At 55.6% G+C, this 111919-nt stretch carries 114 protein-coding genes, 2 tRNA genes and 1 pseudogene (2 of these 117 only partly in view); 69 read left to right on the top strand and 48 right to left on the bottom strand.

Annotated elements, in window-relative coordinates; translation table 11 throughout:
* Nucleotides 1-242, top strand: partial view of a nucleoside triphosphate pyrophosphohydrolase gene (gene mazG / locus AO726_RS12790; RefSeq protein ID WP_058068452.1) — the 3' portion only. 592 nt of this gene lie to the left of the window's left edge; only the last 242 of its 834 coding nucleotides appear in the window; its start codon lies beyond the left edge, outside the window; it ends in the stop codon at nt 240-242.
* A 462-nt stretch (nt 243-704) separates the two neighbouring features.
* Nucleotides 705-1244 (top strand): DUF2058 domain-containing protein, encoded by a 540-nt coding sequence (locus tag AO726_RS12795; protein WP_058068453.1) that lies wholly within the window; start codon nt 705-707, stop codon nt 1242-1244.
* Nucleotides 1245-1329: 85 nt separating this feature from the next.
* On the opposite strand, the gene AO726_RS12800 is transcribed toward AO726_RS12795, so the two are convergent.
* The 3 genes from AO726_RS12800 to purM form a co-directional block, all read right to left on the bottom strand.
* On the bottom strand, nt 1330-2046 hold the full coding sequence (locus tag AO726_RS12800) for a DUF3108 domain-containing protein (RefSeq protein ID WP_058068454.1): 717 nt from the start codon (nt 2044-2046) through the stop codon (nt 1330-1332).
* Nucleotides 2047-2118: 72 nt separating this feature from the next.
* Nucleotides 2119-2796: a phosphoribosylglycinamide formyltransferase gene (purN, locus tag AO726_RS12805; protein WP_058068455.1), complete on the bottom strand. Its 678-nt coding sequence runs from the start codon at nt 2794-2796 to the stop codon at nt 2119-2121.
* On the bottom strand, nt 2796-3854 hold the full coding sequence (gene purM / locus AO726_RS12810; RefSeq protein ID WP_058068456.1) for a phosphoribosylformylglycinamidine cyclo-ligase: 1059 nt from the start codon (nt 3852-3854) through the stop codon (nt 2796-2798). Before purM ends, purN begins: the two co-directional genes overlap by 1 nt.
* A gap of 317 nt (nt 3855-4171) precedes the next feature.
* Between purM and AO726_RS12815 the strand changes: the two genes are divergently transcribed.
* The 3 genes from AO726_RS12815 (at nt 4172) to hda (ending at nt 7293) form a co-directional block, all read left to right on the top strand.
* Entirely contained in the window at nt 4172-5206 is a 1035-nt protein-coding gene (locus AO726_RS12815; RefSeq protein WP_058068457.1) for a DUF2066 domain-containing protein, read from the top strand.
* A 99-nt stretch (nt 5207-5305) separates the two neighbouring features.
* Nucleotides 5306-6382, top strand: a complete 1077-nt coding sequence (locus AO726_RS12820) for an AI-2E family transporter (RefSeq protein WP_058068458.1) — start codon at nt 5306-5308, stop codon at nt 6380-6382.
* Between the two features lie 206 nt (nt 6383-6588).
* Nucleotides 6589-7293 (top strand): DnaA regulatory inactivator Hda, encoded by a 705-nt coding sequence (gene hda, locus AO726_RS12825; RefSeq protein WP_058068459.1) that lies wholly within the window; start codon nt 6589-6591, stop codon nt 7291-7293.
* 77 nt (nt 7294-7370) lie between these two features.
* Here hda and AO726_RS12830 read toward each other — a convergent pair whose 3' ends face one another.
* The 3 genes from AO726_RS12830 to arsC are packed head-to-tail and all read right to left on the bottom strand — an operon-like array spanning nt 7371 to nt 8729.
* Nucleotides 7371-7781 carry a DUF2069 domain-containing protein gene (locus AO726_RS12830; RefSeq protein WP_058068460.1) on the bottom strand — a complete coding sequence of 137 codons (411 nt, stop codon included), beginning with the start codon at nt 7779-7781 and terminating at the stop codon, nt 7371-7373.
* A complete protein-coding gene (gene wrbA / locus AO726_RS12835) occupies nt 7774-8379 on the bottom strand; it encodes an NAD(P)H:quinone oxidoreductase (protein ID WP_058068461.1) in 606 nt (201 codons plus the stop codon). Before wrbA ends, AO726_RS12830 begins: the two co-directional genes overlap by 8 nt.
* Nucleotides 8376-8729 carry an arsenate reductase (glutaredoxin) gene (arsC, locus tag AO726_RS12840; RefSeq protein WP_058068462.1) on the bottom strand — a complete coding sequence of 118 codons (354 nt, stop codon included), beginning with the start codon at nt 8727-8729 and terminating at the stop codon, nt 8376-8378. The genes wrbA and arsC overlap by 4 nt, the downstream gene beginning before the upstream one ends.
* 103 nt (nt 8730-8832) lie before the next feature.
* Here arsC and AO726_RS12845 point away from each other — a divergent pair, with 103 nt between their 5' ends.
* The 3 genes from AO726_RS12845 to AO726_RS12855 all read left to right on the top strand — a co-directional run bounded on the left by AO726_RS12845 (nt 8833) and on the right by AO726_RS12855 (nt 11221).
* Nucleotides 8833-10080, top strand: a complete 1248-nt coding sequence (locus AO726_RS12845) for a virulence factor BrkB family protein (protein WP_058068463.1) — start codon at nt 8833-8835, stop codon at nt 10078-10080.
* Between the two features lie 382 nt (nt 10081-10462).
* On the top strand, nt 10463-10942 hold the full coding sequence (locus AO726_RS12850; RefSeq protein ID WP_058068464.1) for a TlpA disulfide reductase family protein: 480 nt from the start codon (nt 10463-10465) through the stop codon (nt 10940-10942).
* Nucleotides 10943-10945: 3 nt separating this feature from the next.
* Nucleotides 10946-11221, top strand: a complete 276-nt coding sequence (locus AO726_RS12855) for an acylphosphatase (protein WP_058068465.1) — start codon at nt 10946-10948, stop codon at nt 11219-11221.
* 24 nt (nt 11222-11245) lie between these two features.
* On the opposite strand, the gene AO726_RS12860 is transcribed toward AO726_RS12855, so the two are convergent.
* The gene (locus tag AO726_RS12860; RefSeq protein WP_058068466.1) at nt 11246-12199 is read right to left on the bottom strand and encodes a hypothetical protein; all 954 of its coding nucleotides are present in this window, start codon (nt 12197-12199) and stop codon (nt 11246-11248) included.
* Between the two features lie 24 nt (nt 12200-12223).
* Entirely contained in the window at nt 12224-13939 is a 1716-nt protein-coding gene (locus AO726_RS12865; RefSeq protein ID WP_058068467.1) for a proline--tRNA ligase, read from the bottom strand.
* A gap of 116 nt (nt 13940-14055) precedes the next feature.
* Here AO726_RS12865 and AO726_RS12870 point away from each other — a divergent pair, with 116 nt between their 5' ends.
* Nucleotides 14056-14466 (top strand): PaaI family thioesterase, encoded by a 411-nt coding sequence (locus AO726_RS12870; RefSeq protein ID WP_152987296.1) that lies wholly within the window; start codon nt 14056-14058, stop codon nt 14464-14466.
* A 65-nt stretch (nt 14467-14531) separates the two neighbouring features.
* On the opposite strand, the gene AO726_RS12875 is transcribed toward AO726_RS12870, so the two are convergent.
* Complete coding sequence (locus AO726_RS12875; protein ID WP_058068469.1) at nt 14532-15797, bottom strand: OprD family porin; 1266 nt, start codon at nt 15795-15797, stop codon at nt 14532-14534.
* Between the two features lie 618 nt (nt 15798-16415).
* On the opposite strand from AO726_RS12875, the gene AO726_RS12880 reads away from it, so the two are divergent.
* Together AO726_RS12880 and AO726_RS12885 are read left to right on the top strand one after the other, a co-directional pair.
* Nucleotides 16416-16841 carry an HIT family protein gene (locus tag AO726_RS12880; RefSeq protein ID WP_058068828.1) on the top strand — a complete coding sequence of 142 codons (426 nt, stop codon included), beginning with the start codon at nt 16416-16418 and terminating at the stop codon, nt 16839-16841.
* Nucleotides 16842-16844: 3 nt separating this feature from the next.
* A complete protein-coding gene (locus AO726_RS12885) occupies nt 16845-17051 on the top strand; it encodes a SlyX family protein (protein WP_058068470.1) in 207 nt (68 codons plus the stop codon).
* Nucleotides 17052-17100: 49 nt separating this feature from the next.
* Here the strand turns inward: AO726_RS12885 and AO726_RS21435 are convergent, their stop codons facing one another.
* From AO726_RS21435 to AO726_RS12895, 3 genes and pseudogenes are all read right to left on the bottom strand, one after another.
* Nucleotides 17101-17337: a cold shock domain-containing protein gene (locus AO726_RS21435; RefSeq protein ID WP_241492124.1), complete on the bottom strand. Its 237-nt coding sequence runs from the start codon at nt 17335-17337 to the stop codon at nt 17101-17103.
* Between the two features lie 42 nt (nt 17338-17379).
* Nucleotides 17380-17700, bottom strand: a pseudogene (locus tag AO726_RS21535) (cold shock domain-containing protein membrane protein); the annotation flags it as partial.
* 314 nt (nt 17701-18014) lie between these two features.
* Nucleotides 18015-18485, bottom strand: coding sequence for a Dps family protein (locus AO726_RS12895; protein WP_058068472.1), 471 nt, complete (start codon nt 18483-18485; stop codon nt 18015-18017).
* Nucleotides 18486-18949: 464 nt separating this feature from the next.
* Between AO726_RS12895 and aspS the strand changes: the two genes are divergently transcribed.
* The 16 genes from aspS to nadA all read left to right on the top strand — a co-directional run bounded on the left by aspS (nt 18950) and on the right by nadA (nt 32116).
* The gene (gene aspS, locus AO726_RS12900; RefSeq protein ID WP_058068473.1) at nt 18950-20725 is read left to right on the top strand and encodes an aspartate--tRNA ligase; all 1776 of its coding nucleotides are present in this window, start codon (nt 18950-18952) and stop codon (nt 20723-20725) included.
* A gap of 109 nt (nt 20726-20834) precedes the next feature.
* Nucleotides 20835-21584 (top strand): YebC/PmpR family DNA-binding transcriptional regulator, encoded by a 750-nt coding sequence (locus AO726_RS12905; RefSeq protein ID WP_058068474.1) that lies wholly within the window; start codon nt 20835-20837, stop codon nt 21582-21584.
* Nucleotides 21585-21753: 169 nt separating this feature from the next.
* Nucleotides 21754-22278, top strand: a complete 525-nt coding sequence (gene ruvC / locus AO726_RS12910) for a crossover junction endodeoxyribonuclease RuvC (protein ID WP_058068475.1) — start codon at nt 21754-21756, stop codon at nt 22276-22278.
* Between the two features lie 21 nt (nt 22279-22299).
* On the top strand, nt 22300-22905 hold the full coding sequence (ruvA, locus tag AO726_RS12915) for a Holliday junction branch migration protein RuvA (protein WP_058068476.1): 606 nt from the start codon (nt 22300-22302) through the stop codon (nt 22903-22905).
* A complete protein-coding gene (gene ruvB / locus AO726_RS12920) occupies nt 22905-23954 on the top strand; it encodes a Holliday junction branch migration DNA helicase RuvB (RefSeq protein ID WP_058068477.1) in 1050 nt (349 codons plus the stop codon). The genes ruvA and ruvB overlap by 1 nt, the downstream gene beginning before the upstream one ends.
* Before the next feature lie 50 nt (nt 23955-24004).
* Nucleotides 24005-24460: a tol-pal system-associated acyl-CoA thioesterase gene (ybgC, locus tag AO726_RS12925; protein ID WP_058068478.1), complete on the top strand. Its 456-nt coding sequence runs from the start codon at nt 24005-24007 to the stop codon at nt 24458-24460.
* Between the two features lie 2 nt (nt 24461-24462).
* On the top strand, nt 24463-25158 hold the full coding sequence (gene tolQ / locus AO726_RS12930) for a protein TolQ (RefSeq protein WP_058068479.1): 696 nt from the start codon (nt 24463-24465) through the stop codon (nt 25156-25158).
* A 32-nt stretch (nt 25159-25190) separates the two neighbouring features.
* A complete protein-coding gene (tolR, locus tag AO726_RS12935; RefSeq protein ID WP_058068480.1) occupies nt 25191-25643 on the top strand; it encodes a protein TolR in 453 nt (150 codons plus the stop codon).
* Nucleotides 25643-26632 carry a cell envelope integrity protein TolA gene (gene tolA / locus AO726_RS12940; RefSeq protein WP_058068481.1) on the top strand — a complete coding sequence of 330 codons (990 nt, stop codon included), beginning with the start codon at nt 25643-25645 and terminating at the stop codon, nt 26630-26632. The genes tolR and tolA overlap by 1 nt, the downstream gene beginning before the upstream one ends.
* Nucleotides 26629-27930 (top strand): Tol-Pal system beta propeller repeat protein TolB, encoded by a 1302-nt coding sequence (gene tolB / locus AO726_RS12945; protein WP_058068482.1) that lies wholly within the window; start codon nt 26629-26631, stop codon nt 27928-27930. The genes tolA and tolB overlap by 4 nt, the downstream gene beginning before the upstream one ends.
* 64 nt (nt 27931-27994) lie before the next feature.
* Nucleotides 27995-28492 carry a peptidoglycan-associated lipoprotein Pal gene (gene pal / locus AO726_RS12950; protein ID WP_058068483.1) on the top strand — a complete coding sequence of 166 codons (498 nt, stop codon included), beginning with the start codon at nt 27995-27997 and terminating at the stop codon, nt 28490-28492.
* 6 nt (nt 28493-28498) lie between these two features.
* Nucleotides 28499-29296, top strand: a complete 798-nt coding sequence (gene ybgF / locus AO726_RS12955; protein WP_058068484.1) for a tol-pal system protein YbgF — start codon at nt 28499-28501, stop codon at nt 29294-29296.
* A gap of 116 nt (nt 29297-29412) precedes the next feature.
* Complete coding sequence (queE, locus tag AO726_RS12960; protein WP_058068829.1) at nt 29413-30060, top strand: 7-carboxy-7-deazaguanine synthase QueE; 648 nt, start codon at nt 29413-29415, stop codon at nt 30058-30060.
* 2 nt (nt 30061-30062) lie between these two features.
* Nucleotides 30063-30737 carry a 7-cyano-7-deazaguanine synthase QueC gene (queC, locus tag AO726_RS12965; protein WP_058068485.1) on the top strand — a complete coding sequence of 225 codons (675 nt, stop codon included), beginning with the start codon at nt 30063-30065 and terminating at the stop codon, nt 30735-30737.
* A 61-nt stretch (nt 30738-30798) separates the two neighbouring features.
* Nucleotides 30799-30874: transfer RNA gene (locus AO726_RS12970), tRNA-Lys, on the top strand.
* 183 nt (nt 30875-31057) lie between these two features.
* Nucleotides 31058-32116 carry a quinolinate synthase NadA gene (nadA, locus tag AO726_RS12975; protein ID WP_058068486.1) on the top strand — a complete coding sequence of 353 codons (1059 nt, stop codon included), beginning with the start codon at nt 31058-31060 and terminating at the stop codon, nt 32114-32116.
* A gap of 88 nt (nt 32117-32204) precedes the next feature.
* Here the strand turns inward: nadA and AO726_RS12980 are convergent, their stop codons facing one another.
* Nucleotides 32205-33638, bottom strand: coding sequence for a M48 family metalloprotease (locus AO726_RS12980; RefSeq protein WP_058068487.1), 1434 nt, complete (start codon nt 33636-33638; stop codon nt 32205-32207).
* Nucleotides 33639-33743: 105 nt separating this feature from the next.
* Here AO726_RS12980 and AO726_RS12985 point away from each other — a divergent pair, with 105 nt between their 5' ends.
* Entirely contained in the window at nt 33744-33995 is a 252-nt protein-coding gene (locus AO726_RS12985) for a sulfurtransferase TusA family protein (protein ID WP_058068488.1), read from the top strand.
* Between the two features lie 30 nt (nt 33996-34025).
* Here the strand turns inward: AO726_RS12985 and AO726_RS12990 are convergent, their stop codons facing one another.
* Nucleotides 34026-34499, bottom strand: a complete 474-nt coding sequence (locus tag AO726_RS12990) for a peroxiredoxin (protein WP_058068489.1) — start codon at nt 34497-34499, stop codon at nt 34026-34028.
* Between the two features lie 9 nt (nt 34500-34508).
* The gene (locus AO726_RS12995) at nt 34509-35066 is read right to left on the bottom strand and encodes a glycine cleavage system protein R (RefSeq protein ID WP_058068490.1); all 558 of its coding nucleotides are present in this window, start codon (nt 35064-35066) and stop codon (nt 34509-34511) included.
* 216 nt (nt 35067-35282) lie between these two features.
* Here AO726_RS12995 and dapA point away from each other — a divergent pair, with 216 nt between their 5' ends.
* The 4 genes from dapA to AO726_RS13015 all read left to right on the top strand — a co-directional run bounded on the left by dapA (nt 35283) and on the right by AO726_RS13015 (nt 38516).
* Entirely contained in the window at nt 35283-36161 is an 879-nt protein-coding gene (gene dapA / locus AO726_RS13000) for a 4-hydroxy-tetrahydrodipicolinate synthase (RefSeq protein WP_058068491.1), read from the top strand.
* Nucleotides 36162-36178: 17 nt separating this feature from the next.
* On the top strand, nt 36179-37297 hold the full coding sequence (gene bamC, locus AO726_RS13005; protein ID WP_058068492.1) for an outer membrane protein assembly factor BamC: 1119 nt from the start codon (nt 36179-36181) through the stop codon (nt 37295-37297).
* 86 nt (nt 37298-37383) lie between these two features.
* Nucleotides 37384-38253: a phosphoribosylaminoimidazolesuccinocarboxamide synthase gene (locus AO726_RS13010; RefSeq protein ID WP_058068493.1), complete on the top strand. Its 870-nt coding sequence runs from the start codon at nt 37384-37386 to the stop codon at nt 38251-38253.
* Nucleotides 38254-38426: 173 nt separating this feature from the next.
* Nucleotides 38427-38516, top strand: a tRNA-Ser gene (locus tag AO726_RS13015).
* A gap of 202 nt (nt 38517-38718) precedes the next feature.
* Here the strand turns inward: AO726_RS13015 and AO726_RS13020 are convergent.
* The 4 genes from AO726_RS13020 to AO726_RS13035 all read right to left on the bottom strand — a co-directional run bounded on the left by AO726_RS13020 (nt 38719) and on the right by AO726_RS13035 (nt 42923).
* A complete protein-coding gene (locus AO726_RS13020) occupies nt 38719-39954 on the bottom strand; it encodes an aspartate aminotransferase family protein (RefSeq protein WP_058068494.1) in 1236 nt (411 codons plus the stop codon).
* Nucleotides 39955-40014: 60 nt separating this feature from the next.
* The gene (locus tag AO726_RS13025; protein ID WP_058068495.1) at nt 40015-41067 is read right to left on the bottom strand and encodes an ABC transporter substrate-binding protein; all 1053 of its coding nucleotides are present in this window, start codon (nt 41065-41067) and stop codon (nt 40015-40017) included.
* Nucleotides 41068-41152: 85 nt separating this feature from the next.
* Entirely contained in the window at nt 41153-41860 is a 708-nt protein-coding gene (locus AO726_RS13030) for an SDR family NAD(P)-dependent oxidoreductase (RefSeq protein WP_058068496.1), read from the bottom strand.
* 28 nt (nt 41861-41888) lie between these two features.
* A complete protein-coding gene (locus tag AO726_RS13035; RefSeq protein WP_058068497.1) occupies nt 41889-42923 on the bottom strand; it encodes a histone deacetylase family protein in 1035 nt (344 codons plus the stop codon).
* 257 nt (nt 42924-43180) lie between these two features.
* Between AO726_RS13035 and AO726_RS13040 the strand changes: the two genes are divergently transcribed.
* Nucleotides 43181-44146, top strand: coding sequence for a LysR family transcriptional regulator (locus tag AO726_RS13040; protein WP_241492106.1), 966 nt, complete (start codon nt 43181-43183; stop codon nt 44144-44146).
* 60 nt (nt 44147-44206) lie between these two features.
* Here AO726_RS13040 and AO726_RS13045 read toward each other — a convergent pair whose 3' ends face one another.
* From AO726_RS13045 to AO726_RS13060, 4 genes are all read right to left on the bottom strand, one after another.
* The gene (locus AO726_RS13045; RefSeq protein WP_058068499.1) at nt 44207-45451 is read right to left on the bottom strand and encodes an aspartate aminotransferase family protein; all 1245 of its coding nucleotides are present in this window, start codon (nt 45449-45451) and stop codon (nt 44207-44209) included.
* Nucleotides 45452-45548: 97 nt separating this feature from the next.
* Nucleotides 45549-46451 carry a LysR family transcriptional regulator gene (locus AO726_RS13050; RefSeq protein ID WP_058068500.1) on the bottom strand — a complete coding sequence of 301 codons (903 nt, stop codon included), beginning with the start codon at nt 46449-46451 and terminating at the stop codon, nt 45549-45551.
* Between the two features lie 103 nt (nt 46452-46554).
* Complete coding sequence (locus AO726_RS13055) at nt 46555-47091, bottom strand: 2,4'-dihydroxyacetophenone dioxygenase family protein (protein ID WP_058068830.1); 537 nt, start codon at nt 47089-47091, stop codon at nt 46555-46557.
* 180 nt (nt 47092-47271) lie between these two features.
* Nucleotides 47272-47940, bottom strand: coding sequence for a GntR family transcriptional regulator (locus AO726_RS13060; protein ID WP_058068501.1), 669 nt, complete (start codon nt 47938-47940; stop codon nt 47272-47274).
* 306 nt (nt 47941-48246) lie between these two features.
* Between AO726_RS13060 and AO726_RS13065 the strand changes: the two genes are divergently transcribed.
* Together AO726_RS13065 and AO726_RS13070 are read left to right on the top strand one after the other, a co-directional pair.
* Complete coding sequence (locus AO726_RS13065; protein WP_058068502.1) at nt 48247-49302, top strand: phosphotransferase; 1056 nt, start codon at nt 48247-48249, stop codon at nt 49300-49302.
* Nucleotides 49299-50621 (top strand): aspartate aminotransferase family protein, encoded by a 1323-nt coding sequence (locus tag AO726_RS13070; protein WP_058068503.1) that lies wholly within the window; start codon nt 49299-49301, stop codon nt 50619-50621. Before AO726_RS13065 ends, AO726_RS13070 begins: the two co-directional genes overlap by 4 nt.
* Before the next feature lie 153 nt (nt 50622-50774).
* Here AO726_RS13070 and AO726_RS13075 read toward each other — a convergent pair whose 3' ends face one another.
* The 8 genes from AO726_RS13075 to aqpZ all read right to left on the bottom strand — a co-directional run bounded on the left by AO726_RS13075 (nt 50775) and on the right by aqpZ (nt 57130).
* A complete protein-coding gene (locus tag AO726_RS13075; RefSeq protein ID WP_058068504.1) occupies nt 50775-51446 on the bottom strand; it encodes a COG3650 family protein in 672 nt (223 codons plus the stop codon).
* 110 nt (nt 51447-51556) lie between these two features.
* The gene (locus AO726_RS13080) at nt 51557-51886 is read right to left on the bottom strand and encodes a YegP family protein (RefSeq protein ID WP_058068505.1); all 330 of its coding nucleotides are present in this window, start codon (nt 51884-51886) and stop codon (nt 51557-51559) included.
* 97 nt (nt 51887-51983) lie between these two features.
* Nucleotides 51984-53015, bottom strand: coding sequence for a lipase secretion chaperone (locus tag AO726_RS13085; protein ID WP_058068831.1), 1032 nt, complete (start codon nt 53013-53015; stop codon nt 51984-51986).
* Nucleotides 53016-53067: 52 nt separating this feature from the next.
* Nucleotides 53068-54012, bottom strand: coding sequence for a lipase family alpha/beta hydrolase (locus AO726_RS13090; RefSeq protein WP_058068506.1), 945 nt, complete (start codon nt 54010-54012; stop codon nt 53068-53070).
* A gap of 153 nt (nt 54013-54165) precedes the next feature.
* Nucleotides 54166-55107, bottom strand: a complete 942-nt coding sequence (locus AO726_RS13095) for a lipase family alpha/beta hydrolase (RefSeq protein ID WP_058068507.1) — start codon at nt 55105-55107, stop codon at nt 54166-54168.
* A 250-nt stretch (nt 55108-55357) separates the two neighbouring features.
* On the bottom strand, nt 55358-55882 hold the full coding sequence (locus AO726_RS13100) for a M23 family metallopeptidase (RefSeq protein ID WP_058068508.1): 525 nt from the start codon (nt 55880-55882) through the stop codon (nt 55358-55360).
* A gap of 25 nt (nt 55883-55907) precedes the next feature.
* Nucleotides 55908-56393, bottom strand: coding sequence for a hypothetical protein (locus AO726_RS13105; protein ID WP_058068509.1), 486 nt, complete (start codon nt 56391-56393; stop codon nt 55908-55910).
* A gap of 44 nt (nt 56394-56437) precedes the next feature.
* Nucleotides 56438-57130 carry an aquaporin Z gene (gene aqpZ, locus AO726_RS13110; RefSeq protein WP_058068510.1) on the bottom strand — a complete coding sequence of 231 codons (693 nt, stop codon included), beginning with the start codon at nt 57128-57130 and terminating at the stop codon, nt 56438-56440.
* A 578-nt stretch (nt 57131-57708) separates the two neighbouring features.
* Between aqpZ and ubiU the strand changes: the two genes are divergently transcribed.
* From ubiU to ubiT, 3 genes are read left to right on the top strand one after another with little or no spacing between them, the layout of a single operon-like run.
* Nucleotides 57709-58704, top strand: coding sequence for a ubiquinone anaerobic biosynthesis protein UbiU (ubiU, locus tag AO726_RS13115; protein ID WP_058068511.1), 996 nt, complete (start codon nt 57709-57711; stop codon nt 58702-58704).
* A gap of 7 nt (nt 58705-58711) precedes the next feature.
* The gene (locus tag AO726_RS13120) at nt 58712-59599 is read left to right on the top strand and encodes a U32 family peptidase (protein ID WP_058068512.1); all 888 of its coding nucleotides are present in this window, start codon (nt 58712-58714) and stop codon (nt 59597-59599) included.
* A 53-nt stretch (nt 59600-59652) separates the two neighbouring features.
* Nucleotides 59653-60063 carry a ubiquinone anaerobic biosynthesis accessory factor UbiT gene (gene ubiT / locus AO726_RS13125; protein WP_058068832.1) on the top strand — a complete coding sequence of 137 codons (411 nt, stop codon included), beginning with the start codon at nt 59653-59655 and terminating at the stop codon, nt 60061-60063.
* A 12-nt stretch (nt 60064-60075) separates the two neighbouring features.
* Here ubiT and AO726_RS13130 read toward each other — a convergent pair whose 3' ends face one another.
* On the bottom strand, nt 60076-60753 hold the full coding sequence (locus tag AO726_RS13130; RefSeq protein WP_058068513.1) for a Crp/Fnr family transcriptional regulator: 678 nt from the start codon (nt 60751-60753) through the stop codon (nt 60076-60078).
* A 130-nt stretch (nt 60754-60883) separates the two neighbouring features.
* Between AO726_RS13130 and modA the strand changes: the two genes are divergently transcribed.
* The 3 genes from modA to AO726_RS13145 are packed head-to-tail and all read left to right on the top strand — an operon-like array spanning nt 60884 to nt 62981.
* The gene (modA, locus tag AO726_RS13135; RefSeq protein ID WP_058068514.1) at nt 60884-61636 is read left to right on the top strand and encodes a molybdate ABC transporter substrate-binding protein; all 753 of its coding nucleotides are present in this window, start codon (nt 60884-60886) and stop codon (nt 61634-61636) included.
* A complete protein-coding gene (gene modB, locus AO726_RS13140) occupies nt 61636-62310 on the top strand; it encodes a molybdate ABC transporter permease subunit (RefSeq protein WP_058068515.1) in 675 nt (224 codons plus the stop codon). The genes modA and modB overlap by 1 nt, the downstream gene beginning before the upstream one ends.
* Nucleotides 62307-62981, top strand: coding sequence for an ABC transporter ATP-binding protein (locus tag AO726_RS13145; protein WP_058068516.1), 675 nt, complete (start codon nt 62307-62309; stop codon nt 62979-62981). The genes modB and AO726_RS13145 overlap by 4 nt, the downstream gene beginning before the upstream one ends.
* 54 nt (nt 62982-63035) lie before the next feature.
* Here the strand turns inward: AO726_RS13145 and AO726_RS13150 are convergent, their stop codons facing one another.
* Nucleotides 63036-63695, bottom strand: coding sequence for a pentapeptide repeat-containing protein (locus AO726_RS13150; RefSeq protein ID WP_058068517.1), 660 nt, complete (start codon nt 63693-63695; stop codon nt 63036-63038).
* A 94-nt stretch (nt 63696-63789) separates the two neighbouring features.
* Nucleotides 63790-65649 (bottom strand): quinoprotein ethanol dehydrogenase, encoded by a 1860-nt coding sequence (exaA, locus tag AO726_RS13155; protein ID WP_058068518.1) that lies wholly within the window; start codon nt 65647-65649, stop codon nt 63790-63792.
* Nucleotides 65650-65963: 314 nt separating this feature from the next.
* Between exaA and pedF the strand changes: the two genes are divergently transcribed.
* The 5 genes from pedF to AO726_RS13180 all read left to right on the top strand — a co-directional run bounded on the left by pedF (nt 65964) and on the right by AO726_RS13180 (nt 69433).
* Nucleotides 65964-66383: a cytochrome c-550 PedF gene (gene pedF / locus AO726_RS13160; protein WP_058068519.1), complete on the top strand. Its 420-nt coding sequence runs from the start codon at nt 65964-65966 to the stop codon at nt 66381-66383.
* A 5-nt stretch (nt 66384-66388) separates the two neighbouring features.
* A complete protein-coding gene (locus AO726_RS13165) occupies nt 66389-67285 on the top strand; it encodes a substrate-binding periplasmic protein (protein WP_058068520.1) in 897 nt (298 codons plus the stop codon).
* A gap of 108 nt (nt 67286-67393) precedes the next feature.
* The gene (locus tag AO726_RS13170; RefSeq protein WP_058068521.1) at nt 67394-68149 is read left to right on the top strand and encodes a quinoprotein dehydrogenase-associated SoxYZ-like carrier; all 756 of its coding nucleotides are present in this window, start codon (nt 67394-67396) and stop codon (nt 68147-68149) included.
* Nucleotides 68150-68177: 28 nt separating this feature from the next.
* The gene (locus AO726_RS13175; RefSeq protein WP_058068522.1) at nt 68178-68486 is read left to right on the top strand and encodes an EthD family reductase; all 309 of its coding nucleotides are present in this window, start codon (nt 68178-68180) and stop codon (nt 68484-68486) included.
* Nucleotides 68487-68506: 20 nt separating this feature from the next.
* A complete protein-coding gene (locus AO726_RS13180; protein ID WP_058068523.1) occupies nt 68507-69433 on the top strand; it encodes a quinoprotein relay system zinc metallohydrolase 1 in 927 nt (308 codons plus the stop codon).
* A gap of 197 nt (nt 69434-69630) precedes the next feature.
* Here the strand turns inward: AO726_RS13180 and AO726_RS13185 are convergent, their stop codons facing one another.
* Complete coding sequence (locus AO726_RS13185; protein ID WP_058068524.1) at nt 69631-70506, bottom strand: WYL domain-containing protein; 876 nt, start codon at nt 70504-70506, stop codon at nt 69631-69633.
* Between the two features lie 130 nt (nt 70507-70636).
* On the opposite strand from AO726_RS13185, the gene AO726_RS13190 reads away from it, so the two are divergent.
* Nucleotides 70637-70900 carry a hypothetical protein gene (locus AO726_RS13190; protein WP_241492107.1) on the top strand — a complete coding sequence of 88 codons (264 nt, stop codon included), beginning with the start codon at nt 70637-70639 and terminating at the stop codon, nt 70898-70900.
* Between the two features lie 82 nt (nt 70901-70982).
* Here the strand turns inward: AO726_RS13190 and AO726_RS13195 are convergent, their stop codons facing one another.
* Entirely contained in the window at nt 70983-72221 is a 1239-nt protein-coding gene (locus AO726_RS13195; RefSeq protein ID WP_058068526.1) for an ABC transporter substrate-binding protein, read from the bottom strand.
* A gap of 186 nt (nt 72222-72407) precedes the next feature.
* The gene (locus AO726_RS13200; protein WP_058068527.1) at nt 72408-74555 is read right to left on the bottom strand and encodes a phosphocholine-specific phospholipase C; all 2148 of its coding nucleotides are present in this window, start codon (nt 74553-74555) and stop codon (nt 72408-72410) included.
* A 263-nt stretch (nt 74556-74818) separates the two neighbouring features.
* On the opposite strand from AO726_RS13200, the gene AO726_RS13205 reads away from it, so the two are divergent.
* Entirely contained in the window at nt 74819-76594 is a 1776-nt protein-coding gene (locus tag AO726_RS13205) for a methanol/ethanol family PQQ-dependent dehydrogenase (protein ID WP_058068528.1), read from the top strand.
* A gap of 72 nt (nt 76595-76666) precedes the next feature.
* Here the strand turns inward: AO726_RS13205 and AO726_RS13210 are convergent, their stop codons facing one another.
* From AO726_RS13210 to AO726_RS20990, 3 genes are all read right to left on the bottom strand, one after another.
* Entirely contained in the window at nt 76667-77266 is a 600-nt protein-coding gene (locus AO726_RS13210; protein WP_058068833.1) for an ATP-dependent Clp protease proteolytic subunit, read from the bottom strand.
* Between the two features lie 141 nt (nt 77267-77407).
* Nucleotides 77408-78460, bottom strand: coding sequence for a response regulator (locus AO726_RS13215; protein WP_058068529.1), 1053 nt, complete (start codon nt 78458-78460; stop codon nt 77408-77410).
* On the bottom strand, nt 78457-81405 hold the full coding sequence (locus tag AO726_RS20990; protein ID WP_082629128.1) for an MHYT domain-containing protein: 2949 nt from the start codon (nt 81403-81405) through the stop codon (nt 78457-78459). Before AO726_RS20990 ends, AO726_RS13215 begins: the two co-directional genes overlap by 4 nt.
* A gap of 372 nt (nt 81406-81777) precedes the next feature.
* Here AO726_RS20990 and AO726_RS13225 point away from each other — a divergent pair, with 372 nt between their 5' ends.
* The 12 genes from AO726_RS13225 (at nt 81778) to AO726_RS13280 (ending at nt 95618) form a co-directional block, all read left to right on the top strand.
* On the top strand, nt 81778-83049 hold the full coding sequence (locus AO726_RS13225) for an NAD(P)/FAD-dependent oxidoreductase (RefSeq protein ID WP_058068530.1): 1272 nt from the start codon (nt 81778-81780) through the stop codon (nt 83047-83049).
* A gap of 11 nt (nt 83050-83060) precedes the next feature.
* Nucleotides 83061-83771: a thiosulfate oxidation carrier protein SoxY gene (locus AO726_RS13230; RefSeq protein WP_058068531.1), complete on the top strand. Its 711-nt coding sequence runs from the start codon at nt 83061-83063 to the stop codon at nt 83769-83771.
* A 210-nt stretch (nt 83772-83981) separates the two neighbouring features.
* A complete protein-coding gene (gene exaC, locus AO726_RS13235) occupies nt 83982-85502 on the top strand; it encodes an acetaldehyde dehydrogenase ExaC (protein WP_058068532.1) in 1521 nt (506 codons plus the stop codon).
* Between the two features lie 724 nt (nt 85503-86226).
* Nucleotides 86227-86298 (top strand): pyrroloquinoline quinone precursor peptide PqqA, encoded by a 72-nt coding sequence (pqqA, locus tag AO726_RS20995; RefSeq protein ID WP_003253598.1) that lies wholly within the window; start codon nt 86227-86229, stop codon nt 86296-86298.
* 47 nt (nt 86299-86345) lie between these two features.
* Entirely contained in the window at nt 86346-87260 is a 915-nt protein-coding gene (gene pqqB / locus AO726_RS13245) for a pyrroloquinoline quinone biosynthesis protein PqqB (protein ID WP_058068534.1), read from the top strand.
* Nucleotides 87261-87269: 9 nt separating this feature from the next.
* Nucleotides 87270-88022 (top strand): pyrroloquinoline-quinone synthase PqqC, encoded by a 753-nt coding sequence (gene pqqC / locus AO726_RS13250; RefSeq protein ID WP_058068535.1) that lies wholly within the window; start codon nt 87270-87272, stop codon nt 88020-88022.
* Nucleotides 88019-88297: a pyrroloquinoline quinone biosynthesis peptide chaperone PqqD gene (pqqD, locus tag AO726_RS13255; RefSeq protein ID WP_058068536.1), complete on the top strand. Its 279-nt coding sequence runs from the start codon at nt 88019-88021 to the stop codon at nt 88295-88297. The genes pqqC and pqqD overlap by 4 nt, the downstream gene beginning before the upstream one ends.
* Nucleotides 88269-89423, top strand: coding sequence for a pyrroloquinoline quinone biosynthesis protein PqqE (gene pqqE / locus AO726_RS13260; protein WP_058068537.1), 1155 nt, complete (start codon nt 88269-88271; stop codon nt 89421-89423). The genes pqqD and pqqE overlap by 29 nt, the downstream gene beginning before the upstream one ends.
* The gene (locus AO726_RS13265; RefSeq protein ID WP_058068538.1) at nt 89420-91300 is read left to right on the top strand and encodes an alpha/beta hydrolase family protein; all 1881 of its coding nucleotides are present in this window, start codon (nt 89420-89422) and stop codon (nt 91298-91300) included. Before pqqE ends, AO726_RS13265 begins: the two co-directional genes overlap by 4 nt.
* A gap of 108 nt (nt 91301-91408) precedes the next feature.
* The gene (ercA, locus tag AO726_RS13270; protein WP_058068539.1) at nt 91409-92572 is read left to right on the top strand and encodes an alcohol dehydrogenase-like regulatory protein ErcA; all 1164 of its coding nucleotides are present in this window, start codon (nt 91409-91411) and stop codon (nt 92570-92572) included.
* Entirely contained in the window at nt 92556-94307 is a 1752-nt protein-coding gene (locus tag AO726_RS13275) for a PAS domain-containing hybrid sensor histidine kinase/response regulator (RefSeq protein WP_058068540.1), read from the top strand. The genes ercA and AO726_RS13275 overlap by 17 nt, the downstream gene beginning before the upstream one ends.
* A 288-nt stretch (nt 94308-94595) precedes the next feature.
* Nucleotides 94596-95618: a DUF3472 domain-containing protein gene (locus AO726_RS13280; protein ID WP_152987288.1), complete on the top strand. Its 1023-nt coding sequence runs from the start codon at nt 94596-94598 to the stop codon at nt 95616-95618.
* A gap of 70 nt (nt 95619-95688) precedes the next feature.
* Here the strand turns inward: AO726_RS13280 and AO726_RS13285 are convergent, their stop codons facing one another.
* Complete coding sequence (locus AO726_RS13285; protein WP_058068542.1) at nt 95689-96234, bottom strand: DUF3087 family protein; 546 nt, start codon at nt 96232-96234, stop codon at nt 95689-95691.
* 127 nt (nt 96235-96361) lie between these two features.
* Between AO726_RS13285 and AO726_RS13290 the strand changes: the two genes are divergently transcribed.
* Entirely contained in the window at nt 96362-96958 is a 597-nt protein-coding gene (locus AO726_RS13290; protein WP_058068543.1) for a COG3904 family protein, read from the top strand.
* Nucleotides 96959-96974: 16 nt separating this feature from the next.
* Here AO726_RS13290 and AO726_RS13295 read toward each other — a convergent pair whose 3' ends face one another.
* The 6 genes from AO726_RS13295 to AO726_RS13320 all read right to left on the bottom strand — a co-directional run bounded on the left by AO726_RS13295 (nt 96975) and on the right by AO726_RS13320 (nt 103004).
* Entirely contained in the window at nt 96975-97460 is a 486-nt protein-coding gene (locus AO726_RS13295; protein ID WP_058068544.1) for an SRPBCC family protein, read from the bottom strand.
* Between the two features lie 112 nt (nt 97461-97572).
* Nucleotides 97573-97917, bottom strand: a complete 345-nt coding sequence (locus tag AO726_RS13300; protein ID WP_058068545.1) for a YdbL family protein — start codon at nt 97915-97917, stop codon at nt 97573-97575.
* An 11-nt stretch (nt 97918-97928) separates the two neighbouring features.
* Nucleotides 97929-98120, bottom strand: coding sequence for a YnbE family lipoprotein (locus AO726_RS13305; protein WP_058068546.1), 192 nt, complete (start codon nt 98118-98120; stop codon nt 97929-97931).
* 26 nt (nt 98121-98146) lie between these two features.
* Nucleotides 98147-100759 carry an intermembrane phospholipid transport protein YdbH family protein gene (locus tag AO726_RS13310; protein ID WP_058068547.1) on the bottom strand — a complete coding sequence of 871 codons (2613 nt, stop codon included), beginning with the start codon at nt 100757-100759 and terminating at the stop codon, nt 98147-98149.
* Between the two features lie 104 nt (nt 100760-100863).
* Complete coding sequence (locus tag AO726_RS13315) at nt 100864-101928, bottom strand: AbrB family transcriptional regulator (protein ID WP_058068548.1); 1065 nt, start codon at nt 101926-101928, stop codon at nt 100864-100866.
* 146 nt (nt 101929-102074) lie between these two features.
* A complete protein-coding gene (locus AO726_RS13320; protein WP_082629130.1) occupies nt 102075-103004 on the bottom strand; it encodes a LysR family transcriptional regulator in 930 nt (309 codons plus the stop codon).
* Nucleotides 103005-103239: 235 nt separating this feature from the next.
* On the opposite strand from AO726_RS13320, the gene AO726_RS13325 reads away from it, so the two are divergent.
* The 6 genes from AO726_RS13325 (at nt 103240) to rmuC (ending at nt 109727) form a co-directional block, all read left to right on the top strand.
* On the top strand, nt 103240-104535 hold the full coding sequence (locus tag AO726_RS13325; protein WP_058068550.1) for a 3-keto-5-aminohexanoate cleavage protein: 1296 nt from the start codon (nt 103240-103242) through the stop codon (nt 104533-104535).
* 7 nt (nt 104536-104542) lie between these two features.
* Complete coding sequence (locus AO726_RS13330) at nt 104543-105781, top strand: MFS transporter (protein WP_058068835.1); 1239 nt, start codon at nt 104543-104545, stop codon at nt 105779-105781.
* A gap of 68 nt (nt 105782-105849) precedes the next feature.
* Nucleotides 105850-106560: a haloacid dehalogenase type II gene (locus tag AO726_RS13335; protein ID WP_241492108.1), complete on the top strand. Its 711-nt coding sequence runs from the start codon at nt 105850-105852 to the stop codon at nt 106558-106560.
* Between the two features lie 24 nt (nt 106561-106584).
* Entirely contained in the window at nt 106585-106770 is a 186-nt protein-coding gene (locus AO726_RS13340) for a DUF2061 domain-containing protein (RefSeq protein ID WP_241492109.1), read from the top strand.
* 1007 nt (nt 106771-107777) lie between these two features.
* Nucleotides 107778-108185 (top strand): tetratricopeptide repeat protein, encoded by a 408-nt coding sequence (locus AO726_RS13350; RefSeq protein WP_058068551.1) that lies wholly within the window; start codon nt 107778-107780, stop codon nt 108183-108185.
* Nucleotides 108186-108236: 51 nt separating this feature from the next.
* Nucleotides 108237-109727 carry a DNA recombination protein RmuC gene (gene rmuC, locus AO726_RS13355; protein ID WP_058068552.1) on the top strand — a complete coding sequence of 497 codons (1491 nt, stop codon included), beginning with the start codon at nt 108237-108239 and terminating at the stop codon, nt 109725-109727.
* A 7-nt stretch (nt 109728-109734) separates the two neighbouring features.
* Here the strand turns inward: rmuC and AO726_RS13360 are convergent, their stop codons facing one another.
* A complete protein-coding gene (locus AO726_RS13360) occupies nt 109735-110991 on the bottom strand; it encodes an MgtC/SapB family protein (protein WP_058068553.1) in 1257 nt (418 codons plus the stop codon).
* A gap of 226 nt (nt 110992-111217) precedes the next feature.
* On the opposite strand from AO726_RS13360, the gene AO726_RS13365 reads away from it, so the two are divergent.
* Together AO726_RS13365 and AO726_RS13370 are read left to right on the top strand one after the other, a co-directional pair.
* Nucleotides 111218-111613 (top strand): antitoxin Xre/MbcA/ParS toxin-binding domain-containing protein, encoded by a 396-nt coding sequence (locus AO726_RS13365; RefSeq protein ID WP_058068554.1) that lies wholly within the window; start codon nt 111218-111220, stop codon nt 111611-111613.
* On the top strand, nt 111607-111919 hold the 5' portion of the coding sequence (locus AO726_RS13370) for an RES family NAD+ phosphorylase (RefSeq protein ID WP_058068555.1). It continues 383 nt past the right edge of the window; 313 of the gene's 696 nt are visible here — the first part of the coding sequence; the start codon lies at nt 111607-111609; its stop codon lies beyond the right edge, outside the window. The genes AO726_RS13365 and AO726_RS13370 overlap by 7 nt, the downstream gene beginning before the upstream one ends.

A 111919-nucleotide genomic window follows, 5' to 3' on the forward strand; every position in this document is an offset into this window, starting at 1 on the left:
AGGCTATCACGGAAGAAATCGGTGATTTGTTGTTCGTAGTCACCAACCTTGCCAGGCATCTTAAGGTCGATCCGGAGTCGGCGCTGCGCGCCGCTAACGCCAAGTTCGAGCGACGTTTCCGGTTTATCGAACAGGCCTTGCGCGATCAGGGGCTTAAAGCGGAGCAATGCTCGCTGGAGCAGCTTGATGCGCTGTGGGGCGAAGCTAAGAAAAGCGAAGCGTCCGACGCCGCCAAGTGCTGAGTCAATAAACCACCCGAGTGCGTTAGCTGTCACTGCGCTTATCGTAGGGAGACGGCTAAAGCTCTTCGTTAGTAAGCAGTCAACGATGCAGCGGTATAGCCAGCCCTCTCGCCAGCACGCTGCGCAGGTATTTGTGTTTTGGGGATTGGCGCGTTTGAAGCGGCGAACAGGCTTGCCAAGCCAGTAGCTGATTTTTATCAGGTGCTAATGCGTCAGGTTAATAATTCCCACGTGGCCGCGTTCTATATTCAGAGGGCTTTGCTATGCGAGCGCTCACAATGTTTGGGCGCGTCTGTTAAGTGGCTGGATCTTCTTATTTTGTAATGTGTCTACTCTGTTACGGCTCACCGGCCTCAGATTGCGACTACTGTCGGCGTAGGAGTAGACTCGCGGCCACTATTAATTGGCTGCAAGGTTTTAACGTGTCCTAAAGACACGCTAGATGAGTGGACTTTCACAAAAATGAGCATGTCATTACGCGATCAGCTGCTAAAAGCGGGTCTGGTAAACGAGAAGCAGGCCAAGCAGGCCGCTAAGCAACAACAGAAGCAGCAGCGTCTGGAGCAAAAGGGTCAGATTGAAAAAGATGACTCGCAGAAGCTGGCGGCTCAGCAAGCGATGGCAGAAAAAGCTGAGCGGGACCAGGAACTCAACCGTCAGCAGCAGGAAAAACAAGCCAAGAAGGCGCTCGCTGCCCAGATCAAACAGCTGATCGAGTCTTCTCGCCTGCCCAAGCTGACCACTGAGGACTACTACAACTTTGTCGACGACAAGAAGGTTAAGCGCATCTCCGTTAATACGTTGATGCGTGACAAGCTCAGTAGCGGTTCGCTCGCCATTGTGCGCCACGGCGGCGGTTACGAAATCATCCCGCGTGATGCGGCATTGAAGATTCAGGAGCGTGATGCTCAGCGCATTGTCTTGCTCAATACTCAGAGTCAAGCGCCCGATGAAGATGATCCATACGCAGCCTATCAGGTGCCAGATGATCTGATGTGGTAAGGCTAAAGGCAGGCTCTGGCCAGCTTTTACTGACGTATCAGCATAAAAACCGGGCATTTGCCCGGTTTTTTATGCGTTGGAACGGTTAGTCCTTACGGCCTTCAACCGTCTTGCCATCCACTACGCCGTCTTTAAGCATGATTTGGTATTCTTTGCCGTCCTTTTCTACTTGGTGCAGACGAACCAGCAGGTAGTCCCAATCCTTGGCGAACCACAGGATAGTTTTGCGGCTGCTCTGCGTAGGGTCGCGCACACGCTCAACCTTGATGGCGTCAACCAGGCCTGCTTTGGTGCGAACAACTTCTTCGCCTAACACACGGAAATCGTAGGTTTCCACTTCATCCCCATCCACGACCTGATAGCTCATGGTTTTGGTGCCAGCAGCTACATCTTCTTGTAGGGCCAGTTGATAAGTGGATTTATCCAAGAGTCCACGGACCAGTGGGAGTTTGACTGCATCGCCACGATCAGTGCCGGTTACTTGCTTCGCGGTCCAGTCAAAGGTCAGATCAATTTTCTTGCCTTTGCCCAGCCCGTTACGTTCGTAGGCATAACGCTGAGGCAGAAATGAGTTGCCTGACGTGCGCAGAATGCTTTCTTCAGTCAGGCCGGCCACTAGCATGGAGGCGGTAAAGGTGAGTTTCCATTGGCCGTCGGCCAAGGCTTCAAGGCTGCGTTCGGCGCTGCCACTAACAGGCAGTTGTTTCCAGTCTGCGGTGTAGCTTGCGGAAAACGGCTTTAGCTCTAAGGCCATTGCCGGCAGGCTGAACAGGGCTAAGGCGAGCAGTAAAACGCGACTCATGTTTTCTCCTGATAAGAGCGGTATGCAGGCTGGCCGTTGCAACAAACGATTCGCGAATTCTGCCTGAGTCAGTTATGACGGGGCTTGGGCTTGAAATGCCTTGTCACGAATCAGATAGCCAGTCTCCGGTAGCAGTTGCTTGTCCAGCATCGCCCCTTGCTCAGTCAAGCGCAAGCGGCCTTCAGCGAACCAACGAACAGCCAGTGGGTAAATGCGGTGTTCCTGCTGCTGAACCCTGGCTGCCAGTGTGCTTGCTGTATCGCTGGCAAGTACGGGGACTACAGCTTGTACGACCAGTGGCCCTCCATCCAGTTCCTCGCTGACAAAGTGCACGCTGCAGCCGTGTTCACTGTCACCGGCATCCAGCGCCAGTTGGTGGGTGTGCAGGCCTTTGTGCTTGGGGAGCAGAGAAGGGTGGATATTGAGCAAGCGGCCCGTGTAATGGCGGACAAAGCCCGGCGTCAGGATACGCATGAATCCGGCAAGGACAACCAGCTGAGGCTGGTATGGATCAATAGCTTGTATCAGCGCGGCATCGAAGTCCTCACGGCCGTCGTACTGCTTGTGGTCAAACACGTGGGTCGGAATTCCGGCCTCGCGGGCGCGTTGCAGGCCGTAGGCATCAGCGCGGTTGCAGAGCACCGCGCTGATACGGGCTGGGATTTCCCCGGCCTTGATGCCATCCAGCAGCGCCTGCAGATTACTGCCGGAGCCGGAGATCAGCACCACCATGTTGCATGGCTGTGGCATCAGTGCTGTTTCAGGTTATTCAGGACGACCTGAGCGGCACCTTCTGCAGCCTGATTGATCTGGCCGATCACCCAAGGCTGCTCGCCAGCTGCGCGCAGAGTTTGCAGGGCAACTTCAACCTGGTCTTGAGCCACACAGATAACCATGCCTACGCCGCAGTTCAGAACGCGGTGCATTTCGTGCTCATCTACGTTGCCTTTTTCCTGCAGCCAGTCGAACACGGCAGGGCGGGTCCAACTTGCTACGTCGATAACAGCCTGGGCGCCTTCTGGCAGTACGCGCGGGATATTGTCCAGCAGGCCGCCACCAGTGATGTGAGCCATGGCTTTAACTGCGCCGGTATCTTTGATCAGCTTCAGCAGTGGTTTTACGTAGATACGGGTCGGCGCCATCAGCAGGTCGGCCAGCGGCTTGCCGTCAATCTGGGTGTTTTCGATGTCGGTTCCGGCAACTTCGAGAATCTTGCGGATCAGCGAGTAGCCGTTGGAGTGCGGGCCGGAAGATGGCAGGGCGATCAGTGCGTCGCCAGTTGCTACTTTAGAGCCGTCGATGATTTCGGCTTTCTCTACAACGCCGACGCAGAAACCAGCCAGGTCGTAATCTTCACCCTCATACATGCCTGGCATTTCAGCCGTTTCACCGCCTACCAGCGAGCAGCCAGCCAACTCACAGCCTGCACCAATGCCGGTCACGACGGTGGCAGCGACATCAACATTGAGCTTGCCAGTGGCGTAGTAGTCGAGGAAGAACAGTGGCTCTGCACCGCAAACAACCAAGTCGTTCACGCACATGGCGACCAGATCCTGGCCGATGCTGTCGTGCTTGTTCAGGTTCAGCGCCAGACGCAGTTTGGTGCCTACGCCGTCGGTGCCTGAAACCAGTACGGGTTGCTTGTAGCCAGCCGGGATTTCGCACAGTGCGCCAAAGCCGCCCAGGCCCCCCATGACTTCAGGGCGTGCGGTGCGCTTGGCGACACCTTTGATGCGTTCGACCAGGGCCTCGCCTGCGTCGATATCTACACCTGCGTCCTTGTAGCTGATGGAGGGTTGCTTGCTCATAGATCCAGGCCTTTAAGGGAATTCGGAAGAAAACCTGCAACATGCCGCAGGTTTGCGAAGGCGCGCGATTTTATCAGGCTTGCCATGGACCGGCCACCCACGTGACAGGTTGCGGCTAGCAAGGCTGCTGTTTAAGGTAGTGTTTATGCGCAAATTGGCAGGGTGACGATGCTTCGGACGGATAAAATAAGTTGTCCGGCGTCTAACTGGCAGTAATTCATACTGTGCTGCTATTAATGAACTAGCTTTGCTTGGGGTATTGGCGATTGATCGCGCCTGCTTCATGCACCGATTTCCCGTCTATCGAGAATATATCCATGGGTTTTACCGACCGCCTGCTTGTTGCTTGTCTGATGTTGTCTGGCTTGCCTGCTGTAGCTGCCCCGGTCAGCGATTTGTATAAAGTCCGCGAGCCGGTGGCCAGTCAGCAGGCAGAAGACCGTGCTGCCGCATTGACGCGCGCGCTGGATACATTGGTGCTGCGCCTTACGGGTAAGGACGACGCAGCTAAAAATTCTGCGCTGGCCGAACTGCGTAAAGATCCGCAGCAGATTGTCAGCCAGTTTGGCTTTGAAGAAGACAAGCTGACCGTCGACTTTGATCCGGCCAGCACTGATCGTGCCTTGCGTCAGGCAGGTCTGAGTCTGTGGGGCGCTAACCGCCCGGTTGTCATGACCTGGTGGTTGAATGCCAATGCAGAAGGCAGCAGCTTGGTTGGTGATGCCCAGATTGCAGCGGAGCCTCTGGCTCAGGCTGCGCAGAACCGGGGTTTGCCGTTGCGCCTCCCGTTGGCCGATCTTTCTGAGCAGTTGGTCGGTACTGAAGAGAACATCGGCAATGATGACGCCAGCGCATTGCGAGGCGCGTCTGAACGTTACTCGGCTGATGCACTGTTGGCTGTATTGGCCCGTGATAACGGTGGTGAGTGGCAGGCTCAGTGGCGCTTGTGGCAGGGCGATAAGCACGAGAAGGGCACTGTAACTGGAGCTGATCAGGCTGCAGTAGCCGATGCGGTGCTCAAACAGGTCAGTCAGCACCTGGCCTCGCAGTACCTGACGACGGCGGGCGCGGCGAGCAGTCTGACTCTGGAGGTTGAGGGGGCTGATTTGGTCCGTTATGCAGAGCTGCAGCGCATTTTGGAACCGTATGCTGCGGTATTGCACCTGGTACAAGGCGATAAGCTGGTGTTTGCGCTCAATGCCAATGCCGATCAGTTGCGCTCGCAGCTGGCCTTGGGCCATTTGCATGAGGTGACGGCTGACGCGGTTGATGCCAGCCAGGCACCGGCACTTGAGGGGGGGCAGACCCCGGCAGCACCTGCTGTAGGCAACGTGCTCAAGTTCCGCTGGTAAATATCCCGGCAGGTGTTTCGGGCCACTGAAGCCGCAGCCTATGGGCTGCGGTTTTCATATCGGGAAGAGTTAAATCACGATCTGCGAGGGAGTGACAGGATGGTGGATACACAGCGTTGGGTTTGGATCATTGCCGCAGCCTTATTGGGAGGGGTTCTGTATCTGCTTTCTCCAATTCTGGCTCCGTTCCTTATCGGAATTTTGCTGGCTTATCTGGGCGATCCGGTGGTGGATCGGCTGGAGCGCTGGGGTTTGTCACGCACGTGGGGGGTTATTGCCGTCTTTGCGTTGATCACCTTGATTCTGGCCATTTTGCTGTTGGTTCTGGTGCCGATGTTGGGGCGGCAGATGGTGCGCCTCTATGAATTGGCTCCGCAAATGCTGGATTGGGCACAGCATCAGGCTCTGCCCTGGATTCAAGTGAAGCTGGGTTTGAGCGATGGCTTTTGGCGTTTTGACAAGCTGAAGACAGCCTTCACTGGTCAGCTGGATAAAACCACCGATATTGTCGGCATGTTGGTGAGCACCGCGACTGCTTCCAGCCTGGCGTTTATGGGCTGGCTGGCGAATATGTTGCTGATCCCGGTAGTGAGCTTCTACCTGATGCGCGATTGGGATTTGATGCTGAGCAAGCTACGCAGCCTATTGCCCCGTGAGCGGGAGGATCGGGTCGTCGAACTGTTCGGCGAGTGCCATGAAGTGCTTGGTGCGTTCCTGCGCGGGCAACTGCTGGTGATGCTGGCTCTGGGAGTGATGTACGCAACCGGATTGATGCTGATCGGCCTCGAGTTGGGCTTGTTAATCGGCATGCTCGCAGGACTGGCCAGTATTGTGCCTTACCTGGGAGTGTTTGTCGGCGTAGCGGCCGCCTTGGCGGCAGGGCTGTTCCAATTCGGTGTGGATTTATATCCGCTGCTGGGCATTGTCGCTGTCTTTGTCGTGGGGCAGATGCTTGAAGGAATGCTGCTGACGCCTTTACTGGTGGGTGACCGAATTGGCTTGCACCCGGTAGCTGTGATCTTTGCGATTATGGCAGGCGGTCAGTTGTTCGGGTTTACTGGCATCCTGCTGGCGTTGCCGGTGGCGGCCGTGATCATGGTGCTGCTGCGGCACCTGCACGATTTCTACAAGCAGACAGATGCCTACGTCGGCACTTCAGACGAGCCGCAGCCCTAGTCTATGGCTTGTGCACTGCCCGGATATAGCGCCATTTTGGTAGCCGGGCAGGGCACCAGTTGTGTGGTTTGGCGACATGCGGTCCTATGCAAAATATCCCGCATGGGATACAGACAGCTTTATCCATCAATGACTTAGCACTCAGAACCCGATAAACTTCCGCAAACCTAACGGTGAGCCAGCGGTTCTGGAACTGCCCGATCAGTATGATACCTACTCAGTTGCCCCTCGGCGTTCGTCTGCGCGACGACGCTACATTTGCCAATTTTTATCCCGGAGCCAATGCTGCCGCGCTCGGCTACGTTGAGCGTCTGTGTGAGGCTGATGCAGGCTGGACTGAAAGTCTGATCTATCTGTGGGGTGCCAGCGGAGTCGGGCGTAGCCACTTGCTGCAGGCGGCCTGCCTGCGTTTCGATCAGTTCGGTGAGCCGGCTGTTTACCTGCCTTTGGGGTTGGTGGCTCAGTACGGCACGGCTTTGCTGGATAATCTTGAGCAGTTCGAGTTGGTGTGTCTGGATGATCTGGACGCAGTCGCGGGTGATAAGGTTTGGGAAGAGGCGCTGTTCCATCTATTCAACCGATTGCGGGATTCCGGTCGCCGACTGCTGTTGTCCGCCAATGCGCCGCCCCGGGAACTGCCGATCAAGCTGCCGGATCTCAAGTCACGGTTAACTTTGGCGCTGGTTTTTCAGCTTCAGCAATTGTCTGATGAGGACAAGCTCCGAGCCTTACAGTTAAGGGCTTCGCGTCGAGGTCTGCAGCTCAGTGATGAGGTAGGGCGGTTTATTCTGACCCGCGGTGAGCGCAGTATGAGCTCGCTGTTTGACCTGCTTGAATGTTTGGATCAGGCCTCACTTCAAGCGCAGCGTAAATTAACGATTCCCTTCCTCAAAGAAACCCTCGGCTGGTAAAGCCTGATCCTTCTCAACTGATCAGGCGTTCACCTCATCGGCAGCGCCGACATATGCCGGACGCATGCCAAAGTTAATCAGCTTTCGCCTGCAAGCTTGCGTTCATATTGGAAGCGCCAGCGCGTGTACATCAGGGCTGCACAGAACAGGCTGAAACTCAGCGCAGTCAACAGCCAGCCGTAGATTGCTTTGCTCGGGTCGAATGAGGCCAGCACACCTTGAATAAAGTAAATGTTGACCACGAAGCAGGTCCAGGCGTGGGCGCGGGCGTTACCGAGTATTAGACCGGGGGCGAGGATTGCCAATGGTACCAATTGAACCCCGATAATCACCCAAAGCAAGCGCTCCGGGAGGTTGGCAAAGTACAGCTCCCACACTAGCAGCAGAGCGGCCAGTGCAAAGAAACTGATCAGGGTGGCGGCACGGCTGAGGCGCAGGCGCGGTTGCAGCCACTCTAGTGCTGGCAGCGGTTTTGCAGTTCTAGCCACGGATTGACTCCAGTTTTTGAGCAGTTTGAGCAAGGCGCTGGCCCAGTGCGCGACACAGGGCAATTTCATGCTCATCGACTGGCCGTTTGTTATCCGCTCCGGCGAAGTGGCTTGGGCCGTACGGGGTACCGCCACCCTGGGTTTCGAGCAGGGCACCTTCGCTATAGGGTAGGCCGGTGATCAGCATGCCGTGGTGCAACAGCGGCAGCATCATCGACAGCAGCGTGCTTTCCTGGCCGCCGTGCAGGCTCGAGGTTGAGGTGAAAACACCGGCAGGTTTACCCACTAGCGCTCCAGTCAGCCACAGGCTGCTGGTGCCATCAAGGAAGTATTTCATCGCGGCAGCCATATTGCCGAAACGAGTGGGGCTGCCGAGTGCCAGTCCGGCGCAGTTTTTCAGGTCATCCAGCGTGGCGTACAGCGCACCTTCGGTGGGCAGGTCAGGAGCAACTGCTTCGCACTCGGTGGAAACTCCAGGCACGGTGCGTAGGCGCGCCTCCAGGCCGGTCATCTCAATACCGCGAGCAATATGGCGTGCCATCTCGGCGGTAGCGCCGTGGCGGCTGTAATACAGCACCAGAATATAGGGCGCGCTCATGGCAGAATCTCCAGCACTTTTTCAGGTGGGCGGCCTACCACTGCGCGTTCGCCTGCGACCAGAATCGGCCGTTCTATCAGCTTCGGATGGCTGGCCATAGCCTCAAGTATCTGTTGATCAGTCAGTGTCTGATCACTCAGACCCAGCTCGCTGTATGCATCCTCGCCGGTGCGCAGTAGTTGGCGTGGACTGATGCCCAGTTTTTTGATCAGGCTGTGCAGTTCGCTGACACTGAGGGGTGTCTCTAGGTAGCGCACAATGCTCGGGGTCAGGCCGCGCTCTTCAAGGATTTGCAGCGCTGCGCGCGATTTTGAGCAGCGAGGGTTGTGATAGAGGGTCAGATCAGTCATGTACGGGTCGCCTGTTACCAGTGTTGGCGGCTATTCTAACCGCTTATGACATTTACGCCTGTGCCTTGACGGGGGAAGGTGTGCAAATGGCTAAGGAGAGGGCATGAAGCAACGCATTGGCAATCAGTTTGAGTTCTGGGGGCAGGTGATTCGACGTTTTTTGGCGGATCAATGCCCCACGAATGCGGCTGCTCTTACTTACACCACGCTGTTTGCCGTTGTGCCGATGATGACTGTGGCGTTCTCAATGCTCTCTGCCATCCCGGCTTTCCAGAATACCGGGGAAGAAATTCAAGGCTTTATTTTCCGTAACTTCGTACCTTCTGCCGGGGAGACGCTGCAGCAGTATTTGCGTGACTTTACGATCCAAGCGCGGCAAATGACCTGGCTGGGTGTGGCAATTCTGGCGGCTACGGCATTCTGGATGTTGGTGACCATTGAGAAGACCTTCAACACCATCTGGCGGATACGCAAGTCCCGGCGTGGCGTGTCTAGTTTTTTGCTGTATTGGGCCATTCTGAGCCTGGGGCCACTGCTGCTGGGTGGTGGTTTTGCCGTCAGCACTTACATCACTTCATTGCAGCTGCTTTCCGGCCCGGAAGCACTGCCGGGCGCTAAAGCCTTGCTGAAATTTATGCCGCTGCTGTTCAGTGTGGCTGCATTTACCCTTTTGTACGCCACTGTGCCGAACACACGGGTACCGGTTAAGCACGCGTTTGTCGGCGGGTTTATTGCGGCAGTGCTGTTCGAAGTAGCGAAGATGCTGTTTGGTTTGTACGTGCGTTTGTTCCCCGGTTATCAGCTTATTTATGGCGCTTTTGCGACAGTTCCGTTGTTCTTGCTGTGGATTTACGTCTCTTGGCTGATCGTACTGTTTGGGGCTGAGCTGGTCTGTAATCTTGGGATGAGCCGGCAGTGGCGCCGACGCGATATGCCGCGTCTGCTCATCACGTTAGGGGTTTTACGGGTCTTCCATGAGCGGCAGAAGGCAGGGTTAAAGGTGCGTCTGCGAGATATTCAGCGCCAAGGTTGGGTGATGGCAGAGCAAGATTGGGTTGAAATACTTGGCTTTCTGGAGCGTCATCATCTTGTTGTCGCTGTTGGATCTGACTCATGGGTGTTAAGCCGCGATCTGAATGAGTACAGCATGCAAGAGCTGATTAACAACAGTCCTTGGCCGCTACCGAATCAGGCGATGCTGCCTGAGCAGCTGGATGAACCCTGGTTTCCTCGCTTGCGACAGGCGATGCTCGACCTAAGTGAGCAGCAGGCTGCGTTGTTCGGGCAAGATCTTGCGGTTTGGTTCCAGCCTGCGCAATCCACTGATAGCAAGCAGGTTTCAGGATCATAGTGATAACGTCTTTAGCTTGGTTGCTCTCAGGTTACCCCGGGGCTGTTGACCCATGGCTGGCAGGTGCAGCCAAGCTGCAATATTGAAGTCTGCGGCATTGCCTTGTTTCGGAATGTGCTGGATATGAGCGGATCGGACCAGTGAAGGTGAGTCAGTGCAAAGATGCTGAAGGTTGGAGCTGGGCATGATAGGAGGTTTCCTTCCCTAAGTTGTTAACCGCGCTGTGAGGTGGGGGGCTTCGGCCCCGACTATCCATGACGAGCAGGTATTTAGTTAAGGCCGAATTTGACTTGTTCCACCGCAGGGGGCATAGGCCAGAGCGCTGGTGCTATGTTTGGTATGTAAGGGCCGGGCGGTCGATATTGCGTTAAAGAGTGGTGATATGCGTGCAGAGATAAAGAAGGTCGGGCGGCTGCTTGCTGGACTGTTTTTAGGTCTGGTGCTGGTGGGTTGTTCACAGGACTATGGTCTGGACCAGCACGGTCGGAGCATTCCGGCTAAAGAGCTTGATGGTAAGTGGTTGGTGATCAATTACTGGGCGCAGTGGTGTGCGCCTTGTCGCACTGAAATTCCTGAGCTCAACAGCCTGGATCAGCAGAGTGAAGGCCGTCAGTTTGCAGTGCTGGGCGTTAACTTTGACGGTCTGCATGGGGCGAAACTCGAAGAGGCCAGCGCTGAAATGGGCGTCGCCTTTCGCGTGCTGGCCAATGATCCGGCCGAGCGCTTCAAGTTGCCACGTGCGGAAGTGCTGCCAGTGACCTATATCGTTGACGCTGACGGGCAGATTCGTGACCGCCTGGTAGGCGAACAGACCGCAGCAGGTTTAAGCACACGTCTTTCTGAGTTGATGGATGAGGAGTGAGCAATGAGACGTGTGTGTATGCACGGGTATGTCAGTGGGCGCGTTCAGGGTGTGTATTTTCGACAGTCCACAGCTCAGGAGGCTGAACGCCTTGATCTGGATGGTTGGGTGCGGAATTTGCCGGACGGACGAGTTGAAGTGCTGTTCGAGGGTATCGAGGCTGGTGTAGAGACGCTGGCTGATTGGCTCAGGATTGGGCCTGAAAAGGCTGTGGTCAGTGATCTGGAGCTGACCGAACACCCTGTTCAGGGTATTGCTGGATTTATTGTGCGCCGCTAGGCCTGCACGGAAGCAGGCCTTCTATTAAAAACCTTCAGTAGCGATGACAGGCTTACCTGTGGTTCTGCTCAAGGCCAGAAGGAAAATTTTCTGCAGTTCGGGATCGTTGCGCGTTAGCTCGATCAGGCTTTGTTCCAGCTCATTGGCTTCTTCTTCCAAGCCTAGCTCCGACAAGCGTTTAACCCGATGCACCCACTGAGCGACATCGTCACCCTCAAGGTCGTTGTAGATCAGGTCGTGGGCTTCCCTCAGCTTACCGCGCAGGGTGCGGCTGACTGGGAGGGTGGCTTCTGCATGAGCCGAGCCTAAGTCATCCGTAACACTAATCTGAAGTGAGTCGATCCGCGCTGCGTTGAGTTCTGCGAACGGACTGTCCAACAGATTCAAACGCAGAATGCCGTTGCGGTCGGTTAACAGTTCATGGGATTTTCCCGCTGCCTTGACCATCACCGGGCGCTCTGCCCAAGGTAGGCTGGAGTACTCGGTTGTTGGTTCCTGGCGTTGTTCTTCGAGGCTGGCTAGATTCTGTTGGGAACGGCCGTTGGATTCCACGTTCATTGCCGGGTTAAGCCCGGCAATGCCGTAGTTGATCCAGTCTTTAGTGGCGCTATCCGGGACGCTGCCAAATGTCACTACATCAAGAACATTAGCGCCGATGCCGCCTACTACCGCGAGGGCTCCGAGCGGAATTTCATACAGCTCGCGCCACGCTTGGTAGGGGGTGTAACGGTCATAGCGACGTGTCACGTTGATGGTGGTGACTTCAAAAGTCTTTTGTTCATGCACCCGAACACGTCGTTGAGGCAGTTCCAAAACCTCAAGCTCGCCAAGATCGATCTGCAAGCTGTGATCGATAAGATTCCGTTCAATTCGTTCTTCATGTTCACTGCGTTGCGGCAAGTGGTTGGCGCAGCCGTTGAGCAGCACGGCGCTGCTCAACAGGGCAATGGCAGGGATGAAGGTGTTTCGCTGATGCATGACGTCTCTGACTGTAGAGGTTGATCAACAACCGATGCGATTTTTCAGGAAGCTGAGAATATCGGCCACAGGCACGTTCTGTACCTCGGTTTCCTTACGGCTCTTGTATTCAAGATTGCCTTCGGCAAGGCCGCGATCACTGACAACGACGCGATGGGGGATGCCGATCAGCTCCATATCCGCAAATTTGATGCCGGGACTGGTTTTTTTGTCACGGTCATCCAGCAGAACTTCGTAACCGGCTGCTGTCAGTTCCGCGTAAAGCTTATCGGTAGCTTCGCGGACCACATCGGTTTCGTAGCGTAGCGGCACCAAAGCAATCTGGAAGGGGGCCAGTGCATCGGTCCAGCGGATACCCCGATCATCGTAGTTCTGCTCGATGGCAGCAGCCACTACGCGGGATACGCCGATGCCGTAGCAGCCCATCACCAGTGTAACTGGCTTGCCATTTTCGCCCAGAACCTGGCAGTTCAGCGCTTCACTGTATTTGGTGCCCAGCTGGAAGATATGGCCCACTTCGATGCCGCGCTTGATAACCAAGGTGCCCTTGCCATCCGGGCTTGGGTCTCCAGCGACTACGTTACGGAGGTCAGCGACTGTTGGAAGTGGCAGGTCACGCTCCCAGTTGACGCCGAAGTAGTGTTTGTCGTCGATGTTGGCACCGGAAGCAAAGTCGCTCATCAGTGCAACAGAGCGATCCACGATGCAGGGGATTGGCAAATTGACCGGGCCCAGAGAGCCAGGGCCTGCACCAATAGCTGCACGGATTTCTTCTTCGGATGCAAACACCAGTGGGCTGGCGACTTGCTCCAGATTGGCAGCCTTGATTTCGTTGAGTTCATGGTCGCCACGAACGATCAGGGCGACCAGTGTGCCTTCCTCAGCGCCATGAACGATCAGGGTTTTGATGGTTTTCTCAATGGCAAGCGAGAAGCCTTCAACGAGCGCATCGATGGTCTTGGTGTTCGGGGTGTCGACCAGGCGCATGGCCTCGGTTGCCGCGCCGCGCGTGGTTTCGCGCGGGATGGCTTCAGCTTTTTCAATGTTCGCTGCGTAATCGGAGGTGTCGCTGAAGGCAATATCGTCTTCCCCGGACTCAGCCAGTACGTGGAACTCGTGAGAGCCGGTTCCGCCAATGGAGCCGGTGTCAGCTTGTACCGGGCGGAAGTTCAGGCCCAGTCGAGTGAATACGTTGCAGTATGCCTGGTGCATGCGATCGTAGGTTTCCTGTAGGGAAGCCTGGTCGGCATGGAACGAGTAGGCATCTTTCATGATGAATTCACGGCCGCGCATCAGGCCGAAGCGAGGGCGGATTTCATCACGGAATTTGGTCTGGATCTGGTACATGTTGATCGGCAGCTGCTTGTAGCTGTTCAGCTCGTTGCGGGCCAGATCGGTAATCACTTCTTCATGGGTAGGGCCGACACAGAAATCGCGGTTGTGACGGTCCTTCAGGCGCAGCAGCTCTGGGCCGTACTGTTCCCAGCGACCGGACTCCTGCCACAGTTCAGCAGGCTGAATGGCCGGCATCAGCACTTCCAGAGCGCCTGCTGCGTTCATTTCCTCGCGCACAATACGCTCAGCTTTGCGCAGCACTCTCAGGCCCATCGGCAGCCAGGTATAGAGGCCGGAAGCCAGTTTGCGGATCATGCCTGCACGCAGCAGCAGCTGGTGGCTGATTACGACGGCGTCGGAAGGGGTTTCTTTGAGGGTGGAAAGCAGGAACTGACTGGTACGCATAATTGGCTGTTCTGTCGGTTGCAAGAGATTTTAAATGGTCGGCATTGTACGGTGCCTGTACCCATGCGTACAGGATGCTGACGTTAGTCGAATGAATAGGGGCCTTTATGGGTGAGCTGACTGCTGAACAGGTGCAAAAACTGATCCGCGCTGGTCTGCCGATGGCGGAGGATATCAACCTGATGATTGACCGGCTGGATACGCAAGGCGTGCTGGCCCGTGTGCCCTTTCATAGCAAACTTGTGAGGCCGGGCGGAACCCTTTCCGGGCCGACCATCATGGCCCTTGCAGATGCGGCCATGTATGCAGTTGTGCTGGGGCGGCTGGGGCGCGTGGAGATGGCGGTGACGTCCAATCTGAATATCAATTTTCTGGTTAAGCCCAGGCCTGTTGACCTGCTTGCGCAGGCGAGCATTCTGCGTTTGAGTCGCCGTCAGGCGGTCTGTGAAGTGGCTGTTTATTCGCAAGGTGCTGAAGACGAGCTGGCCGCGCATGTGACGGGGACGTATGCGCTGCCAATCGGTTAATTACACATAAAGAAAAGGCCCGGTTGACCGGGCCTTTTCGTAGTGAGTGTCGCGAGGTCTGTGAGTTACAGGATGCTCAGCGGGTACTCAACGATTACACGTACTTCGTCAATGGACGGAGAGCCGTAGTAAACGCCATCGCTGGAACGGTAGGTAGCCTGGCGTACTTTCAGGCTCAGGTCCTTAGCGGCACCTTCCTGAACAACGTAGCCAACCTGGATGTCACGTTCCCACTCTTTGCCATTGCTGGTGGTAGCGGTTTCAGCACCCGAACCACTTACGTAGCGAGTCATGAAGCTCAGACCAGGAACGCCAAACTCAGCAAAGTCCAGGTCGTAGCGCAGCTGCCAGGATTTCTCGTCTTCGGCGTTGAAGTCGGAGCGTTGGATGGAGTTGGCCAGCCATACGGTGCCGCCGCCATCTACGCCGTAGTCGTAGCCAATGCCGTCAAAGCCGCCAATGGACTTCTGGTACGCAGCAGTGATGGTGTGCGCGCCAATGTTGTACGCGGCTGCCAGGCTCCAGATGGTGTTGTCTTCATCTTGGCCAGTGCCGGTGTACTCTTTGTCGTAGTCGGTTTTGTAGATGTTGAAGTCGAAGTTCAGGGACTGGTTGTCGCTGATGCCGTAGGTGTAGTTAACGTTACCGTAATACTTCTTGAAGGCATCTTCTACATCGGAAGCGTACAGAGAAACAGACAGGTCGTCCGAGAAGCTGTAGCTACCGCCGAATGCGTCGGCGCTCTTCAGACCCAGGCTGTCGTGGTAGCTCTGATCTTGAGCGTTGATCGCTGTGAAGTGACCAGCGTGAAGGGTCAGGCCTTCGATCTCGTTGCTGGTAACCAGGAAGCCTTCAGCGACTTCTGGCAGCAGACGGCTGTCGTCGGTGCTGAATACCGGCAGTGCAGTGAACTGATCGCCATACTTCAGAACAGTGTTGGAAACACGCAGTTTCACTGCGCCACCTGCTTCGGAGTAATCATCAGCAGAGCGACCGTCGCTGTTGGTTGGGAACAGGCCAGTGCCAGAAGTGCCCTTGCCGCCGTCCAGCTTGAGGCCCAGCAGGCCGATTGCATCAACACCAAAGCCTACAGTGCCTTGGGTGAAGCCGGATTCGAAAGTCCCGATGAAGCCTTGGCCCCACTCTTGAGGATCATCCTGACGAGTAGGGTCGTTACGGAAGTCACGGCTGAAGTACAGGTTGCGGCTCAGGACGTTGAAGCTGCTGTCCTCAACAAAGCCCTTGGACTCAGATTGACTGGATGCTACTGCCATTTGGCTAGTGCCAGCAGCTACTGCGAGGGCGATTACGCTCCACTTCATCACTTGCATCGTGATTGCTCCTTTGGTTTATAAAAGTTGCACCGCCTGCTTGTAGTTATACGGCGGCTCTTTTTTTCTTGTCTCGGCGGTAGTTTATAACATGGTCTTATTGTTGATTAACAGATTAAAACTAGCGTCCAAGTTGACTTTTAACCGCCATTTTTACTCTCCGCAATACCCAGCTTGCTTCGGTATTACTTCTGGCATGATCGCCGGGTAATTACCTATGGATATGCTCGGTTAATTAATCGTGCGGGTTAAAGTCCTATAGCGGTATCCCTTAGCAAAAGTCGTGCACAAATTCGCAGGTACCTTGCAATATCCGCTTATGAGTCCGTTTTTTGATGGAATTCCGGTTGATTTTCCTGATTTTTTTTCCATTTCCCGTTTTTCTTTCGCTCTGAGTCGCGTTGCCATGCTGATCTGAGCTGGCGCAGATGTGAAGGTATTACCAAAGGGAACATTTTGGTGCAGTCGTGCTTCTTGATTGCGAATTATGCAGCACGCTGGTGCGTGTCTTGGTGGGTGAGGTGGCTGAGCTGGATGGGTGTGTACTGCTATCATGGTTGGGATTAAGCGGCGTTGAAGATGCTGTATGCCGCAAGCAGGTTTTATATTGAGGTGTTTATGTTTGTTATTGATTCTCAATTGCAAAAAGATACTGTTTTAATAGGCGAGTTCACGCTGTGCAGTCTGTTGCTGATGAACGACTCACAGTATCCGTGGTTTATTCTTGTGCCCCGTCGTGAGGATGTTAGCGAGCTTTTTCAGCTTGATCTTTCAGATCAGCAGCAGCTGTGGAAAGAAACCACGGTGCTTGCAGAGGTTCTCAAGGATTGCTTCGCCGCAGATAAGATGAACGTAGCAACATTAGGTAATGTGGTCAGCCAGCTGCACATGCATGTCATTGTGCGTCGCAAAGAGGACCCGTCCTGGCCTGCGCCTGTTTGGGGCAACCTCCCTGCCAAGGTTTATTCATCTGAGGAATTGCAGACAATCAGGCAGAGGCTGCGGGCCGTTCTTACCAATGACTTCCGTTTTGCGGAGAGTTGAAAGGTGGACATAGAGCAGCGTGTGAACGAGCTGGAGATGCGAGTGGCTTTCCAGGATGACACCATTCAGTCTCTGAACGATGCATTGTTTGAGCAGCAGCGGCAGTTGGAAAAGCTGCAGATGCAGATCGCAGCATTATCTAAACGGCAAGCAGAGGTCAGTGCCCATTTTGGGATTGAGGAGGATGTAACGCCTCCGCCCCATTATTAAGCTGTTGCTCAAAACAAAAGGCCCGCATTAGCGGGCCTTTTGTTTATCTCTACCGACGCTGCGGTGTGGCGACTACGTCTTCAGCTTGAAGGCCTTTGTCGCGCTGCATGACGGAAAACTCAACGCGTTGTCCCTCGATTAATACGCGGTGGCCTTCGCCACGAATCGCGCGGAAGTGAACGAAAATATCGTCACCGGAGTCTCGGGAAATAAAGCCAAATCCTTTTGATGTGTTGAACCACTTCACTGTGCCGCTTTCGCGATCGCCTGTGTTCTGTGAGAGCAGCTTGCGACCCAGGTTGATGCGCAGGTTGGTCGCTAAGTGAACCGCTACAGCCAATGTAACCAAGCTGAGGCTGACCAGCTCGGCTGGATAATTGGCGATGGTTGAGAGTGGTGCAAGCAGGATCAGGCCCTGAAGCAGGGTGCTGACCAGGAGAAACGCTGAAACCAGACTCTGGGCATGTTGGCGAGCGCCGTCGTGCCAGATTGGTAGTTGTGGGGCAAACAGCAGGTTGCTCAGGCCGAGTAAGGTGAGGCACAGGGCGCTGGCGTTTTGTAGGAAGGGCTCGGCCTCGGGGCTGAGCATAGGGGTGAATGACAGTAGCACGGCCACTAGGCCGGCCAAGAGGTGGACGATTTTTAACATGTGTAATGAACTCGCTTTGCTTAATTAAAAACCACGGAAATAAAAGGCTGCGCGTAGTGATTCAGTGCCGAAAGGAGTGGCGTGAGATGTCAGCCTGAGGCGTAGGACAAGTGCTGGCCTGGCGCCACGCGTGGTATTTAACAGTAAAGCCCCGGGCTTCTCAATCAAGTGGATAACAAGTTAGGTTAAAAGCCTGGGGGCAGAAACTTGACTGCTGCATGTCATGCTGCGGATGAGTTCTACTTTCAAGGTGCAGATGTGCAGTGGTAGGCAGAGAGGGGGGAGCCCGCAGTGCGGGCTCTTTTGAGGCGGAATCAGGCAGCAAGCAGGCTGCGCAGCATCCATGCATTCTTCTCATGAATCTGCATGCGCTGAGTCAGCAGGTCTGCAGTTGGCTCATCGCTGACTTTGTCCAGCAGCGGGAATATGCCGCGAGCGGTGCGGGTCACTGCTTCCTGGCCTTGAACTAGCAGGCGGATCATTTCCTCTGCGCTTGGCACGCCTTCCTCTTCCTTGATCGAAGATAGGCGGGAGTATGCTGCGTACGTGCCGGGCGCCGGGAAGCCCAGAGCGCGAATGCGCTCGGCGATCAGGTCGACAGCCAAGGCGAGCTCGTTGTACTGGCCTTCAAACATTAGGTGCAGGGTGTTGAACATCGGCCCGGTAACGTTCCAGTGGAAGTTATGGGTCTTCAAGTACAGGGTATAGGTGTCTGCAAGCAGGTGGGAAAGCCCTTCGGCAATGGCTGCACGATCTTGTTCGGCGATGCCGATGTTGATTTCCATGGTTCCTCTCCTCTCGGTGGATTCGACAGTGGTGCAGAATCTGCGCGTGATTGGTGGTAGAGCCTATCATGGCTAGAGAATATTGGCCGCAGCCCCTATGAATTTATGGGTGTAAATTTTCACATGTCCGGCGTTTCTGTATGTCGAGGTGTTGCTTGCAGGGCTGTGAGATCCCATCTGTGCTGCTTTAGTGGTGCCAGATAGGCTTCGGCTGCGTGGTAGGTCGCCTCTATAAAGGTGAGTAGGATGTGGCGGCTGCAAGCGACTGATTATCTATATATAATGCACAGCTTTGCCGGGTTTTGTGGGGTGGCCGCTAGGTGAGTAATAGCCACTGGTCATGACTATCCTGTAAGACAGAACAATGGCGGAAAATGGCGTCCGCGCCAGCCGGTTAATCGGCCACGAGCGCCGCAGTATGTGCGGCCCGACGAATTCAAGACTCAAGAGAAGCGACTACCACCATGATGCGCAGCCATTATTGCGGCCAATTGAACGAGAGCCTGGACGGCCAGGAAATTACCCTTTGCGGTTGGGTGCACCGCCGTCGTGACCACGGCGGGGTTATCTTCCTTGATATTCGCGACCGCGAAGGTCTGGCTCAGGTGGTGTTTGACCCGGATCGTGCGGAAACCTTTGCCAAGGCTGACCGTGTGCGCAGTGAGTACGTGGTGAAAATCACCGGTAAGGTGCGCCTGCGTCCTGAGGGCGCTCGCAACGCCAACATGGCTAGCGGCGCCATTGAAGTGCTGGGCTATGAGCTGGAAGTGTTGAACGAGTCTGAAACACCACCATTCCCGCTTAATGAATACACTGATGTAGGCGAAGAAACCCGCCTGCGTTACCGTTTTATTGACCTGCGTCGCCCGGAAATGGCTGAAAAGCTGAAGCTGCGCTCGCGCATTACATCCAGCATCCGTCGTTACCTGGATGAAAATGGCTTCCTCGACGTTGAAACGCCAATCCTGACCCGCGCTACGCCGGAAGGCGCACGTGACTATCTGGTACCGAGTCGTACCCACGCCGGCAGCTTCTTCGCACTGCCGCAGTCGCCACAGCTGTTCAAGCAGCTGCTGATGGTGGCGGGCTTTGACCGCTACTACCAGATCGCAAAGTGCTTCCGTGATGAAGACCTGCGTGCAGACCGCCAGCCGGAATTCACCCAAATCGATATCGAAACCAGCTTCCTCGATGAAGCCGACATCATGGGCCTTACCGAGAAGATGGTGCGCCAGCTGTTTAAAGAAGTGCTGGATGTCGAATTCGGCGAGCTGCCTCACATGACGCTGGCAGAGGCCATGCGCCGCTTCGGTTCAGACAAGCCAGACCTGCGTATTCCGCTGGAGCTGGTAGACGTTGCCGATCAGCTGAAAGACGTCGAATTCAAGGTCTTCGCGGGTCCTGCTAATGATCCGAAGTGCCGTGTAACTGCGCTGCGCGTACCGGGTGGTGCGAGCATGCCGCGCAGTAAAATCGACGAATACACCAAGTTTGTCGGTATCTACGGTGCGAAAGGTCTGGCCTATATCAAGGTCAACGAGCGTGCCAATGGTGTTGATGGCTTGCAATCGCCGATCGTTAAGAACATCCCGCTGGAAAACATCAACGTGATCTTGGATCGCGTGGGTGCAGTGGATGGCGATATCGTCTTCTTCGGTGCAGATAAGGCCAAGATCGTTAGCGAGGCGCTGGGTGCACTGCGGATCCGTCTGGGTCATGATCTGAACCTGCTGACCTGCGAGTGGGCTCCGCTGTGGGTTGTGGACTTCCCGATGTTCGAAGAGAACGACGACGGTAGCCTGACCGCTATGCACCACCCGTTTACTGCGCCGAAGTGCACGCCGCAAGAGTTGGAGGCTAATCCGTCAGCTGCGCTGTCCCGTGCGTATGACATGGTCCTCAACGGCACTGAGCTGGGCGGTGGTTCCATTCGTATCCACGACAAGAATATGCAACAGGCGGTATTCCGTGTGTTGGGTATCAGTGAAGACGAACAGCAGGAGAAGTTTGGCTTCCTGCTCGACGCGCTGAAGTTCGGTGCGCCACCTCATGGCGGTCTGGCGTTTGGTTTGGATCGTCTGGTGATGCTCATGACCGGTGCGCAGTCTATCCGTGAAGTGATTGCCTTCCCGAAAACTCAGAGCGCTGCGTGTGTCATGACCCAGGCGCCGGGTGAGGTGGATAACAAGTCGCTGCGTGAGCTGCATATTCGTCTGCGCGAACAGCCCAAGGCTGAATAAAGCATGAAAAGAAGCCTGGTTATCCAGGCTTCTTTGTTATGGTCGGGCGGTAGCTGAGATAGTGCTGTCTGAATTTGGATTGTGAAACTGATGGAGTCGGAGTGAAGTTATGGCTGGTCATTCCAAATGGGCCAATATCAAGCACCGCAAAGGGCGTCAGGACGCCAAGCGCGGAAAGATTTTCACCAAGCTGATTCGCGAGCTGACCGTAGCGGCCAAGCACGGCGGCCCCATTCCGGCCGACAACCCACGTTTGCGTCTAGCTGTAGACAAGTCGCTGACAGCAAACATGTCGCGCGATGTAATTGATCGGGCGATTGCACGCGGTGCTGGCAATAACGAAGCCGATAATATGACCGAGCTGAGTTATGAAGGTTATGCGCCAAGCGGGGTGGCGATTATCGTTGAGGCCATGACCGACAACCGCAATCGTACGGCGGCAGAAGTGCGTCATGCCTTTAGCAAGTGCGGCGGCAACTTGGGCACTGATGGCTCGGTTGCATACATGTTCGATCGTAAAGGCCAGATCAGCTTCGCTCCGGGTATTGATGAAGATGCCCTGATGGAGGCGGCGCTTGAGGCTGGTGCTGATGACATAGAAATGGGCGAGGACGGTTCAGCCATAGTCAGCACCAGCTTTGCCGACTTTCATGCTGTGCTTGAGGCGTTGACTGCAGCAGGGCTTAAGAGTGAAGAGGCAGAAATTGCCATGGTTCCGTCCATTTCTGCGCCACTGACTGACCTCGACACTGCGCAGAAGGTCATCAAGCTGATCGATATGCTGGAAGACTTGGATGACGTGCAGAACGTCTACCACAATGCCGAAATTCCAGATGAAATCATGGAGCAGCTGGCTTAAACCGGGCGTTCGCTAGGTCGAGCCGGAAGCGTAGGGCGCATGTCACACGCTTCCGGCTTTTTATTGCGCGCGCAAAGGTGACGACGGGTTGCGTGAACCCCTATACTGCGTAACTGGATAAATACACAGTTCGTCGAAGGTTTTGGCGAGTGTCGGGAATGAACAGCAAATGACCCTAATTCTCGGAATTGACCCGGGCTCGCGTATTACCGGCTATGGCGTGATACGCGATAACGGGCGCCATTGCGAATACGTTGCTTCAGGTTGCATCAGGACCGGCAGCGGCAGTATGCCTGAGCGCTTGCAGATCGTATTTCGAGGTGTGCGTGAGGTTATTCAAACCTACGAGCCAGTGACGATGGGCATCGAGCAGGTATTCATGGCCCGAAATCCGGATTCGGCACTCAAGCTAGGTCAGGCCCGCGGTGCGGCCATTGTTGCAGGTGTTGAAGCAGGCCTAGAAGTTTCTGAATACACGGCAACCCAAGTCAAGCAGGCTATTGCCGGTACCGGTGGTGCTGATAAGGAGCAAGTGCAGATGATGGTTATGCATCTGCTGAAGTTAGTGCAAAAGCCTCAGATTGATGCGTCGGACGCCCTGGCGATTGCCTTGTGTCATGCCCACCATCGGCAGAGCCTGATTCCGCATGGTTTGCTCGGTGCAAAGCGGCGAGCGGGCCGTCTTCGTTTATAACTCTGAATTGGGAATGCAGCGGTGATCGGACGTTTGCGCGGTAACCTGGCTGAAAAGCAGCCACCCCATATAATTATTGACATAAATGGTTTGGGTTATGAGGTGGAAGTCCCCATGACCACGTTGTACCGTTTGCCTTCAGTGGGTGAGCCAGTGACGCTGCACACTCATTTGGTGGTGCGTGAGGATGCACACCTGCTGTATGGCTTTGCCGAAAAGCGTGAGCGTGAGCTTTTCCGCGAGCTGATTCGTCTCAATGGCGTTGGCCCGAAACTGGCGCTGGCACTTATGTCAGGGCTGGAGGTCGATGAGTTGGTGCGTTGTGTTCAGGCTCAGGATACTTCTGTGCTGGTGAAGATTCCCGGTGTGGGTAAAAAAACCGCCGAACGTTTGCTGGTTGAGCTGAAGGACCGCTTCAAAGCATGGGAGACCGTTCCGGTGATGTCGGGGCTGGTTATGGAGGCGCGTGCTGGGGCTCCGGCCACCAGTGCTGAGTCGGATGCGGTCAGTGCACTGATCTCGCTGGGTTACAAGCCTCAGGAGGCAAGTCGTGCGGTCTCAGCGGTTAAGGAAGATGGTTTGAGTAGTGAAGATATGATTCGTCGTGCCCTGAAGGGAATGGTCTAGTGCTAGAAGCTGATCGATTGATTACTGCGTCCGCACGGGATCGTGACGAGCAGGTAGATAGAGCTATCCGCCCGCTCAAGCTGGCTGAGTATATTGGCCAGCCGGTTGTACGTGAGCAGATGGAACTTTTTATCCAGGCTGCCCGTGGCCGCAGTGAAGCGCTTGATCACACACTGATATTTGGGCCTCCGGGGCTGGGCAAAACCACGCTGGCAAACATCATTGCTCAGGAAATGAATGTTTCCATCAAGAGTACATCCGGCCCTGTGCTTGAGCGTCCGGGTGATCTGGCAGCACTGCTGACCAATCTCGAGCCCGGAGATGTTCTGTTCATTGACGAAATTCACCGCCTTTCACCGATAGTGGAGGAGGTGCTGTATCCGGCTATGGAGGACTTTCAGCTCGATATCATGATTGGCGAAGGGCCTGCTGCACGATCGATCAAGCTGGATTTGCCACCGTTTACTTTGGTTGGGGCGACTACGCGCGCAGGCATGCTGACCAATCCGCTGCGGGACCGCTTTGGAATTGTTCAGCGTCTGGAGTTCTACAACACAGAGGATTTGGCCACTATCGTTAGCCGTTCGGCTGCGATTTTGGGACTGGAGATCGACCCGAAGGGATCGCTTGAGATCGCTCGCCGGGCGCGTGGCACTCCACGAATCGCCAACCGTCTGCTGCGCCGGGTACGTGATTTTGCCGAAGTGCGTGGCCAGGGCGATATCACCCGTGAAATAGCTGACAAGGCCCTGAATCTGTTGGATGTTGATGAGCGCGGCTTTGATCATCAGGATCGCCGCCTGTTGTTGACTATGATCGAGAAGTTTGAAGGTGGCCCGGTGGGTATCGACAACCTGGCGGCGGCGATCAGTGAGGAACGGCACACGATTGAGGATGTGCTGGAGCCTTACCTGATTCAGCAGGGCTACATCATGCGCACGCCAAGAGGGCGTGTGGTCACCCGGCACGCTTATCTTCATTTCGGGCTCAATGCGCCGAAGCGGACGCTGGATACACCCACCGCCGATCTGTTTGGTCAGGAAGATTGAAAAAATACTTGCTACAGGCAATTGGCAAGAGCAGGAGCTGGCACTAGAGTATGCGCGCGCTAAACGGAGTTGAACCGTTCATCCATCGCTGTCGTGTCTATTACGAAGATACAGATGCTGGCGGTATCGTCTACTACGTCAATTACCTCAAATTTATGGAACGGGCTCGTACCGAGTGCTTACGTGATCTGGGTTATTCCCAATCTACGTTGGCCGAGGAGGGCCTGTTATTCGTTGTGCATTCGGCTGAAGCGCGCTACCACGCTCCGGCCAAGCTCGATGATGAGCTCTACGTAAGCGCTGAGGTGGTTGAGTTAAACCGTGCCAGCCTGCGTTTTCGTCAACAGGTCAGGCGTGCTAGGGATGACGTGTTGCTGTGTGACGGTCAGTTTGTTGTGGCCTGTGTTCGAGCCGACAATTTTAAACCTCGCGCCATTCCAAAGCAGATGCATGAAGCATTTGCCGGGCAAAGTGGAGCGGGTACATCTAATGCTGCAGGAGAGTAAGCGTGGAAGCCAATGCCGTTGACCACATGTCGATGTGGAGTCTGATCAGTAACGCCAGTCTGGTCGTGCAACTGGTGATGCTGGCGCTGGTGGCCGCATCGGTCATTTCTTGGGTGCTGATTTTTCAGCGTACAGCACTGCTGCGTGCTGCCAAACGCTCGCTGGATAGCTTTGAAGAGCGCTTTTGGTCAGGGATTGATTTGTCCAAGCTGTACCGTCAGGCCGGCAGCAACCCGGATCCCGACTCAGGCCTTGAGCAAATCTTCCGTGCAGGTTTCAAGGAGTTCTCCCGTCTGCGCCAGCAGCCTGGGGTAGAACCAGATGCAATCATGGACGCTGTTTCCCGTGCAATGCGTGTTGCCATCTCGCGCGAGGAAGAGAAGCTTGAGCAGAGCTTGCCATTCCTTGCCACAGTAGGCTCAACCAGTCCGTATATTGGTTTGTTCGGTACCGTGTGGGGGATCATGAATTCATTCCGCGGTTTGGCACAGGTCCAGCAAGCTACGCTCGCGACTGTTGCTCCGGGTATTGCTGAAGCGTTGATTGCGACTGCGATCGGCCTGTTCGCGGCAATTCCTGCGGTTATTGCTTATAACCGCTTCTCCGCACGTGGCGAGATGTTGATTGGTCGTTACTACACCTTTGCTGACGAGTTCCAGGCAATTCTGCACCGCAAAGTTCACACCAGTGATGAGTAAGCCTTAGGCTCGCAAACGAAAGGTTTTAAGGCATGGCCAGAATTCGCAACAGACGCAAGCCGGTCGCCGAGATGAACGTGGTGCCCTACATCGATGTGATGTTGGTACTGCTGGTCATCTTTATGGTGACTGCACCAATGCTCAATCAGGGCGTGAAAGTCGACTTACCCAAGGTGAGTAGCGAGGCGCTTCCACAAGATAACAACGCTCAGGTGCTAACCATCTCCATCAAGGCCGACAAGACCTTTTATTGGAATATGGGCACCGAAGTCGACGTAGAAACCGTCCAGGATAAAGCTTTGACTCTGGATGAAATGACACGCGCCGTAACTGCAATCGTCGCCCAAAGCCGTGCTACTGGTAAGCAAGTGCAGGTGTTTGTTCGGGGTGATAAGAGTGTGGACTATGGGACAGTCATGGCAGCAATGGGGGGCCTTCAGCAGGCCGCAGTTGGTAACGTCGGGCTGATTACCGAGGCACCCTGATGCAAGACCTGCGCGAACAGTCGCCGTCTGAAAGTCTGTTTTGGCCCATCGTCTGGGCGGTAGGGTTGCACGTCATCATCTTTGCGATGTTGTTCGTTAGCTTTGCTTTTGCTCCGGAGTTGCCACCTGCCAAGCCTGTGGTGCAGGCCACTTTGTATAAGTTGCAGTCTCAAAGCCAGGCCACTACCCAGACTAACCAGAAAATCGCTGGTGAGGCGAAAAAGACCAGTGCGCCAGTCTATGAGACTGAACAACTGGAGCAGAAAAAAGCGGAAGAGCAGAAGCTGGCCGCTAAGGCTGCGGAACAAAAGAAAGCTGCTGAGGCTCAGAAGGCAGCTGAAGCGGCAAAAGCTGAAGCTGTGAAAAAGGCAGAAGCCGCGAAGAAAGCCGCTGAGCAAAAGGCGGCCGAGCAGAAAAAGTTGGCTGATGCCGCTGCCGCTAAGAAAAAGGCTGCCGAAGAAGAGGCGAAGAAGAAGGCAGCAGAGGCTGCTAAGAAAAAGGCCGAAGAGGACGCCAAGAAGAAAGCTGCTGCTGAGGCGGCTAAAAAGAAAGCAGCAGAGGATGCCAAGAAAAAAGCTGCTGCTGAGGCTGCAAAACGCAAGGCGGCAGAGGATAAAAAAGCTGCTGCTCTTGCAGAGTTGTTGTCCGAGGATGTTGGTCGCCAGCAAACCGCTGCTGACACAGTGGGTGATCAGGTCGCAGGTAACTTTGACGATTTGATAAGAATGCGTGCTGCTGAAGGGTGGTCGAGGCCTCCGGGAACCAATCGAGGCATGGAGGTTGTTCTTCAAATCAATATGCTGCCTGATGGCACCATCACTAATGTCAGTGTGTCCAGGTCAAGCGGTAACGCTCCTTTTGATAACTCTGCTGTCGCAGCAGTGAAGAATATTGGACGGTTGGTGGAGATGCAGGGTTTAACCCCAGCGGAATTCAATCCTTACCGTTCATTTAAGATGACATTCACGCCTGAGGATTTAGCGCTGTGATCAACATTCTAAAAGGGTTTTTTCTCGTGCTCCTTTGCTCGGCTGCTGTGGCTGTAGCGGAAGAGAAAAATATTCGAGTTACCAGTGGCGTCGATCGTGCTATTCCGGTCGCCGTAGTTCCTTTCGGCTGGCAGGGTGGCAGTGTGCTGCCAGAAGATATGGCTGACATTATCGGCAACGACCTGCGTAACTCGGGTGTCTTTGAGCCAATTCCGCGCCAGAACATGATCAGCTTGCCAACTCAGGCGTCTGAAGTTATCTACCGTGACTGGCAGGCGCTGGGTGCTCAGTACGTAATGGTCGGCAGCATTGTCCCGAGTGGCGGGCGGTTGCAGGTGCAGTACGCACTGTTCAATGTCACTACTCAGCAACAGGTGATGACGGGCAGCGTAGCCGGTGGTGTTGATCAGCTTCGCGATATGGCACACCACATTGCCGACCAGTCCTTCGAGAAATTGACGGGTGTGAAGGGGGCGTTTTCGACCCGTATGCTGTATGTGACAGCTGAGCGTTTCGGTGCCAACAACACACGTTACACCCTACAGCGCTCCGATTATGACGGTGCACGCGCGGTAACCCTGCTGCAGTCCCGTGAGCCGATTCTGTCACCGTCTTTTGCTTCGGATGGTCGTCGCATCGCCTATGTGTCTTTCGAGCAAAAGCGCCCGCGCATCTTCGTTCAGCACATTGATACTGGTCGCCGCGAGCAGGTCACCAATTTTGAAGGCTTAAATGGTGCTCCGGCCTGGTCGCCGGACGGCAGCCGTCTTGCGTTTGTTCTGTCCCGCGATGGTAACCCGGAGATTTATGTGATGAATCTGGCGACTCGCCAGCTGAGTCGTGTCACTAACTCTCCGGCTATCGATACCGAGCCGTTCTGGGGGAAAGACGGGCAGACCATCTATTTCACGTCGGATCGCTCCGGCAAGCCGCAAATCTATAAAACCAACGTCAACGGGGGCTCTGCTGAGCGTGTTACCTTCATTGGTAACTACAACGCCAACCCGAAGCTTTCTGCTGATGAAAAGACCCTGGTAATGATCCATCGCCAGGAGGGTTACACCGTGTTCAAGGTGGCAGCGCAAGACCTGCAACGTGGCAACTTGAAGATCCTTTCTGATACCAGTTTGGATGAGTCGCCCACTGTTGCGCCTAACGGCACCATGGTAATCTATGCCACCCGCCAGCAGGGACGGGGAGTCTTGGTATTGGCGTCCACCAATGGACGCGTGAGGCTCCCTCTTCCTACCGCACAAGGCGAAGTTCGAGAGCCTTCTTGGTCCCCTTACCTGAACTGACGCGGTCGTTGTAAATTTAATGAAACATCTTGCTTGACACACTGGGGTTCTCTAGGAGTTACACATGGAAATGCTGAAATTCGGTAAATTTGCTGCACTGAGCCTGGCTCTCGCTGTTGCTGTTGGCTGTTCTTCCAAAGGTGGCGACGCTGCGGGCGAAGGCGCTGTTGACCCGAACGCTGGTTACGGTGCCAACACTGGTGCTGTTGATGGCAGTCTGAGCGAAGAAGCTGCTCTGCGCGCTATCACTACTTTCTACTTCGAATACGACAGCTCTGACCTGAAGCCGGAAGCCATGCGCGCTCTGGACGTTCACGCCAAAGACCTGCAGGGCAACGGTGCTCGCGTAGTTCTGGAAGGCCACACTGACGAGCGTGGTACTCGCGAGTACAACATGGCTCTGGGTGAGCGTCGTGCTAAGGCTGTTCAGCGTTACCTGGTTCTGCAGGGCGTGTCTCCTGCTCAGCTGGAACTGGTTTCCTACGGTGAAGAGCGTCCGGTAGCCACTGGCAACACCGAGTCTTCCTGGGCTCAAAACCGTCGCGTCGAACTGCGTAAGTAATTCGATATGCGTACTTGCCGACGTGCTTTAACCGTTTGGGCACTCAGCCTGCCAGTAATGGTCGTGGCTGGGACTTCCGCAGCGGATACCAGTTATCCTCCTTCAGGTTACGGCACGCCCGGCACCTACACTGAGGCGGGGGCTTCTGCCCCTGTCTCAGCGCAGGGCATGCTGTTTACCCAGCTCGAACAGATGCAGAATGAGATTGCTCAGCTGCGCGGTTTGCTGGAAGAACAGCAGAATGAAATTCAGCGAATGAAGCAAGAAAGCCTAGAGCGTTATCAGGATCTTGATAGGCGTTTAAGCAGTGGTGCAGCAGGTGCTGCGACCCCTACAGATTCTTCCGCTGCTGGCGCTATCAATGCCAATACAGCGCCTGTTGCGCCAACTGGTGCGGCGCAGGCGGCCACTAGTGAACCGGCTGATCCGGCTAAGGAAAAGCTCTTTTATGATGCTGCCTTTGACCTGATCAAGGCAAAGGACTTCGAGAAGGCCAGTCAGGCTTTTACAGCATTCCTACGTAAGTTCCCCAATAGCCAATATGCAGGTAATGCGCAGTATTGGTTGGGTGAAGTCACACTGGCCAAGGGTGACTTGCAGGGAGCAGGGCAGGCGTTTGCCCGTGTAAGTCAGGCATACCCCAGTCACGGCAAGGTGCCTGACTCGTTATTTAAATTGGCAGATGTCGAGCAGCGTCTCGGCAATACTGACAAGGCTCGTGGGATTTTGCAGCAGGTGGTGGCTCAATATCCCGGTAGCTCGGCAGCTCAGTTGGCGCAGCGCGACCTTCAGCGTTTGCAGTGATTGACACCGTAGATCAAGAAACCCGCGCTTGGCGCGGGTTTTTTCGTTAAAATACACAATCCCCTTTAACGCAACGGAGGCGGACAGCCTGTTTAGCTGTTACGCCCGTGGCTGATATGCAAGATACCCTGCGAATTACCGAGATTTTCTACTCGCTGCAGGGCGAAACGCGCACTGCAGGTTTGCCTACGGTGTTTGTTCGCCTGACCGGCTGTCCCTTACGCTGCCAGTATTGTGATACGGCGTACGCCTTCAGTGGCGGTGAGCTGATGTCCCTGGATGCTATCCTTGAACAGGTGGCCAGCTATAAACCTCGCTACATATGCGTGACTGGCGGAGAGCCGTTGGCGCAGCCCAATTGCATTCCTCTGCTGCAGCGCCTGTGTGATACAGGTTATGAGGTTTCCCTTGAAACCAGCGGTGCGATGGATGTTTCTGCTGTTGATCCGCGGGTGAGTAAGGTGGTTGACCTTAAAACTCCAGGCTCAGCTGAAGTGGGGCGTAATCGTTATGAGAACATTCCGCTACTGACGCAGAATGATCAGGTTAAGTTCGTGATCTGTTCCCGTGAGGATTATGACTGGGCTGTCAGTAAGCTGATTCAGTACCAGCTCGACCTGCGCGTGGATGAGGTGCTGTTTTCGCCTAGTCATCATCAGGTCAGTGCGCGAGATCTGGCTGAGTGGATTATTGCTGACAACCTACCTGTGCGCCTGCAGCTGCAACTCCACAAAATTCTCTGGAACGACGAGCCGGGACATTAATCATGAGCACTAAGAAAGCAGTCATCCTTCTTTCGGGTGGTTTGGATTCAGCCACTGTTGTCGCATTAGCTAAAGCCCAGGGCTTCAGTTGCTACACAATGAGTTTTGACTACGGCCAGCGTCATCGTTCTGAGTTGCTGGCAGCAGAACGCGTGGCGAAGCAAATGGGTGTGGTTGAACACAAGGTTATCGGCCTGAATCTCAACGGTATGGGCGGCTCGGCACTGACGGATAGCTCGATTGACGTGCCTGAGAGTCCTACAGAAGGTATTCCGGTGACTTATGTGCCGGCACGCAATACCGTATTTCTGTCGCTCGCTTTGGGCTGGGCAGAGGTGTTGGAGGCGCGGGATATCTTCATTGGTGTGAATGCGGTGGACTACTCTGGCTATCCGGATTGCCGTCCAGAGTTTGTTGAAGCGTTCGAGCGCATGGCTAACCTGGCCACTAAGGCTGGCGTAGAGGGTAATGGTTTTCGTATCCAGGCCCCATTGCAGGCGATGAGCAAAGCCGAAATCGTCCAGGCCGGGATCAACCATGGCGTGGATTACAGCTTGACGGTCTCTTGTTACCAAGCTGATGACGAAGGCCGAGCTTGCGGAAAATGTGACAGCTGCCGTTTGCGAGCTGCTGGTTTTGCCAGTGCCGGGATTGCCGACCCAACACGATATTTTTGAATTTTTTCGTTGGAAGGTGTTGAATTTATCAATTAAATCAGTATTATACGCGCCACACCAAGGGTCGTTAGCTCAGTTGGTAGAGCAGTTGGCTTTTAACCAATTGGTCGTAGGTTCGAGTCCTACACGACCCACCATATTCACCTTCTAATGAAGGTCAAAAACCTGAAAGTTCTAGTTAAAGAATTTTCAGGTTTTTTTTTACCTGCTGTTTTTCACGCACACATTCTGTCAGTGCTGTTATTTGGCTGGTCCTGTGATGGCGTGATGACGGGTATACTGATCTTTCGCCTGATAAGACCTCTACAGGGCCTGATGAGATGACTCAGATTTCCGAACGCGTGTTGGTTCAAGCCCATCTTGATGCCAAGCAACCCAAGCCTCTCACTCCCGAGCAGGAGGCGTTTTACCGTGCCGAGATTGCGGCTGAGCTGAAAAAACAGAACGCCGTGCTGGTAGCCCACTATTACTGTGATCCGGTGCTTCAGGCGCTTGCCGAAGAAACTGGCGGCTGTGTGGCTGACTCGCTGGAAATGGCTCGCTTTGGCACCACTCATCCGGCGCAGACGGTTGTCGTTGCCGGGGTTAAGTTCATGGGTGAGACCGCTAAGATTCTCAATCCTGAGAAGCGCGTGTTGATGCCGACGCTGGAATCAACCTGCTCCCTGGACTTGGGCTGCCCGGTTGACGAGTTTTCTGCGTTCTGTGACCAACACCCAGAGCGGACTGTGGTGGTCTATGCAAACACCTCAGCGGCTGTTAAAGCACGTGCTGACTGGGTTGTTACTTCAAGCTGTGCAGTTGAGATTGTCGAGCATTTGCTCGACAACGGCGAAAGCATCATCTGGGCACCTGATCAGCACTTGGGGCGTTACATCAATAACAAAACCGGTGCCGACATGCTCCTTTGGGATGGTGCTTGCATCGTTCATGAAGAGTTCAAGGCCAAACAGCTGGCCGATATGAAAGCGTTGTATCCGGAGGCGGCTATTCTGGTTCACCCAGAGTCGCCTGAGTCAGTAATCGAACTGGCGGATGCCGTGGGCTCAACCAGCCAGTTGATTGCCGCAGCGCAGCGCATGCCGAACAAAACCTTTATCGTGGCAACCGATCGCGGCATTTTCTACAAAATGCAGCAACTGTGCCCGGACAAGACGTTTGTGGAAGCGCCGACTGCTGGTAATGGTGCTGCCTGTCGCAGCTGCGCACATTGTCCGTGGATGGCCATGAACACACTGGAGCGCACGCTTACTAGTCTGCGTGACGGCAGTAACGAGATATTCGTTGATCCGGCATTGATCCCTAAGGCGATCAAGCCGCTTAAGCGCATGCTCGACTTTACCCAGGCTGCACGCCTCAAGGTCACCGGCAACGCCTGAGGGCTGGCCTAGAGCAAACGGAAGTTTTGCGTCCTGACCGCTAAAGAAGAATGCCGAAGTCCGTATGGAGGGTTTCGGCATTTTCTTCTCAGCGCATCATTTGTTCAATGATCCGCTTCTCTTCGATCAGCTCGCGCTCTCGCGCATCAATTCTTGAGGCTAACTGGAAGTTGCTACTTGCCCGGCGTTTGGCAAAACCCAGTTGCTCAAGCGCCTGATCATAGTCTCCAACCAAGGCAAAAAACTCGCCGCGTGCTTGATGAAGGCCAATCGTGTCACCTTTTAACCCGCGCACTTCGGCCATCTGATACCAGATGTCCGGGTCTTTACTGCGGCGTTTCAAGAGTTTGTCCAGTTCGCGCTCGGCATCCTGAATCCGTCCTTGTTTGATCAGCAGATTGACCTTGGCTTGATTCAGCGGGTAATTGTTGGGGTACAGGCTTAGCAGGCGTTCAAGGCGTGTACTTGCACCGTTGAGATTGTTGCCAGCAGTTTCGATACTGACCATGGCCAGGTTGTAGCTGATGTCGTTAGGGGCCTTTTTAAGCAGCGGCTGCAGAGATTCTTGCGCCTGGCTGTATTGGCCGCCTTTGATCTGGGCGATCGCCAAGCCGTAGCGGGCCGCATCAATTCCGGGGTTTTCATCAAGCATGCTGCGAAAACGCTTGATAGCGACGCCGGGAGTGTCTTCGTAGATCAGTTGTACTCGGGCGCGCATCAGCTGATAGCGCAGGCTATCGGTAATGCCTTCGCCTTTAAATTGTTCGGCGCGGTTGCGGGTATCGGCGATACGCGACTCAGATACCGGGTGAGTCAGTAGGAACTCAGGCGGCATTCGGTCATAGCGGTATTGGCGCATCAGACGTTCAAACATGCGGGGCATCGCTTTGGGGTCAAAGCCGGCTTTTTCCAGATTAACCAAGCCGATGCGGTCCGCTTCCTGTTCGTTTTGGCGCGAGAAGCGGCGTTGCTCCTGCATTGCTGCGGCCTGGGTTGATGCGATTGCGGCGATACCCGCATCGCCAGCGCCGGCAGCGGCGGCGATGATGCCGGCAAGCATGCCTGCCATCACTGGGATCTGCATCCGTTGCTGGGCCTCAAGTCCGCGGGCAAAGTGGCGTTGTGAAAGGTGAGCCAATTCATGCGCCATGACTGAGGCGTATTCAGCCTCCGTCTGCGCGTATAAAAAAAGGCCGCCATTGACGCCAACAATGCCGCCGGGAGCGGCAAAAGCGTTGATCTGCGGACTGTTCAACAGGACGAATTCCAGGCGGCGATCCTGCAACTGGCTGGTTTCGCTCAGGCGGTAGACGCTGCTTTCAACGAAGTCTTTGAGCTGCGGATCATCAAGTTGGCTGACTTGTCCGCGGACCAAGCTAAGCCAAGCGCGCCCAAGCTGGTACTCCTGCTGGGGGGATACGATTGCCGAACTGGCATCGCCAAGTGAAGGAAGATCACTGCTGATGGCTGGAGAGGCGATCAAACAGCTGAGTGCGAGCAGGGTGGGGCGTAGAAAAGTCATGCACGAAGCTCGTCCTGAACAAAGGTTCTACTGTAGCTGTGTCGGGGCTCTGCTGGCCAGAGATTAGCCGTGTTAGGTATCCTAGCCGCAATCTGGAGATGTTCAATGACTGATCAAAATTGGGACGCTGAAGCTTTCGATGTCCATTTGGATGCGTGTGGGCTGAGCTGTCCGTTACCACTCTTGAAAGCAAAGTTAGAACTTAATCGCATGCCAAGTGGTGCCGTTTTGCGCGTGTTTGCAACGGATGCGGGGTCGCAGCGGGATTTTCGGGTTTTTGCTTCGCTGGCGGGGCATGAGATAGTGCGCGAAGAGATTAAGGGTGATGTCTATCACTATTGGTTGCGTAAAGCGTAAGAGCAGCCGTTGCGGCTGCTCTTGGTTGCTTTAGGCGCTGTGCAATGCCTGCGCGGCTTCGAGGACTTTCTCGACATGCCCGGCAACTCGAACATTGCGCCACTCCTGACGTAATACCCCGTCAGCACCGATTAGGAAGGTGCTGCGGACAATGCCCATGTATTCCTTGCCGTAGTTCTTCTTAAGCTGATAGACACCGAACTGGTCGCACAGCACGTGTTCCGGGTCGCTAATCAATTCAAACGGGAATGCTTGCTTACTTTTGAAGCTTTCGTGTTTTTTCAGGTCATCCATCGATACGCCGAAAATAACAGTGTTGGCGGCTTGGAATTCAGCATGCAAGTCGCGAAAGCTCTGTCCTTCAGTGGTGCAGCCCGGCGTAGCATCTTTCGGGTAGAAATAGATCACCACTTGCTTGCCTTTAAGCGCTGAAAGTTGAACAGCTTGGCCGCTGGTGGCCTGTGCTGTGAAATCGGCTACTGGAGTGTTGAGTTCAACAGTCATAACGCTTCCTTAAGGGGTTTGCGGACGCCAAGGTTCGATCAGTGCATCCAGATTCAGTGCGTCTGCAAAGTCCAGGAATTGATCGCGCAGCCAACTGATCTGAGTACCGGCCGGCAAGGTAACGGTCAGGGTGGCGTTGAGCATGATGCCGCCAGTCTGTGGGGCGGTGTAGGTATCGCAGGTCAGGTTCTCCAGCTCGACGCGATGATCGAGGAAGAACTGACACAGCTCGTTGAGAATGTCCGGGCGATACGCCGCGCTGACATACGCAACGTACGGCAAGGCCTGTGGCCGGGTCTCGGCGGCAGTGCTGCGGACCACATTAATGGAGAAGGCATGCTTCTTGGCTAGCACGGGCAAGGTTGTTTCCAAACGTGCCAGCGCATCCCATGTGCCGGAAATCTGCAGCACCAGTGCGCTGTATTCGCCGTGGCGGCTCAGGCGCGTGCTAATGACCGCACAGCGGTTCTCATTGCTGGTACGGCACAGCACGTTGGTCAGCTCCATGGCGTTGGAGCCAAGTGCGCTGACCAGCAGAAATTGTTCGCGAACTAAAGGGGTGGACATTAGGCTTTCCTAAACGGGTAAACAGCCTGCCTATATAAATGTAGCGGGCAAAGCCGGAAGGGTAGCGAAAAGCTCTGCTTAGGGGAATGCTCAGAGGGTTGAGCGGGTAATGTCTGGCCATATTCAAAGATTACCTTAGCGACCCCGGACTCTGCTTGTGCAAGGCACATGGCACCAGTACCATTACGGCTCTCTTTTTTCGGCAGGAGCGGTTGCATGATTGCGGGTAGTATGGTGGCGCTGGTTACGCCCATGGATGCGCAAGGTGGTCTGGATTGGGCTGCGTTGAGCAAACTGGTGGATTTCCATCTGCAAGAAGGCACCAATGCCATTGTCGCGGTCGGTACCACAGGTGAGTCTGCAACGCTTGATGTTGCTGAACACGTTGAAGTGATCCGTCGTGTTGTTGATCAGGTTGCCGGGCGTATCCCGGTCATTGCCGGTACCGGTGGTAACTCCACCCGTGAGTCGGTTGAGCTGACTCGTGCTGCCAAAGAGGTAGGGGCCGATGCCTGCCTGTTGGTCACTCCGTATTACAACAAACCGACTCAGGAAGGCCTGTACCTGCACTTCCGCCATATCGCCGAATCGGTTGCTATTCCCCAGATTCTCTACAACGTGCCAGGCCGTACCGTGTGCGACATGCTGCCTGAAACTGTTGAGCGCTTGTCCAAAATCGACAACATCATCGGTATCAAAGAAGCCACCGGTGATCTGCAACGCGCGCAAGACATCCTTGACCGCGTAAGCAGCGATTTCCTGCTCTACTCGGGCGATGATGCCACAGCCGTGGAACTCATGCTGCTGGGCGGTAAAGGCAACATCTCTGTCACCGCCAACGTGGTTCCGCGCGCCATGTCGGATATGTGTGCAGCTGCCATGCGTGGCGAAGCAGCCATTGCCCGTGCCATGAACGACAGTCTGATGCCGCTGCACAAAGCACTGTTCGCTGAAGCCAACCCGATTCCGGTCAAGTGGGCTATGCATGAAATGGGCTTGATCTCCGACGGTATCCGCCTGCCACTGACCTGGCTCAGCCCGCGCTGTCACGAACCGCTGCGTCAGGCACTGCGCCAGACCGGCGCATTGGCATAATTGAGGAACAACTACGCATGAAGCGACTCACCGGACTCTCAGCGCTTGCTTTGATTATTGCCAGCACCAGTGGCTGCGGTTGGATTTACGGCGAAAATGGTTACTTCCGCGATCGTGGCAGTGACTACCTTGAAGCCCGCCAGACAGCGCCAATGCAGCTTCCGGCAAACGTAGACGCCAAACGTCTTGATCCACTGCTGCCAGTCCCTCAGCAGATCGCAACGACCACTGAGACCGGTGAATTTGAAGTGCCTAGGCCGCAACCGTTGTCCGCATCGGGCCAGGCCAGCGAGTTCAGCCTGCAGAAAAGCGGTGAGTCACGCTGGATTGTTGCTCAGCGCGTCCCGGCCGAGGTTTGGCCCGTGGCTGTGCAGTTCTTCACTGACAACGGCTTCCGTATCGCTGAAGAGCGTGCACAAACCGGTGAGTTTGTGACGACTTGGCAGCGCTTTGACACCCTCTCTGACACCATGTCCCGCCGCCTGAGCAGCCGCGTTTCCGGTGTTGCCCCTGATGAAGAAACCCGCGTGCGTGTTCGTATCGAGCCAGGCGTGCAGCGCAATACCAGCGAAATCTTCGTGGTCAGCGCTGAGCGTCCGGCTGGCAGCAGCGCTGACGTAGCCTTCACCACCCGCAGCAGTAACCCAAGCTTGGATTCCGCTCTGCTGGATGAAATGCTCGTCAATCTGGCGCGCAGTGCAGAGCAGGGCGGTTCGGTATCGCTGTTGGCTGCCCGTGACTTTGATGCGCCTAATCTTGTGTCTCTTTCTGAAGACGGCACAGGCAACCCGGTGCTGAGCTTGGGCGCTGATTTTGACCGTGCATGGTCCGGTGTTGGTCGTTCCCTGGAGATGGCCGATGTTCGTGTCGATGACATGAACCGCAGCCTGGGTATCTACTACATCAACCTGGCCGAGACCGCCAGCAAAGCCAATGAAGAACCGGGTTTCTTCAGCAAGCTGTTTGGCAGCGAGCCTAGCAAAGAAGAAGTTGAAGCTCGCGCCGAGCGCTATCAAGTACGCCTGACACCTGTGGGTGACAGCGTGCAGGTTTCGGTTGAAAAAGACATCAACACAGTTGCTCCGGCAGACGTTGCCCGCCGTGTTCTGGACATCATCCAGAACAACCTTGGCTAATAGCGCCAGCTGAGCTAAACGCAAGACCAATAGGCGAAACCCCAAAGGTTTCGCCTGTTTTGTTTACTAGAGACGGTAATTCCGACATGAGCACAGCCACCACCCTGAGTCTGAAGAAAATCTATTCAGGCAAAGTCCGCGACCTCTACGAGATCGACGACAAACGCATGCTGATGGTCGCAACCGATCGCCTGTCGGCATTCGACGTGATCCTCAATGAACCGATCCCAGAGAAGGGCAAGATCCTGACTGCCATCTCCAACTTCTGGTTCGACAAGCTTTCTCACATCGTTCCCAACCACTTCACCGGTGACAAAGTCGAAGACATCGTCCCTGCTGCTGAATTGCCTCTGGTTGAGGAGCGCTCTGTTGTTGCCAAACGCCTTAAACCGGTCGCTGTAGAAGCGATTGTGCGTGGCTACATCGTCGGTTCCGGCTGGAAGGAATACCAAAAGAGCGGCACCGTTTGCGGCATTCAACTGCCAGAAGGCCTCAAAGAAGCCTCCAAGCTGCCACAGCCGATTTTCACGCCTTCCACCAAGGCCGCCGTGGGTGACCACGACGAGAACATCTCCTTCGAGCAATGCGAAGCTATTATCGGTGCCGAGCTGGCTGCCAAGGTCCGCGATACTTCAATCGCCCTATACACCGCTGCGGTGGAATATGCAGCGACTCGCGGCATCATCATCGCTGACACCAAGTTCGAATTCGGCCTGGACGAAGACGGCACCCTGACCCTGATGGACGAAGTACTGACCCCAGACTCCAGCCGCTTCTGGCCGGCAGACAGTTACGTCGAAGGTAAAAACCCGCCGAGCTTCGATAAGCAGTTCGTGCGTGACTGGCTGGAATCCACTGGTTGGAACAAAGAGCCACCGGCTCCAGCAGTACCGGCAGACGTCGCCCAGAAGACTGCTGACAAGTACCGCGAAGCGCTGACTCGCCTGACCAGTTGAGTCAAGTTGGATCGGGTAAGAAAGGGCTTATATGGGCCCTTTCTTGCGCTTGGAATAACTGGGCTTATACGTCTTATGGGAGCGTTTTAGTCTGCAAGCATCTGAAATGTACGCAAATTTTTTACGTTCAGGCTTCGACAAACCGACTTAAGCTGGTATGATGCGCGCCGTTCGGGAAGATGCCGGAGTGGTCGAACGGGACGGATTCGAAATCCGTTGTATTGGCAACAGTACCTAGGGTTCAAATCCCTATCTTCCCGCCATATTTCTACACAGTGAAAGCCCCGCAGAATCTAGGTTCTAGCGGGGCTTTTGCGTATCTGGTGACTGTTTTAGGACCATTTTAGGACCAAAACAGGCGTTTCCAGTCCCTCTCTGAACGCTGCTGACTGGCCAGAATCCCATCATTTCAGAAACGGGTTCTACCCCATTTCCACTGCCAGTTTTCGGGTTTATCCCTTTCGCTTACAGCGTTTTTGCAATGGCCTTTGCAGCCAGAGCAAAGGCCTGCTCCATATCTGCGATCACGGCATCGTCATGTGCGAAAGACAGATAAAGCCGGCCGAGTGAAGAAGGCGTAATCAAAACGCCCGCTCTACGCAGTTCCACATGCAGCGCCATGGAAAACTCTGCGTTGAAGATTTTTGCGGCTTCTGAGTAGGTGGAGCTGGTAAGAGGTGCAGGCCAGATCCCGAAAAGATTGCCATATCCCGCTGTGGAGACTGCAAGTCCGTTATCGGCAAATGACTGCACAATAGACTTCTTAAGGCGCTCGCCACGTTCAAGCAGAGCCGGATAGTCCGACTTGTCCAAGATCGCCATGGTGGCGATGACTGCAGCGCAAGCCACAGGGTTACCGCTAAAGGTGCCCGCCCTGACAACTTTTCCCGTCTCGAAGCCTTCCATGATTTCAGGGGTGGAAACGACTGCGGAGACTGCAATACCGCCTCCCATCGATTTACCGATGGCTGCGATGTCCGGGTAGAACTCCTGTGCGTGTGAAGAGAGACCTGCGTGCAGTCTAAAGCCGGTTGCTACTTCGTCTGCAATGACCAGAGCACCGTGCTTGTGGGCGACTTGTTTGAGGTGTTCCAGATAGCCGGGAAGCGGCTGGATACATGCTGCGTTAGCCAAGAGTGGTTCGACAAGAATGGCGGCAATGTCGCTGTTCTCACTGAAGAGCTTTTCGACATCGTCAAAATCGTTGTAGCGCAGAAGGGTGATCGCGTCTTTGTTGGGGCGCTGGTCTGTGAAAAGCGCTTCCTGTGTTGCGGCATTACCGAAGGTCACATCATCGAACCAGCCATCGTAGCCGGCGGCAATTTTGGCAATGGTGGATTTACCGGTGTAAGCCTTAGCAGCACGGCAAGCAAGGTGGACCGCTTCACTGCCGGTGGTGCAAAAAATGGCTTTGGACAAATTACGTGTGTGTGCACAGAGCGCGGCTGCAGCTTGTTGCTCAAGCAGATGAGGCCAGGCTGGAGTAGGCGAAGCCTGCAGGGCTGGAATCACTGCCTCGGTAAGCTCTTCATGCGCATGGCCGATGATAAGCGTGCCAAAACCTAAAGCGGTGTCGATGTAGCGTTTGCCATTGGTATCCCAGACGTGTGCGCCTTTACCTTTCTGGATGTAAATCTTCTCGCCATCCAGAGATGGGAGTGCTCGTGCAGCGCTGGAAATATCACCGACTAAATTATTCATAAAACAAAACTCTACTGCGCGCTGTTACAAGAGGGGAGAATGACGTCCCTGTCATACGATTTAGAATCCTTTGGCAACCCAGGCGTTGAAGCGCTCGTTCAGCGATTCGATGTTGTCCACCCAGAAATCGACATCAAGAGGCAGAGCGTTCTTCATGTTCTCAGGGTCGCTAGGCAGCTCAGAACGGTATTCCTCTGGCACCAGGTTATTTGCCTTGGTGTTGGTCACGCCGTAGGCAATGTATTTAGGCAGTTTGGCTTGGTTCTCAGGTTGGCTGGCGAATGCAATAAACTTCATTGCATCGTCTTTTTTCTCCGAGCCTTTGAGCACAACCCAGGAGTCGAGAGCAGGAATGCTGCCGTTCCAGACGAATTTGAAGTTTTTGCCTTCGTTGCGGTTAAAGCCGCTGATACGGCCATTGAACGCGGATGTCATGATGACGTCGCCAGAAGCCAGCATTTGCAGGGCTTGAGAGCCTTCCCACCAAACGATATCGGACTTGATTTGGTCCAGTTTTGCAAAGGCTCGGTCTACACCCTCAGGTGTGCGCAGGACTTTATAAACGTCTTGAGTCGGTACGCCGTCTGCGAGCAGAGCTGCTTCGAGGGCGTATTTGGGGCCTTTACGCAGACCGCGCTTACCTGGGAATTTTTCTGTGTTCCAGAAATCAGCCCAGCTAGTTGGGCCGTCTTTGAGGCGGTCGCCATCGTATGAAAGGCCGGTGCTCCACATCATTACACCAACGCCACATTCGCTGACTGCTTCAGGAACGAAGTCGTTTTTATCGCCAATGACGCTCCAGTCGATTGGCTCAAACAGATCAAGTTCGCAGCCGATTGCCAGTTCTTCAGCTTCGACTTCAACCACGTCCCAAGTTGGGTTGCCAGCCTTAACTTTGACATCAAGAACGCCAATACCACCGGTCCACGGCTGGTCGATCAGCTTGATACCCGTGGCTTTAGTAAATGGCTGGAAGTGGATTTCACGCTGAGCATCTTGAAAGCTTCCTCCCCAAGAGACAACGGTCAGGTCCCGAGCTGCTGCAGCTTGGCTGATCATGGCGCCCATGATCATGCAGGCAGGGAGTAGGAAGCGTTTTGTTTTAAAAATCATGAGTTCTCTCCAAGATTGTTAGGGCAGTTATTATTAGTTCCCGGATTTTTGGGTAGTAATTGTTATTTGCAACTCATGTGGCTATTTAGTATTGGGGCTCCGCCGTCCAGTTAATTGGGATTTCTGCAATGCTTGCAGTCGAGGGTAATTCAAGGACCATTGAAACAGTTTTTGCTACATCTTCAGGTTGAGTAAGTTTCTTTAACTTCTCAAGTGGAACATAAGAGGCCATGTCGGTCGCTACAAAGCCTGGGCAAATGGCCGTGACCCGCACATTTACCGGGTCTCCGCAGACCCTGAGACTATGTGCAAGGCCCAGTGCAGCAAATTTACTAATTGAATAAAGTGTTGCTTCGGGCGCTCTGATTCGTTTAGCGGCAAGTGATGCAATAATGATGACTTTGCCAGCTTCTGAATCAACCAAGTAACGCCATAATTTTTGAGTAAGCCGCATTGGCGACTTAACGTTAATATCAAAAATCTCATCGAATTGAGATTCGCTTGCCTCAAGCACTGAGCGATCACTCAATACGCCGGCGTTGTGTACGATTGCGTCAATTTGACCAAATTTTTCCGCCGTTTTAGCAATCCAGTCTTCTTCACTTTGCTCGACAGTGGCGTCAAAGTAGGTGACGAGCAGGTTTTCATGATGTTCTGGGAAGAGGTCGCGCGGTGTTCTCATACCGACGCTCACTTTCCAGTTGCGGCTTAATAGTTCTCGAACAATTTCAAGGCCTATTCCTCTGCCGCCACCACTTACCATGGCTACCTTTGGATTACAGGTAACGGTCATTACAATTAGCTCCCAAGTAGGATGCGACTCAATTAATTCCTGATTCGAAACCGCGTAATGCTGAAGCCAAGTTGTCCCCTAAAGCGTCTGAAAGATACCCACCTTCCTGAACAAGTACAGTCGGTAGATTAAGCTCTGCAATGCGTTTAAGGATTTTTCCGAAGCCCGCAGTGTCAATGCAAATCCCTTGGTAAGGGTCTTTTTCGTAAGCGTCCAAACCCAAAGCAACTACAACAGCTTGTGGTTGAAACTTACTGATATGTTTGCAGGCATCTTCAAGTTTTTCGAGATAGCCTTCAGTGTTTAAACCCTTGGGCAATGGGTAGTTGAAGTTGTAACCAAGCCCCTCGCCAAAGCCGGCCTCTTTTGCATAGCCAACATAATAGGGCGTCATGTAAGAAGGGTCCGCATGAAGCGAAATAGTCATTACATCTGAGCGGTTGTAAAAAATACTTTGAGTGCCATTACCGTGGTGCAAATCGATGTCAATAATCACGACTCGATCAAAATGATTGCGCAGGTATTGAGCAGCGATGGCCACGTTATTCAGGTAGCAAAAGCCATTTGCCCGGTCGGCATAGGCGTGATGTCCTGGTGGACGGCTCAATGAATAGGCCACTCTTTCTCCCTGGATGACCAGCTCAGCTGCATGGAGTGCGCAACTTGCTGATTCTACAGCAGCTTTCCATGTGTCGGGGCCAATTGGACAGGCATTGTCAGCCATGTGCCAGCCAGCCTGACCCACAATATGCTCAGGGTAAGAGCAGGGTTCACCGGCAAAGGGATGGATGTTAGCGATGACCTCGCTGTGGTTGGCATCTGGCAGTAATTGCCAACGGGCATGCGCTGTTTCCAAGAAGTCCAAATACCTCGCGGTGTGCACGGCCAGTAAATGCTCGCGACCGTAGTTGCCGGGTGTGACAACCTCATGGCCATCATTTATCACTGACCTAAGCATCACTTCTGCGCGCTCGGGTTGTTCATTGCTTCGGCGCACAATTCCCCTGACAATGAAAAAGTTTGGATCGTGACCCGCTTGGAGCTCGCTGTAGACGATTTTCATCAAAATGCCTTGTTTATGAAGTCTTGATGCAGTTTTACTCGGTGGCAGTGAGGGAAGCAGCCATGCGATATGTGCAGAATTTTTCTGATTTATTTACCCGCAGCCATGAGCATTCAGAATGTGGCAAATATGGGTTTCATTGTCTTCAATCGTATTGAAGTTCAGTTACACTAGGGCATCAATTTTATTATACTAATTCTCGTTATAAGTTGGATTTATACCTAATGTCCAGATATCGGCCAAAGCCAGAATTAGATGTGGATGCAGATGCTTCATTAAATATTCAGAGGTTGATGCATCGCCTTGACTGGAACTTGATTCGAACATTTATGGTTATTGCCGCAGAGCGCAGCATAAGCCGGGCGGCTGCTCGACTGTTCTTGAGTCAACCTGCTGTAAGTTTGGCTCTTAAACGGCTTGAGGAGAATTTAGGTCATCAATTAATTGACAGAAGTGGCTCTAAATTTAATTTGACAACTGCGGGTGAACAGGTACTTGAAATTGCCAAGGATACCTACAGTGTACTGGCCCAGTTAGGTGGTGTCAGTGAAGGCGCTGCAAGTGACGTAAGCGGGAATATTCGATTGTTAGTCGTGGGGCAAATAGTTTCGCCAGCCTACGATGAGTTTCTGTCGGGTTTCTACAGGCAATATCCAAATATTGGAGTCCAGATAGAGACACTGCGCAGTTCAGATATTGTCAGCGCTGTCCAGCAGAAGACTGCGACGATGGGGGTCTGTATTACTAAAGCTATACCTTATCGTTTAGATCAGAAGCTTTTTATGCGTCAGAATTATGCCTTCTATTGTGGACGATCCCATTCATTGTATGGGCGATCTGATGTGACACTTGAGGAGTTATCACCTGAGCGCTACATTAATTTTACCAGTACTCAAGTTGGCGATACTTTTTTACCGCTAAATCTATTTCGGGAGAAACATGGCTTTACCGGGCGGTTATCTGCGTCGAGTGATTCGCTTTCTGAAATATTACGCCTGATATTGTGCGGCTTTGGTTATGGCTGTTTGCCGATGCAGATGGCAGAAAAGTATGTTGAATCGGGTGACCTTTGGTTGCTTTCTCCTGACGGGGGATTTGCCGAAGTTGATCTGCAACTTATTTGGAACCCAGAACAGAAACTTAATGCTGCCGAAAAAACATTTATGAGCGAGCTTGTTGCGTTGTTGGATCGTGGCGATTTTTCGTTAATTTCTCAGTCTTAGAATTCTTTTTATTCTCGCTGGTATTTCTAAAAGTCCCCCTCTGTGAGGGGGACTTTTTCATTAAGCAGCAAATACTTTTGCGATCTCTTTTGCTGCGACTGAGAAAGCCTGTTTCATCTCCTCGATAACACTGTCGGTGTGCTCAAAGGAGAGAAATATGCGGCCGTAAGGCGAAGGCATCATCAACACGCCAGACTTACGCAGCGCCAGGTGCAGGGCTTTGGAAAACTCAGTGTTGGCGATTTCTGCGGCCTGGTTGTAGGAGGTGGGCTCCACATCACCCAGCCAGATCGTAAAGACGCTGCCATAGCCGGAGGTCGTGACGCGGACTCCCTCTGCTTCAAAGCAGGATCTGATGAATGTCCGCAGCTCGTTGCCTCGGGCCATTAACGCTGCGTAATCGGCTTGTTCCAACAATTGCAGCGTGCTGGTTACCGCGGCGCTGGCCAGTGGGTTGCCACTGAAGGTTCCGCCGCGCAGTACGCGACCTTCCTCAAAAGCGGCGAGTACTTCTGGTTTACCCAGCAGAGCAGAGACCGGCACGCCATTGCCGATAGCTTTGCCGACGGTAGCCAGATCGGGGTCTAGTCCGTAATGGTGGCTGGTCAGCCCGTTAAACACTCGGAAGCCCATCAGCACTTCATCGCCAATTACCAGCGCACCGTGTTTGTGGGCGATTTCTTGAACGTGTTTCAAGTAACCGGGGGCCGCCATGATGCAGCCGGCGTTGGCCAGCATGGGCTCAACTAGCACCGCGGCGATGTCACCGTCTTCAGCGAAAAGACGTTCGACATCGTCAAAATCGTTGAAGCGCAACAGGGTAGTGCGCGCTGTGGATGGGCGCTGGTTCGAGTCGAACAGGGCTTCTGCGCTGCCGATATTCCCGAAGCTGACATCATCGAACCAGCCATCGAAGCCTGCCGCCATTTTGGCGATTTTCGATTTGCCGGTGTAGGCGCGGGCCGCGCGGCAGGCCAGGTGCACCGCCTCGCTGCCTGAGTTGGTGAAGATGACCTTGCTCAATGCGCCAGTCTGCGCAGCCAGTGCGCTTGCCGCGCCGTGCTCACGCACGTGCGCCCAGGATGGCGCGGCGGCATCGCTCAGCGCCTTAGCGACGTTTGCCACCACTGCGTCATTAGAGTGGCCGACCAGCACAGCACCAAAGCCCAGTGCGGTGTCGATGTACTTGCGGCCGTGGCTGTCCCACAGGTATGCGCCTTTGCCATGGCTGATAAAGAGTTTTTCTCCGTCCAGTTCCGGCAGGATGCGTGCCGCGCTCGAAACATCGCCCACTAAGTTCTGCATAAATATTCCCAAATTCTTGTAAGTCTGTTGGACGTGTAAAGGGTGATCTGAGGGGATCGTTAAGAACGTTGGCTGGTAGCGTCCACCTGCTTTTCTCTCAGACCGACCAAGGAGAAGCGCTAAGTTTTGCCTGTAAAAAATCCCTGAAGACTTTGATCCTCGGGCTTAGGTTTTTACGGTTGGCGTAGATCATGTAAACAGGCTCGGCGATGCCGGGTTGGAAGTCCCGGAGCAGGGGTACAAGTCTTCCTTTTTTGATGTCCTCACCCACATGAAAGTCGGCAAGACGCACAATCCCGGCACCGGCCAAGGCCATGTCGCGCAGCAGGTCGCCTTGGGCAAAAGTCGACTTGGCAACCACGGGAATCGACGTCGTATCACCATCGACTTTGAAGGACCAATTGTTCCAGGGGCTGTTGAAACTGAAGTTAAAGCAGGTGTGCTTGAGCAAGTCCTGAGGGTGTGCGGGCGTTCCGTTGGTTTGTAGATATTCAGGTGCGGCGCAGACGATCCACTCGGTGTCTCCGATCTTTCTGGCGACCCTTGATGAGCTGGGAAGCACGCCACTGTGAATGGCAAGGTCCAGTCCTTTTTCAAATTGGTCTTCGTACTGAGGACCCACCTGTATTTCAACGGACAGTTCAGGGTATTGAGTCAGAAATTCAGACAGCCACGGGATGATCTGATGCTTGGCAAAGGTGGTCATGGTGTGAATGCGCAGCGTGCCGCTTACGCGGGTCGGCAGCGCCTCAGCCAGTGAATCCGCCTCTGCCATGGCATCCATTACCGCTCTGGCGCTTTCTAAGTAGACGTTGCCTTCTTCGGTGAGCGTCAGGCTACGGGCACCGCGCTGAAACAGACGTACCTGCAGCCGATTCTCCAGACGATTTATCAGCTTGCTAATCGCAGACGGCGACATGTCATGGGCACGTGCAGCTGCCGAGAAATTCCCATGCTCATTGGCCCAGATGAAGGCGAGCATCTGCGAGTAGTTATCCATGCAACATCTCTTTGTTTTTGTTGACTTGCGCGTTAGTCAGCCAGTGCCGCCTGCTCTGGCTACAGCCTGAAATGCGCCAGTTGGGCTTGCGCCCGGTCACGCATTAGCGGATGAACTGCTCAATATAATCATCTGGCAGACCCAGATCTTTGTAGTGTTTACGGGCTGCTTCCAGCTTGGTGAAAACATCCTCGTAACCTACGGCAATACCGTCTGGATCGACGTAGGTGTAACCACCCTGAACGTGGAACCAGGTAATCATCTCTTCAACATCTTCCGGTACGAAGAGTGTGTGAGTTTCTCCCGGCGGCTCAAAAGCAAAGGAGCCTTCTTCTGCAATCCAGTCGTGCTCCAGGTAATACCAGCGTCCTTTCAAAACCAGTGCATGGACAGCACCGGTGTGGCGGTGGCGGGAAAGCACGCCGCTTTTACGCACGCGCAGCAGGTTGATGTAGTAACCGCCGCTGACGTTGAGCATGAGAGGTTTGAACGAAACGCTTTGGGTGACAGGGACCCAGAGGTTGTCGTCTTCGAGCCAAGTGCTCAAAACTCCCGGCAGAACCATATCCGGGTTCATGTAAGGAACTTGCGGGAGTCGGTATGGGATCGCCAACTCATCGGGTTTTGGTGCAGTCGTCATCAGGCTTTCTCGCAACGGGGTTATTGGCTCAAAGGTCACTAGCGATCATTTGGTCCAGCGTGCGACAAGCCTATCCTCTTTGAGCACTCGGCAAATATTGGAAGATTTCACATCGCCTGTGAACTGGATTCACAGGTCGGGCGTAATTTGCGTTCGATTTTGTAAGGCCAGCCGCCTGGTTTAGTCGTGTTCGCGCTGGGCGTACTGCAGCATCTGATCGCTGCTGTCGAGGATGTCCGTGCATATCGCCGCGCGTGCAGCAGCGCCGTCTTTGGCTTTAAGTGCGGTGAGTACTTCCCAGTGATGATCAACGGCCATGCGCTCGTTAAAGCTGGCGTATGCCTGAGCAATCAGCGGGCCGGTGCGCATCCACAGGCCATCAAGCAGAGTCGTCAGGACCGGCATTGCGGCGATTTCAGTCAGCGCGAAATGGAACTCATGGTTGTGTCTCAAGGCGGCAGGCAGATCGTTCTCTTTGATTGCGGCCAGGTTGTTTTCAATGCAGCGCTCAAGTTGTGCGATCTGTTCGGATGTCACCAACGAGGCTGCTGTTTCTGCGGCGAGCCCTTCAAGCGCAAGGCGGATGCTGCGTATTTCCAAGTACTGCTTGGAGGTGAGCATGGGCACGCGGATGTCTCGTGGCGACTTGAGCACCAGTGCTTGCTCTTTGGCCAACTGCAAAATCGCATCGCGCACTGGGGTGACGCTGGTGCCGAGCTGTTCTGCCAGATCACGGATGCGCAGCCTGTCATCCGGCTTAAGGCGGCCGGTGATGAGTGAGTCCCGCAGCAGACCGTAGATGCCACTGCCCAGATAGGTGTGCTTCAGATTCTCGATTGGGTAGTGCATTGCTGGCTCTTAAGGGACGTATGTGCAGGGGCTGAGTAGTCTGCGTGAGATTAGCGTGGACCACAAACAAGGCACCGTGTGGTGCTTTCTCGGTGGAGCAGGGCATCACGCTAACTCAGCTCAAACATATCCATCTTAGAGGGCGTTCGGTGAATTTTGAATCACTAAAAATATGATGCATCATATTTTTAGTGTGTTTTAATGCCTGCATTCTGTGCTCTGGCACGACAGTCCGAAGTGCTCTGGGGCGGGCTGATCAGTAACTCCGGTGTCGGACTTTATTCCAGCCTCAAGAGGTAAATGGTTATGTCGCTTGAACCTGACAGCTTGTTGGAAGTCGCGCCTGCCAAGGTCAGCGATGAACAAGCAATCGCTTTACTGCAGAAATATTTTGGTTTGAGTGGCACGCCGGAAAGAATGGGCGGTGAGCGAGACTTGAACTTTCGCGTGCAACTGGCCGATGGCACTTCGCGCCTGCTGAAGCTTTCGCACCCGTTGGAGCAGCACGCGGTGGTCGACTTTCACAATCAGGCAATGCTGAGGATTGAACAGCAGGACCCAGAACTACCGGTTCAGCGCGTGTACCGCTCGCTAAGTGGCAAGTACATCACTTATGTTGAAGTGGATGGCCAGCACATGATCGCGCGTCTGCTGTCCTTTGTTGACGGGCTGCCGCTTTACCGTTTGGTTGAGACGACTGCTGCATTGCGTAGAGATATCGGTCGCGCACTGGCACGTTTTGACCGCGCGCTGGTCGGCTTTGAGCATCCTGCTGCCGGGCATACCCTGCTGTGGGATATGCAGCACGCCGCACGTTTGAGGCCACTGTTGGTGCACATCAGCGACAGCTTTGAGCGCGGTTTGGTTGAGCGCGGCCTCGATGGTTTTGAGGAAAAAGTGCTGCCGAAAATGGGCAGCCTGCGTAAGCAGGTCATTCATAACGACATGAACCCGCATAACATCATCGTCGATGCAGACAACACCGATGTTGTGCGCAATATTCTGGACTTTGGCGATATGGTGCAGGCTCCGCTGGTCAATGACGTAGCGGTGGCTGCGTCATACCAATTGGGCCTGGAAGGGGATGTATTGCAGCCGGCGCTGGATGTTATCGGGGCTTACCACAGTGTTTTCCCGCTAACACAGGATGAGCAGCAACTGCTGCCGGAGTTGCTGGCTACGCGCTTGGCGTTGGCGTTGTCGATCAACTCGTGGCGGGCTGAGCTGCACCCTTCAAACCGCCAGTACATTCACCGTAACTCGCAACGGGCATGGTCAAATCTTAAGTCGCTGGCACTGATCTCCCGGACAGAAATCGAAGACCGAATCTCACAAGCCTGCAGCAATAAGGTTTCAGCATGAGCATGATCAATGGATTTACAGCCGAAGATGCAGCCCGTCTTTCTGAGGCGGAACAACGCTTGATTGAACGGCGCGAGCGCCTGCTCGGTCCGGCTTACCGCCTCTTCTATGAGCGACCGCTGCATGCCGTGCGTGGCGAGGGCGTCTGGCTGTTTGACCTGCAAGGGCGGCGCTATCTGGATGCCTACAACAATGTTGTTTCACTCGGGCACTGCCACCCGCATGTTGTGGAAGCCATGTACCGGCAGTCCAAACAGCTCAATACCCACACCCGATATCTGCAGGAAGGCATTCTGGACTATGCCGAGCAGTTGCTGGGCACCTTCGATGGCGAGCTGAATCGGGTCATGTTCACCTGCACAGGCAGCGAGGCGAATGACCTGGCCCTTCGCATGGCGCGGCAATACACAGGCGGCACGGGCGTTATCATCACCCAGTTTGCCTACCACGGCGTGACGGGTGACATCGCCGAACTGTCGCCATCGCTTGGTCCTGCCATGGTCTTGCCTGAGCATGTGCGGACAATCCGGGCACCGGACGCATACCGCCTTGGTGCTGAAAACGTGTCCTCTGTATTTGCTGCCGACATTCGAGCGGCTATCGCCGACATGAAGGCCCATGGCATACGGCCTGCCGCCATTTTGTTTGACGGTATTTTCTCAAGCGATGGTGTCTTGCCGGGGCCGGCAGGCTTTATGGAGGAGGGCATTGCGCTGGCTCAAGCAGAAGGCCTGCTCTACATCGCCGATGAAGTACAGCCTGGCTTTGGACGCACCGGCGAGTGCATGTGGGGCTTCATGCGCCACAACGTTAAGCCAGATATCGTGACGTTAGGCAAGCCAATGGGCAACGGGCAGCCAATCGCCGGGATTGTTGGACGCTCGGAGGTGGTTGATCATTTCGGTCGCAACATGCGCTATTTCAATACGTTCGGCGGCAACCCTGTTTCATGCGCGGCAGGTAAAGCGGTTCTAGAGGTTATTCAGGAAGAGAACCTGCAGCAAAGAGCCCAAGACACGGGCCGCTACTTGCTTGAAGGGCTAGCTCGTTTGGCTGATCGTCACGAGTTGATCGGCGATGTTCGCGGTGCGGGTTTGTTCTTGGGGGTTGAGCTGGTGACCGATCGCGCTAGCAAGCAGCCTGCTGCAGCTCAGGCGCGCAAGGTTGTTAACCACATGCGCGAAAATGGTGTGTTGATTAGCGCCGCCGGCCCCTTGGAAAACGTCCTGAAGATTCGCCCGCTGCTGGCCTTTACCCAAGAGCACGCCGACCTGCTGATCGAGTCTGTGGACACCGCTTTGAGCGAAGTGGAACGCTAAATGTCCATGGAGAGCGCTGCTTGCGGCGCTCTCCATGGATGGCTGTTATTGGCGCATTTTTCCCTGAGCAGTGCTCAATCCTTAGAACCACGCTCACTGATTTGATCAGCCGCGGCTCTAGGCTTGCGAAGGGGCCTATCCGATAACTTGGGCTTACTTGTCTCTTGCGCCACCTAAATACGCACAGCCACGTAACACTTCACCATCCAAACGCAGCTCAGCTGTCATGTTGCTGATGGCACCGCTCATGTTGTCGACGCAGCGTTGTTTGGCGATCCACAGGTCGAGGCGTTCGCCGTTGGCCTCGCTGCTGAGGTTGAGGCGGCCTTCGGGGAGTTGTTCTTCGAGGTAGGGCAGTGCCTGGGCTTCTTTGCCTGGGCGGTTGAGGATCAGGCCCTGATTGCTGACTGCGATGGCCCACCCGGGCTCATTGCCGCTGGCACGTAGAATGGTGCGGCTGAAGTTGATGTCGTTGCAGCCGTGGCCTTCGCCTTGCAGGCGGTAGATTTCGGTGGGAATCAGTTGGCCGTCGGTGCCGGCTTGGGAGGCGCTGTGCAATTGGCCGCGCAGGTCAGCAAAGAGTTTTTGATTGCCGTCGCCCAACAGACTGGCGATGTCGTTGCGCAGGTCACTGTCGGCGGGAGCTTCGATAAGGAATTTGCGCTGTTCCTTGCAGGGGCGGAATAGCAGCTCGTCTGCGTTCTGGCTGATCTCGCCTTGCATGCGGGAGGTGTTCAGGTCCGGGGAGTCGGGCTTGCCGGTGTACACCTGACAGCTGGCCAGTAGTGGGATCAGGGCGTAGCAAAGAGGGCGGCTGAATCGCATCGTGTCACTCCTGTGTTCGAAGGTGTGCACGTTACCTATGGGGGCAGGGGATCACAAGGCTCATCCGGCAAGTGCCAACCTGACCTGGATCAGGTTGGCTTTGCAGGGTCTTACTCTTCTTTGATGGTGGTGCTCGGCCCGTTGGTTTTCACCGACTCGATGCCTTTGTCCCGGCTGGCGGCTGATTTGTACATTTCGCTGGTGCCGATGATTTGGTGGTTGGCGGCTTTCAGGTTGAAGTAGGGGCTGCCGTCTTTGGCATCTTTGCGCTCGTAGCGTTCGTCCAACGGGGAGTTTTTCTGCACGGATGCAATGCCGTTTTCGGCTGCTGCTTTGCTTTCGTATTGTTCACTTTGCAGGATGACTTCGCCGTTGCCGGCCTTCAGGACGAAGCGATACTGACCCTTTGCATTCTTTGACAGCACATACCAACCAGCCATGGCGATCTCCTTCAGGTTCAGAAATTGTCGCGCTCGTGTGATGAGTTATTTCGAGGCGCGAATTCAGCATAGCAACTCTATGTGACGTTAATGTCGGTTATTGGCTTTTCTGCTCGCTCTGCCTGCTTTCGTTGAATTTAAGTGCAGCATCGACGCGCATGCGTTCAGTTTCACTGAAGTTATCTTCCAGCAGCCTTTGCACAGCTTGTTGCTTATCGGCTTCGCTGAGACCGCTGTTGCTGTCGATTTTGTCGCGTTCGGCCTTGTAGCTCATCAGGCGCTGTTGCCACTGCGCGCGGGTGGCATCGAGCTGTTCCAGGCGTTGAGTGGCTTCGATGCCGACTGTCTGCTGGCGCAGGCTGCGCAGTTGTTCCGGGGTGCCGCCACTGGCCCGCAGGGCCTCGGTTTGTTTGCGTAGTTCGACGTGCAGTTGGGTGACAACGTGGTCCTGCAGTTCTTCTGGCAGGGCGTCGCGCATTTCCTGAATACGATTGGCCTTCTCCAGATCGCTGAGGGTCTGGTCGTGCAGGGTTTTCAGTCGCTCCAAGGTGAAGGCGTTGTAGCGCTGTTCCATTCCGAAGAAGGCTTCGATGACCTCCTGAGTAAAGATGCGCTCGCGCAGGGCTTTTACGGCGGATTCCCGCAGGATCAGGCCATTTAGGTTTGGGCTCTGCGGCAGGTCCATCTCAAGCCCAATAAGCTCGTGTTTGTACTGCAGGTATTGGTTGAGCAAGGTCTGAGCCTGGCTGCGGGCTGGCTCTTGGAGCTGGCTGTCGATATAGCTGCGCAGGCGTTTGACACTGGCCTTGAGCGGTTCCTCGCCAATGGTGCTGAGGAAGTAGTCGAAGATCCGGCGGATGTCGTCGGTGATCAGCAGGTTACCGGCCTCATCTACTTGAAATACGCCATCCACCTCGGTGCCGCGCAGTGAGCCGCTGGTAAAGATTTTGTCGTCTTTGAGTGGAGCCGCTTTGCTCGGAGCTACGTTGGTTGGGGAAAAGTCCGGGGTTTGTGCCGGTTTGCCAGCCTGTTCAGGCTGTTGCTTGGGTGGGGTATCCGGAGAGTTGAGCACAAAGGCAGTCACTGCCACAGCGATAATAAGCGGGATCAACAACAGCAGCTTTTTCACATCAGTCCCCACAACTTTCAGGTAAGAACGGGCCCCGCAGGGCCCGCTTGTATTACAAGCCAGCCAATTTCAGGCGGTTGGCTTGCTGGCGGTACACCGTCAGCGGATCAGTTTCGAGCAGGCTGGTGAGGCCTAGCGCGTGGTTGATCTCGTCCAGGTGGTTCATGCGGTAGTTATCACGTACGACCATGCCCAGATGCGAGCTGCAGCGGCCGACTAAACCGTCGGTATCTTTCTCGCGGGTGAAGGTTTGTGCGCCGATAACGGTGATTAGATCGGAGATATCGAGGATGTTGGTGCGTGGTGTTGCGCCGCTCCAGGAGTAGTAACGAACGCCGTCTACTTTGTATGCACCTTCACCGCATGCGGATGTCGGCACGCCTTGAGGGAACCGCGTGTTGAATTCGGTGGCGGCTTGCGTGGTCAGTGAGCCTACTGCTGCCAGTGCATCCTGATTGGAAATGTTGGCACCACCTGAAAGCAGGCTGATGGTTGAGCCGAGCGCCTGGAACAGTTGGGCGACGACGGCTTCGCCAGTGGAGCCTTCGGCCAGGTTGTTGCGTACAAAGTCAGCTAGCTCGGAGCCTTTGTTGGCACCGGCAATGGTGGTGACGGAGGCGACCAGATCAGGACGTACACCGGCTACATAGCGCACTGTTGGCCCACCATGGCTGTGACCCATTAGGTTGACTTTGCCTTTACCAGTGATGGCGACAATCTCTTCGACTTGCTCCAGCAGCTGTTCTCCACGAAATTCGGTGCTGTTGATCTGTGCCACCTCGGTGACATACACCGATGCGCCGCCGCTTTTCAGCGCTGTCGGTACGCCATACCAGTAGCCGACGCCGAGAATGCTGTCGAAACCGAGCAGGCCATGGCCTAGCACAATTGGGTATTTGGTTTTGGTGTAGGTGCTGTTGAACAGGGAGGCGTCGGCGGCAGAGCTGAACGCCAGGGCAGTGCCAAGGGCGAGGGTAAGCAGAGTTTTATTGTTCATGTGGAGCTTTCCTTGGTGAGTGGACAGGTGTGCAGGCGCATCCTTGCCATGCTCATATCTGCTGTGAGCGACTGTCCGGCGTTGGCGGCCTCCGGCGTGTTGCGGGTCTCCATACAGGGTTGACGCTTGGGGCTCCGGAGGAGCCCCGGTTGATTACAGGCCGGCCAGCTTGAGGCGGTTGGCCTGTTGCCGGTAGACGGTTACCGGGCTGGTTTCAAGAAGGCTGGTGAGGCCGAAGAACTGGTTCACTTCGTCAAGGTGAGTCATGCGGTAGTTGTCGCGGATGACCATACCCATGTGCGAACTGCAACGACCGACGAAGCCATCGTTCTGCGGGTCTTTAAAGGCCCGTGAGGCGACTTTAGTGATCAGGTCGCTTGGGTCCAGCAGGTTGGTGGTCGGGCTGGTGCCGCTCCATGAGTAATAGCGGACGTCGTTGACTTTGTAAGCCCCTTCACCGCAGGCGGTGGTGGGGATGCCTTGCGGGTATTTGGCGTTAAACGCTGCAGCGCCGACGCTGTTGAGGGACTCCAGCGATCCGAGGGAGTTCTGCCCCGAGGTGCTGCTACTGCCGGACAGAAGATGGATCACCCCACCAATCGCATTGACCAGCGAAGCCAGCAGGGTTTCTGCTGTTGAGTCTTGCGGGATTTTGCGGATCAAGTCGGCAACGTCGGAGCCTTTGTGCGGTGCACCGATGCTGGTGACAGACGCCACCAAGTCGGGACGTACTGCAGCAACGTAGCGGGTAGTCGGGCCGCCATGGCTGTGGCCCATCAGGTTGACCTTTTTAGCGCCGGTGATGGCGAGGATCTCTTCGACCTCGGCCAGCAGGTCTTCGCCGCGCACTTCAGAGGTGTTTAGCTGCGAGACCTCTGTGGTGAAAACGCGTGCGCCGTCTTTACGCAAGGCCGATGGAATACCGTACCAGTAATCAATACCAAGCATGCTGTCCCAGCCCAACATGCCGTGGCCCAACACAATCGGGTATTTGGTCTTGGTGTAGTTGCTTGAAAACAGTGATGCTTGGGTGGTTTCAGCGGTCAGCAGACCTAATCCAAGGCAGAGGGCGATGAGTGTTTTTTGTTTTTTCATGAGCTCTCCCAGCAATGTATGGGTTAAGGGTCGAATGCCACCATTCGGGTAGACAGACTTCACCACCCAACCTAGCGCTTGGAAGGTAAGAATAATGTGCGGATTCAGGGTGGGCGCAGATCGTTAGATGGGTAGGTGGGGGGGGGCTGTCGGGTTGTTAAATTGAGCGCAAAAGCGTTGATTCGAATGGTAGCGCCACTGTTTATATCGGTAACGGATGTGCTGGGATTGATGGCGTTCTGATAGTGGTTCAGTGCTTGCTGGCCGCGTTCAGGTAGGCACCGGGATCAATATAAAAGGCTTTTTTAAAGCCTTGCGTCGAGGTGTCTGCCGACAGCGGAGCCGGTAGCACCCTGACGATTGAATAATGCAGATGCGGCGCTTTGCCTTTGGCGTTTCCGCTGTCACCCAATGCACCGATTGGCTGACCAGAGCTGACATAACTCAAGGTCGATATGTCGATCCGGCTGAGGTGTGCAAAGTAGTGCAAACGCCATTTGGGGCCCAGCATGAGTATCACTTTGCCGCCCTTGGAGAGCTCGCCTGTGTACAGGATCAGGCCATCTGTTGTGCTGAGTACCGGCGTATCCATCTTGCCGAAAATGTCGATGCCTTTATGTACGCCCGAGGTGCCCCAGGGTTCGAACCAGAATGACCTTGGGTTCCAGTCGGATTTGCTGGCTCCGGCAACGGGAATCTGTATCCGTTCAGGCAGGGCATAACCCAGACCCAGTACAGCCATAAGTATGAGCAGTGTGATTCGTCGTCTCGGCATGCAGCGTCCGTTTGGCGTTAAGAGATCAGTGGTTAAGGCGTGCGTTGAGCTTGCCCACGACAAATCCTGCAAAAGCCCCGCATGCCGCGACCAGAGTCAACTTAGCCCCGTCATAAGACAGATTGTTTGAGAGCGCGAAAATCACCGCCATCAGTGTGCCGATCCATGCCGCTGACCAGGCTTCATCACGGGCTCTGAGCCAAGGCAGCAGGGCGCCGACGCTCAAGCCTGTTAAACAGGCAGGTACGACGCCCATGGCAAAACTGCCGATCACAAACAGTAGCAGGCCATCCAGAGTAGGCGTCGCAATAAAGGCAAAAGGCAGTGCGATCAGCAGCAGGCCAGCGACCGGCCCGAGCAGGGTGAACAGAACGGTGGTGATGATGATTTCCCGCAGCGCTTCACTGGCGAAGAATCGTCGGTCTTCTGCTTTCTGCATGATTGAGATGATGCGGATAAGCAGGGCAGCCAGCGGGATAAGGAACAGAATAAAGGTGAAAAGTGTCGTCATTGGCGAACCTTACACCCTGCCGCAGCAGGGTGTAAGGCATAACATCAGGCGTTGTCTGATTTACCGATCACCCGGTAGATCACTGCTCCAATGATGCCGCCTACGATAGGTGCAACCCAGAACAGCCACAGCTGTGCGGTCGCCCAATCGCCAACATACAGCGCAACGCCAGTGCTGCGCGCTGGGTTCACCGAGGTATTGGTGACCGGGATGCTGATCAGGTGTATCAGGGTCAGGGCCAGGCCAATGGCAATCGGAGCAAAGCCTGCCGGCGCCCGCTTGTCAGTGGCCCCCAGAATGATGATCAGAAACATGGCGGTCATGACCACCTCTGTCACCAGCGCCGATTGCAGAGAATAGCCACCTGGGGAGTGTTCGCCGTAGCCGTTGGAGGCGAAGCCAGCGGAAACGTCAAAGCCTGCCTTGCCTGTGGCGATCAGGTAGAGCACGCCGCCAGCAGCAATGCCACCCAGCACCTGAGCAATGATGTAAGGCACCAGATCTTTTGCCGGGAAACGGCCGCCTGCCCAAAGGCCTATAGAGACCGCCGGGTTCAGATGGCAACCGGAGATATGGCCAATGGCAAAGGCCATGGTCAGGACAGTCAAACCAAAAGCGAGTGACACGCCAAGCAAACCGATGCCCAGCTCTGGGAATGCAGCTGCCAGTACCGCGCTGCCACATCCCCCCAGAACCAGCCAAAACGTACCGACAAATTCTGCTCCATACCTGTTCATACTAATTTCCTTATCAGACTTGGGGTTTGTCGAACGCTCGCATTTAGGGCTATCCATAAGAATCTGCTCTAAACGACGTGCGGGCTGTTCTATCCCTATTTATAGACGTGTTTATTAAATGTTGAAAAAGCAGCCCGAGAATTCACTCCCCCTTAATGGAATTTGTTGTGACGGCTAATAACTGATCTCTTCATTGAGAAGCCGCTAACCAGAAAAAACAGCGTTTCCGGCCGCTCGTGATGGGCCATAAGTTCCAGCTGGCACCATTGGTCTGATTTGAATCGTGGGGCGGGTAAAAGTTCACGATTTCTGTGAATGGATCGAGAGAAATCTGAATATTTATGTGCTTAGTGCTTCTGGTCAGAAAAATGCCCCGAATCTAAAAGTCGGTGTACAGCCTGAGTCGCTCACTAAACACGCAATGATTCAGAAACCTCATATTGATCTGTTATGAGATCCAGTCGACGTCATCGCTCTCATCAACTGGTGGAGATGCGTTTGACCATTGATCACCGTCAAGGAATTGCACGGGCGAGTGTTTAACAGTTGCAATCTGAGTTCGAACGGGAGGACGAACGATGCAACTGGTCTGTCCGGCCGGCAGCTTGCCGGCGCTGAAGGCTGCATTACAGCAGGGGGCTGATGCCATTTATGTTGGCTTCAAGGATGACACCAATGCCCGCCACTTTTCCGGGCTCAACCTTGATGAACGCCAGCTTGAGGCGGGCCTTAGCCTGGTACGTAAGGCTGGCAAGCAGATGTATGTAGCCGTCAATACGTATGCGCAGCCGCAGGGATGGGGGCGTTGGCAGCGGGCGGTTGATCAAGCCGCTGCGTTGGGAGTTGATGCGCTGATTGCAGCTGACCCGGGGGTTTTGGCCTATGCCCGGCAGCGCTATCCCAACCTCAATCTGCACCTTTCTGTTCAGGGTTCTGCTACCAATGCAGCTGCTCTGGAATTTTATAAGCGCCGCTACAACATCCGCCGGGCCGTGTTGCCGCGTGTGCTGTCATTGGCTCAGGTCCGCCAGTTAGCGGAGAAAACCTCTGTGCCGCTTGAGGTCTTCGCCTTCGGCAGCCTGTGCATCATGGCGGAGGGGCGCTGCCATTTATCGTCCTATGTCACCGGCGAGTCGCCCAACCTTTGTGGCGTGTGCTCGCCTGCCAGTGCTGTGCGCTGGCAGGAGGAGCCACAAGGGCTGACGTCTCGCCTGAATGGCGTACTGATCGACCGCTATGCCCCTGATGAAGCCGCAGGCTATCCCACGCTGTGCAAAGGTCGCTTCATGGTCAATGGCGAACGCTCACACGCGCTGGAGGAACCGACCAGTCTGAACACTCTTGAGCTGATTCCACAGTTGGCAGAGATGGGCATCGCAGCGGTGAAGATTGAAGGACGCCAGCGCAGTCCTGCGTATGTCGAACAGGTTACGCAGGTCTGGCGTGAGGCGCTGGATGCGTATGCTCACAACGGTGCGGGATACACCGTGCGAGAGCGTTGGCGGCAAGTCCTGGAGGGGCTTTCCGAGGGTAGTCAGACGACGCTGGGAGCCTATCACCGATCCTGGCAGTGAGGAGCTTATGAAACTAAGTCTGGGGCCGGTTCTGTATTACTGGAGCCGAGAAAAACTACTCGAATTTTATGCAGAGATGGCCGGGTTGCCGCTGGACATAATCTATCTGGGAGAAACCGTCTGCTCTAAACGTCGTGCTCTTTCATTGGATGACTGGCTCGGCCTGGCCCGTGAGTTACGCAGTGCGTGTGGAGCTGAGCTGGTGCTGTCCGGGTTGGCACTGGTGGAGTCTGGGTCCGAGCTGGCCAGTCTCAAGCGCCTTTGTGAAAACGGCGAACTGCTGGTTGAGGCCAATGATATGGGCGCGGTGCAGATGCTGCATCAGCGAGGCCGCCCATTTGTTGCCGGACCTGCGCTGAATCTCTACAACGCTCATGCCTTGCAGGAGCTGATCGACTGCGGCCTGCAGCGCTGGGTCCCACCTGTTGAGTGTCCGGGCAGCTTGCTGATGGACTGCCTCAGTCAGCTGGATGCTCTGCATTGCCGCCGGCCAGAAGTCGAACTCTTTGCCTACGGCCACCTGCCGCTGGCCTATTCGGCCCGTTGTTTTACGGCGCGGGCAGAGCAGCGGCCAAAGGATGATTGTCAGTTCTGTTGTCTGAATTATCCCGAGGGCGTTCCGCTGCTCAGTCAGGAAGGGCAGCCGCTGTTTACCCTTAATGGCATTCAGACCATGTCTGCTGAGGTCTGCAACTTGCTGGCTGACTTCCCGGCTATTACGGCCAGTGGTGTGGATGTGCTGCGTGTAAGCCCGCGCTATGAGGGCATGGCGGAAGTGATAAGCGCATTCTCGGCGGTATGCAAAGGGGCACCGGCACCGCAATCTGTCAGCGGCTGTAACGGCTACTGGCATGGGCGCCCCGGCATGCTGACGGTTGAGGAGGCTGGGCTTTGACTCGATCCTGGTTGTTAAAGGCTGCTGAGGCTGGCCTACCTTTCGCCCGCCACATGCCGTTTGTGGTGCAGCAGACAGCCATCGAGGTGGCTGCAAGGAAACTCTTTGCCCGGCCGTTGAAAGAGGGCGCGTTTGATCTGCTGCAAGGACGCTGGTTGCGTATCGACGTGAATGATCTGCAACTTTCCTGGACCCTAACCTGCGACCAGGGATATTTGAGGGTGGCTCAGCGGCGTCATGCCGACGTGCGTATCAGTGGTAATTGGCGGGACTTTCTGCTGCTGGCCAGCCGTCAGGAGGACCCGGACACCTTGTTCTTCCGCCGTCGTTTAAGGATTGAAGGAGATACCGAACTAGGGCTGGGTATCAAGAACCTGATCGATGCACTGGACCCGGACGATTTGCCGCACGGTTTCTGGAGTCTACTGCGCAGTGCCGGTCAGGCCGTTCAGCAATCGGGCTGAAGCGCCTCTGATTTAATCCTGAAAATCGGCCAGACGGGCACGGTCAAGGATGCGGATAGTGCGGCGTTCCATGTCGATCAGGCCATTCTCGGCGAGACGATGCAACGTCCGTGAGAACGTTTCAGGCTGAATGCCGAGTTGAGAGGCGATCAGGCGTTTGGGCACCTTGAGTTGGATCTGCTCGCCGTCCGCCTGGACTTGCTGACACAGATAACGCACCACACGCCGGCTCGCACTGGCTTGGGTGAGTGTGTCGATCTCATTCAGGCGTTGATGCAGACGAATGCTCATGCTGCCCAGCAGTTCGAGGCAAATGCTTGGCTGGCCTTCCAGCAGGCTGCGAAAGTGTACTGCGTCGATGCTGACCAACTCACTGTTTCTAAAGGCCGTTGCGGTGACAGGGTAGAGTGGGCTGCCATTGAACATCAGGGCTTCGGCAAAGCACTCGCCGGGAGCGATGACCTCCGCCAGTTTCTCCTGACCTTCCTGCAGTGAACGGGTGAGGGCGATCTGGCCTTCAAGAAGCAGGTAAAAGCGTTCAGCAGGAGCGCCCTGATGAAACAGCACCGCGCCGGATTCGACTTTGCGGCGGTTGGCTAACTGGCAAACTTGTTCAAACAGCGCGACGGGCAAGCGTTCAAACAAGTGGTGCTGGCGCAGGCGTTCCTGTGTGGCTGCGTCGGTCAGCATAGTGAGTCTCCATAATCCCTTGGGTGTGCACGTGCATTCGTTTATTTTGGCCTTTCGAGAATGCCGTGCGTATTTAATTTCGCAGGCAGATAGCGTCATATACGCGCTTTAAGCGCAGCGGAATACCCGAATGCCTTTGTTTCGTTTTCTATTGCTGATGCTCTGCTGCGGTTCCGTGCAGGCCAGCGAGTTGCTGGTTTCGGCGGCAGCCAGCCTGAACCAGGCTTTTACTGAAATAGCCCGCGAGTATGAGTCGGCCCACCCTGAGACGCAGGTGGTGCTGAACTTTGCAGCCTCCGGGTTGCTGTTGCAGCAGATTGCCAAGGGTGCGCCGGTCGATGTGCTGGCAGTGGCGGATCAACAGACCATGGATGCGGCTCAGCAGCAGAACCTGATCACTGCGCAGACCCGCAGGGATTTTGCAGGCAATGCGCTGGTAGTGGTCGTGCCTCAGGCATCAGCCCTCACTTTAAAAGCCCTGAAAGACCTGCAAAGTGCGGGAATCAGCCGCATTGCTATCGGTAATCCAGATGCTGTGCCTGCCGGACGATATGCCCAGTCGGCGCTGGAGAAGGCCGGGCTATGGTCTGCGCTGCAAGAGCGTTTAATCGGTACACAGAATGTGCGTCAGGCGTTGGCCTATGCAGCGCGTAATGAGGTGGATGCCGCATTTGTTTACCGCAGTGATATCAGCACTGCAGCTAACAAAGTGCGTGAGGCGTTTGAAGTGCATTTACCAGTACCCGTGCGATATCCGTTGGCCACTGTACGTAGCAGTCCAAAACAGGCTGAGGCGCAGCGCTTTGAAGATTTTGTTCGCTCCGTTCAAGGCCAGAACATTCTGCGCAGCCACGGCTTTGTGCCGCTGGATGAGTTGCCCTGATGAATGGCATCTGGAGTCCGTTTCTGTTGTCCATGCAGGTGGCTGGTTGTGCCACACTGCTGGCGACTGTCGTGGGTGTTGCGGTGGGCTATCTGCTGGCGCGGGGGCGCTTTCCCGGCCGTGATTTGCTGGACACGTTGCTAACCCTGCCCATGGTGCTGCCGCCGACTGTACTGGGTTATTACTTGCTGGTGCTGCTCGGGCAGCAAGGCTGGCTGGGCGGCTGGTTGAATGATGCCTTCGGCATTCGCCTGATTTTTACCTGGCAGGGCGCAGCCATTGCCGCATCCATCGTGGCTTTCCCGCTGGTTTTTAAACCAGCGCGCACGGCGTTTGAGTCGGTGGACGGCCAGCTCGAGCAGGCTGCGCGTGTATTGGGGGTGAGCGAGTTCGGAATCTTCCTGCGCGTTACGTTGCCCTTGGCTTGGCGCGGCATTCTGGCGGGCATTTTGCTGGCATTCGCCAGGGCGTTGGGAGAGTTCGGTGCGACCCTGATGGTGGCGGGCAGCATTCCGGGTAAAACCCAGACGCTGTCGCTGGCCATCTACGAAGCCGTGCAGGCAGGGCAGGATGAACTGGCCACGACGCTGGTGCTGTTCACTTCGCTGATTTGTGTGGTGGCGCTGCTCATGGCCAGCCGTCTTTCACGTAAACCGCTGGAGCTGCCGCGATGATTTTTGATGTGGCGCTGCGCAAGACCCTGACCAGCCCCGAGCGCCGATTTGAGCTGCAGGCAGAGTTCGCTACAGATGCTTCGCGTGTGGTGATTTATGGCCCATCCGGTGCCGGCAAGAGTGTTTTGTTGCGAACTCTTGCGGGGCTACTCAAGGCGGACAGCGGGCATATTCGTATCGCCGGGCAAACGCTTTTTGACAGCCAAAACAAACTGAATCTGCCGCCGCAAAAGCGCCGCATAGGTTACCTGTTTCAGGACTATGCGCTGTTCCCGCATCTGAACGTAAGGCAGAACATCGCCTTCGGTCTGCAAACCGGCTGGCTGAACCCGGCAGCACGGGTGGCGCATGCTGAGGTTGACCTCTGGCTTGAGCGGTTTCAGTTAAACGCACTGGCTAATGAGATGCCGGCGCGGCTGTCTGGCGGGCAGCGGCAGCGTGTGGCTCTGGCTCGTGCGTTGGTGGCCAGGCCTGCAGCGTTATTGCTGGATGAGCCGTTTGCCGCGCTGGATGCCGATCTGCGTGAAAGCATGCGTGCCGAGTTGGATCAGATGCAGCGCAGCGTGGGGATTCCGCTGCTACTGATTAGCCATGACGAGCGTGACGCTGAAGTGTTTGGCGATCAGGTGCTGAATATTCGTGAGGGCGTGTTGAGCCCCGCGCGCGGTTGAGTGCACACCGTAGCGCCTCACCACCGGTAGTAAGGCGCTGCGCTGACAACCGTGTCAGTCCCAACCTTCCGGGCAGGCGGTGCATCCTTCCATATTGGCATCATTGAAATTGCTGAACTTGAGGCGGGTCCCCGTCAGATCAGCTCCGGCCAGATTGGCGCCGGAGAGTTTCACTTCCTGCATGTCGGCGTGTTTCAGGTTGGCGTCTTTGAGGTCGACCTTGTTCATCCAGGTCATCTCAAGGCTCGCGGCTTCCAGATTGGCGTTTTGCATTTTGGAAGCTGATATCCGGGCAAAGCCTAAAGACGCGCCGCGCAGATCAGCGTTATTGAATTTTGCCGCCTGGGCATACATAGCCCAGCCGTTAATGGCTTGCATATTCGCGTCGGTAAAGTCGGCCTGACGCAGCAGCGTTTGTTGCAAAGATGCACGGGCCAGATTGGCTCCGCGCAGCTTGGCGGTCTCCAAATTGGCCAGATCCAGCTTGGTGTGGCTCAGGTTTGCACCGCTGAGGTCTGCACCTTCCAGATTCATGCGGCGCATGTCCAGATTACTCAGGTCCTGATTGCGCAGGTCGGCTTTCGGGCATTGGCTGGCGACTTCGATGCGGCAGCCGTTGATGACTTTCACGTCATCCTCAGCAGTGTCAGAAGCGAAGGCTTCGCTACCACTGATCATCACGGCTAGGGAGAGAAACAGAGCGTTGTATTTCATGACAGTGGTCTCAGACAAAAAGCGCTAACAACAGTCAGCGCCGGGTAGGGCAGGAGCCCTGGCGCATGGCCAGGGCTCGGTTCAGCAGGACTGATTACTTCTTGTCCCAGCTTGGCAGCTTGAACACCCAGAACGAGCCGCCTTGAGCTACAGGCTTGGTCAGGTCAGCCATATCGCCGCCCCACAGTGGTACAGCGCCGCCGTAACCGGCTGTTACGCCGATGTACTGCTCGCCATCTTGTTCCCAAGTGACAGGCGGGGAGATGATCCCGGTGCCGACTTGGAACTTCCACAGCTCCTTACCGTTTTTAGCGTCGAAGGCTTTGAAGAAGCCATCGCCAGTACCGGTGAACACCAGGTTACCCTTGGTAGCCAGCACACCCGCCCACAGTGGCAGACGCTCTTTATGTTCCCAAACGACCTTACCGGTGGTTGGGTTCATGGCGCGCAGGATACCGACGTGGTCGTCGTACAGGCGCTTGATGCGGAAGCCCATGCCCAGGTAAGCGGAGCCTGCCTTGTAGGTGGCTTCTTCAGCCCAGTAGTCTTCTTTCCAGTGGTTGGCTGGGACGTAGAACAGACCGGTGTCTTGGCTGTATGCCATTGGGTTCCAGTTTTTGCCGCCCAGGAACGGTGGTGACACTTCTACGGTTTTGCCGCGGGTTTCACCCGGCTCTGGCTTCGGCGGACGCTGGCCTTCAACTTCAACCGGACGACCGGTTTTCAGGTCGATGTGGCTAGCCCAGGTGATTTTGTCCACGAATGGGAAGGCGTTCTGCAGTTTGCCGTTGTTGCGGTCAACCACATAGAAGAAGCCGTTACGGTCAGCGTGAGCAGTGGCCTTAACGGTTTTGCCGTCCTTGCCTTTGTAGTCAAACAGCACCAGTTCGTTGTTGCCGGAGAAGTCCCAGGCATCGTTCGGAGTGTGCTGGTAGAACCACTTCACTTCACCGGTGGTGGCATCTACGCCAACCTGGCCGGAGGTGTACAGGCTGTCGTAATCCTTCGGATCACCGCCATCTGCGGTACGTGCCCAGCCGTTCCACGGAGCAGGGTTACCGGCACCGATGATGATGGTATTGGTTTCAGCGTCAAAGCTGGCGCTCTGCCATGGTGCACCACCGCCTTGGCTCCAGGCTTCTTTTTTGCCAGTTGGGTGGTTTGGATCATCCGGCCAGCTCGGTGCTTTGATGTCACCAGTTGGGGTGCTGTCTTTGCCGTTCAGGCGGCCCATGTGGCCTTCAACGAACGGACGCATCCACAGCTCTTCGCCGGTTTCGGTGTCACGGGCGAACAGGCGGCCAACTACGCCGAACTCGTCACCGGAGCTGCCGTGGATCAGCATGACTTTGCCGGACTTTTGGTCTTTAACGATGGTCGGGGCGCCCGTCATGGTGTAACCGACAGCGTGATCACCGAACTTCTTGTTCCAGACGACTTTACCGGTGTCTTTGTTCAGGGCCACAACGCGTGCGTCGAGGGTGCCGAAGTAGACCTTGTCGCCGTAGATAGCAACACCGCGGTTTACCACGTCACAGCATGGACGGATGTTATCCGGCAGACGGTGGCTGTAGCTCCACAGACGCTGGCCAGTTTTGGCATCAAGGGCAAATACGCGGGAATAGGAACCTGTTACGTACACAATGCCGTCATGGATGACCGCTTGGGACTCTTGGCCACGCTGCTTTTCGTCACCGAAAGAGTAGGACCAGGCAGGGGTCAGCTTGAATACGTTGTCAGCGTTGACCTGAGTCAGCGGGCTCCAGCGCTGGGCATTGGTGCCCATGCCGTACTGCAGCACGTTGTTGGTGGTCAGGTGGTCATTGGCAATGTCTTCCCAGGTGACATTCTTGGCCAATACGCTGCCACTCAGACTCAGGCTGCCGATCAGCAGCAGGCTTTGAACGGCACGTGCCACAGGGTGTGGAGTGCTGGGTAACTGTCTTGTTGTCATGGTTGTGGTTTCCCATCGTGGTGAGGAATTTACCGGTCCGGCCTGGGTGGCGACCTGGCCAGTTGATAGTGAAACCAGGCGCATTAAGCCGATACGGAAAAACTCCCGCCCTTGTCGGGAAGATTGCCCAAGCCGGTCATGAATTAGCCTTGCTGCTAAAGCGCGTTAATGGATGGTCGTAAGCCCTACTACCAAGGGAGTAGAAACGGACGACCAAAGCAGAATTCGGTGAGCCCCGGGCAATTCCTAAGATGCTCGCAGTCAAGCTCTGCGTGAGCTGAATTTGCGTGCACTACTGTTATGAGGCTCCGAACATGAAGGTTAACAAGAAGAATGTTTTTGCCCTGCTTGCACTGGCCTTCTCGGCCAACATTTGGGCGCACGGTGACGTGGTTCCGCAGGCAGTAAAAACTGAAGGTCTGGAGCCGCTGGGTGAAGAATGGCGCGACGAAAACCCGTACCGCGATAACCCGCGTGCGATTGAGATCGGTTCGTCCGCCTACAACCAGAACTGTGCCGCGTGCCACGGTCTGGAAGCTAAATCCGGTGGTATCGCCCCTGACCTGCGCCTTCTGGAAAAAGGCCCAATGGGGGATGAGTGGTTCAAAGAGCGAGTGATCAACGGTGCGGTGCGTGATGGCCGTGTCTATATGCCGAAAATGGCTGATTACCTGAGCCAGGAAGCGCTGTGGGCTGTGCGTTCCTACCTTGAGAGCGTGGCTATCGAGGAGTGATCGCCATGCGCCGTCACCTGTTGGTGTTAGGTGTCCTGTTCAGCGTACTGAGCCTGCTGTGTTTACCACTGCAGGCTCAAGTGCGTGATTACGACACCATTGTTGAGTCGGGCTACATCAAGGTCGCGCTGTACAAGGACTTCCCACCGTACAGCTTCCATCAGGACGGCAAACCCCGCGGGACTGATTACGAAATCGCCCAAGCGCTGGCTAAAGGTCTGGGGCTTGAGCTGCAAGTGATCTGGGCACCGCCCGGTGAGAAACTCGACGACGACCTACGCGACTACATCTGGCGCGGCCATTATCTGCGGCCCAAAGAGCTGGCCGATGTGATGCTGCGGGTGCCTTACGACCGCGAGTTCTCCTACAAACGCAATGAACTGGGCGAGCTGGTTAACGAGCTGGTGGTGATGTTCGGGCCGTATCAGCGCGAACGCTGGCAAGTGGCCTATGACACCCGTCGGCTTGAGTCCGTACCCAGCGTGGCCGTATTCCGTACGCACCCGATCGGCGTTGAGGTCGAAAGTGTGCCGTCGTTCTACCTGTCGTACGTATTCCAGGGCTCATTGAGCAAGCAAACGCACCATTACACCAACCCTGAACTGGCCTTTGCCGGGATGAAGGCCGGTGAAGTGGATGCGGTCATGGCCATGCGCGGAGAGATCCAGTGGCTGTACGGCCAGGCTAACGACAAAAAGCTGGCCTTGGCCGAAAACGCCTATCCGGATATGGGCCGCCAGGTCTGGGATATCGGCATGGCGGTACACGAGACCAACCGCCAGTTGGCCTATGCGCTGGAAGGGCAGTTGGAAGAACTGATCCTCAATGGTGAGCTGAAGAAGATCTACGCCAGCTATGGCCTGACCTATGAGCTGCCAGAGCTGTATCAGGAGACTGAATAACAGCGTGTCACCTGCGTAGGAGCGGCTTTAGCCGCGAGCGAACGGCAACAGGGTTCACGGCTGAAGCTATTTCCACAGATTGGTCAGAAGGCGGTAACGGAGGGTGTGATGGAGCTTGATTGGCGTTCATTTCTACTGCTGGCGTTGTTTGCCTTTGCCACTGAAGGCCGGGCCGCGCAAAACGACCCGGTCACCTCGGTGATGTGGGAGTACTACCACGAGCGACTGCTTGGCGGTGAGCCTTTCATCTTTGATGAAAAGGTCAAACTCAGTGCGCCACCGTTTGCCGAAGATGCCCGTCAGGTGCCGATCCAGATTGATGCCACTGCTCTTCAGCAAGATGTGGTGCGGATTCTGGCCTGGGCCGAGCTGAACCCCATTCCGCAGATTGTCGACTTCCAGCCCGGAGAGCAGGTGCTGCCGCGCCTGGCTATCCGTATCCGCATCGAACAGGCCACGCCAATTCGTGCTGCTGTGCAGACCCGCGATGGCATGTGGCATATCGGCTCCACTCATATTGACGCCGCTGGTGGCGGCTGCACCGCACCCAGCGTCGTGCGTGCCCAGCCCGGCTGGGAGGAGCGCCTGGGCGAAGTGCTGGGCAAGCGCTTTGAGCTGGAAGATGCCAGCCGCCTGCGTTTGCAGGTCTCGCACCCGATGGACAATGGCTTGATCAGCGGCGTTCCTGAGTTCTTCCTCAATCAAGCACAGCTACGCGATGCGCAAGGTAACGCGCTGGCCACGCTGGAGCTGTTTCCGGCCGTTAGCGAAAACCCGACCATCAGCCTGGATCTGAAAGAGAAGGGCAGCGCTGAACTGTGGCTGCGGGACAACAACGGCAACGAATTTAAGGCAGCGCTGTAACGCCTGCCGCTAACAGCTAGGAACTCCCATGATCAAAGTCAGCGTGCTGTATCCCAACAAGGCCGGTGTTCGCTTCGACCTCAGCTATTACTGCAACGAGCACATGGAAATTGTCCGCGAGTGCCTCGGCGCAGCCTGCAAAGGCATCGCGGTGGATGCAGCCATCAGCAGTGATCCATTGCAGCCATACTGCGCCATCGGCCATTTGTTCTTCGACAGTGTTGAGGTGTTCCAACAGGCCTTCGCTCCCCACGCCGAGCGCATCATGGGCGACTTGCCGAACTTCACTGACAGCCAGCCGCTGGTGCAAATCAGCGATGTGCTGATGGCCCCTTAGAACAGCCGGGAGATGTAACGATGCGCTGGTTATTGATGGTGGCGTGGCTGGCTTGCTCGCTGGCTTATGCGCAGCTGGATTACAAACTGCAACCGCGCAGCATTGCCGAGGGTGTCTGGCTGGTGGAAGGGAGCACCGATAACTTCTCGGTGGCCAACGGTGGCGCCATCGTCAACGTCGGCTTTATTGTCGCTGAGCAGGGCGTGATTGTGATTGATAGCGGCACCTCCAAACGCTATGGCGAAGCCCTGCGCGCTGCGATTGGCAAGGTGACGGACAAACCCATCCTCAAAGTCATCCTCACTCACCATCATCCGGACCATGCTTTCGGTAACCAGGCCTTCAGCGATGTGCCCATTGCTGCGCTGAAAGAAACCACGCGCTTGTTGGCTGAACAAGGCGAGGGCATGGCGGAGAATATGTACCGCTTAGTGGGCGACTGGATGCGCGGCACTGAAGTGCTGCTGCCAACCGAAACCATTGAGCCGGGTGCCGTTGAAATCGGCGGGCGCAGCCTGCAACTGCTGGCACTACGCGGACACACCGGTGCTGATTTGGCGATTCTGGATACTAAAACTGGTGTGCTGTTTGCAGGCGATATTCTCTTCTATCAACGCGCACTGACCACGCCCAACACACCGGGGCTAGATGTCTGGCTGGCGGACCTTGATCAATTGCAGGCATTGCCGTGGAAACAGATCGTACCCGGTCATGGCCCACTGACCACCAACGATGCGCCGTTTGCCCAGATGCGCGATTACCTCGGCTGGCTCGACGGCTTGCTGCGCAACGGCGCAGAGCAGGGCGCGGAGATGAATGAACTGATTCGCGCCACCATCCCCGAGCGTTTCGCTGGCGTCAGCCTGACCCGCTACGAGCTGATCCGCAGCGTCAGCCATCTGTATCCGCGTTATGAATCGGCGCGTATGGAGCGGGTGGATCAATAAACAGAGACACCTGCACGAAATGTTTACATGCGAAAAGTAGACATATCGTGCGGGTGAGTGCGACTGGCTAAGGTGGCTCCATCACTCACAGGAGGCACCACCATGAACATGCTGCTGTTATCCAATCACCTCGTAGCACTTTTAACCTTGCTGCCAGTTTTTCTGCTGTTGGCGCGGCTGGCTTACGGCGGCAAATGTTACTGATACAGCCAGGGCTGAATCTCATCCAGATTGGCCACCACAATCTGCTGCGCCGAAGCCTTGGCGTGAATCTTGGTCGGGTCCAGCTGGTAGCGTTGCAGTACGTACTGCACCAATGAGCCGCGGGTTTCGATGCGCAGCTGGCCGTCAGCCATGCCGTAATCCGCCTCGATAATCTGCCGCTGCTCGGGCTTGAGCCGTGAGTCCGGCTCGATGATGACCGTAGCCTGCGTGTTCCAGTCTTCGTCCTGCTCGCGGGTGTGTTCGCTGCTGCCCTCCATCAGATCAGGCACGCCGCGGAAGCGGCTCAGGACAAAGTCGCGGTAATCGCGGTTCTTCTCGCAATAAGCCCGCACATGCCAGCGCATGCCTGAATAGATCAGGGTGTGCGGCACAATCAGACGGGTTTCCCCATCCGGTGTGTTAAACGACACGTACTCACACTCCAAACGTAATCCTTCACGGCAGGCCTTGAGCAGCGGGCGCAGCACTTCAGGGCGAATGGTGCGGTCCGGCACTTTCAGCACCTCAGTGTGGGCGTAGGCCAGCGCCAGCCCCTCAATGTGCGGCGCACGTTCCTGATTCTGGTTGAGCAAATGCAGATAGGCGCTGGCGCTGTCGTCGATAAATAGCGGTTTGAAGTGCTTACTGGGTACGTACCCCTTGAGGAACTTGTCGTACTCCAGATTCTTCGGCGCGTGCTCGTTGATGTAGGTGTTGATGTCCTTCGATGCCTGCTGACGGCTGATACCAAAGCTCTGCATCAGGTGCGTGGTGGTCAGGCGGCCCTCCCACCAGGCCACGGTTTCGATTAGGCGATAACGCAGCGCCAGATCCCAGCGCACGGATTCGATTGTCTGTTGACGTTTCATCATCCCTCCATCTGTTCGAAAACTTTACCTGTACACGTAAACACTCTGGATGTGTCGCGTAACGCTACATATCTTGCAGCCATCATTCAAGCAAACCGCCGGTTGGCGGACAGTGGGAGGTGGCAAAACGGTGAACGCAATCTGGCTGATCTGGAGTGTGCTCGGTGGCAGTGTTTTGTTGGTGCTGGTGGCCGTTATGGCCGTGCTTTGGCAGCACTACCTGAACCGTGATCTGCAAGCCGCCTGTGCCGAATGCCGGGGCAACCTTAAACGCTTGCGAGAGCAGCGCGATCAGCTGGAAGAAAAGATCCAGGAACTCAGCGCCGGCCTGCGTGCAGAAAAAGCTCATGTGGCGCAGTTGCAGCGGCAGGTGGAGTTGCTGCGTGAATTGTAATGTGCTTATTCGCGGCTGGAGCCGCTCCTCGGACTTGATAATTGTGGGAGCGGTTCAGCCACGAACAGTTGGTAGGGGGCGCTTATTGCAACTGCAATTGCTCCCCACGTTCCTGCTGCCAGTCATCATCGGTTGGGGCGGCTTGTTCTCCACTCATACGGTGGATGATGTCGAAGTAGTGCTGTTTGTACGGGTCTTTCATGATTTCGTCGCGTTTGCGTACGCGCACGGCGTAGATGCTCTGTACGTTCTGGTGGTCGAAGGCGCGCCAGGTTTGGGTGTCTTTGAGCAGGCTGTAGCTGTGGTCTTCGAGGGCTTTGATCAGTTGTTCACTGTCCAGACTCTTGGCCCGCTGCACGGCGTCAGCCCACTGTTTGACGATGGAGTAGGCGGAGGCGCTGGTGCTGCCGGGGTATTCCTGATGCTCTTTGATAAAGCGGGCTACAAACTGTTTGCCGGCGTCGATGTTGTCTTGCTCAGGCAGGTTCCAGGTCCAGGCTTCGGTGCCGATTACATCTTCCATCACCAGCGGCCCGGCTTTTTGCACCACGCTTTTGGTCAGGTTGGGCACGATGATCTGCATGCGTTTTTTCAGGCCCATGTTGTGCACGAGGGTCATACTGCGTTGCAGGTTGTCGCCTAACAACACCAGTACAAGGATGTCGGCGTTGCTGTTGGCGGCTTTGTCCATCGCGGCCTGATATTGATCGTGCTTGACCACGCCAGCAGGCAGGGCACTGCGGCCGTGGCGGGCGCGGTCGGTAGAATTAGTGGTCAGGCGCAGGGTGTTTTCCATGCTGCGGCCCCAGGCGTCGTCGACGATGATGTAGTGGTAGCGCATGCGCGGCATGTGCCAGGACAGGTATTCGCTGAGCACTTTGGCACTCATCCAGGCGCTGTTGGATTCGCGGAACAAATAGCGGTGGCCGTGCTGGCCGGTGACGTCGTTGGCGTAGCTTAGGGTGGCGAAGTAGAGCAGGCCTTTTTCCCGGGCCTTTTGTCCGGCGGCAATCGCTTCTTCACTGGTCGCTCCGCCGAAGACCATGTGAGCGCCTTGTTCAGCGAAGTATTCGATATTGGCCGCTGCTTTTGCCGCTTGTGAGCTGGTGTTGCGGCTGAGCAATTCCAGCGGTTTGCCCAGCACGCCGCCTGCCTGGTTGATCTCATCCACGGCCAATAGTGCGCCACGGCGCAGCTCCAGTCCTTCGTCTTTGTAGTTGCCGGTGCGTGGGTAGTTAAGGCCGATTTTGATGCTTTCGGCAAAGCTTTCGCCGATCAGGCAGAACAGCAATAAGCAACCGATCAGTGTGGCGCGACCCATGTGTTGACTCCTTGTGGTGGGAGTCTGGTTTGTAAACTTAGGACGGAGGCTTGCGAATGCTCTTTTCAGGGCACTGGGCTAGCACTTAAGTCGCTGCACCCGAGTGTGCGGCGGGATGATGGCGAATTGAAACTGGCTATGCTGTGGTGTGCATGGCGCTGCGACCATGCACACCAGAATGAGGGCCTAGTCCACGCCCATCAGTGGATCGCTGATGCTGTGTTCGCCACTCTCCAGCCGCCCGGCAAAGCGCCGCAGCCATTGCCCGGGGCCTTGTACGCTGAGGTCGTACCAGCCACCACTTAAGCGAACGTCAAAGGTTTGCTCATGCAGACTTTTGGGCGCGAGCTTGGTCTTCCATGGACCTTTTCCGCTGTAGGGACAACGCGCGATGGTGAGCTGCAGTGGCCTGTCACTGGGATTGCTGAGCAGTAAGTGAAGACGGCCGGGGCCCGCGATCATTTCAACTTCGGCCTGTTGACGCTTTAAGGTGCCGCGCAGTTCGCGATGGAAGCCGTTCGGGCCCAGCAGCCATAGGTGGTAATCCTCCTGATTGGACCAGCTGTCATTCAGTGAAAGGCCTGCTTCGATGGTGTAGCGGCGTGGTGTCTCCTTAAGGTTGAGTTTGTTGTAGACATGCAGGACCACGCCCTGAGTGCTGGCATTGATCATATTTAAGGTCAGGCGCTGCAGTTCCGGGGTGGCATCACTGCGTACATTCAGGCGATAGGGCAGTGCGCGTGACGGGCGTGCGACCTTCTGTTGGGTTGGCACCTGCTGCTTGTTGGCCGCTGGCACGGGCACTTGGGGCAGTGCTTGCTGTTGCTTGCGCAGGTTATCTGCTGCAGCCCGCGTGGTGGTTTGCAGTTCAGGTAAGGGTTCGTTGTTTGGGGCGACAAAGTTGAAGGCGCTGGTCAGGTCACCGCACACGCTGCGTCGCCAGGCGCTGATATTGGGTTCCTGTACGCCAAAGCGGCGTTCGAGAAATTGCAGTACGGAGGTGTGATCAAACACCTGTGAGTTGACCCAGCCGCCACGGCTCCAAGGCGACAGAATCAGCATCGGCACCCTAGGGCCGAGTCCATACGGGCGTCCATCCGGTTTGGGTTGGTTTTGGGTGCCGGGTGGCGGTGGGTGATTAAACAACTCATTGTCGTAAGGCACGGTTGAGAGTCCGGCCTGTGTGCCATCCGGGTTCAGTGAGGGTGGGGACGGTGTCGGAATGTGGTCGAAGAACCCGTCGTTTTCGTCGTAATTGACGATAAACACAGTCTTGCTCCAGATATCCGGATTCTCTGTCAGGGCGTTGAGCACCTCTTGAGTGAACCAGCCGCCTTGCACTGGGCTGGATGGGCCAGGGTGTTCCGAGTAAGCCGCTGGCGCCACCAACCAGCTGACTTGCGGCAGCTTGCCGTTGCGGATGTCGTTACGGAAGCCTGCGAGCATGCCTTCGAGGTCATTGTTATTTGCTGCCGGAAGGGTGTTGCCGTTGCCTTTATAAAGCGGTGCGATCTGTTCGTGCTCCTCACTGTAGGGCACGTAGTCGGTGAAGTTGGAGCCTGGCTGAGGTGGGTTGCCGACTTTGATACTGGCGGCGCGGTAGGTGCGGAAGCCCGCCAGCGGGTTGTCGGTGAAGTTGTCCGGCAGAAACTGGTAAACCTTCCAGCTCACACCGTTTTCTTGCAGGCGCTCGGGGTAGGTCTTCCACTGATAACCGACATTGGCCGGGCCGGTGCTGTCCCATTCATTGATCACCACACCAACGCCAGCAGCCGATGCGCCGTTGGAGCCTGTCCAGTGAAACAGACGATTGGGCAAGGTGCCTGCGTGAATCGAGCAGTGATAGGCATCGCACACGGTAAAGGCATTGGCCAGCGCGAATTGAAAGGGCAGCTCCTGCTCACGGTAATAGCCCATTGAGGTGGAGGTTTTATAGGTCGGCCAGCTGTCCATATGGCCGTTATCCCAGGCCTGCTGTTCGTCTTTCCACGTGTGGGGTGTGCCGTTGACCCGCTGGGCGTTACCGCGCTTGCTGTTGAGGTGGTACGGCATAACGATGCGGTCGCTGCCTTGTTGCTCCCATACCTCTCGGCCACCGGGCAACGGAATGGTGAAGCGGTCACTGAACCCTCGCACGCCGGGCAGGGTGCCGAAGTAGTGATCAAAAGCACGGTTCTCCTGCATCAGGATGACCACGTGCTGCACATCCATGAGGGTACCGGTGCGGTTATAGGCGGGGATGGCGAGGGCTTTGCGGATTGATGCGGGCAACAGTGTGATCGCCGATCCGATGGCCGCAGCGCGCAAAACTTCCCGGCGGGAAAAATCAGGCATGCGTCGAGCTCCTTATTAGGGATGAGAACTTCTCGACAGCCAACCTAACGATTCAACGTAACAGCTGTGTGACGGCGCTCGGCTTGTGTTTTTGCACGGTTGTTCGGCCTGCGCCAGCTCTGGGCTGCGGCAAGGTATTGCTACCAAGGAACTAGTTAAATCGGCACTGCGATCAATTGTTGCTCAACGGCTGTAACCCAAGAATCTGCGTTAGATCGGGAAAAATTCCCGGTGATAACAATGAACCCGCAGAGGTAGCCGCAATGAAACACACCGGTCTTCGCCAACCTTTCCTTCTCAGTGCCTTATGTGCTGCCATGCTTGCCGGTGCTGCCCCAAGCTGGGCGGTCACTGACAAGGAAATTCTTGAAGATGGCAAAACCACTCACCAGATCGTAACCAACGGCCTGGGTCTCGAAGGGCAGCGTTACAGTCCGCTGTCCATCCTGAACACTGATAACGTCAAAGAGCTGCGTCCGGTGTGGGCTCTGTCTTTTGGTGGTGAGAAGCAGCGCGGTCAGCAAGCTCAGCCGATGATCAAAGACGGCGTGATGTATGTGACGGCTTCTTACTCCCGCGTGTTTGCCGTTGATGCCCGTACCGGCCGTGAACTGTGGCAGTACGATGCGCGCCTGCCGGACGACATCCGTCCATGCTGTGACGTGATCAACCGTGGTGTTGCGCTGTACGGCGATCTGGTGATCTTCGGCACCCTGGATGCCAAACTGGTTGCCCTGAACAAAGACACCGGCAAGGTGGTATGGCGTAAGAACGTCGCTGACCATAAAGCCGGTTACTCCATCACTGCAGCGCCGCTGATTGTGAATGGTCGCCTGATCACGGGTGTGTCCGGTGGTGAGTTCGGTGTGGTCGGTAAGATCGAAGCTTACGATCCTAAAAACGGTGAGCTGCTGTGGAGCCGTCCGACCGTTGAAGGCCACATGGGCTATGTCTACAAAGACGGTAAAGCGGTTGAAAACGGCATCAGCGGTGGCGAAGCCGGCAAAACCTGGCCAGGCGACCTGTGGAAGACCGGCGGTGCCGCACCATGGCTGGGCGGTTACTACGACGCAGAAACTAACCTGCTGTTCTTCGGCACCGGTAACCCGGCTCCGTGGAACTCCCACCTGCGCCCTGGCGACAACTTGTACTCCTCCTCGCGCCTGGCTCTGAACCCGGAAGACGGCAGCATCAAGTGGCACTTCCAGACCACGCCGCATGACGGCTGGGACTTCGACGGTGTGAACGAGCTGATTTCCTTCAACTATCAGGAAGGTGGCAAAACTGTTAAGGCTGCGGCCACCGCTGACCGTAACGGCTTCTTCTATGTTCTGGACCGTACCAACGGTAAGTTCATCCGTGGCTTCCCGTTCGTAGACAAGATCACTTGGGCTAAAGGTCTGGATAAAAACGGTCGCCCGATCTACGACGACAGCAACCGCCCTGGTTCGCCGAGCGCCACCGAGAAGGGCACCAGCGTATTTGCAGCGCCAGCCTTCCTGGGGGCGAAAAACTGGATGCCGATGGCCTACAACCAAGACACCGGTCTGTTCTATGTGCCGTCTAACGAGTGGGGCATGGACATCTGGAACGAAGACATCGCTTACAAGAAAGGCGCGGCCTATCTGGGTGCTGGCTTCACCATCAAGCCGTTGAACGAGGAATACATCGGCGTTCTGCGTGCGATCGATCCGAAAACCGGTAAAGAAGCTTGGCGCGTGAAAAACTACGCTCCGCTGTGGGGCGGCGTGCTGACCACCAAAGGTAACCTGGTATTCACCGGTAACCCGGAAGGCTACCTGATGGCATTCAACGCTAAGAGCGGTGAGAAAGTCTGGGAATTCCAGACTGGCTCCGGCGTACTGGGCTCACCTGTGACTTGGGAAATGGACGGCGAGCAATACGTCTCTGTTCTCTCCGGCTGGGGTGGTGCGGTTCCGCTGTGGGGTGGCGAAGTGGCCAAGCGCGTGAAGGACTACAACCAGGGCGGAATGCTCTGGACCTTCAAGCTGCCGAAAGACCTCGTAGCCAAGAAGTAATGTTCTGAGGCTCTCGCGTTAAGACAATGGCCGGCATTTGCCGGCCATTGTCGTTTCTGGTCGCGTGCAGTGCTATTTCACGATCTCAGCTTCACGCGTGACGATTTTGTGCACCAAACCGTAATCGACTGCTTCCTCTGCACTGAGCCAGAAGTCTGTCTCCGTATCAGCAGCAATCTTCTCGACGGGCTGGCCGGTGGCCTCTGCGAAGATTTTGTTAAGCCTGTCTTTCATCCAGATGATTTCCCGGGCATAGATCTCCGCTTCCATGGCGCGCCCCTGAAACCCGCCTGAAGGTTGATGCAATAGAAAACGGGTGTTGGGCAGGGAGTAGCGGTTGTGTTTCTCGGCAGCGACGTAAATCAGAGAACCGGCGCTGGCCACCCAGCCGGAACCGATGGTGATGATCTTGGGTTTGATAAAACGTATGGCATCGAAAATCATGTCGCCGGATTCGACATGGCCGCCCGGTGAGCTGATAAACACCATGATCGGCTCGTCACCCAAGTGGGCGAGGGCATGTAGCTGCTGCACGGCTGCGGTGGCCATTTTGTGATTGATTTCGCCGGTGATGAATACTTTTCGGGCGGCAATTGTGCTGTCCAGCAATTTGCTGCTCAGCGAGCTCTGAGCGTTTTCGGAGCTGTCCTTGCTTTGATCTGATAAACGCATTTGCATGTGACCTGTCTGATTGTCCGCAAGCGGGTTTGCTTCCGGAATCGCTCTGTAATCGCGGTTACAGAGCGGTCAGACAAGTCTAGGGCGGAATGAATGCGCGTGCGGATTTCGCAGCAGCAAGCGATAAGCGGATGCTCAGGCGAAGTTGGTGTTGACGCGTATCGATTCCGAATTGATGGCGGACGGTGGGTCGATGCTGTCAGCCCAGCGTTGCTGTACTTTGAGAATCTCGGGCAGACATTTGATGAAGACCTCCACGAGATTGGGGTCAAAGTGTTTGCCGCTTTGGTTCTTGATCAGGTCAAGTGCCTCATCGACTGACCAGGCGCGTTTATAAGGTCGCACGCTGGTGAGGGCGTCATATACGTCGGCCAACGCAACAATGCGTGCTACATGGGGGATCTGCTCTCCGGCAAGTCCGTGTGGGTAACCGCTGCCATCCCACTTTTCGTGGTGGTACAAGGCAATAGTCGCAGCCGTTTGCAGGAGTCCCTTGCTGTGCTCGCCGATAATTTTTGCACCTATAACGGGGTGCTGGCTCATCACTGCCCATTCCTCAGGCGTCAGCTTTCCGGGCTTTTGCAAAATGGCATCGGGAATACCGATCTTGCCGACATCGTGCATAGGCGCGGCGTGCAGCAACTCCTCGGCAGCGTGTTCACAATAGCCGCAAGCCAGCGCGAGGATTTTGCTGAAGTGGCTCATGCGGATGACATGCAAGCCTGTTTCATTATCTTTGTACTCGGCAGCTGCCCCGAGACACTGGACGATTTGCAGGCGGGTGTTGATCACCTCCTGCGTGCTCACCAGTGACAGATGAGTGCGCACGCGCGCCAGTACAATCGATGGGTTGAAGGGCTTGCTGATGTAGTCCACAGCACCGATTTCCAGGCCCATTTCTTCGTTGCTGGATTCGGACAGGGCGGTGACAAAAATTACCGGAACATTGGCTGTTACTGGGTCCGCCTTGAGTTGCCTGCACACGTCATAGCCGGACATACCGGGCATCATGATGTCCAGCAGAATCAGGTCAGGCAGATCCTTCTGTACGAGTTCGAGTGCTGTTTTGCCGTCTTTGGCGAACAGCAGGCGATAGTCTTTTTGCAGGGTGTGCCGCAGTACCTGGAGGTTGGCAGATTCGTCGTCTACCAGCAGCAGGGTGGGTTTGGAGTCTTTGGCGTTATTCATTTCTGACTGGTCGGGGCTGAAGACAGCAGTTGCTTAAGCAAGCTGTGGGCCTGCTCAAATTCAAAGGAGTCGACTGCACTGCGCAATGCGCAGGCCTGACTGATGTGTTGGGCTGCCTCCAACTCGTAGCAGACGTGTTCGAGTAACTCATCTTCTAGTTCGTTGTGGGTGAGATAGTCCATTAGCTCACTGATTTTTTGATGCAGGTCCTGGTTAATTTCGAAAACCGGCGTCGAGTGAGGCTCAGCCACTTTGACGTTCGGCTCTGTTGAAGCAACTGCAAGCCTGGCCTGTTCGAGCTGTTCAGCCAGATCAGGCAGCAGGAGGATGGCTTCGGCCTTCTGCCCCTCTTGCAAAAGCTTCTCAAGACGGATGGCCAGTGCAGCAATGCGCGGCATGGAGAGCGTGCCTGCAGCACCGCGAATGCCGTGCAGGCTGAACAGCAGCTCTTCCAGATGTTCCGGGTGATTGGAGTCAAGTTGTAGCGGGTACTTTTCGTGCACAGTCTGCAAGAACTGATGAATGGCAGACTCAAGGCGTGCGCGATTACCCCAGCGGCGTGTGCCGTTGACCCAGTCGATCAGTTCATCTGAATGGCAGAGCTCGCTGGTTTCCATGTCATCAAAACCTTCCCCGGAAAGATTAAGCACACGGGCGATCTCACCGAACAGTTGTGGCACATCCAGAGGTTTGACTGCAAAGCCGTCCATGCCGGCTTTTTCAGCTGCGCGCTGGTCTTCGAGCATGACGCTTGCGGTCAGCGCAATGACTGGCGTGTGTGGCCGCTGGTGGCTGCGTTCGTAAGTCCGGATCAGGCGAGTAGCCTGCAAGCCGTCCGTGCCGGGCATGTGCATGTCCATCAGAACGACATCAACTGGGTTGTCACAGAAGAGTTTGTAGGCCTGTTCGCCGTCGTGGGCCATGATCACCTGGTGGTGATTGCCTTCGAGGGTGAGCGCCAGCAGTTCGAGGTTTTGCGGAACATCATCGGCGATCAGAATACGCAGCGGTGGCAGCTGTACGTGTTTCTTACTGTGGGATTTGGCGGGCTCCTGGCCAATCGGCAGTGGCAGCCAGACGTGGAAGGTGCTGCCTTTGCCCAACTGGCTGTCAACTTCAATACGTCCGTTCATTAAATCCACCAACTGGCGGGCAATGGTGGTGCCCAGGCCGGTACCGCCAAAGCGGCGACTGATGGAGGCATCCGCCTGGGTGAACGGGGCAAATATCGACTCGATTTGTGCGGCAGTCATACCAATGCCACTGTCGCGGACCATGATGTGGACGTTGTTGTCTTCGTGGCGGAAGATCATTTCAACGCCACCTTTTTCGGTGAATTTGATCGCGTTGCCCACCAAATTGGTGAGAATTTGCAGCAGGCGCAGCGGATCGCCCTTGTAGTACTCGGGCATATCAGGCTGGAAGTCTGTGGTCAGGGTCAGGTTACGCGGTTGCGCACTTGGCCACAGAGAGGACTCGATCTGCAGCGCCAGCCCTTTGAGGGAGAAGTCGGTTTGCTCCAGCTCAAGGCGACCTTTCTCCATTTTGGTGGTGTCGAGAATGTCGTTGATCAGACCCAGCAAAGTCCGTGATGACTGGCGGATGTTGTTCAGGTGCTTGCGCTGAGTCGGGTTCGGGTCGTTTTGCAGCAGCAGTTCGGTAAAACCGATGATGGAGTTCATCGGGGTGCGGATTTCATGGCTCATGTTGGCCAGGAAGGTGCTCTTGGCAGCAGCTGCCTGTTCCGCGCGCTCGGCAGTTTCCCGCAGTGAGGCTTCCAGCGCATGGCGCTCACTGATATCAGTCACGAAGCCTACGAACAGCAGCTCGCCGGGCAAGTCCATACGGCCTACCGCCAGGCGCATCGGCATCAAGCTGCGGTCCTTGCGCAGACCAATCACTTCGCGGCCGACGCCGATGATCTTGGGCATGCCTGAGTTGTGGTAGTTCTGCAAGTAAGTGTCATGTTGGGACTGATCAGGCTCGGGCATCAGCATCTTGATGTTGCGGCCCAGCACCTCTTCCGCCTTCCAGCCGAACAGGCGCTCTGCGGATTTGTTAAAGCCCTGGATCAGCCCTTTGCTATCAATGGTGATGATGCCATCCACCGCTGTATCAAGTGTGGCACGCAGGCGGGATTTACTGCCCTCGATTTTGTTACGCAGTTCACGTGAGTGGATCAGGCTGTTGAGTGCGGCAACCATCAGCGTTGCGGTAATCGCAAATGAAGAGAGAGCAAGTGCAGCAACCGTACTGTTGAGGACCAGCAGGCCATCAACTTCCTGGTCTTGGGAGCCGCTGAAGCGTACGGCGGCCATGCCCATGTAATGCATGCCAGCGATCGCCAGGCCCATTACGACACCACTGACAATGAAGCGCACGCTCGGATTGGACAGAGTGGAGCGCAGGCGGTAGCGAATCCACAGGGAAATGATGGCCAGGCCGATTGCAACGAACACCGAGAGAACGAACGTGGTTGGCTCGTACTGCATGACCAGATTGGTCTTCATCGCAGCCATACCGGTGTAGTGCATCAGGCCAATACCCAGGCCGATGAGCGTGCCGCTGGTAACCAGATTCCAGGTGCTGGGGCTGGGACGACTCAGCAGGCGCAGCGCCAACCATGAAGTAAGGCACGCCGGCACGATGGACAACACCGTAAGTGCAGGCATGTAGTGCACATGGCTTGGGATGCGATAGGCGAGCATGCCGATGAAGTGCATGCTCCACACGCCGCCACCGAGCGCCAGTGCGCCGGCGATAAGGCATACGTTTCGGTAGAAAAAGCTTTCAGTACGGCGGGCAATGTGCGCGGTGAGCAACGCCATCGTGGTCGAAAAAGTCGAGACCACCAGAGAGAGCAGAACTAATCCCGGTACATGTTTGCCCTGAAAGTATGCGTTAGGCAGGGATGTGTCGATGAAGAAACTGGCTAATGTCTCCATCCGGAGCATCCTTATCAGCAGATTAAAAAGAGTAATTGCGTGCCCTGCTGTCCATGTCCGGGCGAGTGACTGTGTCTTTCCATTCCTTAAATGAGACGATAGTTCTCCTAGGTTTGCGGATAATAAACAAGCATAAAGTTATGTGATATGCATTCAATTATTGAGGGCTTTTAGCATTTTTAGTGATTTAGGTGGCTTGACGCTGCCTGTGTCGGTCGGTAAGCCCATTTCTTGATGGGGCCATTCGTCAGTTCGTGGTTATCAGTGGCTTAAACTCATTCTTTCGAACTAATTTTTCGGTCCTAAGGTTTAATTCTCCCGCCCCCTGACTTGCTTCAGCGTGAGCCCCTAACGCAATGTCGGGGTTGATCGATGCAAGGCATATCTCGCAGACACCTGCTGGCCGGGCTGGGGCTTTTACCCTGGCTGCTTTCGGGGTGTCTCGGATCATCGGTAAAGCGGGCGAGGGTAGTCGTAGTCGGCGGCGGTTTCGCCGGAGCGACTGCGGCTCGCTACCTCAAACGACAGGCACCTGCATTAGATGTGGTGCTGATTGAGCCAAAACAGGACTACTTCACCTGTCCTTTCAGCAACCACGTGATTGCCGGACTTCAAGCGCCTGACAGTATTCGTCAGGATTATCAGGCGCTGGTCGGACAAGACATCTCGCATATTCGCGAAAGTGTGCTCGTCATAGACCGCGACAAGCGGCGCCTGCATCTGAGTGATGGCCAGCAGTTGGGCTATGACCGACTTCTGCTGGCGACCGGCATCAGCATGAACTGGCAGGCCGTTGACGGTTACAGTCAGAACGCCGCCGCCATAATTCCCCATGCTTGGCAGGCGGGCGAGCAGACGTTGCTGTTGCGTAAGCAACTGCGGGCGATGGAGGACGGTGGGCTGGTGATTATCAGCGTGCCGGATAATCCTTATCGCTGCCCGCCGGGGCCTTATGAACGGGCCAGCCTGATTGCTCACTATCTCAGCTTGCACAAACCGCGCAGCAAGGTGCTGATACTCGACAGTAAGGACAATTTCTCCAAGCAGGCGCTGTTCCAGCAAAGCTGGCAGCAGTCTGCCGGGCGTGTTGAGTGGCTTGGTCGTGCCGATGGCGGGCACGTCGTTACAGTGGATGCAGGTCGACGCGAGTTGATAACCGAGTTTGGTCAGCGCCATAAGGCGGCGGTCATTAACTTCATTCCGCCACAGATGGCTACTCCAATCGCCCAAACAGCAGGCCTTACCGACCGTACGGGGTGGGTGCCGATTCTGGCCGACACATTTCAGACGCAAGCCGATCCTCACATTTATGCAGCGGGCGACTGTACGATCGCCGCGCCTATGCCCAAGTCGGCCTATAGCGCCAATGCCCAGGCGAAGTTGGCGGTTGCCGCAATTCTGGCTGATCTGGCCGGGCGTGAAGCGCCGCCAACAGCCCTGCGCAATACCTGCTATAGCGCACTGACGCCCGAGGGTTCTGTCTCAATCGCGGCGAACTATGAGGTGCAGCAACAGCGCCTTATCGAAATGCCCGGCAGCCTTACGCTTAGCCCGCTGGATGGCTCTGCGGCACTGCGCCGGCAAGAGGCCGATATGGCGCGGGCTTGGTACGCCAGCATATGTGCGGACGCTTGGGGCGTATGAGCAGGTGGTTGATGGCACTGCTGATGGTAGTGCCGCTTGCCGTGTGGGCTAGGGCTGCTGATGAACTAGTGGAGCAATGGTTGGGTGACCAACTGGCTCAGGACCATGGCCTTACATTGGAAGTCGCGCCTTGGGTAGAAGACGGTGCATTTGTGCCACTGGATATCAGCCTCAGTGGCGCTCAAGCGCCGGTTTCCATACTCCTGTTACGCAGCCAGGAAGATGAACCCCGGATTGCCTCTGTCGAGGTGCGGCGTTGGGCAGAGCCGCTGCGTCTGTCGACGCGGATCAGGCTGCCGCAAACACAGTCGGTGATTGTGCTCGCCCGTGATGGGCGAGGGCGCGTGTGGCGCTCGCAACAAGTCGTCGAAGTGTTGTCCAGCAGTTGCCTGACACCGCAGCCTGCAACCTTGCCGGCAAACTTTGGGCAGATACAGGTTTGGGCAGACGGTGACCAGGCCCTTGAGCTGCGCACACTGTTTCGCCATCCCATGGAAACAGGACGCCGCCCCAATCAAGCGGGGGGGCTAATACCACGTCATTTGCCTGTGTTGTTTGAAGTGGCCGGTTCCGAGGGGGGGCTGATGCGGGTCGAACCTTTTGAGGGGCTCTCGGTCAACCCTTACTGGCGCTTGTTGCTGCCGTATCGAAAGCAGGCGCTGGATCTTCGTTGGGTTGATGCGGACGGTAGACAGTTCAACGCCGAGCTGGCGGTGGACTAGGCTTTCTTTCCACGGACCTGAGTAAGTCTTACGGGCTTAAGTCGTGTAGACATGACCCCTTCGCCAGTAGCAGGCTCAGGCTCTACTACCAAATAACGAGAGGTTTTGTGCCATGGGCGCATACCTGCGCCTGAGGGGCCTTTCTAAGATCAAGTCATGCCCAGCTCACGCTTTTGAGAGCAGGCTCACTAACAAAAAGAGGTTTTCACAATGATCTACGCCAAACCAGGTGAACAAGGCGCGCTGCTCACTCTCAAGCCGCGTTATGGCAACTACATCAATGGCGAATTCGTTGCGCCGGTAAACGGCAGCTACTTCACCAACACCAGCCCGGTTGATGGTTCGGTCATCGGTGAATTCCCGCGTTCCAGCCGTGAAGACATCGACCTGGCACTGGATGCTGCCCACGCAGCCGCTGATGCCTGGGGCCGCACTGCCGTACAAGAGCGCTCCCACATCCTGCTGAAGATTGCTGATCGCATCGAGCAGAACCTGGAGCTGCTGGCCGTTACTGAAACCTGGGACAATGGTAAGCCGGTTCGTGAAACCCTGAACGCTGACATCCCACTGGCTGCTGATCACTTCCGTTACTTCGCGGGCTGCATCCGTGCTCAGGAAGGCTCCACTGCCGAAATCAACGACACCACAGCTGCTTATCACTTCCACGAGCCGCTGGGCGTTGTGGGTCAGGTGATCCCATGGAACTTCCCGCTGCTGATGGCAGCGTGGAAACTGGCTCCGGCCCTGGCTGCCGGTAACGCCATCGTGCTGAAGCCAGCTGAGCAAACTCCGCTGGGCATCACCGTGCTGATGGAGCTGATCGGTGACCTGCTGCCGAAGGGTGTGCTGAACATCGTTCAGGGCTTTGGTCGCGAAGCGGGTGAAGCACTGGCTACCAGCAAGCGCATCGCCAAAATCGCTTTCACCGGTTCTACCCCGGTTGGCTCGCACATCATGAAGTGCGCTGCTGAAAACATCATTCCGTCGACCGTAGAGCTGGGCGGCAAGTCGCCAAACATCTTCTTCGAAGACATCATGCGCGCTGAGCCTGAGTTCATCGAAAAAGCGGCTGAGGGTCTGGTTCTGGCCTTCTTCAATCAGGGCGAAATCTGCACCTGCCCGTCCCGTGCACTGGTTCAGGAGTCCATCTTCGAACCGTTCATGAACGAAGTGATGAAGAAGATCAAACAGATCAAGCGCGGCAACCCGCTGGACACCGACACCATGGTCGGCGCTCAGGCGAGCCAGCAGCAGTTCGACAAGATCATGTCTTACTTCGAAGTTGCTCAGCAGGAAGGTGCCGAGCTGCTCACCGGCGGTGGCGCAGAGAAACTGGAAGGCAACCTGGCAACCGGTTACTACATCCAGCCGACCCTGCTCAAGGGCCACAACAAAATGCGTATCTTCCAGGAAGAAATCTTCGGCCCGGTGGTCAGCGTTGCCACCTTTAAGGACGAAGCCGAAGCCCTGGAAATCGCCAACGACACTGAGTTCGGTCTGGGCGCTGGCGTGTGGACCCGCGACATCAACCGCGCGTACCGCATGGGCCGTGGCATCAAGGCCGGTCGTGTATGGACCAACTGCTACCACCTGTATCCGGCGCACGCAGCGTTCGGCGGCTACAAGAAGTCCGGTGTTGGCCGCGAAACCCACAAGATGATGCTCGACCACTATCAGCAAACCAAAAACCTGCTGATCAGCTACGACATCAACCCACTGGGCTTCTTCTGATCCGTGTGAAATCTGGCGCATTGGCTCCATGCGCCAGCCCCCACCTGCAACTCGCCATTTGGTGAGTGTGCTGACTGCCCGAATGGCGGTTCGGGCAGTGTTTCAGCAACGCAACGCGGCCTCGGCCGCGTTTTTTATTGGCTGGAGTAAAGGGCTCTGAATATTTGCCGGTGAGCTGGCGAATGGCGTCAGGGCTTGAGAAAGGGTTTCGCCCTTTTCGGGCGAGTTACTTTTGTTTAGCGACAAAAGTAACCAAAAGCGCCTGCCCCGGCATCCGGCCCTACGCTTCGCTTCGGGTGCGTGCGCGAAATCACCGTTCCAGAGGCCCGCCTCGAAGGGCCGTCCATGGCCCATCGAGGCTTTCGCAGCATCCTTGCTGCTCAACCTCTTCCACGGCAATTTCGCACACCCTCCTGAAGGGGCGTCTGGCGGTGTTCTTACTATTGGTGATTTGTCACTGGGATATGAGTTTTTCAGGCCCTGCAGATCGTCCGCAGGGTAGGGTGTATAAGGCCGCAGGCTTATACACCGAAGCGGCAAGACAGGCCCCGAATTATATTGATGCCCTTTACAAAAATATCCCCTTACAAAACCCCTTTATTTTCAATTCCTTCCTACCAATGCCAGCAAAAACTACTCCCAAAGTACCATTTGGCGTAGGTCCGTCTCGGCGCTTAATGGGACAGCCGGAATTCGCCGGTATTGATAACAAGAGGACCGCGCCATGTGGACTAAACCCGCGTTTACCGACCTGCGTATTGGCTTCGAAGTAACCATGTACTTCGCCAATCGTTGATCTGTCTTGCCCCGGCTTGCCGGGGCATTCTCATTTGGACATCTGCCATGTTTATCCAGATTCTCGGCTCCGCCGCGGGCGGAGGCTTTCCGCAGTGGAACTGCAACTGCCGTAACTGCGCCGGTGTGCGTAATGGCACTGTCCGTGCACAGCCACGTACCCAGTCTTCGATTGCCCTGAGCGACAACGGAGTGGACTGGATTCTGTGCAACGCTTCACCTGATATCCGCGTTCAGATCGAATCCTTCCCGCCGCTCAATCCAGCTCGCCGCCTGCGTGATACGGCAATTGCCGGGATCATCCTGCTGGACAGCCAGATCGACCACACCACGGGCCTTTTGACCCTGCGTGAAGGCTGCCCGCATCAAGTCTGGTGTACCGAGATGGTGCATCAGGATCTGACCACCGGCTTCCCGCTGTTCAATATGCTCAGCCACTGGAATGGCGGCCTGAAGCACAACTTGATTGAACTGGATGGCGTGCCGTTCAGCATCCCGGCCTGCCCGAATCTGAGTATCACTGCGATCCCGCTGCTGAGCAGCGCGCCGCCGTATTCACCGCACCGGGGCAATCCGCATCCGGGCGATAACATCGGCCTGTTTGTTGAAGACCGCCGCACCGGCGCCACTTTGTTCTATGCACCGGGCCTTGGTCAGGTCGATGAGCAACTGCTGAGCTGGATGCGCCGCGCTGACTGCCTGCTGGTGGACGGCACGCTGTGGCGTGATGACGAAATGATCGTCACCGAGGTCGGCGACAAGCTTGGCAGCACCATGGGTCACCTGCCGCAAAGCGGTCCCGGCGGCATGCTTGAAGTGCTGGAAGGTTTGCCTGCCGAGCAGAAGATCCTCATCCATATCAACAACACCAACCCCATCCTGGACCTGGACTCCGCTGAACGCGCCGAACTGAACGCGCGTGGTATCGAAGTCGCCTGGGACGGCATGAGCATCGAATTGTAAGGAGCCGCCATGAGCAAAACGCCCATGACGCCTGCGGAATTTGAGCAGGCTCTGCGCGCCAAGGGCGCGTACTACCACATTCATCATCCGTTTCATCAGGCGATGTACAGCGGTAAGTCCACCCGTGAACAGATTCAGGGCTGGGTCGCCAACCGCTTTTATTACCAACTGAATATTCCGCTCAAAGACGCCGCGATCATGGCCAACTGTCCGGATCGGGATACCCGCCGCCAGTGGTTGCAGCGCATCCTTGATCACGACGGTAAAGAGGGCAATGAGGGCGGTATCGAAGCTTGGCTGCGTTTGGGTGAGGCGGTTGGCCTTAAGCGTGAGCAGATTCTGTCGCAGGAGATGGTACTGCCCGGCGTGCGCTTTGCAGTGGATGCTTACGTCAACTTTGCCCGCCGCGCCAGCTGGCAGGAAGCAGCGAGTAGCTCGCTGACTGAGCTGTTCGCCCCGCAGATTCACCAGTCGCGCCTGGACAGCTGGCCGCAGCATTACCCGTGGATTGAAGCCGAAGGCTATGCCTACTTCCGTTCGCGCCTGACTCAGGCCCGCCGCGATGTTGAGCACGGCTTGCGCATTACCCTTGAGCACTACAACACGTGGGAATCCCAGCAGCGCATGCTGGAGATTCTGCAGTTCAAGTTGGACATTCTGTGGAGCATGCTCGATGCCATGAGCATGGCCTACGAGCTGGAGCGCCCGCCGTATCACACCGTTACCAATGAGCCTGTCTGGCACCGGGGAATTGCACTATGACTGCGCAGGTTTTACAGCAGGTGCCGAAGCTACGCCGGGGCTTTCGCTTTCAGTGGGAGCCGGCCCAGCAATGCCACGTGCTGCTGTACCCCGAAGGCATGATCAAGCTCAACGACAGCGCCGGGGAAATCCTCAAACAGATTGATGGCAGCACCTCTGTTGCAGAGATTATTGATCGTCTGCAAGGGCAGTTCCCGGATGTACCGGGCATCGACGAAGACATCCTCGCCTTTATGGAGGTCGCCAATGCTCAGTTCTGGATCGAGCTGCACTAAGCCCGAGCACAAGCCGGGGCCGCCGATGTGGCTGCTGGCCGAGTTGACTTACCGCTGCCCGCTGCAGTGCCCGTATTGCTCCAACCCGCTGGATTTCGCCCAGCAGGGCAGCGAGCTAAGCACGGCCGAGTGGATTGAGGTGTTTCGTCAGGCGCGTGAGCTAGGTGCTGCGCAGCTGGGCTTTTCCGGCGGCGAGCCTTTGGTGCGGCAAGACCTGGCCGAGCTGATCAAGGCGGCTCGTGATCTGGGCTATTACACCAACCTGATCACCTCCGGCATCGGCCTGACCGAAGAGCGCATCGCCAGCTTTAGCGAAGCCGGGCTGGATCATATCCAGATCAGCTTTCAGGCCGCCGATGAGGAGGTGAATAACCTGCTGGCTGGCTCGAAGAAAGCCTTTGGGCAGAAGTTGGCCATGGCTCGTGCGGTGAAGAAGCACGGTTACCCGATGGTGCTGAACTTCGTCACCCACCGGCACAACATCGACAACATCGACCGGATCATCGAGCTGTGCCTAGAGCTGGAGGCGGATTTCGTCGAGTTGGCCACCTGTCAGTTCTACGGCTGGGCTGAACTCAACCGAGCCGGCCTGTTGCCGACCAAAACCCAGTTGGACCGAGCCGAGGCGATCACTCAGCAATGGCGGGAGAAGCTGGAAGCGCAGAAGCATCCGTGCAAGCTGATCTTTGTCACCCCGGATTATTACGAGGAACGCCCCAAGGCTTGCATGAATGGCTGGGGCAATCTGTTTCTCGATATCACCCCAGACGGCACCGCGTTGCCATGCCACAGCGCACGCCAGTTGCCGGTGCAGTTCCCCAATGTGCGGGAGCACAGCATTGCCCATATCTGGCAGGAGTCGTTCGGTTTTAATCGCTTTCGCGGCTATGACTGGATGCCTGAACCGTGCCGTTCGTGTGATGAAAAGGAACGGGATTTCGGTGGCTGCCGTTGTCAGGCATTTATGCTGACCGGGGATGCCAGTAATGCCGATCCGGTGTGCAGCAAGTCGGCACATCACGACATCATCCTTCAGGCGCGGCGTGAGGCCGAAGAGGCTCCCGGTTCATTGCAGAGTCTGCAATTCCGTAACGAGAAAGCATCGAAGCTGATCTGTAAGGCATGACAGCAGGTAAGAAGCAGACTGCGCCATACGGCCATTGGCTAAGCGACTGGAGCAGTGCCGATGCAGCCAGCGCCAGCCGCGATTTTGCCGAGCTGCGGGCGGGGTTGGGCGGGCTGGTGTGGTCGTTGTTTGATCCGGCAGACGCCAGCACCCGGCTTTGGCACTGGACGCCGCAACAGTTGGTTTGTCTGACGCCTGATCCATACTCGGTGCGCAGTCGTGTTTACGAATATGGTGGCGGCGCGTTTTGCCTGGCTGATGATGGTCTGGCCTGGGTGTGTGAGGCCGACCAGCAAATCTACTGGCAGAGCATGGATGGGGCCATCTGCCCGCTGACACAGCGTCCTGCGTGCCGCTATGGTGATCTGGTTTATGACCCGTTTCGCCGGGCCGTTCTGGCTGTTGAGGAATCCCGCGAAGACGACGCGGTGATCCATCGGCTGGTTGCCATCAGCCGCATTGATTGCCAGCGTGCTGTAGTGGCACAAGGCGCGGATTTCTATGCGGCACCGACCTTGAGTGGTGATGGTCAGCGTTTGGCCTGGATCGAGTGGTGCCGGCCTTATCAGCCATGGTTAGCGACACGTTTGTACGTTGCTCAGTGGCAGGCTGAAGGCTGCTGGGCAGCGCCAGTGCTGGTGGCCGGGAAGGGTGATGATGAGTCGATCCAGCAACCTGCATTTGATGCACAGCAGCGGATGCTGGCGCTCAGCGACAAGAACGGTTACTGGCAGCCATGGCGCGAGACTCAGGCCGGCAGCAATGTGCTGGAACCATTGAACAGCCGGGCGACGGATCATGCAGGTGCGCCATGGCAATTGGGGGCGCGCAACTATCAGGTACTCGAGCGTAGCCTACTGCTCAGTGGCTTTGATGCAGGTTTTCTCTGGCTAGCAGAGCGTGAGCCGGAGAGTGGGCGTGAGCACCGGCTGGCCAATGAATACAGCCGTTTTCGTCAGTTGGCAGCAGACGACCGATATTTCTATGCGATAGCTGCCAGCCCTACAACGGGTAGCGAAGTGCTGGCGATTGACCGAGCTAGCCATGAGGTAAAGGTGTTGGCTTCAGTCGGTTGCAATCTACCGGCCGAAGAAGTCTCGCAACCGCAGCGCATGCTGTACTTGAGCGGAACGGGTGAGAGCAGCCACGGTTTTTTCTATGCGCCGAATAACAGTGGCTACCAAGCGCCGGAAGGGGAAAGGCCTCCGCTGGTGATCTTCCTCCATGGCGGGCCAACCTCAGCCTGTTATCCGGTGTTTGATCCGCGTATTCAGTTCTGGACCCAGCGTGGCTTTGCGGTGGCGGACATCAACTATCGCGGCAGCAGTGGCTTTGGCCGGGCATACCGGCTGCGTCTGCAAGGCTGCTGGGGACAAGTGGATGTTGAAGACGCACAAGCTGCTGTCCGCCATTTGGCACAGGCCGGGCTGATCGATCCGCAGCGGGCGTTTATCCGCGGTGGTAGTGCAGGTGGCTACACAGCGCTATGCGCGTTGGCATTTACCGAGGCGTTTTGTGGTGGCGCGAGCTTGTATGGCGTCAGTGACCCGTTGAGTCTGCGGCGGGTGACGCACAAATTCGAGGCAGACTATCTGGACTGGCTGATCGGTGACCCTGAACGTGATGCTGCACGTTATCAGGCTCGCACTCCGCTGCTGCATGCGGCGTCTATTTCTGTCCCGGTGATTTTCTTTCAGGGCGCGCTGGATGCGGTGGTGCTACCTGAGCAGACTGCGCAGATGGTCACTGAGCTGAAACGCCAAGGCGTGGAAGTGGCCTGCCATGTTTATGCTCAGGAGCGACATGGGTTTCGTCAGGCAGAAAACCTTGCAGCGGCACTCGCGGCCGAGTTGGCCTTCTACCAGCGTCTGTTATGAGCTTTTAAAGGTGCAAATCGTCAGGCACTGGCCTTATGCAATTGCATAAAGTTACAAATTGAGTAGGCTTGCGGCACTTAATACATAACAACAAAAATAGGCCGTAGTATGAGCCAGCACCTCACCTCGTTACGCAAATTCGTATCGCCTGAAATTATTTTTGGCGCAGGATGCCGCCACAACGTCGCCAATTACGTCAGTAATTTTGGTGCACGTAAGGTACTGTTGGTATCTGATCCTGGCGTAGTCGCAGCTGGTTGGGTCGCTGATATCGAAGCCAGCCTGCAAGCGCAGGGCATCGAATACTGTCTCTATACAGAAGTTTCCCCAAACCCCCGCGTTGAAGAGGTTATGCATGGCGCTGAGCTCTATCGCGCCAATAACTGCAATGGCATTGTCGCCATTGGCGGGGGCAGTCCAATGGACTGTGCCAAAGGCATCGGCATCGTCGTTGCCCACGGGCGCAGTATTCTTGAGTTTGAAGGGGTGGACACGATCCGCGTGCCCAGTCCGCCGCTGATCCTGATCCCGACCACCGCCGGTACTTCTGCAGATGTGTCGCAGTTTGTGATCATCTCTAATCAGCAAGAGCGCATGAAGTTCTCTATCGTCAGCAAGGCCGTGGTGCCGGACGTCTCGCTGATCGACCCGGAAACCACCCTGAGCATGGACCCGTTTCTCTCTGCCTGTACCGGCATTGACGCACTGGTCCACGCTATTGAAGCATTCGTTTCCACCGGCAGCGGTCCGCTGACGGATACCCATGCGCTCGAAGCTATGCGCCTGATCAACGGCAATTTGGTGCAGATGATCGCCAATCCTCACGATATTGCGCTGCGTGAAAAGATCATGCTCGGCAGCATGCAGGCTGGTCTGGCATTTTCCAACGCGATTCTCGGGGCTGTGCATGCGATGTCACATAGCCTCGGCGGCTTCCTCGATTTACCCCATGGCATGTGCAACGCGGCGTTGGTTGAGCATGTGGTGGCATTCAACTACAGCGCTGCGCCTGAGCGCTTCCGCATGGTTGCTGAAACCCTGGGCATCGATGGTCGTGGGCTTAATCACAACGAAATCCGCCAGCGTCTTGTCCAGCACCTGATTGATTTCAAACACTCAGTCGGCTTCAACGAAACGCTCAAGTTGCATGGCGTTTCCATGTCGGACATTCCGTTCCTGTCGCGTCATGCCATGGAAGATCCGTGCATTTTGACTAACCCCCGTGAGTCAACTCAAAAGGACGTTGAGGTCGTGTATGCCGAGGCACTCTGACCCCTCAAACACCAGGCAGAACGAAGCGCTGGCCGGTTTGCTCGGCCTGAGTAGCAACTCCTCACGCAAGAGTCATTACCCCGAGTTGCTGGCACGTCTGGGAGAGTTGGAAACAGAGCGTAACCGCTACAAATGGCTGTTCGAGCATGCTGTACATGGCATTTTTCAGGCCAATTTGCAGGATGGTCTGCTGGCTGCAAACCCAGCGCTGGCGCGTATGCTTGGCTACGAAGACCCGCAAGAGGTGCTGTGGTCCATGAGCGGGCTGGCAAAGTACTTGTTCGTCGGCGGCGCGCGGGAGCTGAAAAGCATCCGCGACATATTGCTGCGTGAGCCTGGCCTGTTTGGATACGAGACCCAGCTGCGCCGGCGTGATGGCAGCGTCATCGATGTGCTGATGAACCTGCTGATCAAGCCTGATGAAGGCGGTGTGCTCGAAGGCTTTGTCGCCGATATTACCGAGCGTAAGCAGGCCCAGCAGCGCTTGCAGCAGCTAAATGACGAGCTTGAGCAGCGAGTTGCAGTCCGTACCCGAGAGCTGGAGGAGGCGAACCGCAACCTGCTCCAGCAGATTGTCGAGCGCAAGCAGATTGAAAAGGCCCTGCGGGTGGCCCGAGACGCAGCTGAAGAAGCCAATAACAGCAAAGACAAGTATCTGGCTGCCGCCAGTCATGACCTGCTGCAACCGCTCAATGCGGCCCGCTTGCTGATCTCCACGTTGCGCGAGCGTGATCTTCCTGCAAGTGAAAAGAATCTGGTTGAGCGCAGTCATCAGGCCCTTGAAGGGGCTGAAGATCTGTTGACGGATTTGCTGGAAATTTCCCGCCTCGATCAGTCCGCAATCAAGGCCGATATCGATACTTACAGCCTGAATGAGGTATTGGCACCGCTAGCCTCGGAGTTTCAGCCTGTGGCCGAGGCTGCGGGACTGAATTTGCGTGTGCGCAGTAGCAAACTGTATATCCGCACTGATCTGCGTCTGCTCACCCGTATTCTGCGCAACTTCCTCAGCAATGCCTGCCGCTACACGGATGCCGGCGGTATCGTTCTCGGTACGCGAAAGCGTGGGGAGTTTGTTGAGTTGCAGGTTTGGGACAGCGGCCGCGGTATCCCGGAGGATCAGCTCGATGCTGTTTTCCTGGAGTTCAGCCAGCTCAATGTGGAGCGGGCATCTGATCGCAAAGGCGTGGGCCTGGGGCTGGCCATTGTCGATCGCATCGCGCGGATTTTGCAGTGCCCGATCACTGTGCGTTCGCAGGTGGGCAGAGGCTCAATTTTCAGTATTCGGGTGCCGCTGGCTAAGGTCGTTCGCGTCCAGAACACTGCCGCCGTTCGTGCTCCTCTGCCGACTCTTGGTGATCCGCTGCCTGGCCGGCGTTTGCTGGTGCTGGATAACGAGCAAAGCATTTTGCACAGCATGACTGCGTTGTTGGAGCAATGGGGCTGCAAAGTGCTGACCGCGACTGATCTGGCCGGGGCACTGGACGTGCTAAACGGACAGGCCCCAGAGTTGATATTGGCTGACTATCATCTGGATCAGGGCGTTCTGGGCTGCGATGTCATCCATCACTTGAGAGACCATTTCGCCCGTGAAATTCCCGGTGCGATGATCACCGCTGACCGCAGTGATCAATGCCGGCGAATTTTGCAGAGCATGGGTTTGCCACTGCTCAACAAACCGGTCAAACCGGGCAAGCTGAGAGCGGTACTGACGCAGTTGTTGCAGGATACTTAGCTGTCACAGGTTGTTTAATATGCGTGGCTAATTAATTATATTTAAAGCCGTTTTCTTTTTTAATGGCTTTTGTACGGGCTCGTATTTGTTCTAATTTTCATCCGTAAGAAAATCCTCATTCAGCTTGGCTCTTGCCTTGGTGACCATTGTGCTGCTTCGTTTTTTAATTAATAAGCGAACGCAGGCTGAAATATAAAACTAAAAATCATATTTAGCTGCGGTGATTTAAGTTTCAGCAAACCGAAGCTTGGCACTGCACAATGGTTGCAATTTAAACGAGGAGAGTTTGTGAAATTATCAATTGCCCAAATGCTGCTGCCAGGCCTGATGTTGCTGAGTCCTCTGAGTCATGCGGTAGTGGCTGGGGGTATTGTCTCGCTTAGCCATCAATGGCCTAGCGGTGAGGCCTATAGAAAGATGACGTTCTATCAGCAAATTGGCAATGACGGCGGAGTTAAAGCTCATTACTTCTGGGCCAATCAGTTCCACTTCAAAGGTGGCGATGGCGGATATATCGGTTTGCAGAACCGGGGCAATGGTGTCCATGCTTTTAACTATTCAATCTGGAAGGCTAAAGGCTGGAAGGAGGGTAATTGCCGGCATTTCTCACATGAGGGATCAGGCGTTCAGTGTGATATCGAGTATCCATGGAGAGTCGGGCATGTATACAAGTTGCAAGTGGTTAAAGAAGGAAATTTAGTTAAGGGGCTCGTCAATGATCAGATGACAGGTCAAACGAAAGTAATAGGCATTATTGAACTACCGGAAACTTTCGGTGACCTTAATTCGTCATCAGGCTTTGTTGAAGAGTATTCTCAGGGGAATGGGCAGTTTTCTTCCTGCAGCGCTATCGAGGCGCAAAGCTCAACATTCTTCAACCCTGCAGCCGGGGATGGGGTAAGGGCTAAGCAGAGCATTAAGACTTACGGTAACTGCGATGACAACTTTGTGGTCCAGGCTGCCTGTAACAAGAATGCCTGTATTAACAGCATCAATAATTTGGGAACCGTCGCTTCACTTGAGGTGAAACGAGTACATGTTGTTCATAACACGGATCTCGGGGCTCAGGTCATCACCAATAGCCTGAGTGACACCCACGAGGTTGTGGTCCGCCTGGGCAAATCCAGTTGGGCTCCGAACATCCATTTCCCCAGCCCTGCGCAGCATAAATGGAAGTCGATTTTTGTTGATCATCGCGCCAGTAACGAGTCCTTACTCCACGTAAATGGCTCTGTGCTCAGCGTCAATAAGGGCCAGCAGCTGAGCTACATCTCCGATGGCAAGGTGTGGAAAGCCGTAGAGCCGCAATAGTTTCAAACATGAACTTACGCCGGGCTGGTAAAGGGGCGGCCCGGCGTCTTTTTATGGATTCTACGATGAGTCAGCTGCGCTGGGCCGGGATGGCTTTCACTTCATCCAGCCATTGCTGATAAATCGCTGGCTGGTTGATATCCAGATTCATCTCCTCCATCCGTTCCCTGTGCTGATCAATCTCCTTGACCATTTCGCTCAGAGCGCTGGAGTTGCCATCGAGCTGATGCATCTGAGTTACGCCCAAGTGGTAGAAACGCAACAGCTTCATTGCAGTTTCATTCCGCGCACCAACACCAGCTTTGACGTGGTGCATGACATTGGTAATGCGCATCAGGCTGCGTTTCAGGTTCCAGCCGTAGGCTGCCTCCGCCATGAAGGGTTGTTGCCACAGAACAATCCGTACAAAGGCGAAAGTGGCTGCAAGGGCTGCTAGTACCCCGCCCAAGTTCCAGCGAAAGTTGTCGCCGCCTTCGGTTCCGAAAAGCATCACGGCGCTGCTGGACAGCAGCATGGCCAGGGCAATAAAAATGACCGCAATCGTCAAGGTGCTGCGGCGTGTTTGCTGGCGATAGGTTTCAGGGCTGCGGGATTGAATCTGGAAAAGTGCGCTCACGGTGTTCTCACTTGAGCCGAAAAAGGCTGCGAGTTGATATTGCAAACAGTGCAGCAGATTATGCGTGATTACCGCGCTCGCGGTATCGTTGCCATCCTGCTGATTTGCTAAAGGATTTTACTGCCCTATGCGTCGTCTGGTTCTACAACTGTTGCTAGCGGTGGCTGTTGTTTGCGGTTCAAGTGGTGTGATGGCCAAAGTCGAAGTGCAGTCTGGCATGGATAAGACTCGGGGCATGATGCTGCTGGCCAAGGTGTCTGAGGACATCGCGCTGGGGGATTATGAAACCTTACTAAAGGGGATTCGCGAACATCCCGGAAAGTATCAGCGCAAAATCGCCATTCTCGACAGTATTGGCGGCAATGTCGCTGAAGCAATGAAGTTGGGACGGCTGCTGCGGGAAACCGGGTTCGAAACACTGGTGCCTTCAAATGCGGTCTGCCAGGGCAGCTGTGTTTACATCCTGGTTGCTGGGGTGAGTAAGCGTGTACGGGGGCATGTTGGGGTGCACAAACCTTACTATGCCGGCAGCGATTCGATTCATTCTGTTAGCCGCAACGACGGCCCGCGTTACAGCCCAACCACTTACTTCCGTGAAATGGGCATGCCGATGGGCCTGCTTGAGCTGATGCTAAGTACCCAGCCCAGCCGTATGCGGGTACTGACACGGGATGAACTGGTCCGTTACAAGCTAAACCCGGCGAATACGCCTGCGCCCCGCTAGGCTCAGGCGTGATCGTTCAGGAGGCAATAAATTCGTCAATTTGGTTGATTGCGCTGGTTGCGCCTTCAACAACCCCCATATCCAGCACTTGCTGCAGGTCCGCTACGCTGGCATAGGTGCTGTGGAATGTCAGCACAGTCTGTGCGCCACGTTGCTCGAAGCTAAAACGGTTGGTGGAGACGGGCAGGGTTGAGACGGGATTGAGATTCTCGTCTGCAAAGCCGTCTATAAATGTAAAACTGTTGGGCTCGTCGACTTCGGTGATTTCCCAGTAGCCCGCGTGTCTGGCGCCTTCTTGCCCGGTCATGTAGTAGGTGACACGGCCTCCGGGGCTCAAATCATGGTCTACAAACGTTGCCGGGTAGCTGGGTGGGCCCCAGATTTTTTCCAGCTGACGCGGGTCGGCATAGATTTGCCAAAGGCGTTCGCGTGGGGCTGCGAACTCGGCGATAAATGTCAGGGTGTGTGACTCGTTATCGTGGCTTACATGGGTGACTGGCATTGGACGGGCCTCGTAACGGTTGTGCCGATCTCAGCGTGATGACGTTATAAGGTGCAGCAGTCTGTCCTCGTCACTGCTGCACCGCGTCGGGCCTGTAGCGCCAGAATATCCGTTACTTGCGTTGCCATTGACCCTGAATATGGATGTACTGCCCGGCTGGGGTTTTGTCGATGGCCTTTTGTCCGGCAATCGCTTCCACATCGCTGAGTTTGATGCCGTTCTGTGCCGCCAGTTTCTGGTATTCAGCACGGCGCGCATCGTTGATCAGCTTGGCAATATCGGCAGCCTGGCCGCCGGGTTTAACCACGCCCAGATAGCCAGTGGGCATCTCGCCGAGCTGGCCGTTGGCTTTGGCATCGCCTAAGGCCGACATGGCGTCATTAAGGGAGAGGGCGGCCGCCGGTAAACTCAGGGCTAGCAGCAGTGTCAGGCTGGCAAGACGTTGAAAAATGTTCATGCGGGGGCTCCTTAGAACAGTCCACTGGATTCACTGAACACATTGTCCAGCGCTTTATCGACCTTGATATAAATCTCGTGCTCAACCTTCACGTTTAGGTTGATATTTATCGGCTCGTTGGGCATCGCCAACTGCACCGTGGGCGTACAGGCCGTGCTGAGCAGGCCCAGCAGCAAAATGGCCAGATAGTGGTGCAAGCGCATGTCACGTCTCCTTGTCGATAACCCCGTTATTCGGGCGCTGCGGTTTTAGGCTTGTTCTCGGCATTACGTTGCAGCAGGCGCTGTTGCACGCGTTGCTGGATAATTTCGCTGACTTTATCGCTCAGTTGCAGGCTGGCCAGCAAGGTTGGGATGTCCTCCTGCAGATTGATATTGAAGTGAATGGGGCGGCCTTTCTCAATCGCCGGATTTTGTCCTTCGAGGCGAATTCCCAGTGTCAGCTGGCCTTGAGGATCATAGTTGACCTGGCTGTTGAGTGTGCTGAATTGAAAATCTTCCAGTGATTGGGTCACCAGCTGCATAGCCGGATTGCTGCGTCCCAGCTGGCGGATTCGCTCAGAGTCGAATTGCAAGCGGCCGCCGGGTTGGCGGGCTTCCAGGAAGCCTTGTTCAATGCTGAAACCAGCTCTGCTCAGTTGCAGCGGCAAGCGGCCGTCGATGCTGCCGGTACCGGCCAGGCCTTCTGTGGGGTAGAGGGTGAACAGCTGTTCGAGTTGCAGGCCTTTGAGTTCGAACGGGAAGAGCAGGGGGATGCTGGCCAGATCCCATTGATTGGCCGGCAGTGTCAGGTCTCCGCCAATCAGGGCACTGTGAGCTTCTGTCAGTTTCAGGGTGCCTTTGTCTGGTGCCTGTAGAACTGCCTGATAATGCCCACGCAGCTGCAGTGGGCCGAGAGGGACGCCGGGGTTGGCTTGTTCGAGGGTGAGATCGGGCAGCTCCAACTGCAAGGTGCTGGCGTTGATCTGCAGGCTTGGGTTGCCGCTCAAGCCGGTAATCTGGGTGCGGTCATAGACGCCGCTGAGGCCTTTGGCGCTGAAGTTTAAGGTGATGTTTGGGCTGTTTTGCGCGGGCTTCAGGTGCAGTTGCGCCGTGCCTTTCAAGCGTCCGTTATTAAGTTCCAGAAGCGCTGGCCAGGCGGTGAAACTACCTTGTAGCGGGTTGCCAGTACGTAAAAACATTTCGTTGAACTGGGCGTTGAGGCTCAGGCCTTTAGTAAGGCTGTGTTGCAGGCCGACTTTAGCGCTTAGTTGGGCGTCATTACTCAGGGTTCCGGACAGCTCAAAGGCTTGATTGTCGAGCGTGACGGGGCCGCGCCAGGACCAGCGTTGTGGCTTTAATTGCTCGTGCAGCGGTTTTGCCGTGAGTGCTAGCGTACTGCGGGCTTGCCAGGAAATTGGGCCTACTGGCGGAATCTGTCCCTGCAGGGTGAGGTCCGAACCGCTGGCGTCCACCTGCTCGGCCTGCCACTGCCCGTAGCGCAGGCGCTCGGCGCTGAGTTTGGATGTATTAGCCAGATCCATGTGGTACTGCTTCTGGTCCACATAACCGTCCAGCTTTAGTGTCGCTTTGAGGCCTTTGAGGTTTAGATCTTGAAAATCCACAGCGGGGGTGCTGGCGGTCAGGGTGGTATCAACCAGTTGCACAGCCCAAGGCAGGCTGTTGGAGAGGATCAGTGTGCCGTCCAAAACCAAGGGGGACTTACCTTGGACCATGATTTGAGCGCTGACCGGTAACTCGCGTCCAAGCAGCGGTTCAGCAATCTGCGTGGGTGCCTGAACGGGCTGGAGTTTGATTTGCACGGCGTCCGGATGTAGGCCGGCAGGCAGGGATTGGCTAAGTTCGCTGGTGATTTGGCTAAGGGTCAGATTGCTGCTCAGGCTGTCTGCCAGCCACTGACCATCTACTGCCTTGGCAGTTATATCAAGCTGACCCTGAATTTGCCCCAGGGCTGGGATTGGCCAGGGTTGTGGCAGATTGGCGTAGGCGCTGAGGGTCCCAGAGGCTTGCTGCAACGATGCCCAGGCGATCGGCCCGTTTGGCAGCAGCAGGCTGAATTGGGACTCGATCTGAGCACTGTGCGGTGCCTGAGCTATCAGTTGGGCTGAGGTCGGCAGCCATTGTCGTAACCAACTGTGTAGCGTGGCAGCTTGCTGAATATCTGCGTTCACCAGCACATGCCAGAACTGCCCATTGGGCTTGGGTTCCAGGCTGGTGAGCAGGAGCATTTGCGGTTGCTGGTTAATCGCCAGATCCACCTGCAGATGTGGAGCAACGTACACGCCCAGCAGGCGGGCCTTCCACTCTAATTCATCGTTGCCATGCTGCAGGGTAAGTTGAACGCTGAGGTCCAGATTGAGATCAGGCAAGTAGCGTGAGGTATTGGTGACGTTTAATACGCCAGATAGGGTGCAGCGTTGTTCCGCGCAGGGCAGGTCAATATTCAGCTGCGCTATTTGCAGATGAGCAGGTATCAGACTGACGTAGCCTGCTGTTTGTGCCACATTCAGCGCTGTCGACGGTGACTCTCCAGTTGTACTGGACTGGGCAAGTGAGAGGCTAAGCTGCTGGAGCTTGATCCGTCGCACCCAGGGCGCAGGTCGATTGAAGTCTGGCCACTCAATCAGCAGGTCTTGCAGCTGTACGCTGGCCGTTGGGTGAGTAAAGGACAGCTGCTGCAGGCCTATCCCAGCGGAAGAAACGCGAAACCCCTGCCAGTGGAGGTCTTCGATCTGTTGCTGAGTCAGCCAGCGACTCGTTCCGAGCCAAGCGGCCGCACCAAGCAATAACAGCAGCAATAGCACACACACTGAAACGCGCAGCCAGATGCGGCGGCCCTGCATAACACGGATTCCCTTATAGGTGTTACCAGTCTGGCGTAGCACTGCTGACGCCGTGAAGTGGCTTGAGTATACACAGCGCTGAACAGCAGATTTTTACTTAGCGGTTAGCGGGGAGGCTGGCTGAGGCTGAACTTATGCGCGACAAAACGGGTTATGTGTGGGCCCAACAACAGCACGATGATGAAGCGGAACATCTGCGCGGTGATGACAAAGGCCATATCCACCGGGCTGCCCGAAGCAATGATGGCAATGGAGTCGACCCCGCCGGGACTGCTGGCCAAATACGCTGTCAGCGGATCGATATGGAAAACCTGCACTAACACGGCTGCTGGAATCAGGCATAAGGCAATCATGGCCACTAACAGCGCTACGACTTTGACGAACGCATTGGCCGCAGCCTGACGAACTTCGCGGGTGAAGCGTAAGCCAATGCTCCAGCCCAATAACACAAATCCCAGCGCCTGCAGCCAAACAGGTGGGTGAGTGGGCAAAAGCCCGGAGCTGCCTAAGGCGAAACTCAGCACAATGGCATTGATAAAGATATTCGAGGCCTTAGGAGTCAGGCGTGCAAGCAACAGGCTGGCCGCCACCACCAGCAGGGCACCAGCCAATTCGGCCAGGGAACCGATGAAAGCGTTGCTCGCTGCACTTGCTGCTGGTACGCCATCAGCAGAGAAGACTCCCACCGCGAGGGCAGCCACGAACGCTACCATCACCACGCGGGTGTATTGCACAAACGCAACCAGACGCGAATCGGCACCGTGCTGTTCAGACAGAATGATCATCATCGGTGCTGCACCTGGCAGCGAACCCCAGATGCCGGTGGTGCCCGGAAGTACCTGAATGCGGCTGACCAGAACGCCGATGCCCAAGCTGATGATCAGCACCGAAGCGGTGATCCCTGCATACAACCAAGCGGTATTGGCCGTGTGCGGCAGCACATCCAGGGTGATTGAGGCACCAATCAGACAGCCGATGATGGCTTGAGCGAGATTTGACAGCGAAGCCGGCAACTTCAGCTGCCAATCCCGTGTCGTCACGCCAATAGCTGCCAGCATAGCGCCGAGCATGAAGGAAGCTGGAGCACCGATGACTGTCAGAATTACTCCCGCCAGCAACGACACGAAACTGAGTGTCAGCCACTTAAGATAATTTGTTTGATTTAGCATCGGATGTTCCGCAAATGGCCTAAATACGATTTGGAATCCAGCGGAGTTTAAAACTGTAGTGGCAAGTAATTAGTGAACAGTTAGTGGCTGATATTGGCGGGCGGTAGTTCAGTGCGCTCGCTTGATACAGCCTGTGAGGCGTCTGTTCAGGTATTAATGTGGGTAGCCAGATTGGCTTGCCAGAAGGCCTCGGCGCTTGTGCCCATTTTGCCGGGGGAGCACACCAGGCGGATATCCAGTGGAATATCGAATTCGCTTCTGCCAGCGCGCACCAGTCGCTTCAGTTCAAGGTCCTGGCGTACACAACTCAAGGGCAGCCAGGCAAGACCAAGCCCGCTGAGGGCCAGGGTGCGGATACCGTCCGCCATCGAATGGCTGTGAGACGGTTTAAGTGTGGGAATGCCAGGCATTGCGGCCAGTGAGCGTTCCAATGCCCAACCCAGTGAGCAGTCTGGGCTGTAAGGTAGAAACGACACGGCAGGATCATTGGCGTGCAGCTTATGTTGAGCATCGTAGAGTAGGTTTGGAGCGCTTACGGCCACCAGCGATTCTGTGCCTAGCGTAATACTGGGACGGTCTGAGGCGAGGTTGAGCTTTTCGAGCTGAGCCTGAATGCCATTGGAGGCATCGGCGAAGGTGAGTACGAAGTCTGCTTTGCCATCCTCAAGTGCCTGGAGGCATTCGGGAAGATGGGCGGAAATAATGGATAGGTTTACGCCATCTAATTGCCGGTGAATGTGAGGCAGCCATTCGGGCAAAAATACTCTGGACATTATGTGAGGCGTGGCAATGCGGATTGTATTGTCCTGTTGCTTTAGTTTTTCCTGAATTGACTTTCGGGTAAGTTCCATTGATTCAACAATATGTACGGCCGTTTCAAATAGGTCTCTTCCGGCGTCTGTTAATTCAAGTTGATGATTTGAACGATTGAGTACTTTAGTTCCCAGCCAGGCTTCAATAGAAGAAATGCGTCTGCTCAGGCCGGAGGTGGTTATATTGCAGTGCTCTGCAGCCTTGGAAAAGCTACGCAGACGTGCAATAACGATGAAATTTTCAAGACTTCGGATATCCGGCATATTGCTGATCTCGCAAGCGTTTATGCCTCAAGCATCGCACGGTTATTTTTTTAATTGCAAGTCAGTTAATGGTTGTGGCTGATTGATATTGTTGCAACTAATGTTGCTTATTTTGCATCGATTTAATTAGGTTTTTATGTGTATTTTATTCACGTGGGCGGTGTTGCTTGGAGTATTTAGTTATTAGCAAGTAACAATATTTCGAGTGTTTCCTCAGCAAAGGGAGATTGTTGAAATGAACGACTATACGCAGCGTGAAAAGTCATTGATTCTGGGGTGTGCCTCAACGGGCGCGAAGTTCACACCGGACAACCATCTCATTACCGGAGATGAGCTTTTTGACAAGATCTGCACCGGTACCACCATCAAGACCTCTCACCAAGAGCTTGTTACAGAAGCAAAGAAGCTCTACGAGATGGGCTGTCGCTACTATCACTACCATGCGCGTAATCCTGAAACCCACGAGCAGACTACCGATAACCACATCTATCAGGCGGTCAGCCGCAGTGTTCAGAGTCAGTGCAAGGATGTATTGATAAGTTTCGGTGCCAGCCGTAACGGCGGTGAAGTCCAGCAGAACATTCGCCACTTCGGCGAGTGGGAGCGAGTGAGTCAGTGCGCTATACCCTTACATTTGGGCGGCGCGCATTTTGTGACGATTCAGGCCGCCATTGAACTGCAAATTATCTGTGATCTGGAAAGGCAAGAAGAGAAGCTAACTCTGGATTACGCCTCCAGTACGGAGTTTCTTAAAGCGCTTGCTCGTTATAGCCCGTCGGTCAGGGTTGAGCGGGCACAGCTGAACACAAACTCCACCAGCAAGGGCGCGGATTATGGCAGCACGTCGCCGCTGATACAGTTTCAAGTTTATCGCAATGCTATCCAGGCTCGACAGAAACTGGGCCTGTTCCATGAGGTGGAATGGGTTCAGTTGGTCCGTAGTTATGCGATGACGCGCTTTGCCGTTGAACACCCGAAGATGAGGCTGGGCAGCTCTGGGCAGTTGAATGTCATCCTGCTGTTCGGCTTCTCACCACGGCTTCCGTTCCCTGAAACGTACGCAGAATTCAAAGCGGTGATTGATGCCGCTAAAAGCCTTGAGTACGACATCGCCGATCCTTCACGCAAGCTGCGTCATGTAACGATTACCGTGGGCGCAGCTGTTATGCCGCACCATGCCAGTGAGCACTTTAAAGCGTTAGACGTCGGCCCGCGCAAAGGCGTGAAGCTGTGTGCAGTGCGCCGGCTAGCAGCCTATGCGGCTCAGCCCGATAGCCAGGTTGATGTTCTGCGCACTGGCATGGAAGACACGCCGTATGAGGTCGACGAACACGGCGAAATTCAGATCAGCGATAACGTCCGATTGCTCAGTTATGCCATTGAAGAGCTGCAGGCCAATGGCGCTCGGGTTGAAACGGACCCAGAGCGGATTTTCACCCGTATGGGGCTGGAGGCCGTGCGTGATGGCTGCCTTACCGCCCAGCGCCAACATCCGTTGGGGCAGCCTGAGCACACGCTCGCCATTGCCTGAGGTTGCTATGAGTCAAAACGCTGTGCCTCGTCACACTCAGGGCTATCGCTGGGTGATTCTGATCATTGCAACGCTTGCTCAGGCCTGCGCCAGTTTTTTTGTGCAGGGGATTGGTGCAATCGCCGTCTTTATTCAGGATGGCCTGCATCTGACGACTTTGCAGATCGGGTTGCTGGTTTCGGCCGCCCAGCTGGTACCTGTGGCTGGATTGCTTGTGGCCGGTGAGTTGCTGGATAGGTACAGCGAACGCCTGGTAGTAGGGATCGGGACGCTGATTGTTGCGTTTGCGCTGATGGCGGCCACAGCGGCATACAGTTACCTGTCTCTGCTGCTGTTTCTGATCGTTGTTGGTGCTGGATACAGCACGGCACAGCCTGGCGGGAGTAAATCGGTTTCGCGCTGGTTTGCCGCCTCTCAACGCGGCTTTGCGATGGGAATACGTCAGGCTGGGCTGCCTTTGGGTGGGGCGTTGGCAGCGGCATTGCTGCCATTTATGGCTGCTCGGTGGGGATGGCAGTCGTCGTTTCTTGCCGGTGGTTTGGTGGCCTTATTCGGGGCTGTGATTTTTATTATTTTTTACCGGCAAGCGCCGGAGCAGAGCAGGGTTGTCGTTGCAGATATACCACTGAGAGAGGTGCTGGCCTCCCGATTGCAAATGCTGCGTGAGCCCTCCATGAGGAACATCGTGGCTTCGGGCGTCAGCCTCATCTCTGTGCAGTACGGGGTCCTCGTCTTCACAGCGCTTTATCTGCACGACACGCTGGGTATTACGATCACGCAGGCTGCTGTCTTTTTGTTTATTGCCCAATGTGCTGGTGTGGCAGGGCGCATTCTGTTGGCTGCCTGGAGCGACCGTTGCCGTTTGGGGCGCTATTTCCCGGTCTTGGTATGCATGGTGGCCGTGATCGCCGGCTTGCTGGTGTTGATAGCCGAGCCGTCTGCATCCCCGCTGTTTTTGGGCGGGCTGTTTGCCTACCTGGGCTTTTTCAGTTTTGGCTGGTATGGCCCTTGGGTTGCCTACGTCGCCGAGTCAGCTCCGCCCGATAAAACCGGCTTTGCACTGGGGCTCGCCATGGCAATCAATCAGGTTGCAATTGTTTCAGCACCTCCGCTGTTGGGGCTGTTGGTCGATACGACTAACAGCTACACGCCTGGTTGGATCGTGCTCATTGTTATGACCACTGTGGCGCTGCTGACAACGGCCTGGAGCCGCTCAGAATTGAAGAAACCTTCACTGCAAGATTGATCTGGCAAGAGAGGAGGCGCAATTCAAAGCTGGCTGAGCAATGGCCGCGTCAGGACGGGCAGGCATTTATGGAGGAAGGCACTGTGCGGGCAATTTTGTTTGACGTATTCGGGACGGTTGTCGACTGGCGTTCAAGTCTGATTAACCAATTCAATAATCTGCATGAGTTGCGGAGCATCTCGCTCTCCAGTGAGGCAATTGTCGATGAGTGGCGGGTACAAAGCAGGGCCATGCTGGATCTTGTGCGTGATTCAAAGCTGCCCTGGCTTGAGCTTGATGGTATACACCGGCAAAGCCTGAAGCAGATTCTGGCTGCACATGGATTGGCGCTGGAGGACAGCCAAGTCGAGAGCGTCAATGAATTTTGGCATCGGCTGGAGCCCTGGGCGGATGTGACGAAGGGGTTGGGGCAGTTAAAACCCCACTTCATTCTTGCGGCGTTCACCAACGGCAACTTGTCGCTGATGATTGATGTAGCGCGACATGCTTCATTGCCCTGGGATGCAATTTTTAGCGCTGATGTGTTTAAGCGCTACAAACCCGAAACGGAGATATACCTCGGGGCCAGTGAGTTACTCAGGCTCGATCCAGAACAAATTCTTCTTTGTGCCGCACATAATTATGACTTGAAGAAAGCGCGCTCTCTGGGGTTTAAAACAGCTTTTGTTCCTCGTGCGACTGAATTTGGGCCAGGGCAGCAAAGTGATTTGCAGGCGGAGGAGCGGTGGGATTTTATTGCTGAGGATTTTGAGGATTTAGCGCGGCAGTTGATTACCTAAAGTTGATGCAGAGGTTGGCATGAAATGGACATCATGAAGGCTGCAACATTTGCCGTTATTCATTTTTCTATCGCATTTACCATCACCTATATCCTCACAAAAGACGCCCTTGCTGGTGGATTGGTTGCACTCATAGAGCCGAGCTGCAACACAGTTGCGTATCTGATTCATGAAAAGCTCTGGAGGAAGTACCGCAAGTCGCCAGGCTGAAACTTCGGGGCTGATTATGGGATTCTCAGGAGTACGGAGTTTAAGTTATTTCATTGGCGCGCAATTGCAGGATGCTCAAAATCATGGATCGGTTTATTGATGTGGAATCACTTATTGGTCTTGCTCGAGAGGCCTCGGCGGTCAAAGGGGACTGCGGGTGTCTTAGGTATGATTTGGTCGGCTGGGGCAGTTGGCCTGTTGGTCTGTATGAAGACAGCTTCATAAAGATTGGCACGCTGGCTAAATATTCACCGGAAGACGCAATCATTGAGGAATACCATCCCCACGGTACAACTTACTGGTCGCCAGAGGCGCCCATAGCTCCACGATATTACCCCTACAATCAGAGCACTTTGTGGCAGTGCGGGAAGTGTGCGCGCCTTTATCTTCGTCACAATGACGATGGTGCCTACCATGTGGCACCCAGAATCCGTCGTGTGCAATACGGCCTGGTTATTAATGCGCCTCACCACAGCGACGGACGGGAAGTAAGAGCGGTCGCTCATTAAACACGCTGTAGAAATGCAGTCGCTGGCTTACCGGGTAATAAGCAAGGGTGTTTGCATTGGTCGAACCACTCTGATGCGTTAATAACCCTTTCGAATTAAAGGTTGGTTTAGAGAGTGCTTCTTGCATTATGGATGGTGGTTTTTGTGCCTCGAATGAGGGCATTTTTGTCGCAGGCTGGGCAAACTTGTGCACACTGATGATGCAGATCATGTTTGGGTGATGAATATTTGATATATGCGCCTAGCAATACCAACTGGCTTTCTAAGTCAATGAAAAATATGTAGTTTTTTCTTTGGCGAAAAAATCATCAAACTGACCTTAGGCCCCATGCCATAAGGGGTTAGGGCGACTACACCCATGTTACCCACAAACTTATCCACAGCTTCTGTGGATTAGATTTGGTGCGGCTCTAGGACGCAGATTACAGGGCGAAATACGTCTTTACTGCGCTGAAAAAAGGAGTAGAGTTGCGCGCCTTTCGGTCATCCAGACTTTGTATGCCTCGCGTTATTCCCCGCCCTGTTTCGGCCCCCGTAACTCGATTCCATCACCTCAGCACCTGGCTTGCCTTGCGTATGCTTGACAGCCGCAGCCTAGGGCAGCGGGTGGGCACCAAGCGCCTGGCTGGTCGTTTGCTTAAACAGCCAGCGTTGCAGGGCCTGATTCCAGCTCAGCGACGCTTAGGCCAATTGCTCTGCCGTGACTGTGGCAACCCCCGAGACCGACGTATGGGCTTTGAGCTGCTGCGTCAGGCGGCGCGGGCAGGTGATCGCTCGGCTCAGCTGGAGTTAGGCCAGCTCTACAGGTATCCCCGCACTAATGAACCCCAGCAGGCGCGTTACTGGCTGGAATTGGCTGCCGCTCAGGGTTGCACCGAGGCCTGCGCACTGCTTAAACAGCTCTGATTCCGCCAGTGCGGCTGGTTATACTGCCGCCATCTGTCTGCGGAGTTGTGTATGCCAATTGATCTGTCTGCTGCGATTCTGCCAGCCGTGCTCGGTTTTGCCCTGGCTGCGTTGCCACTGGCTGCTTTTGCCTGGTCCCTGCAACGGCGTCTTGCTGCTCAGCAGGCGCAGGTCAGTGTCTTGGATGAGCGCCTGAGTAACGCCCAGCTTGCACAGGATGGCCTGGCTGCGCAGTTGGATGCCTGCCGTGACGAGTTATCCGCTATCACTGAGATCAAGGCGGATCAGCAGGCTGAACTGGCCGCTTTGCGTCGTGAGGCCGAACTGCTCCAGCAAGAGCGTCAGGTCGCCCGCGAGACGGCGCAGGAATGGGTGAATCAGCGTGCCCGTCAAGAAGCGGAAATCCGTCAGCTCGACGCTCAGCGTGCGGCTCTCAGTGCGGAGCTGAAAGAGCAGCAGGACAGTCATCAGCAGCGACTTAATGACCTGCAAAGTGCCCGTGACGAACTGCGTGCTCAGTTTGCCGAGCTGGCCGGGAAGATTTTTGATGAGCGTGAGCAGCGCTTTGCCGAAACCAGCCAGCAGCAGCTGGTGCAGCTGCTTGATCCGCTCAAGGAGCGCATTCAGTCCTTTGAAAAACGCGTGGAAGAGAGCTACCAGCAGGAGGCTCGCGAGCGTTTTTCCCTCGGCAAAGAGCTGGAGCGGCTGCAACAGCTCAACCAGCGATTGGGTGATGAAGCCACCAACCTGACCCGAGCCCTCAAAGGCCAGAAAACCCAAGGTAATTGGGGGGAGTTGGTGCTAGAGCGGGTGCTTGAGCATGCCGGGCTGGAGAAGGGCCGCGAGTACCAGACTCAGGTCAGCCTGAAGAGCCCTGAAGGCGAGCGCTTCCAGCCTGACGTATTGATCCAGTTGCCGGGCGATAAGCAGGTGGTGGTGGATGCCAAAGTCAGTCTGACGGCCTATCAGCAGTTTATTGCCGCTGAGGATGAGGCCGGGCGACAACAAGCGCTAAAGCAGCATGTACTGTCCCTGCGCAGCCACCTTAAAGGCCTGTCGCACAAGGATTATCAGCGTCTTGAGGGGCTGCACAGTCTGGATTTCGTGCTGCTGTTCGTGCCGATTGAGGCCGCTTTTGCAGCGGCCTTGCAGGCTGATCCTGAATTGTTTCAGGAGGCTTTCGATCAGCATATCGTCATCGTGAGTCCGACCACCTTGCTGGCTACGCTGCGGGTGATCGATAGCCTCTGGCGGCAGGAGCGGCAAAGTCAGAATGCCCGGGAAATCGCCGAGCGCGCCGGGGCGCTGTACGACAAGTTTGTCGCCTTTGTGCAGGACCTCGATGAAGTCGGCAGCCGTGTTCAGCAACTGGATAAGGCCTATGCGGCGGCCCGCAACAAACTGTGCGATGGGCGCGGCAATATCATCAATCGCGTGGAAAACCTCAAATTGCTTGGCGCGCGCGCCAGCAAGAGTCTGTCGCCGGATTTGCTGGAGCGGGCTTCTGGGCTGGCTGCGCTTGAGTCGCCGGAAGACGACTGAGGGCCGCTCATTCCACCAGCAAGATCGCACCGCCGGCCAGCAAGCCTGCAGTGATCACCGGCAGCGTCGCCAGGGCCAGGCGACGCCCGCCAATCAGTGCAATCAGAGCGCCTTTGACCAAGCTGTTGCTCAGCGCTGCGAGAAAGATGCCTTGTACTGCGACGCTGTTGCTTAACTCGCCGTGGGCGCTGCGGGCCAGCGATAGGGTGATCGCATCCACGTCGGCCAGCCCTGAGAGCAGGGCGACCAAGTAAACCCCGACATCCCCCAGCCAGTGCTGCGCCGCTTCGACCAGCAGCAAAATCACTCCGAGTAACAGGGCAAAACGTAATGCTGGGGCCAGTTCAAACGGGTTTTTCAGCGGAGGTTCAGCCTGTTCGCTGACTTCTTTACTGGCTCGCAAGTAGTGAAACAGCGCGCCTGCGGCGTACACCAGCATGGCCACCAACAACGGCCGGGTCAGCTGAGGCAACAGGTTGCGGTTAATCAGTCCGACCTCAAGCAAAACGCGGGGGAACATTAGGGCGGACGTGGCGAGCAAACCGCAGGCAAGAATGGCATTGAGATTGCGGCCGTGGGCCAAGCGGGCGAGGGTGATGGTCATAGCGGTTGACGACACCATTCCGCCGAGCAGCGCCGTAATCAGCAGGCCGTGGCGAGTACCCACCAGGCGGATCGCTATATAGGCGGCAAAACCGATGCTGGCGATCAGTACTACCATCCACCACATCTCGTACGGGTTAAACGCCGCCCAGGGGCCGTAGCCTTGGTTGGGCAAAGCGGGTAGCAGTACCAGTGAAATAAACAACAGCTTGAGAGCGCCGGACAGCTCAGCTTCGGACAGCTTTTGCAGTGCGCCATGCAAAACCTGCTTCAGACTCAGTAAGAGTGCTACTGCAACCGCACCAGCCGCGGCTACGCCTGCGTAGCCGGCCATGGCCAGGCTGCCGAGGAGGAAGGTAATCAGTAGTGCGACCTCGCTAGTCAGGCCGACATCGCCTTTGTTATTCATCTCGCCGAAATAAGACGCCACCACCAATACGGCAAAACCGGCAAAGATCACGGCCCAGCCTGCAACGCCGAAGTGATCGCCCAGCAGCATGGCAAACGCGCCGAGCAGGCTGCTCAGGGCAAAGGTGCGAATCCCGGCGACCAGTTTTGAATCATCACTGTTGCGGCTCTGCCAGCCGCGTTCGGCACCAATCAGCAGCCCAGCTGCCAGGGCGCTGGCGAAATTCAGAAGTGTGTCAAACGCTTCAGGCATGTGATCGAGTCCAGAGCTGCAAATCGGATGTATACGCACGCCTTACTGTGCGGTGGTGGTTGGAATTATTCAATACGATGGTTCCATGTTGATGTGCGCGGTGTCGTCACCGAATTGACGGAGCAGTTGGGCGTCCTCTGTATATTTCTGTATATATGCCGCATATTTGTGTCTGTAGCCTAACTTGGCTTATTATTGTGTCTGTAGATACAGATGGGCATCGCACATGAGTGCTGTACTGCAAGAGCGCCCCTTCACGACGGACGATTGCCGCAAAGTGCTTAATGCGGCAGCGAATATCCTGGCGAAATGGGCGGCAACGACCGAGCTGGCTTGCAAAATTCTGCGTGTATCGCGCAGCACACTTGCGCGCGCACAAAATGGCAAACCTGTTGATCTGGACAGCGATCAAATCAGCCGCGCCAGCATCATCCTCAACTGCCATGCGGCGCTGCGAACCGTGTTTGATAACCCGGAGAACGTATACGGCTTTGTGAACATGAAGAACCACAACCCGTTCTTCAACGGTAAGTCGCCGCTGGAAATCATGTCCAGCGGCCAGTTCGTGTCGCTCTATGAAACCTACAAGCGCATTGATGCGTTGCGTGGAGCGGGCTGGTGAAGCTCGAAAGCCTTCCTGTGCTTTCTGAGGCGAGCGTACGCGGGTATCGCCTAATCAACTCCAAGTTCCCGCCCACCTCGTTGTTTGATGACGTGGCCAGCGCTGAGGACTTTGATGTGCTCTATCACGCGCAGGCGCTGACCAATCCACGTATCCAGGTGGAGTTGGGCAACTTGTCGCTGATTCCACGGGCAGAAATTCCGTTCGGAATTAAGGGCTGCAACTACGCGACAGGGCCATTCACCCATGTAAACCCGGAAGGGTCACGGTTCAGTGATGGCCGCTTCGGTGTTCTGTACGTCGCGG

Origin of the sequence: Pseudomonas sp. TTU2014-080ASC (assembly GCF_001446935.1) — a bacterium.
GTDB lineage: Bacteria > Pseudomonadota > Gammaproteobacteria > Pseudomonadales > Pseudomonadaceae > Aquipseudomonas.

Excerpts from the sequence above, each read along its gene's own strand:
- AO726_RS12795 (WP_058068453.1), top strand. The coding sequence starts at position 705 with ATGAGCATGTCATTACGCGATCAGCTGCTAAAAGCGGGTCTGGTAAAC.
- AO726_RS12800 (WP_058068454.1), bottom strand. The coding sequence starts at position 2,046 with ATGAGTCGCGTTTTACTGCTCGCCTTAGCCCTGTTCAGCCTGCCGGCA.
- purN (WP_058068455.1), bottom strand. The coding sequence starts at position 2,796 with ATGCCACAGCCATGCAACATGGTGGTGCTGATCTCCGGCTCCGGCAGT.
- purM (WP_058068456.1), bottom strand. The coding sequence starts at position 3,854 with ATGAGCAAGCAACCCTCCATCAGCTACAAGGACGCAGGTGTAGATATC.
- AO726_RS12815 (WP_058068457.1), top strand. The coding sequence starts at position 4,172 with ATGGGTTTTACCGACCGCCTGCTTGTTGCTTGTCTGATGTTGTCTGGC.
- AO726_RS12820 (WP_058068458.1), top strand. The coding sequence starts at position 5,306 with ATGGTGGATACACAGCGTTGGGTTTGGATCATTGCCGCAGCCTTATTG.
- hda (WP_058068459.1), top strand. The coding sequence starts at position 6,589 with ATGATACCTACTCAGTTGCCCCTCGGCGTTCGTCTGCGCGACGACGCT.
- wrbA (WP_058068461.1), bottom strand. The coding sequence starts at position 8,379 with ATGAGCGCGCCCTATATTCTGGTGCTGTATTACAGCCGCCACGGCGCT.
- arsC (WP_058068462.1), bottom strand. The coding sequence starts at position 8,729 with ATGACTGATCTGACCCTCTATCACAACCCTCGCTGCTCAAAATCGCGC.
- AO726_RS12845 (WP_058068463.1), top strand. The coding sequence starts at position 8,833 with ATGAAGCAACGCATTGGCAATCAGTTTGAGTTCTGGGGGCAGGTGATT.
- AO726_RS12850 (WP_058068464.1), top strand. The coding sequence starts at position 10,463 with ATGCGTGCAGAGATAAAGAAGGTCGGGCGGCTGCTTGCTGGACTGTTT.
- AO726_RS12855 (WP_058068465.1), top strand. The coding sequence starts at position 10,946 with ATGAGACGTGTGTGTATGCACGGGTATGTCAGTGGGCGCGTTCAGGGT.
- AO726_RS12860 (WP_058068466.1), bottom strand. The coding sequence starts at position 12,199 with ATGCATCAGCGAAACACCTTCATCCCTGCCATTGCCCTGTTGAGCAGC.
- AO726_RS12865 (WP_058068467.1), bottom strand. The coding sequence starts at position 13,939 with ATGCGTACCAGTCAGTTCCTGCTTTCCACCCTCAAAGAAACCCCTTCC.
- AO726_RS12875 (WP_058068469.1), bottom strand. The coding sequence starts at position 15,797 with ATGCAAGTGATGAAGTGGAGCGTAATCGCCCTCGCAGTAGCTGCTGGC.
- AO726_RS12880 (WP_058068828.1), top strand. The coding sequence starts at position 16,416 with ATGTTTGTTATTGATTCTCAATTGCAAAAAGATACTGTTTTAATAGGC.
- AO726_RS12895 (WP_058068472.1), bottom strand. The coding sequence starts at position 18,485 with ATGGAAATCAACATCGGCATCGCCGAACAAGATCGTGCAGCCATTGCC.
- aspS (WP_058068473.1), top strand. The coding sequence starts at position 18,950 with ATGATGCGCAGCCATTATTGCGGCCAATTGAACGAGAGCCTGGACGGC.
- AO726_RS12905 (WP_058068474.1), top strand. The coding sequence starts at position 20,835 with ATGGCTGGTCATTCCAAATGGGCCAATATCAAGCACCGCAAAGGGCGT.
- ruvC (WP_058068475.1), top strand. The coding sequence starts at position 21,754 with ATGACCCTAATTCTCGGAATTGACCCGGGCTCGCGTATTACCGGCTAT.
- ybgC (WP_058068478.1), top strand. The coding sequence starts at position 24,005 with ATGCGCGCGCTAAACGGAGTTGAACCGTTCATCCATCGCTGTCGTGTC.
- tolR (WP_058068480.1), top strand. The coding sequence starts at position 25,191 with ATGGCCAGAATTCGCAACAGACGCAAGCCGGTCGCCGAGATGAACGTG.
- tolA (WP_058068481.1), top strand. The coding sequence starts at position 25,643 with ATGCAAGACCTGCGCGAACAGTCGCCGTCTGAAAGTCTGTTTTGGCCC.
- pal (WP_058068483.1), top strand. The coding sequence starts at position 27,995 with ATGGAAATGCTGAAATTCGGTAAATTTGCTGCACTGAGCCTGGCTCTC.
- ybgF (WP_058068484.1), top strand. The coding sequence starts at position 28,499 with ATGCGTACTTGCCGACGTGCTTTAACCGTTTGGGCACTCAGCCTGCCA.
- queE (WP_058068829.1), top strand. The coding sequence starts at position 29,413 with ATGCAAGATACCCTGCGAATTACCGAGATTTTCTACTCGCTGCAGGGC.
- queC (WP_058068485.1), top strand. The coding sequence starts at position 30,063 with ATGAGCACTAAGAAAGCAGTCATCCTTCTTTCGGGTGGTTTGGATTCA.
- nadA (WP_058068486.1), top strand. The coding sequence starts at position 31,058 with ATGACTCAGATTTCCGAACGCGTGTTGGTTCAAGCCCATCTTGATGCC.
- AO726_RS12980 (WP_058068487.1), bottom strand. The coding sequence starts at position 33,638 with ATGACTTTTCTACGCCCCACCCTGCTCGCACTCAGCTGTTTGATCGCC.
- AO726_RS12985 (WP_058068488.1), top strand. The coding sequence starts at position 33,744 with ATGACTGATCAAAATTGGGACGCTGAAGCTTTCGATGTCCATTTGGAT.
- AO726_RS12990 (WP_058068489.1), bottom strand. The coding sequence starts at position 34,499 with ATGACTGTTGAACTCAACACTCCAGTAGCCGATTTCACAGCACAGGCC.
- AO726_RS12995 (WP_058068490.1), bottom strand. The coding sequence starts at position 35,066 with ATGTCCACCCCTTTAGTTCGCGAACAATTTCTGCTGGTCAGCGCACTT.
- dapA (WP_058068491.1), top strand. The coding sequence starts at position 35,283 with ATGATTGCGGGTAGTATGGTGGCGCTGGTTACGCCCATGGATGCGCAA.
- bamC (WP_058068492.1), top strand. The coding sequence starts at position 36,179 with ATGAAGCGACTCACCGGACTCTCAGCGCTTGCTTTGATTATTGCCAGC.
- AO726_RS13010 (WP_058068493.1), top strand. The coding sequence starts at position 37,384 with ATGAGCACAGCCACCACCCTGAGTCTGAAGAAAATCTATTCAGGCAAA.
- AO726_RS13020 (WP_058068494.1), bottom strand. The coding sequence starts at position 39,954 with ATGAATAATTTAGTCGGTGATATTTCCAGCGCTGCACGAGCACTCCCA.
- AO726_RS13025 (WP_058068495.1), bottom strand. The coding sequence starts at position 41,067 with ATGATTTTTAAAACAAAACGCTTCCTACTCCCTGCCTGCATGATCATG.
- AO726_RS13030 (WP_058068496.1), bottom strand. The coding sequence starts at position 41,860 with ATGACCGTTACCTGTAATCCAAAGGTAGCCATGGTAAGTGGTGGCGGC.
- AO726_RS13035 (WP_058068497.1), bottom strand. The coding sequence starts at position 42,923 with ATGAAAATCGTCTACAGCGAGCTCCAAGCGGGTCACGATCCAAACTTT.
- AO726_RS13045 (WP_058068499.1), bottom strand. The coding sequence starts at position 45,451 with ATGCAGAACTTAGTGGGCGATGTTTCGAGCGCGGCACGCATCCTGCCG.
- AO726_RS13050 (WP_058068500.1), bottom strand. The coding sequence starts at position 46,451 with ATGGATAACTACTCGCAGATGCTCGCCTTCATCTGGGCCAATGAGCAT.
- AO726_RS13055 (WP_058068830.1), bottom strand. The coding sequence starts at position 47,091 with ATGACGACTGCACCAAAACCCGATGAGTTGGCGATCCCATACCGACTC.
- AO726_RS13060 (WP_058068501.1), bottom strand. The coding sequence starts at position 47,940 with ATGCACTACCCAATCGAGAATCTGAAGCACACCTATCTGGGCAGTGGC.
- AO726_RS13065 (WP_058068502.1), top strand. The coding sequence starts at position 48,247 with ATGTCGCTTGAACCTGACAGCTTGTTGGAAGTCGCGCCTGCCAAGGTC.
- AO726_RS13070 (WP_058068503.1), top strand. The coding sequence starts at position 49,299 with ATGAGCATGATCAATGGATTTACAGCCGAAGATGCAGCCCGTCTTTCT.
- AO726_RS13075 (WP_058068504.1), bottom strand. The coding sequence starts at position 51,446 with ATGCGATTCAGCCGCCCTCTTTGCTACGCCCTGATCCCACTACTGGCC.
- AO726_RS13080 (WP_058068505.1), bottom strand. The coding sequence starts at position 51,886 with ATGGCTGGTTGGTATGTGCTGTCAAAGAATGCAAAGGGTCAGTATCGC.
- AO726_RS13090 (WP_058068506.1), bottom strand. The coding sequence starts at position 54,012 with ATGAACAATAAAACTCTGCTTACCCTCGCCCTTGGCACTGCCCTGGCG.
- AO726_RS13095 (WP_058068507.1), bottom strand. The coding sequence starts at position 55,107 with ATGAAAAAACAAAAAACACTCATCGCCCTCTGCCTTGGATTAGGTCTG.
- AO726_RS13100 (WP_058068508.1), bottom strand. The coding sequence starts at position 55,882 with ATGCCGAGACGACGAATCACACTGCTCATACTTATGGCTGTACTGGGT.
- AO726_RS13105 (WP_058068509.1), bottom strand. The coding sequence starts at position 56,393 with ATGACGACACTTTTCACCTTTATTCTGTTCCTTATCCCGCTGGCTGCC.
- aqpZ (WP_058068510.1), bottom strand. The coding sequence starts at position 57,130 with ATGAACAGGTATGGAGCAGAATTTGTCGGTACGTTTTGGCTGGTTCTG.
- ubiU (WP_058068511.1), top strand. The coding sequence starts at position 57,709 with ATGCAACTGGTCTGTCCGGCCGGCAGCTTGCCGGCGCTGAAGGCTGCA.
- AO726_RS13120 (WP_058068512.1), top strand. The coding sequence starts at position 58,712 with ATGAAACTAAGTCTGGGGCCGGTTCTGTATTACTGGAGCCGAGAAAAA.
- ubiT (WP_058068832.1), top strand. The coding sequence starts at position 59,653 with ATGCCGTTTGTGGTGCAGCAGACAGCCATCGAGGTGGCTGCAAGGAAA.
- AO726_RS13130 (WP_058068513.1), bottom strand. The coding sequence starts at position 60,753 with ATGCTGACCGACGCAGCCACACAGGAACGCCTGCGCCAGCACCACTTG.
- modA (WP_058068514.1), top strand. The coding sequence starts at position 60,884 with ATGCCTTTGTTTCGTTTTCTATTGCTGATGCTCTGCTGCGGTTCCGTG.
- modB (WP_058068515.1), top strand. The coding sequence starts at position 61,636 with ATGAATGGCATCTGGAGTCCGTTTCTGTTGTCCATGCAGGTGGCTGGT.
- AO726_RS13145 (WP_058068516.1), top strand. The coding sequence starts at position 62,307 with ATGATTTTTGATGTGGCGCTGCGCAAGACCCTGACCAGCCCCGAGCGC.
- AO726_RS13150 (WP_058068517.1), bottom strand. The coding sequence starts at position 63,695 with ATGAAATACAACGCTCTGTTTCTCTCCCTAGCCGTGATGATCAGTGGT.
- exaA (WP_058068518.1), bottom strand. The coding sequence starts at position 65,649 with ATGACAACAAGACAGTTACCCAGCACTCCACACCCTGTGGCACGTGCC.
- pedF (WP_058068519.1), top strand. The coding sequence starts at position 65,964 with ATGAAGGTTAACAAGAAGAATGTTTTTGCCCTGCTTGCACTGGCCTTC.
- AO726_RS13165 (WP_058068520.1), top strand. The coding sequence starts at position 66,389 with ATGCGCCGTCACCTGTTGGTGTTAGGTGTCCTGTTCAGCGTACTGAGC.
- AO726_RS13170 (WP_058068521.1), top strand. The coding sequence starts at position 67,394 with ATGGAGCTTGATTGGCGTTCATTTCTACTGCTGGCGTTGTTTGCCTTT.
- AO726_RS13175 (WP_058068522.1), top strand. The coding sequence starts at position 68,178 with ATGATCAAAGTCAGCGTGCTGTATCCCAACAAGGCCGGTGTTCGCTTC.
- AO726_RS13180 (WP_058068523.1), top strand. The coding sequence starts at position 68,507 with ATGCGCTGGTTATTGATGGTGGCGTGGCTGGCTTGCTCGCTGGCTTAT.
- AO726_RS13185 (WP_058068524.1), bottom strand. The coding sequence starts at position 70,506 with ATGAAACGTCAACAGACAATCGAATCCGTGCGCTGGGATCTGGCGCTG.
- AO726_RS13195 (WP_058068526.1), bottom strand. The coding sequence starts at position 72,221 with ATGGGTCGCGCCACACTGATCGGTTGCTTATTGCTGTTCTGCCTGATC.
- AO726_RS13200 (WP_058068527.1), bottom strand. The coding sequence starts at position 74,555 with ATGCCTGATTTTTCCCGCCGGGAAGTTTTGCGCGCTGCGGCCATCGGA.
- AO726_RS13205 (WP_058068528.1), top strand. The coding sequence starts at position 74,819 with ATGAAACACACCGGTCTTCGCCAACCTTTCCTTCTCAGTGCCTTATGT.
- AO726_RS13210 (WP_058068833.1), bottom strand. The coding sequence starts at position 77,266 with ATGCGTTTATCAGATCAAAGCAAGGACAGCTCCGAAAACGCTCAGAGC.
- AO726_RS13215 (WP_058068529.1), bottom strand. The coding sequence starts at position 78,460 with ATGAATAACGCCAAAGACTCCAAACCCACCCTGCTGCTGGTAGACGAC.
- AO726_RS20990 (WP_082629128.1), bottom strand. The coding sequence starts at position 81,405 with ATGGAGACATTAGCCAGTTTCTTCATCGACACATCCCTGCCTAACGCA.
- AO726_RS13225 (WP_058068530.1), top strand. The coding sequence starts at position 81,778 with ATGCAAGGCATATCTCGCAGACACCTGCTGGCCGGGCTGGGGCTTTTA.
- AO726_RS13230 (WP_058068531.1), top strand. The coding sequence starts at position 83,061 with ATGGCACTGCTGATGGTAGTGCCGCTTGCCGTGTGGGCTAGGGCTGCT.
- exaC (WP_058068532.1), top strand. The coding sequence starts at position 83,982 with ATGATCTACGCCAAACCAGGTGAACAAGGCGCGCTGCTCACTCTCAAG.
- pqqB (WP_058068534.1), top strand. The coding sequence starts at position 86,346 with ATGTTTATCCAGATTCTCGGCTCCGCCGCGGGCGGAGGCTTTCCGCAG.
- pqqC (WP_058068535.1), top strand. The coding sequence starts at position 87,270 with ATGAGCAAAACGCCCATGACGCCTGCGGAATTTGAGCAGGCTCTGCGC.
- pqqD (WP_058068536.1), top strand. The coding sequence starts at position 88,019 with ATGACTGCGCAGGTTTTACAGCAGGTGCCGAAGCTACGCCGGGGCTTT.
- pqqE (WP_058068537.1), top strand. The coding sequence starts at position 88,269 with ATGCTCAGTTCTGGATCGAGCTGCACTAAGCCCGAGCACAAGCCGGGG.
- AO726_RS13265 (WP_058068538.1), top strand. The coding sequence starts at position 89,420 with ATGACAGCAGGTAAGAAGCAGACTGCGCCATACGGCCATTGGCTAAGC.
- ercA (WP_058068539.1), top strand. The coding sequence starts at position 91,409 with ATGAGCCAGCACCTCACCTCGTTACGCAAATTCGTATCGCCTGAAATT.
- AO726_RS13275 (WP_058068540.1), top strand. The coding sequence starts at position 92,556 with ATGCCGAGGCACTCTGACCCCTCAAACACCAGGCAGAACGAAGCGCTG.
- AO726_RS13290 (WP_058068543.1), top strand. The coding sequence starts at position 96,362 with ATGCGTCGTCTGGTTCTACAACTGTTGCTAGCGGTGGCTGTTGTTTGC.
- AO726_RS13295 (WP_058068544.1), bottom strand. The coding sequence starts at position 97,460 with ATGCCAGTCACCCATGTAAGCCACGATAACGAGTCACACACCCTGACA.
- AO726_RS13300 (WP_058068545.1), bottom strand. The coding sequence starts at position 97,917 with ATGAACATTTTTCAACGTCTTGCCAGCCTGACACTGCTGCTAGCCCTG.
- AO726_RS13305 (WP_058068546.1), bottom strand. The coding sequence starts at position 98,120 with ATGCGCTTGCACCACTATCTGGCCATTTTGCTGCTGGGCCTGCTCAGC.
- AO726_RS13310 (WP_058068547.1), bottom strand. The coding sequence starts at position 100,759 with ATGCAGGGCCGCCGCATCTGGCTGCGCGTTTCAGTGTGTGTGCTATTG.
- AO726_RS13315 (WP_058068548.1), bottom strand. The coding sequence starts at position 101,928 with ATGCTAAATCAAACAAATTATCTTAAGTGGCTGACACTCAGTTTCGTG.
- AO726_RS13320 (WP_082629130.1), bottom strand. The coding sequence starts at position 103,004 with ATGCCGGATATCCGAAGTCTTGAAAATTTCATCGTTATTGCACGTCTG.
- AO726_RS13325 (WP_058068550.1), top strand. The coding sequence starts at position 103,240 with ATGAACGACTATACGCAGCGTGAAAAGTCATTGATTCTGGGGTGTGCC.
- AO726_RS13330 (WP_058068835.1), top strand. The coding sequence starts at position 104,543 with ATGAGTCAAAACGCTGTGCCTCGTCACACTCAGGGCTATCGCTGGGTG.
- AO726_RS13335 (WP_241492108.1), top strand. The coding sequence starts at position 105,850 with ATGGAGGAAGGCACTGTGCGGGCAATTTTGTTTGACGTATTCGGGACG.
- AO726_RS13340 (WP_241492109.1), top strand. The coding sequence starts at position 106,585 with ATGGACATCATGAAGGCTGCAACATTTGCCGTTATTCATTTTTCTATC.
- AO726_RS13350 (WP_058068551.1), top strand. The coding sequence starts at position 107,778 with ATGCCTCGCGTTATTCCCCGCCCTGTTTCGGCCCCCGTAACTCGATTC.
- rmuC (WP_058068552.1), top strand. The coding sequence starts at position 108,237 with ATGCCAATTGATCTGTCTGCTGCGATTCTGCCAGCCGTGCTCGGTTTT.
- AO726_RS13360 (WP_058068553.1), bottom strand. The coding sequence starts at position 110,991 with ATGCCTGAAGCGTTTGACACACTTCTGAATTTCGCCAGCGCCCTGGCA.
- AO726_RS13365 (WP_058068554.1), top strand. The coding sequence starts at position 111,218 with ATGAGTGCTGTACTGCAAGAGCGCCCCTTCACGACGGACGATTGCCGC.